114 protein-coding genes, 1 tRNA gene and 1 riboswitch (2 of these 116 only partly in view) are annotated in these 115,343 nt (G+C 33.3%); of the genes, 93 read left to right on the top strand and 22 right to left on the bottom strand.

Features of this window, described 5'->3' with window-relative positions; translation table 11 throughout:
- The 10 genes in view from purK to purD are tightly spaced (at most 20 nt apart) and all read left to right on the top strand, a layout consistent with a single transcriptional unit that may run on beyond the window.
- Window positions 1-66, top strand: the final stretch of a protein-coding gene (purK, locus tag ISP08_RS08685; protein ID WP_195718365.1) for a 5-(carboxyamino)imidazole ribonucleotide synthase. It extends 1,062 nt beyond the left edge of the window; 66 of the gene's 1,128 nt are visible here — the last part of the coding sequence; the start codon falls outside the window, past its left edge; it ends in the stop codon at window positions 64-66.
- Window positions 66-770: a phosphoribosylaminoimidazolesuccinocarboxamide synthase gene (gene purC / locus ISP08_RS08680; RefSeq protein ID WP_195718364.1), complete on the top strand. Its 705-nt coding sequence runs from the start codon at window positions 66-68 to the stop codon at window positions 768-770. Before purK ends, purC begins: the two co-directional genes overlap by 1 nt.
- A complete protein-coding gene (gene purS, locus ISP08_RS08675; protein WP_048794228.1) occupies window positions 770-1,030 on the top strand; it encodes a phosphoribosylformylglycinamidine synthase subunit PurS in 261 nt (86 codons plus the stop codon). Before purC ends, purS begins: the two co-directional genes overlap by 1 nt.
- The gene (gene purQ, locus ISP08_RS08670) at window positions 1,030-1,701 is read left to right on the top strand and encodes a phosphoribosylformylglycinamidine synthase subunit PurQ (RefSeq protein WP_195718363.1); all 672 of its coding nucleotides are present in this window, start codon (window positions 1,030-1,032) and stop codon (window positions 1,699-1,701) included. The genes purS and purQ overlap by 1 nt, the downstream gene beginning before the upstream one ends.
- Window positions 1,694-3,883 (top strand): phosphoribosylformylglycinamidine synthase subunit PurL, encoded by a 2,190-nt coding sequence (gene purL / locus ISP08_RS08665; protein ID WP_195718362.1) that lies wholly within the window; start codon window positions 1,694-1,696, stop codon window positions 3,881-3,883. Before purQ ends, purL begins: the two co-directional genes overlap by 8 nt.
- Window positions 3,862-5,349, top strand: coding sequence for an amidophosphoribosyltransferase (purF, locus tag ISP08_RS08660; RefSeq protein WP_195718361.1), 1,488 nt, complete (start codon window positions 3,862-3,864; stop codon window positions 5,347-5,349). The genes purL and purF overlap by 22 nt, the downstream gene beginning before the upstream one ends.
- The gene (gene purM / locus ISP08_RS08655) at window positions 5,342-6,376 is read left to right on the top strand and encodes a phosphoribosylformylglycinamidine cyclo-ligase (RefSeq protein ID WP_195718360.1); all 1,035 of its coding nucleotides are present in this window, start codon (window positions 5,342-5,344) and stop codon (window positions 6,374-6,376) included. Before purF ends, purM begins: the two co-directional genes overlap by 8 nt.
- Window positions 6,373-6,939 (top strand): phosphoribosylglycinamide formyltransferase, encoded by a 567-nt coding sequence (purN, locus tag ISP08_RS08650; RefSeq protein WP_195718359.1) that lies wholly within the window; start codon window positions 6,373-6,375, stop codon window positions 6,937-6,939. The genes purM and purN overlap by 4 nt, the downstream gene beginning before the upstream one ends.
- Before the next feature lie 12 nt (window positions 6,940-6,951).
- A complete protein-coding gene (gene purH, locus ISP08_RS08645; RefSeq protein ID WP_195718358.1) occupies window positions 6,952-8,430 on the top strand; it encodes a bifunctional phosphoribosylaminoimidazolecarboxamide formyltransferase/IMP cyclohydrolase in 1,479 nt (492 codons plus the stop codon).
- A gap of 20 nt (window positions 8,431-8,450) precedes the next feature.
- Complete coding sequence (gene purD / locus ISP08_RS08640; protein ID WP_195718357.1) at window positions 8,451-9,689, top strand: phosphoribosylamine--glycine ligase; 1,239 nt, start codon at window positions 8,451-8,453, stop codon at window positions 9,687-9,689.
- A gap of 69 nt (window positions 9,690-9,758) precedes the next feature.
- On the opposite strand, the gene ISP08_RS08635 is transcribed toward purD, so the two are convergent.
- The 4 genes from ISP08_RS08635 to graF all read right to left on the bottom strand — a co-directional run bounded on the left by ISP08_RS08635 (window position 9,759) and on the right by graF (window position 12,958).
- Entirely contained in the window at window positions 9,759-10,565 is an 807-nt protein-coding gene (locus tag ISP08_RS08635; RefSeq protein ID WP_195718356.1) for an energy-coupling factor transporter transmembrane component T family protein, read from the bottom strand.
- Window positions 10,558-11,964, bottom strand: coding sequence for an ABC transporter ATP-binding protein (locus ISP08_RS08630; RefSeq protein WP_195718355.1), 1,407 nt, complete (start codon window positions 11,962-11,964; stop codon window positions 10,558-10,560). Before ISP08_RS08630 ends, ISP08_RS08635 begins: the two co-directional genes overlap by 8 nt.
- A 12-nt stretch (window positions 11,965-11,976) precedes the next feature.
- Window positions 11,977-12,552, bottom strand: a complete 576-nt coding sequence (locus tag ISP08_RS08625; protein ID WP_048794218.1) for an ECF transporter S component — start codon at window positions 12,550-12,552, stop codon at window positions 11,977-11,979.
- A gap of 89 nt (window positions 12,553-12,641) precedes the next feature.
- Window positions 12,642-12,742, bottom strand: a riboswitch (TPP riboswitch).
- A gap of 81 nt (window positions 12,743-12,823) precedes the next feature.
- Window positions 12,824-12,958: a glycopeptide resistance-associated protein GraF gene (gene graF / locus ISP08_RS08620; RefSeq protein ID WP_195718354.1), complete on the bottom strand. Its 135-nt coding sequence runs from the start codon at window positions 12,956-12,958 to the stop codon at window positions 12,824-12,826.
- Between the two features lie 273 nt (window positions 12,959-13,231).
- Here graF and auxA point away from each other — a divergent pair, with 273 nt between their 5' ends.
- The 5 genes from auxA to ptsP all read left to right on the top strand — a co-directional run bounded on the left by auxA (window position 13,232) and on the right by ptsP (window position 18,661).
- On the top strand, window positions 13,232-14,521 hold the full coding sequence (gene auxA, locus ISP08_RS08615; protein ID WP_195718353.1) for a lipoteichoic acid stability factor AuxA: 1,290 nt from the start codon (window positions 13,232-13,234) through the stop codon (window positions 14,519-14,521).
- 209 nt (window positions 14,522-14,730) lie between these two features.
- Window positions 14,731-15,900 carry a class I SAM-dependent rRNA methyltransferase gene (locus ISP08_RS08610; protein WP_195718352.1) on the top strand — a complete coding sequence of 390 codons (1,170 nt, stop codon included), beginning with the start codon at window positions 14,731-14,733 and terminating at the stop codon, window positions 15,898-15,900.
- A 57-nt stretch (window positions 15,901-15,957) separates the two neighbouring features.
- On the top strand, window positions 15,958-16,500 hold the full coding sequence (locus tag ISP08_RS08605; protein ID WP_195718351.1) for a DUF697 domain-containing protein: 543 nt from the start codon (window positions 15,958-15,960) through the stop codon (window positions 16,498-16,500).
- A gap of 176 nt (window positions 16,501-16,676) precedes the next feature.
- Window positions 16,677-16,943 (top strand): phosphocarrier protein HPr, encoded by a 267-nt coding sequence (locus ISP08_RS08600; RefSeq protein WP_048794214.1) that lies wholly within the window; start codon window positions 16,677-16,679, stop codon window positions 16,941-16,943.
- 2 nt (window positions 16,944-16,945) lie between these two features.
- Window positions 16,946-18,661 carry a phosphoenolpyruvate--protein phosphotransferase gene (ptsP, locus tag ISP08_RS08595; RefSeq protein WP_048794213.1) on the top strand — a complete coding sequence of 572 codons (1,716 nt, stop codon included), beginning with the start codon at window positions 16,946-16,948 and terminating at the stop codon, window positions 18,659-18,661.
- A gap of 48 nt (window positions 18,662-18,709) precedes the next feature.
- Here the strand turns inward: ptsP and ISP08_RS08590 are convergent, their stop codons facing one another.
- Window positions 18,710-18,943 carry a glutaredoxin family protein gene (locus ISP08_RS08590; protein WP_195718350.1) on the bottom strand — a complete coding sequence of 78 codons (234 nt, stop codon included), beginning with the start codon at window positions 18,941-18,943 and terminating at the stop codon, window positions 18,710-18,712.
- A gap of 203 nt (window positions 18,944-19,146) precedes the next feature.
- Between ISP08_RS08590 and ISP08_RS08585 the strand changes: the two genes are divergently transcribed.
- From ISP08_RS08585 to ISP08_RS08575, 3 genes are all read left to right on the top strand, one after another.
- A complete protein-coding gene (locus ISP08_RS08585) occupies window positions 19,147-20,499 on the top strand; it encodes a cytochrome ubiquinol oxidase subunit I (protein ID WP_195718349.1) in 1,353 nt (450 codons plus the stop codon).
- Window positions 20,499-21,524 carry a cytochrome d ubiquinol oxidase subunit II gene (locus ISP08_RS08580; protein WP_195718348.1) on the top strand — a complete coding sequence of 342 codons (1,026 nt, stop codon included), beginning with the start codon at window positions 20,499-20,501 and terminating at the stop codon, window positions 21,522-21,524. Before ISP08_RS08585 ends, ISP08_RS08580 begins: the two co-directional genes overlap by 1 nt.
- Window positions 21,525-21,602: 78 nt before the next feature.
- Window positions 21,603-22,262 carry a potassium channel family protein gene (locus ISP08_RS08575; protein WP_048794209.1) on the top strand — a complete coding sequence of 220 codons (660 nt, stop codon included), beginning with the start codon at window positions 21,603-21,605 and terminating at the stop codon, window positions 22,260-22,262.
- A 122-nt stretch (window positions 22,263-22,384) separates the two neighbouring features.
- Here ISP08_RS08575 and rnjA read toward each other — a convergent pair whose 3' ends face one another.
- On the bottom strand, window positions 22,385-24,184 hold the full coding sequence (gene rnjA, locus ISP08_RS08570; protein WP_195718347.1) for a ribonuclease J1: 1,800 nt from the start codon (window positions 24,182-24,184) through the stop codon (window positions 22,385-22,387).
- Entirely contained in the window at window positions 24,184-24,399 is a 216-nt protein-coding gene (locus ISP08_RS08565; RefSeq protein ID WP_048794207.1) for a DNA-dependent RNA polymerase subunit epsilon, read from the bottom strand. The genes rnjA and ISP08_RS08565 overlap by 1 nt, the downstream gene beginning before the upstream one ends.
- A gap of 471 nt (window positions 24,400-24,870) precedes the next feature.
- Between ISP08_RS08565 and ISP08_RS08560 the strand changes: the two genes are divergently transcribed.
- Window positions 24,871-25,143 carry a hypothetical protein gene (locus ISP08_RS08560; protein ID WP_195718346.1) on the top strand — a complete coding sequence of 91 codons (273 nt, stop codon included), beginning with the start codon at window positions 24,871-24,873 and terminating at the stop codon, window positions 25,141-25,143.
- Window positions 25,144-25,189: 46 nt separating this feature from the next.
- Here ISP08_RS08560 and def read toward each other — a convergent pair whose 3' ends face one another.
- A complete protein-coding gene (def, locus tag ISP08_RS08555; protein WP_195718345.1) occupies window positions 25,190-25,741 on the bottom strand; it encodes a peptide deformylase in 552 nt (183 codons plus the stop codon).
- Window positions 25,742-25,863: 122 nt separating this feature from the next.
- Between def and ISP08_RS08550 the strand changes: the two genes are divergently transcribed.
- From ISP08_RS08550 to auxB, 12 genes are all read left to right on the top strand, one after another.
- Entirely contained in the window at window positions 25,864-26,490 is a 627-nt protein-coding gene (locus tag ISP08_RS08550) for a YkyA family protein (RefSeq protein WP_195718344.1), read from the top strand.
- Between the two features lie 241 nt (window positions 26,491-26,731).
- Window positions 26,732-27,844: a pyruvate dehydrogenase (acetyl-transferring) E1 component subunit alpha gene (gene pdhA / locus ISP08_RS08545; protein WP_195718343.1), complete on the top strand. Its 1,113-nt coding sequence runs from the start codon at window positions 26,732-26,734 to the stop codon at window positions 27,842-27,844.
- 3 nt (window positions 27,845-27,847) lie between these two features.
- Window positions 27,848-28,825, top strand: a complete 978-nt coding sequence (locus ISP08_RS08540) for an alpha-ketoacid dehydrogenase subunit beta (protein ID WP_048794202.1) — start codon at window positions 27,848-27,850, stop codon at window positions 28,823-28,825.
- 141 nt (window positions 28,826-28,966) lie between these two features.
- Window positions 28,967-30,268: a dihydrolipoamide acetyltransferase family protein gene (locus tag ISP08_RS08535; protein WP_195718342.1), complete on the top strand. Its 1,302-nt coding sequence runs from the start codon at window positions 28,967-28,969 to the stop codon at window positions 30,266-30,268.
- Window positions 30,269-30,271: 3 nt separating this feature from the next.
- Window positions 30,272-31,678 (top strand): dihydrolipoyl dehydrogenase, encoded by a 1,407-nt coding sequence (gene lpdA / locus ISP08_RS08530; RefSeq protein WP_195718341.1) that lies wholly within the window; start codon window positions 30,272-30,274, stop codon window positions 31,676-31,678.
- A gap of 78 nt (window positions 31,679-31,756) precedes the next feature.
- Window positions 31,757-32,035 (top strand): UPF0223 family protein, encoded by a 279-nt coding sequence (locus ISP08_RS08525; protein WP_195718340.1) that lies wholly within the window; start codon window positions 31,757-31,759, stop codon window positions 32,033-32,035.
- A gap of 125 nt (window positions 32,036-32,160) precedes the next feature.
- Window positions 32,161-32,700 carry a helix-turn-helix domain-containing protein gene (locus ISP08_RS08520; RefSeq protein ID WP_195718339.1) on the top strand — a complete coding sequence of 180 codons (540 nt, stop codon included), beginning with the start codon at window positions 32,161-32,163 and terminating at the stop codon, window positions 32,698-32,700.
- Between the two features lie 11 nt (window positions 32,701-32,711).
- On the top strand, window positions 32,712-33,806 hold the full coding sequence (locus ISP08_RS08515) for an ABC transporter ATP-binding protein (RefSeq protein ID WP_195718338.1): 1,095 nt from the start codon (window positions 32,712-32,714) through the stop codon (window positions 33,804-33,806).
- Window positions 33,799-34,602 carry an ABC transporter permease gene (locus ISP08_RS08510; RefSeq protein ID WP_195718337.1) on the top strand — a complete coding sequence of 268 codons (804 nt, stop codon included), beginning with the start codon at window positions 33,799-33,801 and terminating at the stop codon, window positions 34,600-34,602. Before ISP08_RS08515 ends, ISP08_RS08510 begins: the two co-directional genes overlap by 8 nt.
- 5 nt (window positions 34,603-34,607) lie before the next feature.
- Window positions 34,608-35,417 (top strand): ABC transporter permease, encoded by an 810-nt coding sequence (locus ISP08_RS08505; RefSeq protein ID WP_195718336.1) that lies wholly within the window; start codon window positions 34,608-34,610, stop codon window positions 35,415-35,417.
- A complete protein-coding gene (locus tag ISP08_RS08500; protein WP_195718335.1) occupies window positions 35,417-36,490 on the top strand; it encodes an ABC transporter substrate-binding protein in 1,074 nt (357 codons plus the stop codon). Before ISP08_RS08505 ends, ISP08_RS08500 begins: the two co-directional genes overlap by 1 nt.
- A 73-nt stretch (window positions 36,491-36,563) precedes the next feature.
- Complete coding sequence (gene auxB, locus ISP08_RS08495) at window positions 36,564-37,769, top strand: lipoteichoic acid stability factor AuxB (RefSeq protein WP_195718334.1); 1,206 nt, start codon at window positions 36,564-36,566, stop codon at window positions 37,767-37,769.
- Window positions 37,770-37,948: 179 nt separating this feature from the next.
- Here the strand turns inward: auxB and ISP08_RS08490 are convergent, their stop codons facing one another.
- Window positions 37,949-39,283: an Nramp family divalent metal transporter gene (locus ISP08_RS08490; protein WP_195718333.1), complete on the bottom strand. Its 1,335-nt coding sequence runs from the start codon at window positions 39,281-39,283 to the stop codon at window positions 37,949-37,951.
- A gap of 165 nt (window positions 39,284-39,448) precedes the next feature.
- On the opposite strand from ISP08_RS08490, the gene ISP08_RS08485 reads away from it, so the two are divergent.
- Window positions 39,449-39,934 (top strand): DUF4064 domain-containing protein, encoded by a 486-nt coding sequence (locus tag ISP08_RS08485; RefSeq protein ID WP_195718332.1) that lies wholly within the window; start codon window positions 39,449-39,451, stop codon window positions 39,932-39,934.
- Between the two features lie 84 nt (window positions 39,935-40,018).
- Here ISP08_RS08485 and ISP08_RS08480 read toward each other — a convergent pair whose 3' ends face one another.
- Window positions 40,019-40,630: a YktB family protein gene (locus ISP08_RS08480; RefSeq protein ID WP_195718331.1), complete on the bottom strand. Its 612-nt coding sequence runs from the start codon at window positions 40,628-40,630 to the stop codon at window positions 40,019-40,021.
- 202 nt (window positions 40,631-40,832) lie between these two features.
- Between ISP08_RS08480 and ISP08_RS08475 the strand changes: the two genes are divergently transcribed.
- Window positions 40,833-41,645, top strand: coding sequence for an inositol monophosphatase family protein (locus tag ISP08_RS08475; protein WP_195718330.1), 813 nt, complete (start codon window positions 40,833-40,835; stop codon window positions 41,643-41,645).
- 107 nt (window positions 41,646-41,752) lie between these two features.
- Here ISP08_RS08475 and ISP08_RS08470 read toward each other — a convergent pair whose 3' ends face one another.
- Window positions 41,753-41,944 (bottom strand): DUF5325 family protein, encoded by a 192-nt coding sequence (locus ISP08_RS08470; RefSeq protein WP_048794188.1) that lies wholly within the window; start codon window positions 41,942-41,944, stop codon window positions 41,753-41,755.
- Window positions 41,945-42,041: 97 nt separating this feature from the next.
- Here ISP08_RS08470 and typA point away from each other — a divergent pair, with 97 nt between their 5' ends.
- A complete protein-coding gene (gene typA / locus ISP08_RS08465) occupies window positions 42,042-43,889 on the top strand; it encodes a translational GTPase TypA (protein WP_048794187.1) in 1,848 nt (615 codons plus the stop codon).
- 106 nt (window positions 43,890-43,995) lie between these two features.
- On the opposite strand, the gene ISP08_RS08460 is transcribed toward typA, so the two are convergent.
- Together ISP08_RS08460 and ISP08_RS08455 are read right to left on the bottom strand one after the other, a co-directional pair.
- Window positions 43,996-44,163 carry a DUF2197 domain-containing protein gene (locus tag ISP08_RS08460; protein WP_195718329.1) on the bottom strand — a complete coding sequence of 56 codons (168 nt, stop codon included), beginning with the start codon at window positions 44,161-44,163 and terminating at the stop codon, window positions 43,996-43,998.
- 2 nt (window positions 44,164-44,165) lie between these two features.
- Window positions 44,166-44,648, bottom strand: coding sequence for a hypothetical protein (locus ISP08_RS08455; RefSeq protein ID WP_195718328.1), 483 nt, complete (start codon window positions 44,646-44,648; stop codon window positions 44,166-44,168).
- A gap of 329 nt (window positions 44,649-44,977) precedes the next feature.
- Between ISP08_RS08455 and ISP08_RS08450 the strand changes: the two genes are divergently transcribed.
- The 3 genes from ISP08_RS08450 to ISP08_RS08440 all read left to right on the top strand — a co-directional run bounded on the left by ISP08_RS08450 (window position 44,978) and on the right by ISP08_RS08440 (window position 50,556).
- Complete coding sequence (locus ISP08_RS08450) at window positions 44,978-45,253, top strand: Fpa/YlaN family protein (protein WP_048794185.1); 276 nt, start codon at window positions 44,978-44,980, stop codon at window positions 45,251-45,253.
- 279 nt (window positions 45,254-45,532) lie between these two features.
- Window positions 45,533-46,768, top strand: a complete 1,236-nt coding sequence (ftsW, locus tag ISP08_RS08445) for a cell division peptidoglycan polymerase FtsW (protein WP_195718327.1) — start codon at window positions 45,533-45,535, stop codon at window positions 46,766-46,768.
- A 332-nt stretch (window positions 46,769-47,100) separates the two neighbouring features.
- Window positions 47,101-50,556: a pyruvate carboxylase gene (locus ISP08_RS08440; RefSeq protein WP_195718326.1), complete on the top strand. Its 3,456-nt coding sequence runs from the start codon at window positions 47,101-47,103 to the stop codon at window positions 50,554-50,556.
- Between the two features lie 130 nt (window positions 50,557-50,686).
- Here ISP08_RS08440 and ISP08_RS08435 read toward each other — a convergent pair whose 3' ends face one another.
- Window positions 50,687-51,595: a COX15/CtaA family protein gene (locus tag ISP08_RS08435; protein ID WP_195718325.1), complete on the bottom strand. Its 909-nt coding sequence runs from the start codon at window positions 51,593-51,595 to the stop codon at window positions 50,687-50,689.
- 282 nt (window positions 51,596-51,877) lie between these two features.
- Here ISP08_RS08435 and cyoE point away from each other — a divergent pair, with 282 nt between their 5' ends.
- Together cyoE and ISP08_RS08425 are read left to right on the top strand one after the other, a co-directional pair.
- A complete protein-coding gene (gene cyoE, locus ISP08_RS08430; RefSeq protein ID WP_048794181.1) occupies window positions 51,878-52,789 on the top strand; it encodes a heme o synthase in 912 nt (303 codons plus the stop codon).
- Window positions 52,790-52,813: 24 nt separating this feature from the next.
- Window positions 52,814-53,275, top strand: coding sequence for a DUF420 domain-containing protein (locus ISP08_RS08425; protein WP_048794180.1), 462 nt, complete (start codon window positions 52,814-52,816; stop codon window positions 53,273-53,275).
- 206 nt (window positions 53,276-53,481) lie between these two features.
- On the opposite strand, the gene ISP08_RS08420 is transcribed toward ISP08_RS08425, so the two are convergent.
- Window positions 53,482-55,746: an ATP-binding cassette domain-containing protein gene (locus ISP08_RS08420; RefSeq protein ID WP_195718324.1), complete on the bottom strand. Its 2,265-nt coding sequence runs from the start codon at window positions 55,744-55,746 to the stop codon at window positions 53,482-53,484.
- 155 nt (window positions 55,747-55,901) lie between these two features.
- Between ISP08_RS08420 and ISP08_RS08415 the strand changes: the two genes are divergently transcribed.
- Window positions 55,902-56,945 carry a CAP-associated domain-containing protein gene (locus tag ISP08_RS08415; RefSeq protein ID WP_195718323.1) on the top strand — a complete coding sequence of 348 codons (1,044 nt, stop codon included), beginning with the start codon at window positions 55,902-55,904 and terminating at the stop codon, window positions 56,943-56,945.
- An 18-nt stretch (window positions 56,946-56,963) separates the two neighbouring features.
- Window positions 56,964-57,398, top strand: coding sequence for a YlbF/YmcA family competence regulator (locus ISP08_RS08410; RefSeq protein ID WP_048794177.1), 435 nt, complete (start codon window positions 56,964-56,966; stop codon window positions 57,396-57,398).
- A gap of 73 nt (window positions 57,399-57,471) precedes the next feature.
- Here the strand turns inward: ISP08_RS08410 and ISP08_RS08405 are convergent, their stop codons facing one another.
- Complete coding sequence (locus ISP08_RS08405; protein ID WP_195718322.1) at window positions 57,472-58,389, bottom strand: lysophosphatidylglycerol phospholipase D; 918 nt, start codon at window positions 58,387-58,389, stop codon at window positions 57,472-57,474.
- A gap of 132 nt (window positions 58,390-58,521) precedes the next feature.
- Here ISP08_RS08405 and ISP08_RS08400 point away from each other — a divergent pair, with 132 nt between their 5' ends.
- Window positions 58,522-58,773 (top strand): YlbG family protein, encoded by a 252-nt coding sequence (locus ISP08_RS08400; RefSeq protein WP_048794175.1) that lies wholly within the window; start codon window positions 58,522-58,524, stop codon window positions 58,771-58,773.
- Window positions 58,774-58,801: 28 nt separating this feature from the next.
- Here ISP08_RS08400 and ISP08_RS08395 read toward each other — a convergent pair whose 3' ends face one another.
- Window positions 58,802-59,191, bottom strand: coding sequence for a DUF7147 family protein (locus tag ISP08_RS08395; RefSeq protein WP_195718321.1), 390 nt, complete (start codon window positions 59,189-59,191; stop codon window positions 58,802-58,804).
- A 70-nt stretch (window positions 59,192-59,261) separates the two neighbouring features.
- Here ISP08_RS08395 and rsmD point away from each other — a divergent pair, with 70 nt between their 5' ends.
- Together rsmD and coaD are read left to right on the top strand one after the other, a co-directional pair.
- A complete protein-coding gene (rsmD, locus tag ISP08_RS08390; RefSeq protein WP_195718320.1) occupies window positions 59,262-59,813 on the top strand; it encodes a 16S rRNA (guanine(966)-N(2))-methyltransferase RsmD in 552 nt (183 codons plus the stop codon).
- Complete coding sequence (gene coaD / locus ISP08_RS08385) at window positions 59,806-60,291, top strand: pantetheine-phosphate adenylyltransferase (protein ID WP_195718319.1); 486 nt, start codon at window positions 59,806-59,808, stop codon at window positions 60,289-60,291. Before rsmD ends, coaD begins: the two co-directional genes overlap by 8 nt.
- Window positions 60,292-60,327: 36 nt before the next feature.
- Here coaD and ISP08_RS08380 read toward each other — a convergent pair whose 3' ends face one another.
- Window positions 60,328-61,464 (bottom strand): nucleotidyltransferase, encoded by a 1,137-nt coding sequence (locus ISP08_RS08380; RefSeq protein ID WP_195718318.1) that lies wholly within the window; start codon window positions 61,462-61,464, stop codon window positions 60,328-60,330.
- Window positions 61,465-61,590: 126 nt separating this feature from the next.
- On the opposite strand from ISP08_RS08380, the gene ISP08_RS08375 reads away from it, so the two are divergent.
- The 5 genes from ISP08_RS08375 (at window position 61,591) to pheT (ending at window position 67,041) form a co-directional block, all read left to right on the top strand.
- Window positions 61,591-62,130, top strand: a complete 540-nt coding sequence (locus ISP08_RS08375) for a YceD family protein (RefSeq protein WP_048794170.1) — start codon at window positions 61,591-61,593, stop codon at window positions 62,128-62,130.
- Window positions 62,131-62,211: 81 nt separating this feature from the next.
- Window positions 62,212-62,385 (top strand): 50S ribosomal protein L32, encoded by a 174-nt coding sequence (gene rpmF, locus ISP08_RS08370; protein WP_002435373.1) that lies wholly within the window; start codon window positions 62,212-62,214, stop codon window positions 62,383-62,385.
- A 129-nt stretch (window positions 62,386-62,514) separates the two neighbouring features.
- Entirely contained in the window at window positions 62,515-63,255 is a 741-nt protein-coding gene (locus tag ISP08_RS08365; protein WP_195718696.1) for a TrmH family RNA methyltransferase, read from the top strand.
- A 325-nt stretch (window positions 63,256-63,580) separates the two neighbouring features.
- On the top strand, window positions 63,581-64,639 hold the full coding sequence (pheS, locus tag ISP08_RS08360) for a phenylalanine--tRNA ligase subunit alpha (RefSeq protein ID WP_048794168.1): 1,059 nt from the start codon (window positions 63,581-63,583) through the stop codon (window positions 64,637-64,639).
- The gene (pheT, locus tag ISP08_RS08355) at window positions 64,639-67,041 is read left to right on the top strand and encodes a phenylalanine--tRNA ligase subunit beta (RefSeq protein ID WP_195718317.1); all 2,403 of its coding nucleotides are present in this window, start codon (window positions 64,639-64,641) and stop codon (window positions 67,039-67,041) included. Before pheS ends, pheT begins: the two co-directional genes overlap by 1 nt.
- Window positions 67,042-67,112: 71 nt before the next feature.
- Here pheT and rnhC read toward each other — a convergent pair whose 3' ends face one another.
- Complete coding sequence (rnhC, locus tag ISP08_RS08350) at window positions 67,113-68,060, bottom strand: ribonuclease HIII (RefSeq protein ID WP_195718316.1); 948 nt, start codon at window positions 68,058-68,060, stop codon at window positions 67,113-67,115.
- Between the two features lie 258 nt (window positions 68,061-68,318).
- Between rnhC and zapA the strand changes: the two genes are divergently transcribed.
- From zapA to ISP08_RS08275, 15 genes are all read left to right on the top strand, one after another.
- Entirely contained in the window at window positions 68,319-68,588 is a 270-nt protein-coding gene (gene zapA / locus ISP08_RS08345; protein ID WP_048794165.1) for a cell division protein ZapA, read from the top strand.
- Window positions 68,585-69,106, top strand: coding sequence for a CvpA family protein (locus ISP08_RS08340; protein ID WP_195718315.1), 522 nt, complete (start codon window positions 68,585-68,587; stop codon window positions 69,104-69,106). Before zapA ends, ISP08_RS08340 begins: the two co-directional genes overlap by 4 nt.
- 113 nt (window positions 69,107-69,219) lie before the next feature.
- Window positions 69,220-70,932, top strand: a complete 1,713-nt coding sequence (gene polX, locus ISP08_RS08335) for a DNA polymerase/3'-5' exonuclease PolX (RefSeq protein ID WP_195718314.1) — start codon at window positions 69,220-69,222, stop codon at window positions 70,930-70,932.
- Between the two features lie 9 nt (window positions 70,933-70,941).
- Window positions 70,942-73,290, top strand: coding sequence for an endonuclease MutS2 (locus tag ISP08_RS08330; protein ID WP_195718313.1), 2,349 nt, complete (start codon window positions 70,942-70,944; stop codon window positions 73,288-73,290).
- Between the two features lie 80 nt (window positions 73,291-73,370).
- Window positions 73,371-73,685: a thioredoxin gene (trxA, locus tag ISP08_RS08325; RefSeq protein WP_048794161.1), complete on the top strand. Its 315-nt coding sequence runs from the start codon at window positions 73,371-73,373 to the stop codon at window positions 73,683-73,685.
- A 145-nt stretch (window positions 73,686-73,830) separates the two neighbouring features.
- Window positions 73,831-75,612, top strand: a complete 1,782-nt coding sequence (uvrC, locus tag ISP08_RS08320; protein ID WP_195718312.1) for an excinuclease ABC subunit UvrC — start codon at window positions 73,831-73,833, stop codon at window positions 75,610-75,612.
- Window positions 75,613-75,934: 322 nt separating this feature from the next.
- A complete protein-coding gene (locus ISP08_RS08315) occupies window positions 75,935-76,546 on the top strand; it encodes a succinate dehydrogenase cytochrome b558 subunit (RefSeq protein ID WP_195718311.1) in 612 nt (203 codons plus the stop codon).
- Window positions 76,547-76,595: 49 nt separating this feature from the next.
- Window positions 76,596-78,359 carry a succinate dehydrogenase flavoprotein subunit gene (gene sdhA / locus ISP08_RS08310; RefSeq protein WP_048794158.1) on the top strand — a complete coding sequence of 588 codons (1,764 nt, stop codon included), beginning with the start codon at window positions 76,596-76,598 and terminating at the stop codon, window positions 78,357-78,359.
- 2 nt (window positions 78,360-78,361) lie between these two features.
- Complete coding sequence (gene sdhB / locus ISP08_RS08305; RefSeq protein WP_195718310.1) at window positions 78,362-79,183, top strand: succinate dehydrogenase iron-sulfur subunit; 822 nt, start codon at window positions 78,362-78,364, stop codon at window positions 79,181-79,183.
- Between the two features lie 142 nt (window positions 79,184-79,325).
- On the top strand, window positions 79,326-80,159 hold the full coding sequence (racE, locus tag ISP08_RS08300) for a glutamate racemase (RefSeq protein ID WP_048794156.1): 834 nt from the start codon (window positions 79,326-79,328) through the stop codon (window positions 80,157-80,159).
- Window positions 80,134-80,715, top strand: a complete 582-nt coding sequence (locus ISP08_RS08295) for an XTP/dITP diphosphatase (RefSeq protein WP_195718309.1) — start codon at window positions 80,134-80,136, stop codon at window positions 80,713-80,715. The genes racE and ISP08_RS08295 overlap by 26 nt, the downstream gene beginning before the upstream one ends.
- Window positions 80,715-81,224 (top strand): YfcE family phosphodiesterase, encoded by a 510-nt coding sequence (locus tag ISP08_RS08290; RefSeq protein WP_195718308.1) that lies wholly within the window; start codon window positions 80,715-80,717, stop codon window positions 81,222-81,224. The genes ISP08_RS08295 and ISP08_RS08290 overlap by 1 nt, the downstream gene beginning before the upstream one ends.
- Window positions 81,225-81,411: 187 nt before the next feature.
- A tRNA-Arg gene (locus tag ISP08_RS08285) sits at window positions 81,412-81,485 on the top strand.
- A 267-nt stretch (window positions 81,486-81,752) separates the two neighbouring features.
- Window positions 81,753-81,914 (top strand): hypothetical protein, encoded by a 162-nt coding sequence (locus tag ISP08_RS08280; RefSeq protein WP_195718307.1) that lies wholly within the window; start codon window positions 81,753-81,755, stop codon window positions 81,912-81,914.
- 191 nt (window positions 81,915-82,105) lie between these two features.
- Entirely contained in the window at window positions 82,106-82,696 is a 591-nt protein-coding gene (locus ISP08_RS08275; protein ID WP_195718306.1) for a type 1 glutamine amidotransferase family protein, read from the top strand.
- Window positions 82,697-82,827: 131 nt separating this feature from the next.
- On the opposite strand, the gene ISP08_RS08270 is transcribed toward ISP08_RS08275, so the two are convergent.
- On the bottom strand, window positions 82,828-83,130 hold the full coding sequence (locus ISP08_RS08270) for a DMT family transporter (protein WP_244138716.1): 303 nt from the start codon (window positions 83,128-83,130) through the stop codon (window positions 82,828-82,830).
- A 307-nt stretch (window positions 83,131-83,437) separates the two neighbouring features.
- Here ISP08_RS08270 and isaB point away from each other — a divergent pair, with 307 nt between their 5' ends.
- On the top strand, window positions 83,438-83,929 hold the full coding sequence (gene isaB, locus ISP08_RS08265; protein ID WP_195718305.1) for an immunodominant staphylococcal antigen IsaB family protein: 492 nt from the start codon (window positions 83,438-83,440) through the stop codon (window positions 83,927-83,929).
- 141 nt (window positions 83,930-84,070) lie between these two features.
- Here the strand turns inward: isaB and ISP08_RS08260 are convergent, their stop codons facing one another.
- A complete protein-coding gene (locus ISP08_RS08260) occupies window positions 84,071-84,793 on the bottom strand; it encodes a DUF4396 domain-containing protein (protein ID WP_195718304.1) in 723 nt (240 codons plus the stop codon).
- A gap of 250 nt (window positions 84,794-85,043) precedes the next feature.
- On the opposite strand from ISP08_RS08260, the gene ISP08_RS08255 reads away from it, so the two are divergent.
- The 3 genes from ISP08_RS08255 to ISP08_RS08245 all read left to right on the top strand — a co-directional run bounded on the left by ISP08_RS08255 (window position 85,044) and on the right by ISP08_RS08245 (window position 86,738).
- On the top strand, window positions 85,044-85,364 hold the full coding sequence (locus ISP08_RS08255; RefSeq protein ID WP_048794150.1) for an antibiotic biosynthesis monooxygenase family protein: 321 nt from the start codon (window positions 85,044-85,046) through the stop codon (window positions 85,362-85,364).
- Between the two features lie 408 nt (window positions 85,365-85,772).
- On the top strand, window positions 85,773-86,027 hold the full coding sequence (locus ISP08_RS08250) for a DUF805 domain-containing protein (protein ID WP_195718303.1): 255 nt from the start codon (window positions 85,773-85,775) through the stop codon (window positions 86,025-86,027).
- Window positions 86,028-86,054: 27 nt separating this feature from the next.
- A complete protein-coding gene (locus ISP08_RS08245) occupies window positions 86,055-86,738 on the top strand; it encodes a YjjG family noncanonical pyrimidine nucleotidase (protein WP_195718302.1) in 684 nt (227 codons plus the stop codon).
- A gap of 35 nt (window positions 86,739-86,773) precedes the next feature.
- Here ISP08_RS08245 and ISP08_RS08240 read toward each other — a convergent pair whose 3' ends face one another.
- Window positions 86,774-87,214 (bottom strand): N-acetyltransferase, encoded by a 441-nt coding sequence (locus ISP08_RS08240; protein WP_195718301.1) that lies wholly within the window; start codon window positions 87,212-87,214, stop codon window positions 86,774-86,776.
- Between the two features lie 251 nt (window positions 87,215-87,465).
- On the opposite strand from ISP08_RS08240, the gene bshC reads away from it, so the two are divergent.
- The 25 genes from bshC to carB all read left to right on the top strand — a co-directional run.
- The gene (bshC, locus tag ISP08_RS08235; protein WP_195718300.1) at window positions 87,466-89,079 is read left to right on the top strand and encodes a bacillithiol biosynthesis cysteine-adding enzyme BshC; all 1,614 of its coding nucleotides are present in this window, start codon (window positions 87,466-87,468) and stop codon (window positions 89,077-89,079) included.
- Between the two features lie 148 nt (window positions 89,080-89,227).
- Window positions 89,228-89,659 (top strand): division/cell wall cluster transcriptional repressor MraZ, encoded by a 432-nt coding sequence (gene mraZ, locus ISP08_RS08230; RefSeq protein ID WP_048794145.1) that lies wholly within the window; start codon window positions 89,228-89,230, stop codon window positions 89,657-89,659.
- A gap of 14 nt (window positions 89,660-89,673) precedes the next feature.
- Window positions 89,674-90,609, top strand: a complete 936-nt coding sequence (gene rsmH, locus ISP08_RS08225) for a 16S rRNA (cytosine(1402)-N(4))-methyltransferase RsmH (protein WP_195718299.1) — start codon at window positions 89,674-89,676, stop codon at window positions 90,607-90,609.
- 13 nt (window positions 90,610-90,622) lie between these two features.
- Window positions 90,623-91,021 (top strand): cell division protein FtsL, encoded by a 399-nt coding sequence (gene ftsL / locus ISP08_RS08220; protein WP_048794143.1) that lies wholly within the window; start codon window positions 90,623-90,625, stop codon window positions 91,019-91,021.
- Complete coding sequence (locus tag ISP08_RS08215) at window positions 91,002-93,209, top strand: penicillin-binding protein (RefSeq protein WP_195718298.1); 2,208 nt, start codon at window positions 91,002-91,004, stop codon at window positions 93,207-93,209. Before ftsL ends, ISP08_RS08215 begins: the two co-directional genes overlap by 20 nt.
- A gap of 149 nt (window positions 93,210-93,358) precedes the next feature.
- Window positions 93,359-94,324, top strand: a complete 966-nt coding sequence (mraY, locus tag ISP08_RS08210) for a phospho-N-acetylmuramoyl-pentapeptide-transferase (RefSeq protein WP_048794141.1) — start codon at window positions 93,359-93,361, stop codon at window positions 94,322-94,324.
- A 1-nt stretch (window position 94,325) separates the two neighbouring features.
- Window positions 94,326-95,675, top strand: coding sequence for a UDP-N-acetylmuramoyl-L-alanine--D-glutamate ligase (gene murD / locus ISP08_RS08205; RefSeq protein WP_048794140.1), 1,350 nt, complete (start codon window positions 94,326-94,328; stop codon window positions 95,673-95,675).
- 14 nt (window positions 95,676-95,689) lie between these two features.
- Window positions 95,690-96,577, top strand: a complete 888-nt coding sequence (locus tag ISP08_RS08200) for a cell division protein FtsQ/DivIB (protein WP_195718297.1) — start codon at window positions 95,690-95,692, stop codon at window positions 96,575-96,577.
- A gap of 104 nt (window positions 96,578-96,681) precedes the next feature.
- Window positions 96,682-98,112 carry a cell division protein FtsA gene (gene ftsA, locus ISP08_RS08195; protein WP_195718296.1) on the top strand — a complete coding sequence of 477 codons (1,431 nt, stop codon included), beginning with the start codon at window positions 96,682-96,684 and terminating at the stop codon, window positions 98,110-98,112.
- Window positions 98,113-98,141: 29 nt separating this feature from the next.
- Window positions 98,142-99,308, top strand: coding sequence for a cell division protein FtsZ (gene ftsZ / locus ISP08_RS08190; protein ID WP_048794138.1), 1,167 nt, complete (start codon window positions 98,142-98,144; stop codon window positions 99,306-99,308).
- Window positions 99,309-99,473: 165 nt separating this feature from the next.
- Window positions 99,474-100,262 (top strand): peptidoglycan editing factor PgeF, encoded by a 789-nt coding sequence (pgeF, locus tag ISP08_RS08185; protein WP_195718295.1) that lies wholly within the window; start codon window positions 99,474-99,476, stop codon window positions 100,260-100,262.
- A 16-nt stretch (window positions 100,263-100,278) separates the two neighbouring features.
- On the top strand, window positions 100,279-100,953 hold the full coding sequence (locus tag ISP08_RS08180) for a YggS family pyridoxal phosphate-dependent enzyme (RefSeq protein WP_195718294.1): 675 nt from the start codon (window positions 100,279-100,281) through the stop codon (window positions 100,951-100,953).
- A 5-nt stretch (window positions 100,954-100,958) separates the two neighbouring features.
- Window positions 100,959-101,549, top strand: a complete 591-nt coding sequence (locus ISP08_RS08175; RefSeq protein WP_048794135.1) for a cell division protein SepF — start codon at window positions 100,959-100,961, stop codon at window positions 101,547-101,549.
- Window positions 101,550-101,562: 13 nt separating this feature from the next.
- Window positions 101,563-101,853: a YggT family protein gene (locus ISP08_RS08170; protein WP_048794134.1), complete on the top strand. Its 291-nt coding sequence runs from the start codon at window positions 101,563-101,565 to the stop codon at window positions 101,851-101,853.
- Window positions 101,854-101,939: 86 nt separating this feature from the next.
- On the top strand, window positions 101,940-102,710 hold the full coding sequence (locus tag ISP08_RS08165) for a YlmH family RNA-binding protein (protein WP_195718695.1): 771 nt from the start codon (window positions 101,940-101,942) through the stop codon (window positions 102,708-102,710).
- Between the two features lie 99 nt (window positions 102,711-102,809).
- Entirely contained in the window at window positions 102,810-103,433 is a 624-nt protein-coding gene (locus tag ISP08_RS08160; protein ID WP_195718293.1) for a DivIVA domain-containing protein, read from the top strand.
- Between the two features lie 231 nt (window positions 103,434-103,664).
- Window positions 103,665-106,415 carry an isoleucine--tRNA ligase gene (gene ileS / locus ISP08_RS08155; protein ID WP_195718292.1) on the top strand — a complete coding sequence of 917 codons (2,751 nt, stop codon included), beginning with the start codon at window positions 103,665-103,667 and terminating at the stop codon, window positions 106,413-106,415.
- 204 nt (window positions 106,416-106,619) lie between these two features.
- Entirely contained in the window at window positions 106,620-107,096 is a 477-nt protein-coding gene (gene lspA, locus ISP08_RS08150) for a signal peptidase II (protein WP_195718291.1), read from the top strand.
- A 13-nt stretch (window positions 107,097-107,109) separates the two neighbouring features.
- Complete coding sequence (locus ISP08_RS08145) at window positions 107,110-108,027, top strand: RluA family pseudouridine synthase (protein WP_195718290.1); 918 nt, start codon at window positions 107,110-107,112, stop codon at window positions 108,025-108,027.
- A gap of 345 nt (window positions 108,028-108,372) precedes the next feature.
- Window positions 108,373-108,900, top strand: a complete 528-nt coding sequence (gene pyrR / locus ISP08_RS08140; RefSeq protein WP_048794128.1) for a bifunctional pyr operon transcriptional regulator/uracil phosphoribosyltransferase PyrR — start codon at window positions 108,373-108,375, stop codon at window positions 108,898-108,900.
- A 195-nt stretch (window positions 108,901-109,095) separates the two neighbouring features.
- A complete protein-coding gene (locus tag ISP08_RS08135; protein WP_195718289.1) occupies window positions 109,096-110,394 on the top strand; it encodes a uracil-xanthine permease family protein in 1,299 nt (432 codons plus the stop codon).
- A gap of 29 nt (window positions 110,395-110,423) precedes the next feature.
- A complete protein-coding gene (locus tag ISP08_RS08130; protein ID WP_195718288.1) occupies window positions 110,424-111,320 on the top strand; it encodes an aspartate carbamoyltransferase catalytic subunit in 897 nt (298 codons plus the stop codon).
- 1 nt (window position 111,321) lies between these two features.
- Window positions 111,322-112,596 (top strand): dihydroorotase, encoded by a 1,275-nt coding sequence (locus ISP08_RS08125; RefSeq protein ID WP_195718287.1) that lies wholly within the window; start codon window positions 111,322-111,324, stop codon window positions 112,594-112,596.
- A complete protein-coding gene (locus ISP08_RS08120) occupies window positions 112,596-113,696 on the top strand; it encodes a carbamoyl phosphate synthase small subunit (protein WP_195718286.1) in 1,101 nt (366 codons plus the stop codon). The genes ISP08_RS08125 and ISP08_RS08120 overlap by 1 nt, the downstream gene beginning before the upstream one ends.
- Window positions 113,689-115,343, top strand: partial view of a carbamoyl-phosphate synthase large subunit gene (carB, locus tag ISP08_RS08115; protein WP_195718285.1) — the 5' portion only. Its footprint extends 1,519 nt past the window's final position; only the first 1,655 of its 3,174 coding nucleotides appear in the window; it begins with the start codon at window positions 113,689-113,691; its stop codon lies beyond the right edge, outside the window. Before ISP08_RS08120 ends, carB begins: the two co-directional genes overlap by 8 nt.

Here is a 115,343-nt window from a genome sequence, read left to right as displayed (position 1 = left end):
CTGACTAATAATATAGAAGAAACCGAATCAATGTTAATCAAACAGTTTGAAGGGAGAAACAACTAATGTCGTTGTTATATGAAGGAAAAGCTAAGAGAATTTACGCTACAGCAGAAGAAGATATTTTAAGAGTAGAATACAAAGATGAAGTAACGGCAGGTAATGGTGCTAAAAAAGATGTGATTGAAGGTAAAGGGCGATTGAATAATCAAATTACTTCGAATATTTTCAATTTTCTTAAATCTCAAAACCTAAATAGCCATTTTATCGAACAAATTTCAGAAACTGAACAACTTGTTACTGCAGTAGAAATTATACCTTTAGAAGTCGTAGTTAGAAATATTGCTGCTGGTTCAATTACTAAACGTTTAGGTTTTGAAAAAGGGCAAATATTTGAACAACCATTGGTCGAGTTTTTCTATAAAAATGATGATTTAAATGACCCTTTAATTACAGATGACCACGTAAAACTATTAAATATTGCAAATGATACTCAAATAACTCAATTAAAAAATGAAGCTTTGGAAATTAATAATAAATTAATTCAATTAATGGACAAAATGGAACTACGTCTAGTTGATTTCAAAATAGAATTTGGAATTACAAACGCAGGCGACATTATATTAGCAGATGAAATTTCTCCGGATACTTGTCGTATTTGGGACAAATATAGTGACACAAATTTTGATAAAGATGTGTATCGAGAAGACAGAGGCTCAATTATTGAAACGTATCAAACATTTTTAAATAAATTGGAGGCATTAGCATAATGAAAACTATTGAATTGCATATTACGTTACAACCACAAGTGTTAGACACACAAGGACAAGCACTTAATCGTGCGGTACATGACTTAGGCTATACGCAAGTTAACGATATTAGAGTAGGTAAATTATTGTATATGACAGTAGACGAAGCAACTGATGAAGCAGTACATAATGTAGTCGTTACTTTAAGTGAAAAATTATTTGCCAATACCGTAATCGAAGAATATAGCTACAAAGTGGTTGAAGAAGGAGAGAAAGCCTAATGAAATTTGCAGTATTGAAATTTCCAGGATCTAATTGTGATCGTGATATGTACAATGCGGCTGTTAAATCAGGTGTTGATGTCGAATATGTGGACTATCGTGAAACTTCTTTAAATGGGTTTGATGGTGTATTAATTCCTGGTGGATTTTCATTTGGTGACTATTTGAGATCAGGCGCAATGGCTAGTGTAGCGCCTATCATTACGGAGGTTAAACGTTTAGCTGACGAAGGTAAACCTGTTTTAGGTGTTTGCAATGGCTTCCAAATTTTGACTGAAATTGGTCTTTTACCTGGCGCATTATTACATAATGACGCACATATATTTGTGAGTAGAAACGAAAGGTTAAAAGTTGTTAACAATCATACGCGTTTTACAAATTTATATGAGTTAAATGAAGAAGTTGTCTATCCTGTTGCTCATGGAGAAGGTCATTACTACTGTACACAAGCTATGTATGATGAGTTGCAAGAAAATAATCAAATTATTTTAACTTATCATGACAACCCAAATGGCTCTTATAAAGATATAGCAGGTATTGTAAATAAACAAGGTAACGTTTGTGGCATGATGCCTCATCCTGAAAGGGCATTAGAACAAATATTAGGTACAGACAGTGGTATTAAATTGTTTGAGGCAATGGTTAATAGTTGGAGGGAACAAAATGTCTAAATTTATCGAACCAAGCGCAACTGAAATTAAAACAGAACAATTGTATAAAGATGTAGGTCTTAGCGATCAAGAATACAGTAAAGTTTGTGACATTTTAGGCAGAGAACCAAATTTTACTGAATTAGGTATCTTTTCGGTGATGTGGAGTGAGCATTGTTCATATAAACATTCAAAACCATTTTTGAAACAATTTCCAACTACTGGGGAACACGTATTAATGGGGCCAGGTGAAGGTGCAGGCGTTGTAGATATCGGTTATGATCAAGCAGTTGTTTTTAAAGTTGAATCCCATAACCATCCATCGGCAGTAGAACCATATCAAGGTGCTGCAACGGGTGTCGGTGGCATTATTAGAGATATTGTGTCTATCGGGGCAAGACCAATCAACTTGTTAAATAGTTTGAGATTTGGAGAGTTATCTGTAAAACAAAATCGTCGCTTATTAAGAGGTGTCGTTGCAGGTATTGGTGGTTACGGTAATTGTATAGGTATTCCAACTACAGCAGGTGAAATCGAATTTGACGATAGATACGATGGGAATCCTTTAGTAAACGCGATGTGTGTGGGTATTATTGACCACGATATGGTGCAAAAAGGAACAGCCAAAGGTGTTGGCAATTCAGTAATTTATGTAGGATTAAAAACAGGTAGAGATGGTATTCATGGTGCAACTTTTGCATCTGAAGAGTTGAGTGAAGATAGTGAAAGTAAAAGACCTTCTGTCCAAATTGGAGACCCATTCGTAGGTAAAAAATTAATGGAAGCAACTTTGGAAGCAATTAAATATGATGAGTTAGTTGGTATTCAAGACATGGGTGCGGCAGGTTTAACATCTTCTTCATCCGAAATGGCAGCTAAAGGCGGTAGTGGTTTGCATTTGAAATTAGAACAAGTACCTACCCGCGAACAAGGTATTTCACCATACGAAATGATGCTCTCAGAAACTCAAGAACGTATGTTGCTAGTTGTTGAAAAAGGAACAGAACAGAAATTTTTAGACCTTTTTGACTATCATGAATTGGATAGTGCGGTAATTGGAGAAGTAACAGATACAGATCGTTTTGTTTTAACGTACGAAGGTGAAGTGTTTGCCGATATTCCAGTCCAACCACTTTCTGATGAAGCGCCGGTGTATGTTTTAGAAGGTGAAGAACAAGTTTACAATCAAGAAAAAAATAACTATGACGATATCGATGTTGAACAGGTGTTTAACGACTTGTTGAAACATCCTACGATAGCTTCTAAAAAGTATTTATATGAACAATACGACCAGCAAGTTGGTGCAAATACGATCATTAAATCTGGTTTACAATCATCGGTGGTAAGGGTTGAAGGTACGAACAAAGCAATTGCGTCAACTATCGATGGCGAAGCAAGATACGTCTATAACCAACCTTATCAAGGTGGGAAAATGGTTGTTGCTGAAGCGTATAGAAACTTAATTGCCGTTGGTGCGACACCGTTGGCAATGACAGATTGTTTGAACTATGGTTCTCCAGAAAAGAAAGAAATTTATCAGCAGCTAATAGAATCTACAAAAGGTATGTCGGAAGCTTGTGACATATTAAATACACCTGTCGTTTCAGGAAACGTGTCTCTTTATAATGAAACTAGAGGTACTTCTATTTTTCCAACACCTGTAGTAGGTATGGTTGGATTGATTGAAGATGTGGATTATCTTGCTGATTTCCAACCTAGAGCAGGACATAAGTTATACATTGTAGGCGAAACTAAAGATGATTTTGGTGGTAGCCAAATCGAAAAATTATTATATACAGATGTTAATCATGAATCGGAAGAAATAGATCTATCACAAGAAGTGCAAAAAGGTGAAGCAGTTAAAAATTTAGTACGTGATGGTAGAGCGTCTCATGTGCAAACCGTTGGTAAAGGTGGCTTAGCAATCACATTAGCACGTATGAGTGCATTTTATGATTTAGGTATGGACGTTTCATTGTCTCTTACTAACGCACAATTATTTAGTGAAACGCAAGGACGTTACGTCGTCGCCGTTAAGGATGATCAACCTCTGAACATAGAGGGCGCGGTAGCAATAGGTTCATTTACACATGATAATAAGTTTGTTGTTTCTAACGGAGATAGTTTATTGAAAGATAAAGTATCAAATCTAAAAGAAGTGTGGGAAGGAGCAATTGCTCAATGTATGACTACAAAGGACTAAACGAAGAGTGTGGGTTATTCGGTATTTGGAATCATAATGAAGCGGCACATCTTACTTATATGGGTTTGCAAAGTTTACAACACCGTGGTCAAGAAGGTGCAGGTATAGTAGCTTCAAATAATGAAGAACTTGTTGGTGAGCGAGGACTAGGTTTATTAACAGAAGCGATTTCTGAACAAAGTTTGGAATCACTAAAATCATTTGGTCATGCCATTGGTCACGTTCGCTATGCTACTTCTGGTAATAAAGGCATTGAGAACATTCAGCCTTTTTTATATCACTTTTACGATATGAGTGTCGCTGTTTGTCATAACGGTAACTTAATTAATGCTCAAAGTTTACGTCAAGAATTGGAAGAACAAGGTTCTATATTTCATTCTTCATCAGATACAGAAGTTATCATGCACTTAATACGTAAAAGTAGAGCGGCAACTTTTGAAGAAGCGCTGAAAGAAAGTTTACGCACGATTAAGGGTGGCTTTACGTTTGCTTTGTTAACCAAAGATGCACTGTATGGTGCTGTTGATCCAAATGCCATTCGTCCATTAGTAATCGGTCAGTTACAGACGGGTGAATATGTCTTGGCAAGCGAAACGTGTGCGATTGATGTACTCGGCGGCGAATTTGTAAGAGACATACATGCCGGAGAATATGTCGTTATTAATGATGAAGGCGTACGTGTAGAATCATATACTCACGAAACGACTACTGCAATTTCAGCAATGGAATATATATATTTTGCTAGACCAGATTCAACTATTGCAGGTAAAAATGTACATGCTGTAAGGAAAATTACAGGGAAAAGACTAGCGCAAGAAAGTCCAGCAGCACATGCGGATATGGTAATTGGCGTACCGAACTCATCACTATCCGCAGCAACAGGATACGCAGAAGAATTAAATTTACCTTATGAAATGGGATTAGTAAAAAACCAATATATCGCCCGAACGTTTATACAACCTACACAGGCACTACGAGAACAAGGCGTAAGAGTTAAATTATCAGCTGTTAAAGATATTGTTCATGGTAAAAACATTGTCTTAGTTGATGACTCAATTGTACGTGGTACGACATGTAAGCGAATAGTAAGACTATTAAAGGATGCAGGTGCAAACGAAGTACATGTTAGGATCGCGTCACCTGAATTTATGTTTCCAAGTTTTTACGGTATCGACGTATCGACGACGGCAGAATTAATTTCAGCCCACAAATCACCAGATGAAATTAAAACATATATCGGTGCTGAATCATTAGCTTATTTATCGGTAGATGGTCTGATTGAGTCAATAGGTATTGATGAAGAAGAACCTTACAGTGGTTTATGTGTTGAAAGTTTTACTGGAGATTATCCAGCTGGTTTATACGACTATGAGGCACGTTTTAATGCTAATTTAAGTGAACGTCAACAAGCGTTTTTAACTAGCAATAAACAATACTTTGATAGAAAGGGAAATCAATATGTCTAAAGCTTATGAAAATGCAGGCGTTAACATTAATGCGGGATATGAAGCTGTTGAAAGAATTTCCAGTCATGTAGCACGTACGATGCGCAAAGAAGTATTTGGTGGATTAGGTGGTTTTGGCGCAACATTTGATTTATCTCAGTTAAATATGACAGCGCCGTTACTTGTTTCAGGTACAGATGGCGTTGGGACTAAGCTTAAGTTAGCGATTGACAATAACAAACATGACACAATCGGTATCGACGTTGTAGCAATGTGTGTGAATGATATTTTAACAACTGGTGCACAGCCGTTATACTTTTTAGATTATATTGCGGCAAATAAAGTGATTCCTGAAGTTATCGAACAAATTGTTAAAGGTGTTAGCGATGGATGTGAACAAACAAATACTGCGTTAATTGGTGGAGAAACTGCGGAAATGGGAGATATGTACCACGAAGGAGACTACGATTTAGCTGGATTTGCAGTTGGTGCAGTTGAAAAAGACGCCTATATTGATGGTGCTCAAGTAGAAGCTGGACATGTACTTGTCGGGTTGGGTTCAAGTGGTATTCATTCAAATGGGTACAGTCTTGTTAGAAAAATTATCGCTAATTCAGGTATTAACTTAAACGATTATTTTGATGAAAACCGTACTTATTTACAAACGTTTTTAGAACCTACACGTTTGTATGTGAAACCAGTGCTTGATATTTTAAATCAATTTAAAGTATATGCAATGACTCATATTACAGGTGGCGGGTTTTATGAAAATATTCCTAGAGCTTTACCTGAGGGAGTTACTGCTAAAATTGATGCCAATGCCTATGAAGTACCAAAAATATTTAAATGGTTACAACAACACGGTGATATACCTACAAATGAAATGTACAACGTATTTAATATGGGTATCGGTTATACCTTAGTAGTAGATAAAGAAAATAGCGATGCAATTATAAAAATTGCTAAACAGCACGATATAGACGCTTATGTTATAGGTGAAATTGCTGAAGGCGATGAACCTATACAAATAACGGGGGTATCAAATTGACTAAAATAGCTATTTTCGCTTCTGGTTCCGGGAGCAACTTCGAAAATATTATGACACAAATTGAACAAGGTTTGTTACCTAATATAGAAGTGACAGCATTATATACTGACCAATTGACGGCAAGTTGTATTGAACGAGCGAGACAATTTAAATTAGATGTACATATCAACGAGTTGAAAAACTTTGATTCTAAAGAAGATTATGAACGTAAAATTTTAGAATGGCTAACTTCTGAAAAAGTTGAATGGATTGTCTTAGCAGGTTATATGAAATTAATCGGCACGGAAATTCTTAATGCATATGATAGAAGGATTCTTAATATTCATCCATCGTTGTTACCGAAATATAAAGGTAAAGATGCAGTTGGCCAAGCATTAAATAGTGGTGATGATATCACAGGTACAACGGTTCATTATGTAGATAGTGGTATGGATACGGGCGAGATAATTGCGCAACGTACTTGCGCAATTTACCCCGATGATAATAAAGAGAGCTTAGAAACACGAATTAAGCAATTAGAACATAAACTATATCCCGAAGTAATCGCTGAAATTATACAATAAGAGGTGCGAAAAATGAAAAAAGCAATTTTAAGTGTTTCCGATAAAACTGGTATTGTAGATTTTGCTAAATCTTTAACAGAACAAGATTATGAACTTTATTCAACTGGTGGCACTATGCGTGCAATTAAAGAAGCAGGCGTGGAAGTTCATTCAATTTCTGAATTAACGCAGTTCGAAGAAATATTAGATGGACGCGTAAAAACATTACACCCAGCAGTACATGGCGGTATTTTAGCTGATAGAGATAAACCAGAACATTTAGCACAATTAAAAGAACAACATATAGCTTTAGTCGATATGGTAGTCGTTAACTTATATCCATTTAAAGAAACGGTGGCTAATCCCGACGTAACCGAAAGTGATGCAATTGAAAATATAGATATCGGTGGACCGACAATGTTAAGAGCGGCTGCGAAAAACTTTAAACATGTGACGACTATTGTGCATCCAGCAGATTACGATGAGGTAATCTCAAGAGTGAAAAATAATACTTTAGGTTATGAATACAAAAAATCGTTAATGATTAAAGTGTTTGAACATACGAATAGTTATGATGCAGCAATCGTTGACTTTTTTAACAATAATAAAGAAAGTTTACGATATGGAGAAAATCCGCAACAAGAAGCATATTTTGTACGCACATCAAATGAAAAGCATACATTGGGTGGTGCTGAGCAATTACACGGTAAACAACTAAGCTACAATAATATTAAGGACGCAGATGCTGCATTAGCATTAGTAAAACAATTTGAGCAACCAGCAGCGGTAGCAGTAAAACATATGAATCCTTGTGGGGTTGGTATAGGTGATGACATAGAAAGTGCATATACACATGCATTTGAAGCAGATAGTCAATCCATTTTTGGTGGTATTGTTGCTTTAAATAGAAAAGTTGATGCCACGCTTGCCAATAAATTACATGAGATCTTTTTAGAAGTAGTCATTGCTCCCGAATATAGTGAAGAAGCTTTGAATATTTTAAAACAAAAGAAAAATATTAGATTGTTAGAAATTGGTATGCATATCGATAATGATGAACAAGAACTTGTATCAGTCTCAGGTGGGTATCTTGTTCAAGACAAAGATAATGAAAAGATTCAACGTGAAGACATGTCAGTCGTAACGGAAGTTGCGCCTACAGAAGAACAGTGGAAAGCAATGCTACTTGGCTGGAAAGTTGTGGGCTCGGTTAAAAGTAATGCAGTAATTTTAACAAACGATAAACAAACTGTTGGTATTGGTGCAGGTCAAATGAATCGTGTAGGATCGGCAAAAATTGCCATCGAAAGAGCAATTGAAATGAATGATAATGTCGCACTTGTATCAGATGGTTTCTTCCCAATGGGAGACACGGTAGAATTAGCTGCCCAATCAGGGATTAAAGCAATAATTCAACCAGGCGGTTCAATTAAAGATCAAGAATCAATTGATATGGCAAATAAATATGGAATCACTATGGTAACGACGGGTGTACGTCACTTTAAACATTAAATGGAAGGTAGGTTGAAAAAATGAAAGTTCTTGTAATAGGTTCGGGTGGTAGAGAACACGTACTCACTTTTAAACTTAATCAATCTAATCTAGTTAGCCATTTATTTGCGATTCCTGGCAATGACGCTATGGTAAATATTGCAGAAGTCCATAAAGAGATTGCTGAAAATGACCATGCAACAATCGTTGAATTTGCGGTAGCTCATAATATAGATTGGGCTATTATTGGACCTGAGCAACCATTGACAGAAGGGTTAACAGATAAACTTCAAGCTGAAGGTATTAAAGTATTTGGACCAAATAAAATTGCAGCTCAAATTGAAGGTTCAAAGTCATTTGCAAAACAAATCATGGAAAGACACAATATTCCAACCGCTGATTATCAAGAGATAAATAATAAGGACAAAGCGTTAACATACATTGAACAATGTGATTACCCAATTGTTTTGAAAAAAGATGGTTTAGCCGCAGGTAAAGGCGTTATCATAGCGCAAAATTATGATGAGGCACTTGAAGCAGTACAAGCATTTTATGAAAATGGTGATGAACTTGTCGTTTTCGAAACATTTTTAGAAGGAGAAGAATTTTCACTGATGACCTTTGTTAATGGTGATTATGCAGTACCTTTCGATTGTATTGCACAAGATCATAAACGTGCATTTGATGACGACAAAGGGCCTAATACAGGCGGAATGGGAGCTTATTGTCCAGTTCCACACATCGGCGAAGATATATTACAGCAAACAAACGAAACGATAGCGCAACCGATAGCAAAAGCTATGTATGAGGAAGGTTATTCATTTTTTGGTGTATTATATATAGGTGCTATTATTACTAAAGAAGGTCCAAAAGTAATTGAATTTAATGCACGTTTTGGGGACCCTGAAGCGCAAGTGTTATTAAGTCGTATGGATAGCGACTTAATGCAACACATCATCGATCTAGAGCAAAAACGACCTATTCAATTTAAATGGAAAGATGATGCTTTTGTTGGTGTAATGTTGGCTTCGAAAGGATATCCAGGTACATACGAAAAAGGGGAGCGCGTTGCAGGCTTCACTTTAAATGGTAATTATTTTGTAAGTGGCCTTACGCTACAAAATGATGATTATGTAACAAGCGGTGGGAGAGTTATATTAGCTGTAGGACAAGGTGAAAATATCGAAAAAGCGAAGCAGCAAGCATACAATCTTGTAAGAAACATTGAAAGTGATGCTTTATACTATAGAAATGATATAAGCAATAAAGCGATAAAATAAAGTAAAAATAAACGTCAATTTTTATCTGATTAAGATAGAAATTGACGTTTTTGCTATTTATATGAGGCATTAATAAATATTATTAACTCTTACGTCATCAATGCTAGTAATAGGTATGAAGTGTGCCAATACAAAGGCTAAAGCTACTAACACAATCATCACGACGATTAAAATAATATCCTTATATGAAAATGGAACATAATAATAATACGTACGTGGACCATCTTTAAAGCCTTTTTTCTCCATAGCTACTGAAAGTTGATGTGCTTTTCTAATATTTTGACTTAGCATAGGAATTAATAAATGTTTAAAACGATTTAATCCTTTGTAGTTTTTTGAAGGTATCATTTGATAACGCATTTTTAACGTTCTTCTCAATTGTACAAATGAACTTAACATAAGAGGCACCATTCTTACTGCTGCCATAAAAGCATATGCGAACTTGGGCTTAACTTTTAAGTGCTGCATTAAACTATAAAAAATCATCACGATTTGCGAAGAGAATACGACTAACAAACCAAAGAATGAGACGGTCATCGTTCTTAACGAAAGATGTAGTCCTCTAATTAAGCTTTCTATAGAAATTTGAATGAAGCCGAGTTTAAATAACATATGCGTACCATTACCATAAAAAATCATAAATAGTGCCGACACTATACTGAATAGCATTGTGAAGAGTATAAATATAAATGTGACTCTTAATTTGATACCACTAAAAATCAATAAAAATAAAACCGTAAGTAACGCCAAGTAAATCATTAAATCAAATTGGTGAATTAATATTACTAAGAAAAATAATAATACTGATAGTGCCAATTTCGTAATAATATTAACATCATCTAAGAAGGTGTATCGTGTTTTCCATAAATCAAACATGTGCTTCACCTAACATTTCTACGAGTTGTTTATTTTCTACGTGTATTCTTCGTGTAGAATAGCGTTTTATAATTTCAGAATCATGCGTAACCATAACGATAGTTTGTCCTTTGTTAATACGTTCTTGAAACAATTTGATAAGATTAAATGTATTATGGCTATCTAAACCGAAAGTAGGTTCATCTAATAAGATGATTTCAGCCTCAGAACTTAATGCGGTAGCAACGCTTAAACGTCTTTTTTGTCCTACAGAAAGTTCAAAAGGGTGTTGATGTTTAACTTCAGTTAAATTCAGCTCGTGTAACATTGCTTCTGTTTTCTGCTGCGCTTCAGTATCGCTATAGTTTGAATATTGTACATATATTTCATCATAAACAGAGTTAGTGATAAATTGTAATTCAGGATTTTGATAAACTAAAAAGGCATGGTGTGCAATATCTTTTATCTTACGGATAATTTTATTGTTAAAATACATAGTTCCTTCATATTGAATAAGTTGCATTAAAGATTCTAATAAAGATGTTTTCCCACTTCCGTTAGCCCCAGTAATTGTAATCCATTCACCTTGATTTATCGTTAATTCATTGATTTTAATCAACGCGCGTTTGTCTCTTTTTATCGTGCATTGCTCGAGCCGAAGTTGGTAGTCTGTCTTTTCTACTGTATGTTGTTTGATAGGTTGAGGTGCATAATCCCAGGCTTTAGGATGCCAAACTCCATATTCGGTTAGTAGATGTTCATAGTTAGTTAATATTGATTGCGGTTGTTCATCTGCAATAATATTGCCGTCATAATCGAATAAAATGACTCTATCAATGTGTTCCCAAATATGAGCTACTTTATGTTCGACAATGAGTACGGTTTGATTAGTCCACAATGACTTAATTTTTGACCAAAGCGCTTCTGTCGCTTCAACGTCTAACATTGCAGTAGGTTCGTCTAGAAATAATGTGTTGGCATTTTGTAACAACGTTTCTGCAATTGCCAATTTTTGTTTCATACCACCACTTAATTGGTTTACATATTGGTCTTTATTTACAGACAAACCAACAGATTGCAAGGCTTTCGATATCTCTTCATCCATTTGTTCTCTCGGTACTTGTCTATTTTCTAAAATAAAAGCGAGTTCTTCATAGACTTTTGGCATACAAAATTGTGTATCAGGGTCTTGAAAAATAACACCACTATTTACATCTCTATCTAATTGATCATATTTTAATGGTAGTTCTATCAATTCAGGTACTATGCCGCTAAGTACATTTAACAAAGTACTCTTACCTGACCCTGAGGGTCCTAGTAATAGGACTTTTTCTTGTTCTTTAATTGTAATATCCAACCCATCAAAAATCTTTTTATTGGCGTTTGGGTATTTTAGGCGTAAATTTTTTGCTACTAACACATACAACGCTCCTTATAAATTATCGTAATCTTCTTTTGATGAGGGTCTAAATAATCTCGTAACACCTGTTTGATCGAGTGCCTTAACTATATAGTAAGAGAGTAGGCCAGCAACTAATATACCGCCTAACAAACGAAAAACAATGTAAAGTGTTAAGTTCCAACTTGTTAGCGATGCTAAGTAACCATAAGCAAAGTCTAACGGTAACGTTGAGATAGCAGTTAATAACCCTGCTAAAATTGCGACGATAGCTTTTCGGGATTTATATCTAAAAATTGCAAATATAATTTCACAGGCTAAACCTTGAACGAAAGCGTAAATCATTGTAGCGATATCGAAACGACCCATAATAATAGTTTCACCAGCACCGGCAGCAAATTCGGCTAATAAGGCAATACCTGCTTTGGGAATAATAAGGTAGGCCACTACAGCTGCCATAAACCAAGCGCCATAAGTAATTTCTTCTATATGAAGTCCAGATACTTGAAATGCTTTATACACGAAATTCCAAATATTATAGATAATTGCAAAAACGATAGCAATAAGTATTGTGACTAGTATTTCTGATAGTTTTAAACCTTTTGACATGTAACATTCCTCCATAAAAAAACGCACAACCTCTCTAGAAGTTGTGCGTAATTATAGGCATAATTATACAAAAAAATTAATGAATTAATAATTATAATTGTACACTTTCCTACGCTAGTCTCATCTAGATCAGGTTCAAAGGGTTTGAGGCAATCCTCATCTCAGTTACAAAACACCCCTAGTGCGTATATTAAGTTTTAATTTAACCTTAATGTATGCCTTTTAATATAGTTTGTCAAGACTGTAAGTAGAAATTTGACATCTTACATCCTTATTCAAATAAATCTTGAACGTTTTTCTTTGTTTCTTCGTGATTATCAGAACCATTTTCTTTTTTATCTTTTAGTTCATTTTCAGCATTTTTAGCTTGTTCAGCTGCGTCTTTGTGCATTTCTTCTTTACTCATAGGTAACCACTCCTTATTTTAGCGTTTTACTATATAAAGTTGTTATACAGATGTGTTTACCTCGTTCACAAGATTTAAAACAAATTAATTATATTACTATTGCAAGAAATCGTATAAATAAGGTATTCTTAACTAATTGAAGTTTGTTTAAAATAAAACAAACTGTGGAAAGTTTAATGTGTGTGTATTTTATATCATACTATAGACTTATTTATCGGTTTAATTAAAGACAAGATTCTTAAGTTCGTTTATAATAACTTTGAGGTGAATGGTATGTCGTTTTTGAAAAAACACGCCGAAATATTATATAGCTATGTAATTGGTATAGTGTCGATTTTGATAAGTGTCATTATATTACTTAATCTATCATTAATTAATAAACTTAATGGTAAAGATAAGATAGAATTACATATTCATAATGTTTGGGACTTTATTAATGCATTTTTCGGTGAAATTATTAGGGTGACGAGTAATTATATAGGTAGTTTCCCAGTTGTTAGTGCCATTATAATAATTCTATTTGGTGCTTTAGTTATTTATTTAGGTTTTACATTATATCGTACGACTAAATATGATTATGATATTTCCATATTCTTCTTAGTAGTAGGAATTTTATACTTCCTAATAACAATCATTTTAATGACACAAATTTATAGCTTCTTTGCGGTATTATTTATAGTGCCATTCGCTATTCATATAGGATATATCGTTTATAAAGACGAATTGAATCCTAATCATCGCAAGTATCACTATCTATGGATAATTTTTAGTTATGGCATTGTTTATCTATTGACGCAAATTGTACTATACAGTCGTATAGACAGCGATGAAATTTTACCAATAGATATCTTAAGTATTAATACATTCTTTTTAATCATGTGGATATTAGGACAAATGTCTATATGGAATTTCTTGTTTTTAAGAAGATCACTTCCACTTACTAAACAAGAATTAGGTGAAGAAGAGCCAGAACTTTCTCGCATGAGTAAAGATTCTATGACAAATCAAACAAAAGAACATTGGAAAAACTTACAAGATAGAACAACTGAATTTACGCGTAAAACACGTAGAAGTGTTGACTTACAGAAATTGCGTGATAAGAAAGATAAATTTATTAACAAATGGAAAGAAATTATAGATATTCAAGAAGATGACGTACCAAATTGGATGAAGAAGCCTAAATGGTTGAAGACTGCATACGTTGAATTATTTTGTGGTGCGGTTCTATTATTCTTTACATTGATTGAATTTAATAATAGAAATAGTTTATTCGTATCAGGTGAATGGGAAATTTCTCAAACACAATATGTGATTGAATGGGTGACACTACTATTATTAATGTTTGTAATTATTATTTACATTTTAACTACACTCACTAATTTCTTACGCGATAAATTTTATTATTTACAGCTATTTATGATTAGTTTGCTGTTCTTTAAATTACTTACAGAATTTGTAAATATCATGGTTCACGGATTGTTGTTATCTATTTTCATTACGCCAATTCTATTTATCATGTTAATTGCGGTTATCGTTTCATTTGTAATCAAACTAAGACATTAAAATAATTAGATTAATGCAACTTAATGGTTTTGTAATTGAGGCCATTAAGTTGTATTTTTTTGTGTTTTAAAGTTTATAAGTTGTTACAAACGCTACATTTTAGTAGAAATTAAGAGATTAAATATTCACATTTGTGATGTGCTACAGTGTAAACAACATGTTAAAATAAAAAGCGCTATAAACTATATATAAAGAAAGGTCGGCAAATTATGAAAACAGCCACTTTAAATAGAGGAAAAGAAACTAAATATAATAATCAATATCCATTAATTGAAGAAGACGATATATACGCACATGACCATTTAAAAGAAGGGGATTTATTTTATTTAGTGACAAATAAAGAGGAGTATATTGCAACGTGTTATGTTGGTAGACAACATAAAGGTATAGGTTGGGTACTAAGTTATGATAAAGAAGAAGAGATAAATGCGTCTTACTTTGAACGTTTATTTCACATTGCAAACGAAGAAAGGACTTATTTTTATAATTTAGATGGTACTTCTGCATTTAGATTGTTTAATAGTGAAGGTGATGGCGTTGGTGGTTTAACTATTGATAATTATAACGGTCATCTTTTAATTCAATGGTATTCAAAAGGAATTTACAAATTTAGATATTTAATATTGAAAGCAATTGAAGCGGTATTTGAATATACGTCTATATATGAAAAAATGCGTTTTAAAGATGAAACGTTAACGGGTGGTTATGTCACGGGTGAAGCTCCAGAATTCCCAATTGTAATTGAAGAAAACAATACTTTTTACAATGTGAATTTAGATGATGGCTTAATGACTGGTATCTTTTTAGACCAAAAAGAAGTACGTAAAAAGTTAAGAGACAAATTCTCAACAGAACGTGATGTTTTAAATTTATTTAGTTATACAGGTGCGTTTTCAGTTGTAGCTGCTAATGAAGCTAATAGTACTACGAGCGTTGATTTAGCTAATCGTTCACGTGGTCTTACAGAAGATAATTTTGGTTTGAATGGCATTGATCCTAAATCTCAATATATTTATGTAATGGATACTTTTGACTTCTTTAATTATGCACGTCGTCACGATCATTTTTACGATACGATTGTAATCGATCCACCAAGTTTTGCTAGAAATAAAAAGAAAACATTTTCTGTTACAAAAGATTATGACAAGTTAATTTTAGGTGCATTAGATATTTTAGGTCCAGACGGCAATCTGTTATTGTGCACGAACAATAGTACATTCTCACTCAAAGCATTTAAAAAAGTAATTAATGATACATTGGATAATGCCGATGTAGATTATGAATTGATAGAAGTCATGGGATTGCCTAAAGATTTCAAAACACATCCACATTACAAACCTTCCAAATATTTAAAAGCTATCTTCTTGCAAATTAAATAATTTATTGAAAAAAGGGTATTTAAATTATTAAGCGCACAAATGGAGGAGTAGATTAAAATGGGAATTAAAAATAAAGTTACAAATAAATTAACTAATAAATTCGGTAATAAAGTATTAAATATTGAAGAAATTGATGCTAAAAATAATTTACCAACAACTAATGACGAAATTGCAAATCGTAGAGAACGTGCAGAAGCACTAATTAGAAAAAAAGCTATATTATCGTCTAGTGTCAGCATTGTACCAATACCAGGTTTAGATTTTGGTGTGGACTTGAAGTTAATGAGAGACATTATTGAAGATATTAATAAAATTTATGGTGTTGATCATAAGCAAGTTAATAATTTAGGTGATGATGTAAAAGAACGTATTTATACGGCTGCTGCAATTCAAGGGAGCCAATTCGTTGGTAGAAAAGTGTCTAGTACCTTATTGAAAGTAGTAATTAGAGATGTGGCTAAACGTACAGCTGCTAAACAAACAAAGTGGTTCCCTATAGTAGGGCAAGCTATATCTGCGTCAATTAGTTATTATTTCATGAAAAAAATAGGGCAAGATCACGTAGAAAAATGCGAAAAAGTAATTCGCTCAATAATATAAAGAAATTTTTAAGTCGTAGCGCTTTCAAAAAACAGGGAAATAATCGCTGATTATTATCATGTCTAGGGCTTAACGAATTGAATTTATATAATTTTTTTGGTAATGTAAACGTATAAAACTATGTTAAGTTTTATAATAAACTAACAATTCTAACTATATGAAGGAGATTTACACATATGGAACAAAAATCTTACGTAATTATTGATGAAACAGGTATTCACGCACGTCCAGCAACGATGCTTGTACAAACTGCTTCAAAATTCGATTCTGATATTCAATTAGAATACAATAGCAAAAAAGTAAACTTAAAATCTATTATGGGTGTTATGAGTTTAGGTGTAGGTAAAGATGCTGAAATCACAATTTATGTAGATGGTAGCGATGAAGCAGAAGCAATTGATGCAATTACAGAAGTATTATCTAAAGAAGGACTTACTGAATAATTATGACTAATTATATTAAGGGGATTGCTGCTTCTGATGGTGTGGCAATAGCTAAGGCTTATTTACTAGTTGAGCCAGACTTATCATTCGACAATGAGAAGATTGCTGATGCATCTGCTGAAGTAGAAAAATTTCAAAAGGCTATCAATACATCTAAAATTGAATTAACTAAAATTAGAAATAATGCTGAACAAAATTTAGGTGCTGATAAAGCAGCTATTTTTGACGCGCACTTATTAGTTTTAGATGATCCAGAGTTAATTCAACCAATCGAAGACAAAATTAAAAATGACCAGGTTAATGCACCTACAGCGTTAACTGAAGTTACAGACCAATTTATCGCTATCTTTGAAGGCATGGACAATGAATACATGAAAGAACGTGCTGCAGATATTCGCGATGTGAGAAAACGAATTTTAGCAAACTTATTAGGCGTTGAATTACCAAACCCTAGTATGATTGATGAAAGCGTTGTTATAATTGGTAATGATTTAACACCTTCAGACACTGCGCAATTAAATAAAGAATTTGTACAAGGTTTTGTTACTAATATTGGTGGCAGAACTTCACACTCTGCTATTATGAGTCGTTCTTTGGAAATTGCTGCTGTTGTAGGTACTAAATCAATCACTGATGAAGTTCAACAAGGTGATATGATAGTCGTTGACGGTTTAACTGGGGAAGTTATTGTTAATCCTACTGATGACGAAGTTATCGCTTATCAAAATAAACGTGAACGTTTCTTTGAAGATAAAAAAGATTTACAAAAGTTACGTGATGAAGAGTCAGTAACATTAGACGGTAATCATGTAGAATTAGCAGCTAATATTGGTACGCCAAACGATATTAAAGGTGTATTAGAAAATGGTGCTGAAGGTATTGGTTTATACCGTACTGAATTCTTATACATGGGTAGAGACCAGTTGCCAACTGAAGATGAACAGTTTGAGGCATACAAAGAAGTAATTGAGTCAATGGAAGGTAAAAGAGTTGTCGTGCGTACATTAGATGTAGGTGGCGATAAAGAACTTCCTTACTTAAACTTACCTGACGAAATGAATCCGTTCTTAGGTTATAGAGCAATTCGTTTATGTCTAGATCAACCAGATATTTTCAGACCACAATTACGTGCTTTATTGCGTGCTTCAGCGTACGGTAAATTGAATATTATGTTCCCAATGGTTGCAACTATTCAAGAATTCCGCGATGCTAAAGCATTATTAGAAGAAGAAAGAGCAAACTTAAAACAAGAAGGTGTTGAAGTTTCTGATGATATCGAATTAGGTATCATGGTAGAAATTCCTTCTACTGCTGCTTTAGCAGATGTCTTTGCTAAAGAAGTTGACTTCTTCAGCATTGGTACTAATGACTTAATCCAATACACTATGGCAGCGGACCGCATGTCAGAACGTGTTTCATACTTATATCAACCTTATAACCCTGCGATTCTTCGTTTAGTTAAACAAGTAATCGAAGCTTCACATAATGAAGGTAAATGGACTGGTATGTGTGGCGAAATGGCTGGAGATGAAATTGCTATTCCATTATTATTAGGTTTAGGATTAGATGAATTCTCTATGAGTGCTACTTCAATCTTGAAAGCACGTCGTCAAATCAAAGAATTAAGTCAGTCTGAAATGCAAGAATTAGCTAATCGTGCAATTAATGCAGCAACTTCAGAAGAAGTTCAAACATTAGTTAAACAATATACTAAATAGTAAATTAAAAGAAGTTTATTAAGTGTAGCACTTAATAAACTTCTTTTTTTATTCAATATTTAGTTCAGCGTTGATTTTGTCCATGTCAATTTGGTACATAGGCTCATTATTTAAAAGAATAAATGGTGTTGCAAAAGCATCATAATCTATCATTTCGTTGCGATATGTTGAGTTTAAAGAAATGTTTTTCTCAGTATAATCAACATTTTTTTCAGTTAAATAATTTTTAATAAACGTGCAAGGTGGACAATCATTTTGTGAATAGATAATAACATTAGACATTTAATACAAAATCCTTTCAAAGTGAAATACTATTTCATAATATAAGAGATACAACATAAGAAATCAAGTTTGTGAACTGTCTGTGACACGTCATTAATTTGTCAATTTTCAAATGAACCATAACAATTCCATCCATGAAAACAGCGAGTTATAATAAAAATATATTGTGATTTTTGTCACAAATTCAGGAAAAAGGTGATTTTATGGATTCAGTAGAAATAGCGCGTTTCCTCACAGGAATGACGCTAGCCGTTCATATAATTTTTGCGACGATTGGTGTTGGAATGCCTTTAATGTTTGCAATTGCAGAATTCTTAGGAATTAAAAAGAATGATCCAAGCTATACTGCATTAGCGAAACGTTGGTCAAAAGGTTATACAATCACTGTCGCAGTCGGCGTTGTGACAGGAACAATTATCGGATTACAGTTGTCACTACTATGGCCGACATTTATGCAAATGGGTGGCCACGTTATCGCGTTACCACTATTTATGGAAACATTTGCATTCTTTTTTGAAGCTATCTTTTTAAGTATTTATTTATATACTTGGAATAGATTTAAAGGTAAATGGACACACGTCATTTTAAGTATACCAGTGATTATTGGTGGTTCATTCTCTGCATTGTTTATTACGTCAGTAAACTCGTTTATGAACACGCCTGCAGGGTTCCAAGTTAAAGACGGTAGAATGGTAAATGTTGAACCTTGGGCAGCAATGTTTAATGCATCATTTTTAGTGAGATCATTTCACGTAGTTGCTACTGCACTTATGACAATGGCATTTATATTAGCAGCCGTAGCGGCATTCAAATTGTTGAAAAATAAAGTTAGTAAAGATGCAGAATATCATAAAAAAGCACTAAAAGTAACGATGATTTTAGGCTTAGTATTTACTTTAGGTTCAATGCTCGCTGGAGATTTATCGGCTAAATTTTTACACAAAGTGCAACCAGAAAAATTAGCAGCTTATGAATGGCATTTTGATACGGGTTCAAAAGCCGATTTAGTCTTTTTCGGTACACTTAATGAACACACGCAACAAGTAACAGGTGCAATTAAAATACCTGGCTTATTAAGCTTTTTAGCAGACGATAATATAAACACTAAAGTAAAAGGCTTAAACGATTTTCCTAAAGCTGACTTACCACCACTCATCGTACACTATTTCTTTGACTTGATGGTATCGCTCGGCGTATTTTGTTTCATCATTTCTGCAGCTTATGTAGCGACGCTTATCTTTAAAAAGTTACGACGCTTCATGCATGCTAAACCGATGCTATACGGTATATTACTCACTGGACCTGCAGCGATGTTAGCCATTGAGTTTGGTTGGTTCTTAACAGAAATGGGACGTCAGCCTTGGATTGTTAGAGGTTATTTAAAAGTTAAAGAAGCTGCAACGCAAGCCGGTGGTTTAACGTTTGTTACTATCTTGTTTGCATTACTTTATATTGTACTGATAGTAACATCGGCATACGTGCTAATAAGAATGTTTAAAAATAAACCTGCTTATAAAGATGTTGCTGCAGTTTCTAAAGAGAGAGGTGAGCAGTAATGATATTTTCTTATATTGGAATAATCGTCTTATGGTTATTTTTGTTTTGCTATATTATTATTGCATCAATCGACTTTGGCGCAGGTTTCTTTGCATTACATGCTAAGATTACAAATCAAGATAAAAAATTAAATCATTTAATTTCTAGATATTTAAATCCTGTCTGGGAAGTAACAAACGTATTCTTCGTATTCTTTTTCGTAGGAATGGTAGGGTTCTTCCCAGAATCAGCATTATACTTTGGAACAGTATTATTAGTCCCAGCATCCATTGCATTAGTATTGTTATCGATAAGAGGTGCGTTCTATGCATTTGAAAACTATGGTCAAGATTCAAAACTACCATGGTTAGTATTATATGGATTAACAGGATTATTTATTCCAGCATCATTAGCCACAGCAATGACTATTTCAGAAGGTGGATATATTACTAAACATGGTTCAAGTTTTGACTTGAATTGGACTGAATTATTACTAAGTCCATTTTCTTGGTCAGTAGTATTTTTAGCAATCATAACTGTACTTTATATATCTTCTGGATTTTTAACATTTTATGCCGATAGAGCAAAAGACACTAGAGCATATAAACTATTAAGATATTGGTTCCTTTTCTGGGGACCACCGATGATTGCGATATCTTTATTTGTCTTTTTATCATTAAGAGTGCAAAATGAAACGCATTTTCTATCAGCAGTCCTTAACTATTGGTGGTTATTCTTACTCAGTCTGATTTGCTTTATAGTAGCTATGTTATTAACACTACTTAAAAAAGCACATGGTTGGGCATTTATCATGGTCATATTCCAAATGGGCTTTGCCTTTTTCGGATATGGCGCTAGTAAACTCCCATATATTTTATATCCACAAGTGCAATTCGAGCACGCAGTGGTAAATGATAGTATGGCGATGGCATTAACAATTGCATTTATTTGTGGTTTACTTTTATTGATTCCATCGTTAATATTATTATTGAAATTATTTGTTTTCGACAAAGAATATGTTGAAGGCAAAAAGTCTCAATATTAACAAAAGGGTGAGAAGGGTTAGCAAATTGTTTAACAATGTGACCCTTTTCGCACCTTTATTTTTTAATGGAGGACGCATATGGATAAAGAGTATGTGGTTATAGGATTAGGCCGTTTTGGCGGTAGTATTGTTAGAGAATTAAATGCATTAGATATGGACGTTATGGCAATCGATAGTAATGAAGCACGTGTGAATGAGTATAGTGAGATTGCTACTCATGCAGTAGTTGCTGATACAACTGATGAAGCCGTAATGAAAAGTTTAGGTATTAGAAACTTTGACCATGTAATCGTCGCGATTGGTGAAAATATTCAATCTAGTACATTGACGACACTTATTTTAAAAGAGCTAGGTGTTAAAAAAGTAACAGCTAAAGCACAAAATGACTACCATGCGAAAATTTTAAATAAAATTGGGGCGGATACAGTTGTTCATCCAGAGCGTGATATGGGTCGTCGTATTGCTCATAACGTAGCAAGTGCGAGCGTATTAGATTACCTAGAATTAGCCGATGAGCATTCTATTGTAGAAATCAAAGCAAGTGAAAAAATGGCAGGTAAAACGATTATTGAATTGGATATTAGAGCTCAATTTGGTATTAGTATTATAGCCGTTAAACGTGGTAGAAATATATTAGTTTCTCCTGATCCGAATGAAAATATAGAAATCGGCGATATCTTAATAATGATTGGTCATGATAATGACTTAAATCGTTTTGAAATGAAAGTTGTAAGATAAATTTATGCGATTTTAAAGCGTGTTGGATGTTAATTCGACACGCTTTTTGCTATCAAAAAAGGAGTATAACTATCTGATGCAGATAGCTATACTCCTTATATATTTGTTAAAATATTCAAATGCTATTTTGATTCTGTGTCATTTTGTTGTTTCTGAGGTTTTGCGTTATTATCTTTTGCTGTTTTTTTAGCATTTGAAGATTTACGTTCTTTTTGTGGTTTACTAGAATTAGCGTTGCCATCTTCGTCCTCGTTTACCTTCATAATTACAGGTAAAATCATTGGTTTTCTTGCTGTCTTTTCGTATAAATAAGGTTGTAATGTTTCGATGATTGAAGACTTTATTTGATGCCACTGTATTGAATTATTTTGATTTAATTTTGAAATAACGTCTGTTTTAATTCTGCGTTGTGCATCGTAAATTAATTGACCTGATTCACGCATGTAAACAAAGCCACGTGAAATAATGTCTGGTCCAGATAGTAGTTTGTTAGTTTTGAAATCAATACTAACAACTACGATCACTAAACCTTCTTCTGATAATAATTTACGGTCACGTATAACGACGTTACCTATGTCGCCGATACCACTACCATCAACTAATACGTTACCTGATGGAATACGACCAACTTTGCGAGCAGAATCGTGTGTGAGTGCTAAAACGTCGCCGATATCGAAAATAAAGACATTTTCTGGTGCAACGCCACATTCAATACCTGATTGACCATGTGCTTTAAGCATACGGTACTCACCATGGATTGGTAAGAAGTATTTTGGTCTAATTAAACGTAACATTAATTGTTGATCGCCTTGTGAACCGTGACCAGAAGTATGAATATTAGATACTTTATTGTGAATAACTTCTGCACCAGCACGGTATAATGAATTGATTGTACGGTTAATACTTTTCGTATTACCCGGAATAGGTGATGAGCTGAATACAACAGTATCTTCAGGGATGATCTTTATTTGTTTATGTGTACCGTTAGCTATACGTGATAAAGCAGCCATTGGCTCACCTTGAGAACCCGTACATAAAATTAATAATTCGTGTTTAGGAATACTATTAATTTTATTTGGTTCTACAAAAGTTTCTGGTGGTGCTTTGATATAACCAAGTTCCATACCAATTTTGATATTATTTTCCATTGAACGACCAAAAGTAACAATCTTACGACCATACTTAATAGCGGCTTCAACAGCTTGTTGAACACGATAAATATTAGATGCAAAAGTCGCAAAAATAATACGGCCCGTACAATTTCTAAAAATTTTATCGACATTTTGTCCTACTTCACGCTCACTTAAAGTGAAGTCAGGTACGAGTGCATTTGTAGAATCAGAAAGCAGACATAATACACCTTCGTCACCTAATTTAGCCATTTTCCCAATATTAGCTGGTTCGCCAACAGGTGTGAAATCAAATTTAAAGTCACCAGTATGAACAATATTACCTTCCGGTGTATTAACAATAACGCCATAAGCTTCTGGAATACTATGCGTCGTTAAATAAAATGAAATTTCAAAATGTTTTGATTTAATAACACTTTCTTCAGTTATTTCTATTAATTCTGTTGTTCTTAATAAATGATGTTCTTCTAATTTATTTCTAATTAATCCTAAAGCTAATGGACCACCGTAAATAGGTACATTAATTTGTTTTAACAGGTAGGGCACACCACCTATATGGTCTTCATGTCCATGCGTAATAAATAAACCAACGATTTTATCTTGGTTTTGTTCTAAGTACGTATAATCAGGAATGACATAATCTATACCTAATAAATTATCGTCAGGGAATTTAATACCTGCATCAATAATGACGATTTCATCCTGATACTCGACAGCATAAGTGTTTTTACCTACTTCACCTAAGCCACCAAGTGCATATACAGCTACTTCATTTTTATTGATTTGCTTCATTATTCAGCTTGCTCCACATTAAAGTGTTCTGATTGTTTTTCGTATTCTAAATGTGTGCCCTCTAATTTAGTAATAAATTCAATGTTGTAATTACGATCTTTTAAATAACGTCTTACTTGTTCTTCAGTTTGTGCTTCTACGTAAATTGTTTGTGTGTTCTCACGAACTACCACTTCGTCTTTATTGTGTTGATAAAATACTTTAAATACTGCCATTATCTATATTTCCTCCTATTGCTATCTCTATATATTTAATATTATTGAATAAAAACCCTAGTCGAATACACATACAAAATGAACGGCATCATATTTGTAAAATAGGCAAAGTTTCTGAATATAAAAGAACATACAAGCTTTCTGCCCAGTATGTTTCTAGGGAAGTTAATTTCGTTCAGTATAAGAATAGATGTAATCAATATTAATCTAATTCTAGTTATTTCCTATTTTACATGATGTTAATGAATAAATAAAGCAGTTTATCATGAGCAACTAACTATTATTTATGTTTTAAATTAATGTACTTCTTAAACTTATAAATGATAATAATCTGAAAGTTCAGTTGATTTTTAATATTAGTCTTGAGTAAATGTGGAAATTTATTTATTATGAAATAATATAACTCATAGGAGAGTAGTAAGTGAAAGTAGTAGTTGAAATTCGAGACAAAATAGAATTTAGGTGATTAGTTTGGATCAAACAAGTAGAATTATTGAAGATGTGAAACGTGAAAAACAACGAGATGACAAAATTTTTAAAGGCGTTACGTTTGAAGTGAGAACTGAACAAGTAATTATGTTTTTTAATTATGAAGAGATTGTCGATACGCAAAAGGATGATCAATATTTTATTAAACATAATCACGACCCAGAATTTATTGATATCCAAGAATTAAATGCGTTAAAGAAAAGTTTAGATGAATTACATATATCTTACAGTGAACGACGAGACGATTTTATGTAAACGTAAAAAGAGAGGAATTACAAAAGTAATTCCTCTCCTTTTTTAATTAAACTTCAACAGCATCTTGATGAGGTTGTAATGGATTGTTTTGATCAATATGATCATAAAACATAACGCCGTTAACATGGTCAATCTCATGTTGGACGACTATTGCTGGATAGCCTTTAAGTCTTAATTTTACTTCTTTGCCATCCATATCTGTTGCTTTTACCGTAATTCTAAATTTACGATGTACTAAGCCAGGTATATTTTCATCGACGCTAAGACAACCTTCACCTGTTGGTAAATAAGCTTCTTGAACACTATGACTTATGATTTTAGGATTAACTAAAGTTAAGTCATATGCTTTGCCATTACCGTCATCAGGGAGATAAACGGCTATCATTTTTTTGGAAACATTGATTTGAGGTGCGGCTAATCCGACACCTGAGCGTAGCCCATATTTGTTAGCTGTTTCTTCATCTTGACTATTAATTAAAAATTCTCGCATTGATTCTAATGTTGAGCGGTCTTCATCTGACAATGGTAAATCAACATCTTTAGCTTTTTCACGCAAAGTTGGATGACCGTCTCTTATTATGTCTTTCATTGTTAACATTTACTTACACCTTCCTTACTTTCACTATACCAAATTTGAATAATTAAAATACAGTAATCTATTTGATTTATAATATAATATTATATAATATAACACACACATAGAGGAGGAATTAGCTTAATATGAAATTAAAACATGGAATCGGTGTCGCATTAGCTTCGACAATTCTACTAGCTGGTTGTACTACCGATAAAGGCGAAATGAAAGCATACAATAATCAAATTCAAAAAGCTTTTGATGATGAAAAATCTATTAACACATCTAGTAAAAAACTAAATGATCTTGAACAGAAGAAAAATAAATTAGTGCAAAGTTTAAAAGGGAAAGACGAAGATAAAGAAAAAGAGATTGCTAAAAAAGTAATAGATAATACGAAAGAAAGACAACAAACTTTCAAAGACGAAGAAAATGCAATGGACAAATCTCATCAAGATTATAAGAAAGCTTCTAAACACATTGATAAAATTGGAAATAGTAAAAAACAACGTGAAGTTAAACAATTAGATGATGCATTAAAAGAAAAATATAAAGCACATGAAAAATACGCAGATGCATATAAAAATGTAATGAATAAAGAAAAAGATATGTTTGAATATGCTTCAAAAGGACAACCTTCACAAAGTAAAATCGATAAAAAATCAGAAGCTATTTCAGGTGCATATAAAGATATGAATAAACAATTTAAAAAATATTCTAGTGCAATGAAAAAAGTAAAAGAAGAAAAACAAGATGTCGATAATTTAATGTAATTTATGAAGCAAATAATGCTGGAGAAATGATTGCGCTTACATTCACAGTGGTGAGTGACGCTATTTGACGCTTTTTATCTACTAGTACAGTCATAGATTATATATTGGTACAGTTTTGAAACTGTACCTTTTTGTTGTATAACAGAACTTTTTTTAATTGTTTAACAGTGAAACAGTTTTGTGATACAATGTGATAGGATAAAATGAATTTCTATTATACGGGAAAGGTATGGTGAATTGAATGGCTCCGAAATTACAAGCCCAATTCGATGCAGAGAAAGTATTAAACGATACTCAATCTCAGTTTGAAATGATTCAAATTTTGGATGAAGACGGTAATGTTGTTAATAACGATTTAGTACCAGATTTATCAGATGAACAATTCGTTGAATTAATGGAGAGAATGGTTTGGACACGTATTCTTGACCAACGTTCTATTTCATTAAACAGACAAGGACGTTTAGGTTTCTATGCTCCTACAGCTGGACAAGAAGCTTCACAATTAGCATCACAATACGCATTAGAGAAAGAAGACTTTATTTTACCAGGTTACCGTGACGTACCACAATTAATTTGGCACGGCTTACCTTTAACTGAAGCATTCTTATTCTCAAGAGGCCACTTCAAAGGAAATCGTTTCCCTGAAGGCGTAAATGCACTAAGCCCACAAATTATCATTGGTGCACAGTATGTTCAAACTGCTGGTGTAGCATTAGGTATTAAAAAACGTGGTAAACAAGCTGTTGCAATTACTTATACTGGTGACGGTGGTTCTTCACAAGGTGACTTCTACGAAGGTATTAACTTTGCTTCTGCTTATAAAGCACCTGCAATTTTTGTTATTCAAAACAATAACTATGCAATCTCTACACCTCGTAGTAAACAAACAGCTGCAACATCACTAGCTCAAAAAGGTATTGCTGTAGGTATTCCAGGACTACAAGTCGATGGTATGGATGCTTTAGCAGTATATCAAGCTACTAAAGAAGCTCGTGACCGTGCAGTAAATGGTGAAGGTCCAACGCTTATCGAAACTATGACTTATCGTTATGGTCCACATACAATGGCTGGAGATGACCCAACTAAATATCGTACTTCTGATGAAGATTCTGAATGGGAGAAAAAAGATCCATTAGTCCGTTTTAGAAAATTCTTAGAAAATAAAGGTTTATGGTCTGAAGACAAAGAAAACGAAGTAATCGAACGCGCTAAATCAGATATTAAAGCAGCGATTAAAGAAGCAGACAACACACCTAAACAAACTGTTACAGATTTAATGGAAAACATGTACGAAGACATGCCTCAAAACTTAGCAGAGCAATATGAAATTTATAAAGAGAAGGAGTCGAAGTAACCCATGGCACAAATGACAATGGTTCAAGCGATTAACAATGCGCTTAAAACTGAATTACAAAACGACGAGAACGTTTTACTTTTCGGTGAAGACGTTGGTGTTAATGGTGGGGTTTTCCGTGTAACTGAAGGGTTACAAAAAGAATTCGGCGAAGACCGTGTTTTCGATACACCATTAGCAGAATCAGGTATCGGTGGTTTAGCATTAGGTTTAACTTTAGAAGGTTACCGTCCTGTAATGGAAATCCAATTCTTAGGTTTCGTATTTGAAGTCTTTGATGCTGTAGCGGGTCAAATAGCTCGTACTCGTTTCCGTTCTGGTAACTCTAAAACTGCACCAGTAACAATCCGCGCTCCGTTCGGTGGTGGCGTACATACACCTGAATTGCACGCAGATAACTTAGAAGGTATTTTAGCTCAATCTCCTGGATTAACAGTTGTAATTCCTTCAAATCCATACGACGCTAAAGGATTATTAGTTTCAGCAATTAGAAGCAATGACCCAGTCGTATATTTAGAACATATGAAATTATATCGTTCATTCCGTGATGAGGTACCTGAAGAAGAATATACAGTTGAAATTGGTAAAGCCAATGTAAAACAAGAAGGTACAGATTTAACAATTATTGCATACGGTGCAATGGTTCAAGAATCACTTAAAGCTGCAGAAGAGTTAGAAAAAGATGGACATTCAGTTGAAGTCATCGACTTACGTACTGTTCAACCAATCGATATCGAAACACTTGTTGCATCAGTTGAAAAAACTGGTCGTGCAGTAGTAGTTCAAGAAGCACAACGTCAAGCTGGTGTAGGTGCTACAGTAGCTTCAGAATTAGCAGAACGTGCTATCTTATCATTAGAAGCACCAATCGCTCGTGTTGCTGCGGCAGATACTGTATATCCATTTACTCAAGCTGAAAATGTTTGGTTACCTAACAAAAATGATATCTTAGAAAAAGCTAAAGCAACATTAGAATTCTAATTAATACATTAGTCAGAAGTAGTTGAATGCAAATTTCTCTACTTCTCTCTAATGTTTTATAAATGAAATATGTTAAGCTATGTTTGTACATAGTAAAATTCCACACAATAACTTAAATTGAAATCTTAGGAGGACAAAAACGTGGCATTTGAATTTAAATTACCCGACATTGGTGAAGGTATCCACGAAGGCGAAATCGTAAAATGGTTTGTTAAAGCCGGAGATCAAATCGAAGAAGACGATGTATTAGCAGAAGTACAAAATGATAAATCAGTTGTTGAAATTCCATCACCTGTAAGTGGTACTGTTGAAGAAGTATTAGTAGACGAAGGTACAGTTGCAGTAGTTGGTGACACAATTGTTAAAATCGATGCGCCTGACGCTGAAGAAATGACTTTCAAAGGTAGCGATAGCGATGAAAGTGCTTCACAATCATCAGAATCAGCTGACGATAGTAAAGAAGAAGCTGCTACTGAATCTACATCAGCATCTACTCAAGAAGAAGATGTAGACGAAAACAAACGCGTTAAAGCGATGCCATCTGTACGTAAATATGCGCGTGAAAATGGCGTTAACATTAAAGCAGTATCAGCTACTGGTAAAAATGGTCGCATAACTAAAGAAGATATCGATGCTCACTTAAATGGTGGACAAACTACTTCTGAAAGCACTACTGAAGCTCAAAGTACTGAAGAAACTGCAAGCGCAGCACAATCAGCACCAACAGCTACTGAAGGTGAATTCCCAGAAACTACAGAAAAAATCCCAGCTATGCGTAAAGCGATTGCTAAAGCAATGGTTAACTCTAAGCATACTGCACCACACGTAACATTAATGGATGAAATTGATGTTCAAGAGTTATGGGATCACCGTAAGAAATTCAAAGAAATTGCTGCTGAACAAGGTGTTAAATTAACATTCTTACCTTATGTTGTTAAAGCATTAGTTTCTGCACTGAAAAAATACCCAGCATTAAACACTTCATTTAATGAAGAAGCTGGCGAAATTGTACACAAACACTATTGGAACATTGGTATTGCGGCAGACACTGACAGAGGCTTATTAGTTCCTGTTGTTAAAAATGCTGACCGTAAATCTATTTTCCAAATTTCTGATGAAATTAATGAACTAGCTGTTAAAGCACGTGATGGTAAATTAGCTTCTGACGAAATGAAAGGTGCTACATGTACAATTAGTAATATCGGTTCAGCTGGTGGACAATGGTTCACACCAGTTATTAATCACCCAGAAGTTGCTATCCTAGGAATCGGACGCATTGCACAAAAACCTATCGTAAAAGATGGTGAAATTGTGGCAGCGCCAGTATTATCATTATCATTAAGTTTCGACCACAGACAAATTGATGGTGCTACTGGACAAAATGCGATGAACCATATTAAACGATTATTAAATAATCCAGAATTATTATTAATGGAGGGGTAAAACATGGTAGTTGGAGATTTCCCAATTGAAACTGATACTATTGTAATTGGAGCAGGACCAGGGGGTTATGTTGCAGCAATCCGCGCAGCACAATTAGGTCAAAAAGTAACAATCGTAGAAAAAGGTAACTTAGGTGGCGTATGTCTTAACGTTGGATGTATTCCTTCAAAAGCTTTATTACACGCTTCTCACCGTTACAGTGAAGCACAACATTCTGAAAACTTAGGTGTTATCGCTGAAAGCGTATCACTTAAATTTGACAAAGTTCAAGAATTCAAAGAATCAGTTGTTAATAAATTAACTGGTGGCGTTGAAGGACTATTAAAAGGTAATAAAGTAGAAATCGTTAAAGGCGAAGCTTATTTCGTTGATAATAACAGTTTACGTGTTATGGACGACAAGAGCGCTCAAACTTACAATTTCAAAAATGCTATTATCGCTACTGGTTCTAGACCAATTGAAATCCCTAATTTCAAATTTGGTAACCGTGTTATCGATTCAACAGGCGCATTAAACTTACAAGAAGTTCCTGGTAAACTTGTTGTTGTTGGTGGCGGTTATATCGGATCTGAACTTGGTACAGCATTCGCTAACTTTGGTTCTGAAGTTACTATTTTAGAAGGTGCTAAAGACATTTTAGGCGGTTTCGAAAAACAAATGACTCAACCTGTTAAAAAAGGTATGAAAGAAAAAGGTGTCGAAATCGTTACTGAAGCAATGGCTAAATCAGCTGACGAATCAGAAAATGGCGTAACAGTTACTTACGAAGTTAATGGTGAAGAACAAAGTATCGAAGCAGACTACGTATTAGTTACTGTAGGTCGTCGTCCAAATACAGACGAATTAGGCTTAGAAGAACTTGGCTTAAAATTTGCTGATCGTGGATTATTAGAAGTAGACAAACAAAGCCGTACTTCTATCGATAATATCTTTGCAATTGGTGATATCGTACCTGGTTTACCATTAGCGCATAAAGCAAGCTACGAAGCTAAAGTTGCAGCTGAAGTAATTGCTGGAGAAGCTTCTGAAGTAGATTATATCGGTATGCCTGCAGTATGTTTCACTGAGCCAGAATTAGCTCAAGTAGGTTATACTGAAGACCAAGCTAAAGAAGAAGGATTACAAGTTAAAGCTTCTAAATTCCCATTCGCAGCTAACGGTCGTGCGTTATCATTAGACGATACTACTGGTTTCGTAAAATTATTAACGCTTAAAGAAGACAACACATTAGTAGGTGCTCAAGTAGTAGGTACTGGTGCTTCTGACATTATTTCTGAATTAGGTTTAGCTATCGAATCAGGAATGAATGCTGAAGATTTAGCATTAACAGTACATGCTCACCCTACATTAGGTGAAATGTCTATGGAAGCTGCTGAAAAAGCATTAGGTTTACCTATTCACACTATGTAATCATCAGCTTACATGTATTTTAGAGTTAACAGCCACTAGTTATAGACTAGTGGCTTTTTTTATTAAAGGAGGGTAAAAATGGAATATCATTATCCTATTGATTTAGATTGGACTAACGATGAAATGGTAACAGTCGTTACTTTTTTTAATGCAATTGAGGCTTTCTACGAACAACAAGTAGAAAGAGACTATCTTATGGAACAATATCGTAAATTTAAAAAGATCGTTCCAGGTAAAGCAGAAGAAAAACAAATCTTTAAAGAGTTTGAAAAAGGTAGCGGCTATAATAGCTATAAAGCTGTGAAATATGCACAAGAAAACCCAGATGAAAAATATTTATCTACAAATCAAAAATAACTATTGTTATTTGAGCTATATTTTGATATTTTTATTAAGCATTAAACAAAAAGTTTGATAAAAGTAAACAAAATATAGTTCTTTTTATTTTTACAATAATACATACAACTTGATGGGTGAGTGCAATGAATATTGGAATAAAACTTAAAAATTTACGTAAGATTAAAAACTTAACGCAAGAAGAATTAGCCGAACGCACAGATTTATCTAAAGGTTACATTTCTCAAATTGAAAGCCAACATGCTTCACCAAGTATGGAAACTTTTTTATCTATATTAGAAGTATTAGGAACATCTCCAAGTGAGTTTTTTAAACAAAAAAAAGAAGAAAAGGTCTTATATCCTCAAGAATCACAAGTTGTTTATGACGAATATGACAAAGGCTATATTTTGAAATGGTTAGTCACTCAATCTAATGAATTCGATATGGAACCCTTAATGTTGACGTTAAAACCACAAGCAACATATAAAAATTTTAATCCATCTAACTCTGATACTTTTATCTTTTGTATAGAAGGCGCAATAACTTTAGCACTTGGTGAAAAAATTTATCAAGCACAACAAGGAGATGCGCTATATTTTAAAGCGAATGACAAACATAGATTGTTTAATTGTAGTGAACATATAGCGAAAGCAATCATCGTTGCTACTGCATCATATTTATAGGAGGACAAGAAATGAAGCCGTTATTATCTTTTAAATCTGTAAGTAAAGGTTATAATGATGAACAAATTTTAAATGAAATAGATATAGACATTGAATCAGGCTTTTTTTATACCTTATTAGGGCCTTCGGGTTGCGGAAAAACTACAATTCTTAAATTAATTGCAGGTTTTGAACAACCGGATAGTGGAGATATTATCTACCAAAATAAATCTATGACTAACATTGCTGCGAATAAGCGTAAAGTAAACACAGTATTTCAAGATTATGCGCTATTTCCACATTTAAATGTATTTGAAAATATCGCCTTTGGCTTGAAGCTAAAAAAAATGAGTAAATCAAAGATTGAAGCGAAAGTAAAAGAAGCTTTGAAATTAGTTAAATTAAATGGATATGAAAATAAACGCATTGATGATATGAGTGGGGGACAAAAACAACGTGTTGCAATTGCTCGTGCTATCGTCAATGAACCTGAAATATTATTATTAGATGAATCTTTATCTGCGCTTGATTTAAAATTACGTACAGAAATGCAATATGAATTAAGAGAGATACAATCTCGATTAGGTATTACATTTATTTTTGTTACACACGATCAAGAAGAAGCCTTAGCATTAAGTGATTATATTTTTGTTATGAAAGATGGCAAAATTCAACAATTCGGCACACCAATTGATATATATGATGAACCAGTTAACCGATTTGTTGCAGATTTTATTGGTGAATCTAATATTGTCAAAGGCATGATGCAACGTGACTATGTCGTTAATATTTATGGACAAGATTTTGATTGCGTAGATATGGGTATTCCATCAGGTAAAAACGTCGAAGTCGTTATACGTCCTGAAGATATTTCATTAATTGAAGCGGAACAAGGTTTGTTTGAAGTGACAGTTGATTCAATGCTATTTAGAGGTGTCCATTACGAAATTTGCTGTATAGATAGAAAGGGATACGAGTGGGTCATACACACGACTAAAAAAGCTGAGATTGGTAGTAAAGTAGGTCTTTATTTTGATCCAGAGGCTATTCATATCATGGTGCCTGGTGAAAGCGAAGAAGAATTTGATAAACGAATTGAAAGCTATGAGGAGCAAGACAATGCGTAAAATATCTAATTTTTTATTTATTCCATATCTATTGTGGATGGTATTGTTTATCATCGTGCCGGTAATATTGCTTGTGTATTTTTCTTTTATCGATATTAATGGTCACTTTAGTTTTAGTAATTATAAACAAATATTGTCTATGAAGTATTTATCGATGATTTGGGATTCGGTTATTTATGCGATAGCAATCACTGTATTGACGCTACTTGTTAGTTACCCTGCTGCTTATTTTATTAAAGCTTCGAAAAATCAAAATTTATGGTTACTGATACTTATTATTCCTACATGGATAAATTTACTACTGAAGACTTATGCATTTATTGGACTTTTCAGTCATGATGGTATTATAAATCAATTGTTAAATATACTACATTTACCTAAAGCGCACTTATTATTTACAGCGCTAGCGTTTCTAATTGTAGCTACTTATATTTATATACCATTTATGATTTTACCTATCTTTAATAGTATGAAAGATATTCCAAATAACTTATTACAAGCCGCTAAAGATTTAGGCGCAAATCCTTTTACAACGTTTCGTAAAGTGATATTACCCTTAACGAAGCAAGGGATACTGACAGGTATTCAAGTTACGTTTATTCCTGCATTATCTTTATTTATGATTACTAGATTAATTGCTGGTAATAAAGTTATTAATATTGGTACGTCTATTGAAGAACAATTTTTAGTAATTCAAAATTACGGTATGGGGTCAACAATTGCACTGTTCTTAATTGTTTTTATGGCCTTTATATTAGTTATTACGAATTCTAAAACATCGAACGGAAAAGGGTGAATCAAATGAAATGGTATGGCAAATTGTATATAGGTATTTTAGTTGCATTATTATATGCTCCAATTATTTTTCTGATGATTTATTCTTTTAATTCAGCTGGGAATATGATTCATTTCGATGGTTTTACGTTAGAACATTATAAATCATTATTTCAAAATGATAGATTGATGTCGGTTATTTTTAATACGATAGCAGTTGCATTAATTGCTGCATCGGTATCAACAGTAATAGGAACTATGGGTGCTATAGCACTTTATCATTTACGAAACAAAAAGATGAAGGTCTCATTGTTAACGCTAAATAATGTGTTAATGGTGTCATCTGACGTAGTTATAGGTGCTTCATTTTTAATTATGTTCACAGCTATCGGTCATATTACAGGCTTAGGTCTGGGATTCACGACCGTGTTGGTCTCTCATATTGCATTCTGTATACCTATTGTGGTTATTATTGTATTACCAAGGCTTTATGAAATGAACGACAACATGCTTCATGCGGCTCGTGATTTAGGTGCTAATGAGTACCAAGTATTAAGCAACATTATGTTGCCACAATTATTACCAGGCATTTTAGGTGGTTTCTTTATGGCATTAACATATTCATTAGATGATTTTACAGTGAGTTTCTTCGTAACGGGAAATGGATTCAGTGTATTATCCGTTGAAGTTTATGCTATGGCTAGAAAAGGGATAAGCATGGAGATAAACGCTATTTCGACATTGTTATTTGTCGTCATTTTAATAGGTGTCGTTGGATACTATGTTGTTCAACATATGATAAAACGCAAACAACAGAGTAAGCGAGGTGTACAATAATGAAACGTGTATTACAATTAGTTATTGTCGCTATCGTAATTGGCTTGCTATGCTTATACATTAGTCATAAATTTACTGCGAAAGATAAATCAAAGAGTGGCGAAAAGATTAATGTCTATAACTGGGGTGAATATATCGACCCAGCGCTTATTAAAAAGTTTGAAAAAGAAACGGGCATTAAAGTAGTATATGAAACTTTTGATTCAAATGAAGCTATGGAAGCAAAAATTCGTAACGGTGGTACTAACTACGATGTTGCTTTTCCAAGTGAATACACCGTTCAAAAAATGAAAAGACAAAATTTATTGTTACCACTTGATCACAAAAAGATACCCAATATGAAAAACTTAGATAGCAATTATTTGGATATGCCTTTTGATAGAAATAATAAATATTCTGTACCATACTTTTTTGGAACGGTAGGTATCGTCTATAACAAAAAAGTATATCCCCACGATGATTTTAGTTCTTGGCAAAGTCTTTACAAGAAAAAGTATGCAAATGATATACTATTAGTAGATGGGGCTCGAGAAATTATGGGTCTGTCACTTAATAAATTAGGTTATAGTTTGAACGATAAAAACCCACAACATCTAAATGAAGCACAACAAGATTTAACACATTTAGCGCCACAAATTAAAGGTGTCGTTGGAGATGAAATAACAATGATGTTAGAACAACATGAAGCTAACATAGCTGTTGTATGGAGTGGTGTGGCTGCACCAATTGTTCAAGATAGTAATGAATTTGATTACGTAGTACCTAAAGAGGGATCTAATCTATGGTTTGATAATATGGTTATTCCTAAGACAGCTCAAAATAAAGAAGGCGCTTATAAATTTATGAATTTCTTATTGAATGAGCGCAATAACAAACAAAATACTGAATGGGTTGGATATGCAACACCGAATAAAGCAGCTAGAAATAAATTACCAGACGATATTAAAAACGATAAACGATTCTATCCATCCAAAAAAGAACAACACAAATTAGAAGTTTATCAAGATTTAGGTAAGAAAACGTTAAGTGATTATAACGAAAGATTTTTAAACTTTAAAATGTCATTAAAATAGATGACAGTTAGTAGTTATTTTTGCTATAGTTCGATATAATGGGTTGACTAGTAATATAAGGAGTTGTAAGTACATGTCAGGAGAGCAATTTACGCAAGTTAAACGTCCTGTAAGTCGATTAACAGAAAAAGTACTTGGATGGTTAAGTTGGATTTTTCTACTACTTTTAACCGTCGCAACAATGTTTATCGCGCTCGTATCATTTAGTAGTGATACATCAATTCAAAAACTTGAGAGTTCATTGAATGCGAATGAATTTGCACAACAAATTTTTGCCAATAACAATTTAAACACAACACAAGCAGTTATTTGGTTACAAAATGGAGTATGGGCGATTATTGTATATTTAATAATCTGTTTATTAATTTCGTTTTTAGCCCTAATTTCAATGAATATTAGAATTTTATCAGGATTCTTATTCTTAATTGCTACCATTGTTACTTTACCTTTAATGGTATTATTTGTTCCATTAATCATTCCTGTATTATTCATCATAGTAGCTATTATGATGTTTGCAAGAAAAGATAAGGTTGAAACAATACCTGCATATTATGACAATGGATATTATGATAGAGATGCTCAAGCTAAATATGGTTATGATAGAGAACCAGCACAAAATGACTATAGACAACGTAAAAGTAATCAAGAAACAAGTCATTATCAACCAGCTGATGAGCCAAGTACAATGCGTAGAAATGCTGATGATAGTACTATAGATAATCAACAAAGTACATCTTCAGATGAAGAAGAAGCTAAAGATTATAATTCATTGCGTAGAGGCGGTTATAGTTCTGAGGTAGCAAGACAAGTAAATGGTGATCCTAATGCTGAGGAAGAGCCACAAGTTCTTTCAAGACAGGCTAAATATAATTATAAAAATAAAAAGCAAGCAGAAGATGAAATGCCTCAAGAAGATGAAAATGCGGAAGCGGCTTACCAACGTGGACCATCTCAAGAAGAGCTAGAGCGCCAAGAAGCAGAACGTCAACAACAAGAAGAAGAAGAGGCTCGACGTAAGTTAGAAGAAGCCGAAGAAAAAGAACGTCTTAAACACGAACGCGCCGAAGAAAAATCAAGAATCAAGCAAGAGAAAAAAGAACTTAAAAAACGCATGAAAGAAAAACGTAAACAACAACCGAGTGCTGTAAACCAACGTCGTATGAATTATGAAGAACGTAAGAAAATGACATCTCATGATGACGTAGAGACAGAAAAGGAAGTTACAGACAAAACTTCTGACAACGAAGAGAATACAACTACAGACGACAAAGAGAAATAAAACATTGCGATTAAAGCGTAAACGTCAATTTCAATTGAAATTGACGTTTATTTTTTTAATGAACATTTGTTTAAGTTGGGCAAATTCGAAACACTTCAAATTAATAAGAGAGCTAACCCATAATAGGGTTAGCTCTCTTGATTTGATAATGACGTTGATGTTCCAAGTATTTAAATAGTTTATAATTCTTGAAATGTTTGGACGATTAAATAAACGTTTAGAATGCTTAAAATTATAATTAAACACCAGCTAATTATATTTACCCAGCGTTTATTTTTAAATACGCCCATTAATTTTTTATCATTCGTCGCTAGTTGTAATGGTATAAGTGAGAATGGTAAAGCGATACTTAAAAATACTTGTGAGAACACTAATAATTGTTCTACTTTTTCTGTATTACTTTTGAAGACAATAAGACAAATGATAATTGGTAAAATAGCTATACCACGTGTAATTAATCTACGTGCCCAATTTGGAATTTTTAAATTTATAAAGCCTTCCATGACAATTTGACCGGCCATTGTACCAGTGATTGTGGAATTTTGTCCTGATGCTAACAAGGCTACGGCAAATAATGTACTCATAATCGCACCCATCGTTGCGCCTAGTACAGGCTCGGTTTTAAGGGCATGGTATAAATCAAAGAAACCACCCAATTGTTCAGTATTAGTTCCGTAGAATAACGCTGCCCCAAGTACTAATAATAGACAATTAATAACGAATGCAATGATTAGTTGAATATTTGAATCTAGTGTTGCGAATTTCACAGCATTTTTCTTCGCTTTGACGTCATTTCTATCATACATACGCGACTGCACGATAGAAGAATGTAAATATAAATTATGTGGCATAATTGTCGCACCAATTATACCTAAAGCGATATATAAAGCACCTTGGTTCGTGATTATGTCTGTTTGTGGTATGAAACCATTTAACATATGTGTTACTGATGGTGATGCTATATATACTTCAAATATGAAAATAATTAATACAGTAAAGATAAGTGTACCGACAATAGCTTCAATTTTTCTAAAACCAAAATGCATAATAAATAATAATAAAAATACATCTAATACTGTAATAATTGAACCAACAAGTAACGGAATATCAAACAGTAGGTAGAGTGCGATTGCACTACCAATTACCTCTGCTATATCAGTTGCAATAATAGCTAATTCGGTAATAATCCAAAAAATATACGTTAAGGGTTTGTTTATATAATGTTTAGTTGCTTGTGCCAAATCCATATTGGTTGCAATACCAAGTCGTACCGCCATACTTTGTAATAACATAGCAGCCAAACTCGATAGTAAAATGACGAACAATAGCATGTATCCAAATTGCGCGCCACCTTGCATTGATGTAATCCAATTTCCTGGATCCATATAACCGACTGCAATTAGCAAGCCAGGACCTAAAAATGAAAATAATTTACGGCTGAATTTACCGTCAGTATTCACAGATACTGTATTATTAATTTCACTTAGGCTTTTTTTATTATTTCTCTCTGTCATAATTTCACCACTTACTAATTTTTGTAATAAATCAAGGATATAAAAAAATAATTGTTAGGTCAACCTAAAAATTATAATTTGTAATTATTCTATTTTGTTATACAAGTCTTTTGGTGATATAGTTATTTTGATAAAATAATAAATAAGGATAAAAGGAGGTAAGTTATGAACAGAAAGACCGAAAAAATATTGGCGTGGATTGGTAATGGTTTAAGTATTTTATATTTATTTATTGTGTTATTAGGTTTGCTACTTTTAAACACAAACACTAAAGAATTTAAAAAAGTGTTTAACGAAATGTCTCAAGCGCAAGGGCAAACGTTCTCGCCAGATTTATTATTTATGAGCTATCTGATTCAAACAATCATTTTAGCAGTAGTAATTATTCTAGCTATTATTGCAACGTTAATAATGAAAAATAATCGTGTTTTAGCCGCTGTTTTATTTATTATTTCAGCAGTTGTTAGTCTTTTTGTTACTAATTTAGTAGCGATGGTGTTATGGATTATTGTTGCTGTTAAGTTATTTATGAAAAAAGACAATAACAATAATATTAAGCAAACTCAGTCCAAAGCGACAAACCAAAATCAACAACAATGGAATCCCGAGCAAGATTTAAATAAGAAAAAAGACGATCCATATATTTATTAATTAAAAATGTGATTATCTGTTTAAAAAAGCAGCCTGTATTTATTACAGAGCTGCTTTTAATATTATTTAAATTGAAAAGTATGATTAAGCATAAAATTTAAGTAATTGAGAGAATGTATCTTCTAAAAATGCGATAAAGGCTTTGTCGCTTTTTAAATCATCTGCACCAGGTTGCAATGTTCTTGCCACGAAAAATTCGCCTTTTTTAACGTTTTTAACGCGATCAATTGCTTTTTGTATACTTGAATCATCCATATCTTTTATTAATGTTTTTTCTTGACTCATATGGTCTAAACTTACGCTGTAATCAGTAGGAAGATTTTTAAGTTGATCGAATTGATCTTCAAATACTTTTACTTGTTGTGCTTTATCTTTTGCTTCATGCATAACGCCATACATCACAAATAATTGTTCTTCAAATAATCCTATTTGAAAATGTGGTTGCATTTTATAGCCGCGTTTATTAGTTGCAAAAGCTACCCAAGTGTCTTTAGGTGGGTTAACACTTCTTCTCGCATGTTTTGCTACATGCGGATAGAAAACTTCACCAGTTTGAGTTTCTAAATATTGGGCAAAATAATCACCTAAGTTATTTAATTGTGGACGCACATGTTCTTCAAGTGCTGCCATTCTATCGTCTAACCCTGGTACTGTAAATGCTTTAAAATCTTTAGGTTTAAAAATATATTTAGTCATCTTAACCTCCAACGTAATTATAACTTTAGTTGTTGATATTGTAGCATATTCATTCTTTAGAAACATTGCCTTAGCTTTATATGTAACGCAATTTTTTATTTTAAATAAAGTAGAAAAAATTTTATTTTACTTTTTCTATGCATATGACATTTTTTATAGAAGTTTTTAATGTATAATACAATTTAAGCTAGGAGATGATTTAATGACTGTATATGAGTTTGCAAAAGGTCTTATATTAGAAGCGGGTAATAATGTTACCAAAATTATGCAACAAGAAATTGAAATTGAAACTAAATCAAACCCAAACGATTTAGTCACGAATGTAGATAAAGCAACAGAAAAATTTCTGTTTGATAATATAAAAGAAACTTATCCAAATCATGCCGTCATCGGAGAAGAAGGGCATGGACATGATGTGTCGGAAACAAATGGTGTTGTATGGGTTGTGGATCCAATCGATGGTACTTTAAATTTTGTGCATCAACAGGAAAACTTCGCGATTTCCGTTGGTATTTTTAAAGACGGAGAACCTTATGCTGGATTTGTATACGATGTCATCAATAACGTGTTATACCATTGTAAGGCAGGTGAGGGTGCGTATGAAAATGAGCGCTTATTACCAACTTTAACAGAAGATACATTAGAGAAAAGTATTATCGGTATTAATCCTAACTGGTTAACTAAACCTAAATTAGGGGCTATGTTACAGCCAATCGTTGAAGACTCAAGAAGTGCAAGAGCTTACGGTTCTGCAGCGTTAGAAATAGTTTATGTCGCGACAGGTAAGTTAGGTGCCTACGTGACACCTAGATTACAACCGTGGGACTTTGCAGGTGGGATGGTCATCTTAAATGAAGTTAATGGAAAAGCTACAAATATGTTAGGGGAGCCGTTGTCTATTTTACATCCCAATTCGGTAATTGTAGCCAATGCCAGTTTACATGATAATTTAATTCATAATTATTTAAATAACTATAAAGAAACTTTAATAGCACTTCACGAACGATTCAAATAATCTATATGTTTATACAATTAAAAAAACTAATCCCTAATAATACAGGGATTAGTTTTTTTAATAATCGAGTGAATTAAGCTTGATAGACAAGTATTCACATTAAATCATTATAGCCAGCCGTTTTCACGATATTTCTTTTTTAAAGTGAAACCAACGCCAAATGTTGCAATGAACAATATAAGTGTTAAAATCATCAATGGAACATTTGTAGCTGCTAGACTAAAACTAAATAATAATAAGAATATGATGGCTACTACTGCGAGTACCCAAAATATAGCTTTTGATTTTTTTTGTTGCATCCCTACCACACCTTTTTGTTTTCTTTAATCAATTATATGATATAATAATTAAGTTGCAATTAAAAGTGGGAATTTACTCGAGAAAGGAAATTATTGAATGACTAATTTAAGAGAAGATGTTCGAAATATAGCAATCATCGCTCACGTTGACCATGGTAAAACGACTTTAGTAGATGAATTATTAAAGCAATCAGGCATGTTCCGTGAAAATGAACATGTAGATGAAAGAGCGATGGATTCAAACGATTTAGAAAGAGAACGTGGTATTACAATTTTAGCGAAAAATACTGCGGTTAATTACAAAGGCACAAGAATTAACATTTTAGATACACCAGGGCACGCTGACTTTGGTGGCGAAGTAGAACGTATTATGAAAATGGTAGATGGTGTTGTACTTGTTGTAGACGCATACGAAGGTACTATGCCACAAACACGTTTCGTATTGAAAAAAGCATTGGAACAAAATTTAAAACCAGTCGTAGTTGTAAATAAAATTGATAAACCTTCTGCTAGACCTGAAGGCGTTGTAGACGAAGTATTAGACTTATTTATCGAATTAGAAGCTACTGATGAGCAATTAGAATTCCCTGTTGTATATGCTTCTGCTGTAAATGGTACAGCAAGCTTAGAGTCAGATAAACAAGATGACACAATGCAATCATTATACGAATCTATTATCGATTATATTCCAGCCCCACTAGACAATCATGAAGAGCCATTACAATTCCAAGTAGCATTGTTGGACTACAATGACTATGTAGGTCGTATAGGTGTAGGAAGAGTATTTAGAGGAACAATGCGTGTAGGTGACAATGTGTCACTTATTAAATTAGACGGTACAGTGAAAAACTTCCGTGTTACTAAAATCTTTGGTTACTTTGGTTTAAACCGTGTGGAAGTGCAAGAAGCACATGCCGGTGACCTTATTGCCGTTTCAGGAATGGAAGACATTAACGTTGGTGAAACTGTAACACCACACGATCATCAAGATGCATTACCTGTATTACGTATTGATGAACCTACATTAGAAATGACATTTAAAGTTAACAATTCACCATTTGCTGGTCGTGAAGGTGATTTTGTAACTGCGCGTCAAATCCAAGAACGTTTAGATGAACAATTAGAGACAGACGTGTCTTTAAAAGTTACACAAACTGATTCTCCAGACACTTGGATTGTTGCTGGTCGTGGTGAATTACACTTATCTATCCTTATTGAAAACATGAGACGTGAAGGATATGAATTACAAGTTTCTAAACCACAAGTTATTTTAAAAGATATCGATGGCGTAACATGTGAACCATTCGAAAGAGTTCAATGTGAAGTACCTCAAGAATATACAGGTGCAGTTATCGAATCTCTAGGCCAACGTAAAGGTGAAATGTTAGACATGGTTACTACTGACAATGGCCTAACACGTATTATCTTTATGGTTCCTGCACGTGGTATGATCGGCTATACTACAGAGTTTATGTCTCAAACACGTGGTTATGGTATCATTAACCATACATTTGATGAATTTAAACCACGTATTAAAGGTCGTATTGGTGGAAGAAGAAATGGTGCTTTAGTTTCAATGGACCAAGGTCAAGCAAGTTCATACGCGATTATGAGTTTAGAAGATCGTGGTACTAACTTTATGGAACCTGGTACTGAAGTATACGAAGGTATGATCGTTGGTGAACATAACCGTGATAATGACTTAACAGTTAATATTACTAAAGTTAAACACCAAACTAACGTACGTTCAGCTACAAAAGACCAAACAGTTACTATGAAGCGTCCAAGAGTATTAACTTTAGAAGAAGCACTACAATTTATTAATGACGATGAATTAGTAGAGGTAACGCCAGAAAGTATTCGTTTGAGAAAGAAAATTCTTGAAAAATCTGCGCGTGAAAAAGAATCAAAACGAGTTAAACAAATGATGCAAGACGAAGAATAAATAAAAAAGCCAATCGATATTTGATTGGCTTTTTTAATTTAATTAGAATTACCATTAATAAATAAGGGCAGTGCTATTTAAATAGCACTGCCCTTATTTTAAACAGTTAGTGATAATTAATATGTTTTTTACGTTGCTTAGGTGAGTCTAAACGACTTTTACATTCATCGCACATAAAAGTATGCATTGGATCATTACGTAGTCGTTTAGCTTCTAATGTATTTTTGTCGATAAGTACTTTAGTATCACAAATTATACATTGTACCGTTATCATTATTAGATCACCTCTATGTTTGTCACATAGTCGAATTGATGTGAATAGCCTTGTTCAGGTGTATAGATAAAACTATCAACGGCGTTATCGTCATAAAGTCGTTTTCCTTCTCTCGCAAATTGGAAAAATAAATATGGCAATAATTCTATGTCTATATCAATAGCATCTTTATCATTTGATAAACGTATTAATTTTGCGTCGCCATTAGGTTCCGCATTTTTGAAAAAAGTAGCCATGTTTATTACAAAAGTGCCGTCAAGCATGGCATTTTTTTTATATTTTATCTCAGAATTTAACGTAGGTGGATTTGTTTGTCCTTCAAGAATAGCACGATTCCATTCTCTATTATCCTCGAAATTTATTGGTTTAGTACCTTCAAATATACCAGATTCCAAATCTTCAAGTTTTACTTTACGGTCATCAAATATCCACGTTGTGCTGTCTAAAGTAATTGGAAATTTAACCGCACCTTTAATTTGAATCATTTTCCCACTCCCTATCAATTTATTACTCGTAAAAATTTTATACCATTATTAGTTAAGCATTCAATAAAAGATAGAAATTGTGTCTTTTTTATGACAAATTATAAATTTTATTTTCTGACAATTTCATAAGCTTAAAGTAATGAAAAAACCATGATAGCAATGGTTATAAAATTAACCATTTAGTTTACCAAATTGAATGGTAAAAAATTTCTCTTAACTATTTTAGCATACCTTAACTCACGAAGTATAATACATAAATTCACTTGCTTTTTAATTCTGTGTAGGATAGAATTTTAATATAAAGTTACATTTGATAGGGGGAATATGTCATGGTAAAAAGTCAAAAACTAAATAATGCGGCATATGACCAGTTAAATAGAGATGCTGACAGGATTTTACAATTGATTAAAGTTCAAATGGACAATCTTACGTTACCTCAATGCCCATTATATGAAGAAGTATTAGACACTCAAATGTTTGGATTGCAAAAGGAAGTTGATTTTGCCATTCAATTAGAGTTAATCGATAAAGAAGTAGGGAAAGATTTAATGCTTCGTTTAGAAAAAGAATTGTCTAAACTTCATGATGCTTTTACAAACGTATGATGTGTATTAAATGTATTTGTTTAATGTTATAATAATTAATCGTTTGTATTAAAACTACATAGAGACAAGTTAGTGACTAAAGAATCAAATGTATGTTGATTTATTTTTAGTCACTTTTTTTATAAAGTAACAAAATACATTACAACTTTATTCGAGAATTTACAGTAAAGTTGCTATAATAAAACGTGCAAAGTTTATTCTTAATAAAGAAGAGCTTAAATTTTTACATAAATTAAGTATATAGAAATGATATTATTTTAGAAGTGGATGAAATTTACAATGAAAAATATTAGGCAAATACTACGGCATGTAGGAAAATATGCGAAGTACATTGACTATCCATTAGTTGTTACATATATTTTATTATGTATGATCGGCTTAGTTATGGTCTATAGTGCGAGTATGGTTGCTGCTACCAAAGGTACATTGACTGGTGGCATATCAGTACCAGGTACTTATTTTTATTCTAGGCAGTTACTTTACGTTATTATGAGTTTCGGAATCGTGTTCTTCATGGCATTTTTCCTTAATGTTAAATTTTTGGAACAGACAAAATTTCAAAAATGGATGATGCTCATCATAGTAGGCTTACTATGTGCAACGCTTGTTATTGGTAGTAATATCAATGGTTCTAAAAGTTGGATTAACTTAGGATTTATGAATTTACAAGCTTCAGAACTGTTAAAAATTGCATTAATTCTTTACATACCCTATATGATAGAAAAGAAAAGACCGAGGGTTTTTAAGCAACCTAAATTATTAACGTCACCGATAGTACTAGCAGCATTTTGTATTGGCTTAGTATTGTTACAAAAAGACGTAGGACAAACACTACTGATTATAATTATATTCTTTTCAATATTATTTTATGCGGGTATCGGTGTTGAAAAGACGGTTAAATATTTACTTATGGTCGTTATTGGCGTGGTTGTAGTGGGTGGTTTGGCATTGCTATTTGGTTTAGTACCACATTACCTAACTGCACGTTTCAGTACTTTAATAGATCCATTTAGTAATGAAGCCGGCACTGGTTATCACATTTCTAACTCGCTATTAGCAATTGGTAATGGTGGCTTATTTGGTAGAGGACTAGGCAATAGTATAATGAAACTAGGTTATTTACCAGAGCCACATACAGACTTTATATTCTCAATCATTTGTGAAGAATTAGGACTTGTTGGTGGGCTGTTTGTAATATGCTTACTATTCTTTATCGTTTATAGAGCTTTCCAACTTGCGAATAAAACATCGTCATATTTCTATAAATTAGTATGTGTCGGTATCGCTAGTTATATTGGAAGCCAAACATTCGTTAACTTAGGTGGTATTTCTGGTACGATTCCACTTACTGGTGTACCGTTACCATTTATTAGTTTTGGTGGATCTTCTATGATCAGTTTAAGTATCGCTATGGGCTTATTACTAATAACCGCCAAACAAATTAAAATCGATGAGCAATATAAAAAAGAAAATAACTATAACATACGTTCTGTACCGTCAAACAGACGTAGATAACGAGACAACAGGCATTACATTTAAGATGTAATGCCTGTTTATTTTTATACAATGTATAATATGAAATCCAAAAGAAAATACGTTAATTTTTATGTCTTTATTATTGTATAAATAGGTGCTATATATGCCATGATAAATTATAATATAACAATAGATAATCAAAATTTATAAAAGATAAAACGATATCTATTGTTAATAAACGAGTAATTATACATGCATTAGTATAAAATAACACTATTAATAATTTATTACTGTATACAAACAACGCATTTTGATATAATGTTATATATCTAACTATTTAGAAAATTCAAAAATTTAAGGGGGACCATGATTTGAAAAACATAAATAAATTACTTGTAGCTAATCGTGGGGAAATTGCAATTAGAATTTTTAGGGCGGCTACTGAATTAGATATTCAAACAGTGGCTATATATTCAAATGAGGATAAAGGATCTTTACATAGATATAAAGCTGATGAATCATACTTAGTTGGGGAAGATTTAGGACCAGCAGATAGTTATTTAAATATAGAAAGAATTATTGAAGTAGCTAAACGCGCAGAAGTCGATGCTATTCATCCGGGTTATGGATTTTTAAGTGAAAATGAAACTTTTGCACGTCGTTGTAAAGAAGAAGGAATTAAATTTATTGGGCCAAGACTTGAACATTTGGATATGTTTGGAGACAAGGTGAAAGCTAGAGAGACTGCTATAAATGCTGATTTACCTGTTATTCCAGGTACGGATGGACCAGTAGAAACTTTAGATGCTGCCAAATCATTTGCCGAAGAAGCTGGTTATCCACTTATGATTAAAGCGACAAGCGGCGGTGGCGGTAAAGGTATGCGTATCGTTCGCAATTCTGATGAATTAGAAGATGCTTTCTACAGAGCCAAATCAGAAGCCGAAAAATCTTTTGGTAATAGTGAAGTTTATATCGAAAGATATATTGATAATCCTAAACACATTGAAGTTCAAATTATCGGTGACGAGCACGGTAACATCGTACATTTATATGAACGTGATTGTTCAGTTCAAAGAAGACATCAAAAAGTCGTCGAAGTTGCTCCATCTGTAGGCCTTACAGAAGAAATGAGAGAACGTATATGTGATGCTGCCGTAGACTTATCCAATAAAATTGAATACGTAAATGCTGGGACAGTAGAATTTTTAGTTTCTGGAGAAGAGTTCTTCTTTATTGAGGTCAATCCTCGTGTGCAAGTTGAACATACGATTACAGAAATGATAACAGGTATTGATATCGTAAAAACTCAAATTTTAATTGCTGATGGAGAACCATTATTCGGTGATCGTGTTAATATGCCTCGCCAAGAAGATATTAAAACATTAGGTTATGCGGTTCAATGTCGTATTACAACAGAAGATCCATCTAACGATTTTATGCCAGATACAGGTCGTATTATCGCATATCGTTCTAGTGGTGGCTTTGGTGTACGTTTAGATGCAGGCGATGGTTTCCAAGGTGCAGAAATTACACCGCACTATGATTCTCTGTTAGTTAAATTGTCTACACATGGCCTTAACTTTAAACAAGCACAAGAAAAAATGGATCGTTCATTACAAGAAATGCGTATTAGAGGCGTAAAGACCAACGTACAATTCTTGAAAAATGTAATACGTAATCCACAATTTATTAGCGGGGATTATACAACCAAATTTATTGAAAATACACCAGAACTTTTTGAAATAAAACAAAGCCAAGATAGAGGTACAAAAACATTAGAATACATTGGTAATATAACAGTTAATGGTTTCCCAAATGTAGAAAAAAGACCAAAGCCTGAATACGAAGTTACACCAACACCAAAAGTTAGTAAAAAGGAAATTGCTCAATTATCAGGTACGAAACAATTATTAGATGAAAAGGGACCAAAAGCTGTAGCTGATTGGTTAAAACAACAAGAAGATATATTAATTACCGATACTACTTTTAGAGATGCACATCAATCATTATTAGCAACGCGAGTGCGTACGAATGACATGATGAATATAGCTTCTAAAACGGCTCAAGTAATGAAAGATAATTTTTCACTTGAAATGTGGGGTGGTGCAACGTTTGACGTTGCCTATAATTTCTTGAAGGAAAATCCATGGGAACGTTTGGAAAGGCTACGTAAAGCGATACCTAATGTGTTATTCCAAATGTTATTACGCGCTTCTAACGCAGTGGGTTATAAAAACTATCCAGATAATGTTATTAAAAAGTTCGTAAAAGAAAGTGCTGATGCAGGTATCGACGTCTTCCGTATTTTTGACTCATTAAACTGGATAGATCAAATGAAAGTAGCTAATGAAGCGGTTCAAGAGGCTGGTAAAATATCCGAAGGTACGATTTGCTATACTGGTGATATTTTAAACCCAGAACGTTCAAATATTTATACACTAGATTATTATGTAAATATGGCGAAAACATTAGAGCGTGAAGGTTTCCATATTTTAGCAATTAAAGATATGGCAGGTTTATTAAAACCTAAGGCTGCTTATGAACTTGTGGCAGAATTAAAATCAGTTGTCGATATTCCTATACACTTGCATACACATGATACAAGTGGCAATGGCTTATTACTGTATAAACAAGCAATAGATGCAGGCGTTGATGTCATCGATACTGCTGTAGCGTCAATGAGTGGCTTAACGAGTCAACCAAGTGCTAATTCATTGTATTATGCGTTAAACGGTTTCTCACGTGATATGCGTGCTGATATTGATGGTATGGAAAGCTTATCTCAATATTGGGGCACAGTCAGACAATACTATAGCGATTTTGAGAGTGATATTAAATCACCTAATACTGAAATCTACAAGCATGAAATGCCGGGTGGTCAATATTCTAACTTACATCAACAAGCTAAAAGTTTAGGCTTAGGTAATCGTTACAATGAAGTAAAAGATATGTACCGCAGAGTCAACTTCTTATTCGGCGATATAGTTAAAGTGACACCGTCATCTAAAATCGTCGGTGATATGGCACTTTACATGGTCCAAAATGATTTAGATGAAGAAACTGTGATTAAAGATGGTTATAAATTAGATTTTCCTGAATCTGTAGTATCTTTCTTCAAAGGTGATATTGGTCAACCTGTAGATGGCTTTAATAAAGAATTACAAAAAGTAGTGCTTAAAGGTGAAACGCCTTTAGAAGACAGACCAGGTGAATATCTAGAGCCAGTAGATTTTGAAAGTGTTAGAAAAGAATTAGAAGAAAAACAACAAAAAGAAGTAACAGAGCAAGACATTATCAGTTATGTGCTGTATCCAAAAGTTTATGAACAATATATGTTAACACAAGAGCAATACGGTAATGTATCATTGCTTGATACTCCGACATTCTTCTTTGGTATGCGTACCAACGAAACTGTAGAAATCGAAATTGATACAGGTAAACGCCTTATCATTACGCTTAAAGCTATTACGGAACCAGATGAAAAAGGTGTACGTACCATCTTTTACGATATGAATGGCCAAGCACGTAGAATTTATATTCAAGACGAAAATGTAAAAGCAAATGCTAGCGTAAAACCTAAAGCAGATAAATTAAATCCTAATCATATTGGTGCACAAATGCCGGGATCAGTAACAGAAGTTAAAATTGCTGAGGGTGAAAATGTGAAGAGTGGACAAGCTTTATTAATTACAGAAGCGATGAAAATGGAAACGACTGTTCAAGCGCCATTTGATGGTGTAGTTACTAAACTAACTGTACAAAGTGGTGACGCGATTGAATCAGGAGATTTATTAATCGAAATTGAAAAAGAAGCGGTAGATTAATTTTACAATTTAATTAACTAGAAAACAGGTTAAGTATATGCAGATACTTAACCTGTTTTTATATAAAAAACTCACTTAGTCATGTTTATAACTAAGTGAGTAATGTGTTTATAGCGTTTATCATTTTTTGTTAACCACCACTGCGAATCGTTCGTAACATCAATACGATAAAGTAGGTGATTAAGCCAAATAAAATAGTGATAATTAAAGCGTGTAGTAAAGCAATAATTAAATTCACATGAGTGATGACAGATAATGCACCCGTAGTTACTTGTAAAATAATTAAAATAAATGCTGTTGTGTAACCATAACGTATTGTTCTGTTGTGGTGATAATTGTTAAGCGCATGGATGAACGTTAATAATATCCAAATAAATGTAATTAACGCCATACCTCTATGGACAAAATTAATCCAATCTCCTTCGGTATGCGGTATAATATCGTGAAATGGTAATGGCCATTCACCATATGCAAGACTTGCTTTCTTATGTCTTACAAGGGCACCTGTATAAATTGTTAAATATACAATCCCTGTCATAATCCAAGTTAGATTTCGTAATGGTTTTCTAATGAATAATTCATCAGCTTCATATTTGCGGTCGACTTCAAATATGATTAAAGTCATTACAAAAACAGAAGAAAAGCTGACTAAAGAAATACCAAAATGTAAGGCTAAAATATAAGCGTTTTGTTGCCAAATAACTGCTGCTGCACCTATAAGTGCTTGAATTAATAAAAAGCTAATACTAATAATTGCTAATGGTTTTATTTCTTTTATATAACCAATGTGTTTCCAAGCAACAATAGATAACCATACTACAACGATTAAGGATAATCCTGATACGGCGCGATGGCTTAATTCAATTATTGTTTGTATTGGTAAATTTTGCGGTAGAAAAGCGCCGTGACATAATGGCCAGTCGGAACCACAGCCATCCGCTGAACCAGTCTTAGTTACGAGCGCTCCGCCTAATTGTACTAGTGCCATGATGATGGTAGCTAGTACCGATAACCATTTTAGGTTTCGTTTTTTAAACAATGATAAACACCCCATCAAAAAATTACCTTTATGAGTTAAATATTTCCAATAACAATATATTATAGTAATACTATAGTTTATTGCAAAAATCTCATCTTAAATTATAAGAAAGGTTTAAAAAATCTTTAATCTCATTATAGCAAGAATAAATATATAATTTGTGTCACAATAATGACGATTTGCAATGTCGCTAAAGTGTCACAAATAAATTTTAATATATATGGAGTTTTAAATAATTTTGCTTTATCATATATATTGTATGAAAATTTAAGGAGGGAAATTATGAACAAAGAGCAAACTTTGTCACAATCTTCGAGCCGTGTAACGTATAAAGAGTTACAGCAAATTATAAAAATGGGGCTTGTACAGGGCAACTTAATTCCAGCATTTGCTGGTTCATGGCTTGCAATTGTTTTAGCAAATCATTCCTTCCTCTCGTCAATACCTCAAATCATTATGATGCTATTAGGATCTACGTTAATTATGGGTGGTGCCTGTGCATTGAATAATTATTATGATCAAGATATTGACAGCATCATGCCTAGCAAACAGAAGAGACCAACTGTAAATGACAGAATTTCAGACAGAAATTTATTGATCCTTAGTTTTGGGATGATGTTAATAGGAGAGGCATTATTGTTTGCACTTAATATACCTTCAGGTGTAATTGGTTTATTAGGTATCGTTGGTTATGTATCTTTTTATTCTATTTGGGCAAAACGTCACACAGTATGGAATACTGTAATTGGGAGTTTTCCTGGGGCTGTTCCACCATTAATAGGTTGGACTGCGATTGAAGGTCATTTAAGTGTAACTGCAATTGCATTATTTTTAGTTGTCTTTTGTTGGCAACCTGTACACTTTTACGCTCTAGCGATTAAGCGTCAAGATGAATATTCATTAGCGAATATTCCGATGCTACCATCAGTTAAAGGATTTAATCGTACGAGAGTGAGTATGTTTATTTGGTTAGTATTTTTACTACCGTTACCATTGTTATTTAGAGATTTAGGTATTACGTTTATGATACTTGCTACTTTACTAAACTTAGGTTGGCTATACATGGGTCTAACAAGTTTTAAAAAAGGTACTGATAATACTAAATGGGCAACTAAGATGTTTATCTATTCATTAAACTATTTAGTAGTATTTTTCGTATTAACAGTAATCGTTTCTCTAATCGAGATGTTTTAAATTTAATTATTAAGGATGGAACTTATGAATTTACCTATTTTACCTACAATTAGTACAACCTGCATTGTATTAAGTGCAATTTTAGTTGCAATAGGTTGGCGCAAAATTTGGAAGCGCAACATTGAGGGGCATAAGAGAATAATGTTAACTGCAGCAGTAGCAGCGTTATTATTCTTTATTATATATGCTTCAAGAACTGTATTTATAGGAAATACAGCTTTCGGCGGACCAGATTCAATTAAAATTTATTATACGATATTTTTAGTTTTTCATATAAATTTGGCTACAATTGGTGGCATTCTTGGTTTAGTCCAAATTATTACTGCGTTTAAAGATAAGTTTAATATTCATAGAAAAGTCGGACCTATCGCTTCTATTATTTGGTTCTTCACAGCGATTACAGGTGTAGCTGTATATGTGTTACTTTATGTTTTATATCCGGGTGGAGAAACAACGTCATTAATTAAGGCAACTTTAGGTTTATAAAAAGAGTTCGCGCTTAATCATTAACCAATCAACTTGTTTGGAAATCAGACATGTTGATTGGTTTTTTGTATAGTTATTTACTTGTGATGCGCTTTCTATAGCGATAGTCTAACAGTATACTTTCCCATTAACTCATTTAAAAAAGCAATTGCTAGTTTATTTAATAGCAATTGCCTTTTATTTTTGAATACAAAATTTTAGTGTGCTTACTTATTTTTGGTAATATAATTTTTTAAATGTTTAGCAGTAAATGATGATGTTTGATCTAGTAATGCTTGAGGTCTACCTTCAAATAGTAAATAACCGCCTTGTTCACCTGCATATGGTCCAATATCAACAATCCAGTCAGCCTGGGTCATAACCGTTAAATTATGCTCTATTAATATGATGGTATTATTGGCAGCGATAAGGTCATCAAAACAATTCATCAAAATATGGATGTCATTTTCATGCAACCCAGTAGTTGGTTCGTCGAAAATAAAAATATGATTTTCAACATTATCTATAAGATGTTTGCTCAATTTCGCTCTTTGTGTTTCTCCGCCAGATAAAGTACTTAGCGATTGGCCTAGTGTCATATAATTAAGACCAGTAGATTTTAATGCTTTTAAAGCACTAATGATGTTGTCATTATGACTAAAGTATTCAAGTGCTTCATCTACGGTTAAGGCAAGTATATCTGCGATTGAGTAATCATGGACTGTCGCTTCTAATACTTCGGGATCATAACGTGTACCATGACATAAATCACAAACTTGTGTGAAGTCTGGCATAAAGGCAAGCTCTGTTTTTAGCACACCTTTACCATGACATTGAGGGCATGCACCTTCAGAGTTATAGCTAAACATGCTTTTCTTTAAATTAGTGTGTTCACTAAAGAATGAACGAACTTCATCAAAAATATCCATGAAAGTTAATAAGTTTGAGCGACTAGAAGCATGAACTGCTTTTTGCGTAATATAACTGACGTCATCACGTGAAGCAAAACCAGAATGTATTAACGAGCTTTTACCAGAACCAGCAACACCTGTAATAACTGACATGGCTTGTTGAGGAAAAGTCACAGTTAAATCTTTTAAATTATTATGTGTTAAATGTGATAACTCGATTGTTTCCTCAATAGGTCTAAGGTCACTTTTTAAATGTTTTGGCTTTCTAAGCGCTTCGCCCGTACTTGTATCAGAAGACAATAAGTCTTTGTAACTACCAGTGAACGTAATGTTACCACCATGTTTTCCTGCTTGTGGACCTAAATCAATGACATAATCTGCGATTCGAATTACATCTGGGTCATGCTCAACTACAAGGACGGTATTACCTTTAGCCTTTAAAGATTGAATGATTTCATTTATGCGTTGAATATCTTCTGGATGTAAACCTATACTCGGCTCATCAATAATATAAACTAAATCACTCAAGGGACTGTTTAAATGTCTAATTAATTTGATACGTTGTGATTCACCACCTGACAGCGTAGGAGTCGGACGTGATAAAGTTAAATAGTTTAACCCAATGTCTCTTAAAGCTTCGAGTTGTTTGAGTAACGGCGTTTTAATTACATTGGCCTTGTCGTTATCAATTGTTTTTAAAAATGCAATGGCATCATTTATAGATAGATTAGTAAAATCAGCAATATCTAAGCCATTTATTTTACAACTTAACACTTCCTGATTTAATCTTTTACCATTACAAGTAGGGCAATCCGATTGTGTGACTACACGATCTACATCTTGTTTGAATTTATTTTTTTCAAAATTGTCACTTAATAAAAATGAGCGTCTGAAACGATGAATTAACCCTTCAAATTTTGCAGTTCGTGGCCAATTACTTGGTGGGTTTTTAAGCTTTTTAGGTTTGGTATATAATAAAGTATCCATCTCTTCTTTAGTATAGTCTTTTAATTTTTTATCATTATCAAAAAGACCCGAGTATAAGTATCTTTTTCCACGCCAACTGTCAGGTCTAAAAGAAGGAAAGTTTATCGCATCTTCATTTAAAGACTTATCATAGTCGAGCAGTTCATTTAAATCAATATCTTCAACATAACCTAGCCCTGAACAGGTTTCACACATGCCTTTTGTATTATTAAAAGAAAAAATGTCTGAATAACCCACGAAAGGTTCTCCAATGCGTGACCAAAGTAATCTTACAGAAGCGTAAATATCAGTAATGGTTCCAACAGTAGATCTTGAATTACCACCGAGCCTTTTTTGATTAATAATCATTGCAACGGGTAGGTGAGTTATTAGATCGACGTCTGGTTTTTCATATTGAGTCAATTGATGTTGTATGTATGAAGAATAAGTTTCATTTAATAATCTTTCAGATTCTGCAGCTATAGTATTGAACACGAGTGATGATTTTCCTGAACCTGATCGTCCTGTAAATACAGTTATTTTATGTTTAGGAATATCCAATGAAATATTCTTTAAATTGTTTTGTCTTGCACCTTGAATGCTAATTTGCTCCATTATGTTCACCTCATTAGGTTGTATACCCTATAATTTAAGCTATAATAGTAAAGTTAGAAATATTAAAAACTGAATTATTTGTATAAATAAGATATCTTGATTGTATATTAACAAAACATGTACAATGTGAATAAGATAAATTAGGTGGGTGGAAAATGAAAAAACTAATAATAAAAGTTATTGGTGTATTAGTATTAATGGTATTTTTAATTTACTTATTTTATTCACCTAGGTTAAAATTTGATGTATTAGAAAATCCTAATAAAGATAGTAAAAATACTACTACAAATAAAGATTTTAAACCTCAAAAACAAAATACTGAAAATAAGATACCTAAAAAAGGTGTAGGGACGTGGATAGGTAAAAATATTAGCCATTTAACTAACAAGTTTGGTCAAGCAAATCGTATATATCCATACCAAAATGGTTTTAAAAATTATGTGTTTAGAGGCAATAATCATTATTATGTGGTGACGACGAAAAAAGGTGTTATCAAATCAGTGTATGCAACTGGTAAAAATGCCAATGTCAGTCCACTTAAAATAAAAGATAGTGCGTCCTCAGTATTCGAACATTTAACGATAAATCCAGAGCCCACAATTCATGTTAATGGAAAAAAATATGATTTAGAATTATCAGATGAAGATATGAAAACACAAACGTTAGTAAAGTTTGGTAAAATGTATGCACAAGTTTACATAGACCAACAATCTAATAAGATTATTGGTGTACGCTTTTTAGACAGTGAGGCGCTTAACACGTTTAAACCATATCAAACGGTTAATACAGAAGATACTAAAAAACCAAAAGAAGATGCGTTACCTTATGAACAGAACGCAAATCAATTAATGACTTTATATGAAATCACTAATGAAATGAGAAAACTCAAAGGATTAAAGCCTTTAAAAGTTAATAACCAATTATCTCATATAGCATCATATAATTTATACGATGCCACGGGGTCAGATAGTGTTGAATTTACCGAAGATGCATTAAAACAACAGTTGAATGCGAAACAAGTACCATTCGTCTCAACAAGTCAAAATGTCGGTTACGAGTTTAATGATGTACCAACACTCATACATAGTTGGATGAACTCAGACATACATCGCTCAAGAATGTTAAATACGAAATATAATCAAATGGGCGGAGATGTAATGGACGAATACTATACGTTAATATTTATAAAAGATAAATAAGGTGAGGTGCAAGAATAGATGATAACAGAAGAAACTGTATCTGTATTAGATGATATTGAAGGCTTAGGAGAAATGATTGTTAAGTCAGAATTATATCAAGCATACAAGATGGCCGAAAAGGAATTAGCAGAAAATGATGAGGCGCACTTACTTTATCAAGCATTTTTAAAGTCTAAAGAAAAGTATGATGAAGTCATGCGTTTTGGTAAATATCATCCTGACTATCAAAATGTAATGATGGATACACGAAAACGTAAAAGAGCGTATGAAACTTTACCAGTGGTCGTAGACTATAAGAAAAAAGAAATGGCGTTACAAACATTAGTGGATGAAATTATTACTAAAATAGCATTTGCCTTTTCTGAGAATGTAAAAATTGAAGCGGGCAATCCGTTCTTTCAAAAAGATGCTGGTGGCTGTTCAACCGGTGGATCATGTAACTGTTCATTATAATATAAGAAAAAGCACTCAAACTTAGTTTGAGTGCTTTTTGTGTATATATTATATCGTAGCTTAAACCTATTGCTTAAGATATTGCTTTAAAGCGATCGGCTAATTCAGGGTTATCGGTAACAATCGTATGTGCACCTTTATTGATTAAATCTTGCATCAAATCGATATTGTTAACATCATAATAGCCGGGAATAACATTGCGTTGGTTTAACCAAGAAATAAATTTCGGTGAAGTTAAACTAATTCCTTTAAAACTCGGAGGCATTTGGAAAGTATTCGCATTACCTTGGTAAGTATTACCAAGTCCTGACATAAACTTTATAAATCCGTCTGCAACTTCGTTTTGACTAGCACCTATGGCAACAACGCCATTACTGATGTCGTTAAAACGTCTGATTTGTTGTTCGTGGAAACTAGTAACTAATACGCGTTCCTGTGCATGATGTTTAATAATTTCCTCAAACATAATTTGTGGTGCGAGTTGACCTTGCTCGCTTTTAGGATCATCTTTTAAATCAACATTAATAAGATGATTCGGATATAAAGTTAATAATTCTGCAAATGATAAAATTTTAGCATCTTCGTGACCACGATAGACATATTGTTTATTAATATCTGAAAAATAATAGCCAGCGTCCAACTGTTTAAGCTCTTTTAAGGTATGTTCTGCTACTTTGCCAGAACCGTTAGTTGTACGATCAACTGTTGCGTCATGAAATACTGCAAGTTGGTTATCTTTTGTTAATCTGACATCTGTTTCAAATCCATCAATCTTATAATTAATAGCGTTGTCAAATGCTAATTTTGTTAATTCAGGTCTTACTGCCATACCACCTCTATGTGCGAAAATATAAGGTGCATCATGTGTGAAAAATGCAGGTATTGTTTTATTTTTAGGTTTAATTGTATACTTAGAAACGAAAAATATACTACTTACCACACCGATTGTAGTGACAAATGCACCTTTTAGTAGGGTATTGATTTTAGTCATTGTTAACCTCCTTAATGGATAGATATATGTAACATCGTACCAAAACGCGTAGGCGTATAAAAGCAAATATCATTTATAATTTTATGCAGACGTGATATTATGAAGTGGCTAATAAACGGAGTGATGAAGAATATGAACATAATTTCAAGAACAAGTTTAATTATTTATCTTAAACATATGAAACACGAACGACAAATTCGAAAATTTGGACACATTGTTGCTACAAATAAACAAAAGAAATACGTTGTATTGTATGTTAATGAAGCGGATGCTGATGATGTAGTTAATAAACTCATGAAGCTTAAATACGTGAGAAACATTGATGGCTCACCATATAAATATTTGAAAAAAGTTTATGAAAAAGAGAAGCATGAGCTGTCTTAATAAATCAAATTGATGTTATTACTCATACTTATTGTAACGGTGGTATCCAATTTTGTAGACGTAACACACTTTTTAAATAATTAAAATATAATTCGTAATCATGAAAAGTTTCAGGCGGTTGTACGTCTACGCCTTTTATCGGTATATTATAGTTATTTGCGCTGGCAGTGATAATATCGTTCTTCTTATTGCTTTCTGGGTATGGATATTTTACTGCATTTAACATAATGTATATAGCTTGAAAGTGATGTTCCGAAGTTGGTTGCATTACTAAAGCAACGGAACTCAGTTGTTTTTGTGATTTAGGAGTGTGGAAAAATACTACGGCATCAATACGTTGATAGTTATATTCGATAAGGGTTGTAAATTCAAATAAGTCAGTTAGACCTTCTCCTAGATAAATAAAAGACTGTTTCATAAGTAACCTCCTAATTAATATGCATAATGCATTATATAAAAATTATTTTTGGATTGGAAGTGGGAGTATCATGAGAGTGATTTCTGGTATACATAAAAGTAAGCCTTTAGAAAGTATGGAAGGTCGTAACACTAGACCTACGATGGATAAGGTTAAAGAAGGCATTTTTAACAGTTTGCATGAAATTAATGGTATAGGTTTAGACCTTTTTGCTGGTAGTGGCGCATTAGGTATAGAGGCACTCTCTAGAGGTATGGAAAAAATGATTTTTGTAGACCAAAACTTTAAAGCGGTGCAAGTGATAAAAGGAAACTTAAAAAGTTTAGATATCATGGATAAAGCAGAAGTTTATAAAAATAATGCAGACAGAGCACTCAAAGCATTAAATAAAAGAGAAATTCAATTCGATGTTATTTTTTTAGATCCTCCATATGACAAAGGATTGATAGATGAGGCTTTGGCAGGAATTGATAAATTTGATTTATTAAAAGAAAATGGTATTATCGTTTGTGAGTTTAATCATAAAGAGGATATTGATTATACAGCTTTTGAAGCAATTAAACGTTATCATTATGGATTAACGGATACTTTGTTACTTAAAAAAGGAGTTTCTCATGACTAATACAAAAGCAGTAATCCCAGGTAGTTTCGATCCCATTACATATGGTCATATCGATATAATCGAACGCAGTGCGGATCGATTTGAAGAGATACATATTTGTGTCTTAAAAAATAGTAGTAAGTCTGGCACGTTTACAGTGGATGAACGTATCGAGTTAATTAAAGAATCTGTTAAACATTTAACTAATGTGGTCGTTCATCAATTTAGTGGGTTATTAGTAGATTTTTGTGACGAAATAGGAGCTAAAACAATTATAAGAGGGCTTAGAGCGGTAAGCGACTTTGAATATGAGTTACGCTTAACTTCGATGAATAAAAAATTAAATAGTGATGTTGAAACTTTTTATATGATGACGAGTACAAATTATTCATTTATAAGTTCAAGTGTGGTTAAAGAAGTTGCTGCTTATAAAGCAAATGTATCTGATTTTGTCCCTGAACATGTTGCTAAAGCATTGAATAAAAAGTTTAATAAATAAAAACCAAGCAATGTATTTCTTGGTTTTTATTTATGATTATTTTTTTATGATAACCGGGGTATTAAAGTCCGTTGCTGTATTATTAAAAATATTATTGTATACATTCGTAGCTTGAATTTCATATTTAAAATGGTGCGCGTTTTGCTTATTAATATTTGTGACATAGTTGCGCTCAGGGTATTTAGTTTTTAAATGTTTAATATAAGCTTGTCCACGCTTGGTCATACCTAGAATGTGTATGGCGTCCAAAGTTTGTGGTTTGTCATGTTGTTGGAAATTTAATAATACGTTCATTAATACTCTTTGGATATGCGTACGTGTATATCGTTTAGATTTTAAAGCGTCGATAAGTTGAGTGTACGAGGACGTCTCTGAAATTACTTTCTTTAACCTTTGTTCCAAACCTTCGCTCATTGTGTGTAATTGACTTAATTGTTCGGCATCTTGAGTCAAAACTGTGTGTTTAATAAATGGGAAGCAAGGTTCTGTATTGGCCTTAGGCTGTTGATATAAATGGGAAATTTGAGACGGAACGACATTTTGCCATCCATCTTGATTAGCAAGCAATGCATTTCTTATAGACGTACCACTTGCAAATGAATGATCGGCAATACCCGCATCGTGATGTTGCGCTTGATGTCGTTGTATTGTCCATGGTTTTATTTGAGGCGCAAAATTATTAATAGCTTGTATGTAAGATAGGCCTAACGTGTTATTTGGTTCTTTTAACAAATCGTTATGCTCAAGTAGTTCACCTAAAATACGTGGGTAGCTTTTACCTTCTTTTTGCTTTTGCGCAAAGATTGCCGATTGTTCAATTGCCTTCATCTCTTTAGCTGTATTATGGAATTTCTTTATATCCCCGGACTCGCTACCAAAAGATAAATGATTTGCATCAAGATAATCGGCTACTTGTATTGCGCTGTTTGCAAAATATTGACCTGCCGACATAGAAGCATAGGCGGGTAATTCGACGACGATATCAACAGCAGATAATGCCATTTCAGCTCTTACAAATTTATTATAAATAGCTGGTTCGCCACGCATTACAAATTGACCACTCATGATAGCTATAGAAACATCAGATTGGGTGATTGACTTTGACTGCTGAGCATGATATAAGTGACCATTGTGGAAGGGATTATACTCGGTTACTAACGCAACACTTTTCATTTGCATTTCTTCCTTTCAGTATTCATTATTAATATTGTATCAGATACAGAAGTGTTAAGAAAAAATCTTGACAACTTATGTCTATAAAGTTAAAATAAATTTTGTGCTTGTTAGAGGTGAAGCCGTATGAAATGGTCGATTACACAATTAAGAAAATATCAAGATAAACCTTTTGAATTTCATCAAACAGTTAACTTTGATCATTTAAAAGAAACATTGGATTTAATAGATTTATCAGATATTACTATCGATGGTGAGTTAACAGTAAAATCAAATGAAGTTATTGCGGATATGCATATCACTGGCACATACACAATGCCATGTGCAAGAACTTTAGAACCAGTTGAAGTACCGCTTGACTCCACTTCACAGGAAATATTTGATTTAGATGGCTACTATGCAGATAGTGAAGATGATGAACATTATCATGACGCATCTGACGGCATGATAAATTTAAAAGATATTGCTGAGGAACTTGTCATCATTGAAAAACCTATGCGTGCATTCGCTGATAACAGTGAAGTAATTATGCGCGAAGGTAATGGTTGGGAAGTTTTAGACGAAGAACAAGCGGCTGAACTTGCTAAGGAACAGGAAGAATCAGAGTCTAAGCAAATCGATCCAAGGCTTCAGAAATTACACCAATTATATGATGAAGAGCAATAGCAGATTTATGTATTCTATAGTATAATTGAATATTGAATCTGACATTAATGATTTTGTGTTTAAATATAAGGAGGATAAATCATGGCAGTACCAAAAAGAAGAACGTCAAAAACTAGAAAAAATAAACGTCGTACGCATTTCAAAATTTCAGTACCTGGAATGACTGAATGCCCAAGTTGTGGAGAATACAAATTATCTCACCGTGTATGTAAAAACTGTGGTTCTTACAATGGTGAAGAAGTTGTATCTAAATAATTAAATTATACAAATGACTCGTTAGTGGTCATGTGAATCGTTCATTAATTATTATATTGATAATTTGTGAACGATTTTTTCATATGTTTGACCACTCGCATGTTAAATAAAAATAGGCGAGGATAAATGATGGAAAATATTACTTCGGCTCAAAACAATAAAATTAAGCAGGCAATTAAATTAGCCAAAAAGCGAGAGCGTGACAAAACAGGTTTTGCGCTTATTGAAGGTTATCACTTAATTGAAGAAGCGTATAAAAGCAATGTTACGATAAAACAATTGTTTATGGTGGAACCTGAGAGAATTAATAATGCAATCAAAGCATATGCTGAACTTTCTTTTGAGATTAATTTAAAAGTTGCAGAGGCATTATCTGGCACGGTAACACCTCAAGGGTTCTTTGCCGTGATTGAAAAACCTGTTTACGAACAAAATAACGCGCAACAAGTATTACTTATTGATAGAATTCAAGACCCAGGCAATCTAGGTACTTTAATAAGAACGGCAGATGCAGCTGGTTTAGATTTAATTGTTTTAGAAAAAGGAACTGCAGACCCATACCAAGATAAAGTTTTAAGAGCTAGTCAGGGCAGCGTATTTCATTTGCCAATTATAACTGCCGAATTAAGTGAATTTGTGAATGACTTTGAAGGTCCAATCTACGGAACGGCTCTTGAAAATGCAGTGCCATTCAAATCAATTGAGCAACAAGAAAAATTTGGCATTTTGTTAGGTAATGAGGGTGAAGGTGTTAAGCCTGAATTACTAGAAGCAGTTACCGACAATATTACAATACCTATATATGGTAAGGCAGAAAGTTTAAATGTTGCTATTGCTGGTAGTATATTAATGTATCATTTGAAAGGTTGACCCTATAAAGTATATTCGTATATAATTAATACAAATCACTACAATAATTTTATATAAACCGATAAAAAGACGTAAACTATTAGACGCTATTGTACAGGGAGAATAAACACAGACTGCAATTTATTCCAATAGCAAATAGTTTTTTTCACCTTTTTGGTTACTTAAAGAAATTTAAGTCGGAATCTGATTCCGTTATCAAGACGTTACAAGCGTATGCTAAGGCATAAATTTGGGTGGTACCACGGAAGACTTTCGTCCCTTTATTACAGGGATAAAAGTCTTTTTTTATTGGTAATAAAAGTGAGCGAAATTAGGAGGAAAAAGTATGGTTCAAACTGAAGAGATGTCACAGTTACAACAGCAAGCATTAATTGATATCAATGAAGCTGCGAATGAAAAAGAATTACAAGATGTTAAAGTTAAATATTTAGGTAAAAAAGGTTCAGTTAGTGGATTGATGAAACATATGAAAGATTTACCTAATGAAGAGAAGCCGCAATATGGTCAACAAGTAAATGAAGTGAGACAGGCCATTGAAACTGAAATTGAATCACGCCAAGAACTATTAGCTAAAGAACAATTAGAACAACAGTTAGCAACTGAAAAAATTGATGTCACGTTACCTAGTAGAAAAATGGCAATCGGTGCAAAACATCCTTTAACACGCACAATTGAAGAAATAGAAGATTTATTTTTAGGTTTAGGCTATGAGATTGTAGATGGTTATGAAGTAGAACAAGACTATTATAATTTTGAAGCATTAAATTTACCTAAATCACATCCTGCACGTGATATGCAAGATAGTTTCTATATCACTGAAGAAATATTAATGCGTACCCATACATCTCCAGTACAAGCAAGAACAATGGAACAAAGAAACGGCAAAGCACCAGTTAAAATTATTTGTCCTGGTAAAGTATATCGCCGCGATTCAGACGATGCGACACATAGTCATCAATTTACACAAATTGAAGGATTAGTAGTTGATGAAAATATTAAAATGAGCGACCTTAAAGGTACTTTAGAATTATTAGCGAAAAGTTTATTTGGTGACGAGAGAGAAATTCGTTTAAGACCAAGTTATTTCCCTTTCACAGAACCTTCAGTTGAAGTGGATATTTCTTGTTTCAAATGTCACGGCAAAGGTTGTAACGTTTGTAAACATACAGGTTGGATAGAAATTTTAGGTTCAGGAATGGTACATCCAAATGTTTTAGAAAAAGCTGGATATGATTCTACAAAATATACAGGTTTTGCATTTGGTATGGGACCAGATCGAATTGCGATGTTGAAATATGGTATTGAAGATATTCGTCATTTCTATACAAATGATGTAAGGTTCTTAAATCAATTTAAAGCAGTAGAAGATAGAGGTGAACAATAATGTTAATTTCAAAAGAATGGTTAGAATCTTACGTTGAAGTCAATCAACCTGTTAATGTGCTTGCAGAAAGAATAACGCGTACAGGTATTGAAGTTGACGATATTATTGATTATACGCAAGATATTAAAAATTTAGTGGTTGGCTATGTAATTTCAAAAACTTCACACCCTGATGCGGATAAGTTAAATATCTGTACAGTAGATATTGGTGAAGAAGAACCTGTACAAATTGTTTGTGGTGCACCGAATGTTGACGCAGGACAAACAGTCATCGTTGCTAAAGTAGGTGGCAGATTACCTGGTGGCATTAAAATTAAGAAAGCTAAACTACGTGGTCAACAATCTGCAGGTATGATTTGCTCATTACAAGAGATTGGCATAGCTAGTAATTTAGTACCTAAACAATTTGAAGACGGTATATTTGTTTTCCCTGAAGTTGTGGAACCTGGAACGGATGCATTGTCGGCATTATATTTGAATGATCAAGTAATGGAATTTGATTTAACGCCAAACAGAGCAGATGCGCTAAGTATGGTAGGAACGGCATATGAAACTGCTGCACTTTATAATACATCTATGGCAAAACCACAAACAGCAACTAAAGATACAGATGAATCAATTCATGACAGTATGTCTGTAACAATAGAAAACCCTGATAAAACACCGTATTACAGTGTGAGAGGGGTTAAAAACGTTACAATTGCTCCATCTCCAATTTGGATGCAAACACGTTTAATCAAAGCGGGAATTAGACCTATTAATAATGTTGTCGACATTTCAAACTATGTGTTATTAGAATATGGTCAACCATTGCATATGTTCGATAAAGACCAAATTGGTTCAGACCAAATTGTAGTAAGACAAGCACAAGAAAATGAAACAATGACAACACTTGATGACCAACAACGTAGTTTAGTATCAAGTGATATCGTAATAACTAATGGACAAAAACCTGTCGCTTTAGGTGGCGTAATGGGTGGAGACTTTTCAGAAGTAACGCCAAATACGACGAATGTGTTAGTCGAGGGTGCCATTTTTGATCCTGTATCAATTCGACATACTTCTCGTAGACTAAACTTACGTAGCGAATCTTCAAGTCGTTTTGAAAAAGGTATTGCGACTGAATTCGTAAACGAAGCCGTAGATAGAGCTTGTTATTTATTACAAACTTATGCTGGTGGAACGGTATTAAATGACCGTGTATCACAAGGTGATTTAGGCGAATTTATTACGCCAATCAATATCACTGTAGATAAAGTGAACAACACGATTGGATTCGACTTAAGTGCAGATGATATCATCAATATCTTTGTTCAATTAGGTTTTAAAACAGAAAATAATAGTGATACGTTAACTGTACATGTACCATCAAGACGTAAAGATATTACTATCCAAGAAGACTTAATTGAAGAAATAGCTAGAATCTATGGTTATGATGAAATTCCATCTACATTGCCAGTATTTGATACTGTTACAAGTGGTAAATTAACAGATAGACAAGCTAAAACTCGAATTGTTAAAAGCTCATTAGAAGGTGTAGGACTAAGCGAAGCAATTAACTATTCTTTAATTAATAAAGAAAGAGCGCGACAGTTCACATTAGTTGATAGAGGCACTACAGAGTTATTAATGCCTATGAGTGAAGCACATTCAACTTTACGTCAAAGTTTAATACCACATTTAATTGATGCCGTATCTTATAATGTTGCTCGTAAAAATAAAGACGTAAGATTATTTGAATTAGGACGTGTATTTTTCGATAATGGTAAAGGTAAATTACCTGATGAAGTAGAATATTTAAGTGGTATTTTAACTGGCGATTATGTAACAAATGATTGGCAAAATAAAAAAGAAGAAATCGATTTCTTCATCGCTAAAGGTGTCGTAGATAGAATTGCTGAAACACTAGATATCACTTTTGATTATGCTAATGGTGAAGTCGAAGGTATGCATCCAGGTAGAACTGCCATGATTTATTTAAACGATGAAGTGGTAGGATTTGTTGGAGAATTACACCCAACAGTCGAGCAAAGTTATGATTTAAATCGTACTTATGTATTTGAATTAAACTATGAAAAATTAATGGCTGTGAAAGTGGGTTATATTAATTATGAACCAATTCCAAGATTCCCTGGTGCTGCTAGAGATATAGCATTATTAATTAATAGAGAAACACCATCAGCAGAACTTATTCAAACAATTAAACAACATGGTGGCAATATTTTACAGGATACACAGGTGTTTGATGTTTATGAAGGTGAACATGTTGCTGAAGATGAAAAATCTGTAGCAATAAGACTATATTATTTAGATACAGAGGAGACATTAACTGATGATAAAGTTAATGCTGTCCATGATGATATTTTAGAAGCGTTACAAAATAATGGTGCAACAATCCGTTAATATTATAATTTACAAAAGGCCGAGACATTGATTTGTCTCGGCCTTTAATGATGACTGGCATAATTTAGCATTTAATTATGTTTTTTATTAACTAATGCGAGTGCTTTATTACGGTTTGCAAAGTGTTTTTTAGTAATATCATCTAGTACATCGATATTCCAACGTTCAATTATTTTTGCTGCACTTAAGTCTACTTTGTTACTTGCTCCTTTAGGTAGCGTTGTATTATGTTTTTTTGAGAGATGATCCATATTTTTCACAAAAGCATAGCGTGATATGATACTCGCCGCTGCGATGGCTAAAGATTTAGATTCACCTTTAGTTTCAAAACACGTACGTTCTTCAAAAGGGAGTTGAGTTAACGCATATCTTTTATAAACTTTCGGTTCTGCGAATTGATCGATAACGATATAATCTAAAGCATCGGTCTCTATTTTAGCAGTAACATTTTTAATAGCTTCATTATGTAACACGGCTTTCATTTTAACTTGGGACCAACCACTAGCTTGTTTAATATTATAATTTTTGTTATCCAATGTTAATAATGAATGTGGTATAAATGTAACAAGCTGTTCAGCGAGTTCTACTATTTTAGCGTCAGTAAGTTTCTTTGAATCGTCTACGCCTAAAGTTTTTAACACTTGGCAATGTTCTTTAGATACGTATGTGGCACAAACAGTTAAAGGACCAAAATAATCACCACTGCCTGCTTCATCACTGCCAATACAATTATGCTTGTTAAAAGGTGGGTGCGATGCGACTTTTTTGTTAGATGATTTGGCAGGAGATGAAGTCTTAGAAGTATTCGATGTACTTACATTAGGTAAAAGCTCATGCGCAGTGCTTTCAGCATTGTTACCTTGGAACATCACTTTATTTGAATTATATATAGAAATAACTGTACCTTTATATTTTATTTTAGCTTTCATACCTTGAGGAAGGTTAGTTGTTTCAAAATCTAAACGTTTAATTAATTGGCTTACTTCCGCTGCTGATAATTTATGTACGATATTGCTCATTTTTATTCACCACTTCGCAAAATTTCTTCAAAAACACTAATAATCTTATCATAAAGTAATGATCATAGCACTTTGGACATTTAGATTTCTAAAATTATATAACATTAAAGTGAATTTACTAATTAAATCACAGGTCTTACAAAATATTATACAGTATTGTATAATGACTGATGATAAATATTTTTAATATAAGTAGTTGATAAACGCTATTTTGATTAAATAACTACGAACTATAATATAAAAGGTAGGAGCTATCATATGGGTGAGTTTAAGAATAGAATCAACGTAATCATAAATGATAAACATTATACTATTGTAGGAACTGATAATCCTGAACATATACGCTATGTTGCGAATTTGGTTGATGAAAAGTTAAAAGAATTAGGCCGTAAAAATGCAGGGTTAGATACTACGCGAAAAGCGGTACTTACTGCAGTGAATGTCATGCATGAAAAAGTGCAATTAGAAGAAGAAAACTATAAACTGCAACAAGAATTGCAGCAATATAAAAATAGAGAAAATCAATGATTATAGATTTAGCTGTAGCGCTTGTTTTTATTTATATGGCAGTTATTGGCTTTAGACGTGGTTTGGGTTTTAGTATATTACATGGGGCTTGTACAGTAGCCGCTTTATTTATAAGTAATACATACTATCTAATGATTGCACGTCGTTTAGAATTGTTTGTCCCGTTTCCGAAAACGGTGGCGTATGATATGAATTTTGCTGTGCCGTTCGAACAATTGCAAGAGCGTTTTTATCATATTATTGCATTTATTTTTATCGCTATCATTGTGAAGTTGATTCTCTATGCTATTGTAGCTGTATTTGATAATATGATTAAGCAATCTCGTATTACGCTATGGAGTAGAATAATTGGCGTGGTAGTTAGTATAATCACTTCATTAATAGTAGTGAATTTAGCGCTTTATGTGTTAGCGATCTATCCAAATGAAATAGTACAATCACAACTTTCAGTATCTTTAACTGGTAAACCATTAATTTTAAACATACCATTTTTATCACACTTTATTTTAAAAATATAATAGCTTATTGAAACTGAGAAATTTATTATCCAGGAGGTCAAGGCGCAAGTTTTATACTGTTGCAATTTGCACATGTTAACTTGTCTTGCCCTTTTTTTATGAGGAGAATTGATATGACAAAAAAAGATGTTATCCAATTATTAGAAAAAATTGCCACTTATATGGAATTAAAAGGCGAGAATACATTTAAAGTTTCAGCATATAGAAAAGCTGCGCAAAGTTTAGAAATAGATGAACGTCCTTTAGAAGAAATTGAAGACGTTACAGAATTAAAAGGCATAGGAAAGGGCGTAGGTGAAGTAATTGACGAATATAGACAGACGAAAGAATCATCGACATTAGCTGCGCTTGAACAAGAAGTTCCTGCAGGCCTAGTACCATTGTTAAAAATACAAGGTTTAGGTAGTAAAAAAATTGCTAAATTATATAAAGAATTAAATATCACTGATAAAGAAGCGCTACAAAGTGCTTGTGAACAAGGCAAAGTGAGTGAACTAAGCGGTTTTGCTAAAAAAACAGAGCAAAATATTTTAGAAGCGGTAAAAGCGTTAGGTGCTAAAAAAGATCATTATCCTATCGACCAAATGCGAGGTTTGAGTGCGGAAATAAATGAGTTCCTAGATACTATTGATGACATTGATAAATATGAAGTTGCCGGCAGCTTCAGAAGATATAAAGAATCCAGTAAAGACTTAGATTATATTATTAGCACAACAAATCCTCAGTCAGTTCAAGAAGCATTAATTAAAATACCAAATAAACAAAAAGAAGTGGCAGTTGGCTCTACGAAAGTGTCACTTGAAGTAAGTTATGATGATGAAACAATAGGCGTAGATTTCCGTCTAATCGAACCAGCGGCTTTTTATCATACGTTACAACACTTTACAGGTTCAAAGGATCATAATATTAGAATTCGTCAGATGGCGAAAGATAAAAATGAAAAAATTAGCGAGTACGGTATAGAACAAGCTGATGGAAATTTAATACAATATCAAAGTGAAGAAGAAATATACCAACATTTTGACGTAGAATGGATTGCGCCTGCAATGCGTGAAGATGGCAGTGAATTTGATAAAGACTTATCAAATGTAATAACGCTTGATGATATTAACGGTGATATCCATATGCACACAACATATAGTGATGGCGCATTTAGTATCAAAGATATGATAGAAGCAAATATAAAAAAAGGATATGAGTTTATGGTAATCACTGACCATTCTCAAAGTCTAAAAGTTGCTAATGGTTTGTCTGAAGAACGCTTATTACGACAAAATGAAGAAATAAAAGAACTCAATAAGCAATATGATGAAATAGATATTTATTCTGGAATAGAAATGGATATATTACCAGATGGAAGTTTAGATTATAGTGATGAAATATTAGCTAAGTTAGATTATGTTATTGCTGCAATTCATCAAAGCTTTAATCAAAGTGAAGATGAAATCATGCAACGTTTAGAAAATGCTTGTCGAAATCCTTATGTAAGACATATAGCGCATCCTACAGGTCGTATTATTGGTAGAAGACCTGGTTATGAACCAAACATTGATAAATTATGTGCATTAGCAGAAGATACAAATACTATATTAGAAATTAATGCTAATCCGAAGCGTCTTGATTTAAATGCAGAAGTTGTTAAAAAACATCCTAATGTCCAATTAACGATTAATACTGACGCACATCACGTAGACCATTTGAACTTTATGAAATACGGCGTAGCCACAGCCGAAAAAGGTTTTGTTCATAAAGATAGAGTCATTAATACTATGACAAGAGCATCATTTAAATCATTTATTGAAAACAATATTAAATTGAAGAAATAGAGGGATTACATGAGACAGAAATCATTAGATGTCTTAGAATTCGATAAAATTAAAGCTTTAGTAGAGAAAGAAACTATTAGTGACATAGGCCGTGAAAAAGCGCAAAGCATGTCACCAGCAATAGATTTGAATACAGTTCAATTTCAAATTGATGAAACAGATGAATTATCCCAAATTTATAATAAACATAGATTACCTAGTTTGAGCGGTCTATCGAAGGTTTCACAGTTAGTCCATAGAGCAACAATTGGAGGTATATTAAATGTTAGCGAACTGAATTTAATTAAAAGATTAATTCAAGTGCAGAACCAATTTAAAACTTTTTATAATCAACTGTTAGAAGACGATGAAGAAATTTTATATCCTATTTTGCATGGCAGAATGGAACAATTACCTGTATTAACAAATTTGTATCAAACGATTCATCAAAAATGTGATACGTATGATTTATATGATGATGCGAGTTATGAATTGCAAGGCATTCGCAGTAAAATTGCGAGTACGACACAAAAAATTAAACAAAATCTTGATAGAATAGTTAAAAGCCAAAGCAATCAAAAGAAATTATCAGATGCTTTAGTTACAGTTAGAAATGACCGAAATGTTATCCCTGTTAAAGCGGAATACCGTCAAGACTTTAATGGTATCGTGCATGACCAATCTGCCTCAGGACAGACATTATATATAGAACCTAATTCTGTAGTAGAAATGAATAATACAATTAGTAGACTGAAAAATGATGAAGCGGTCGAAAGGGAACGTATATTAATTGAATTAACTGCAGAAGTAGCTACTGAAGCAGAAGGTTGCCTAACTGCTGAAAATGTAATGGGACAAATCGACTTTTTAATCGCGAAAGCGCGTTATGCTAGTTCCATTAAAGCAACAAAGCCAACATTTAATACAGAACGTACCGTTTATTTACCTAAAGCATTCCATCCTTTATTGGATCAAGAAACCGTTGTTGCCAATACAATTGAATTTGCCGAAGACATATCTACAGTTATAATCACGGGGCCAAATACTGGTGGTAAAACAGTAACTTTAAAAACACTTGGACTGATAGTCGTTATGGCGCAGTCGGGTCTTTTAATTCCTACTTTAGATGGCAGCAAATTAAGTATCTTTGAAAATGTATTTTGTGATATTGGAGATGAGCAATCGATAGAACAGTCACTCTCAACTTTCTCATCTCATATGAAAAACATAGTTGAAATACTGGAAGATGCGACATCGGATAGCTTGATTTTATTTGACGAGTTAGGTGCAGGTACTGACCCTAGTGAAGGTGCAGCACTTGCTATGAGTATTTTAGATTATGTACACAACGTTAATAGTTTAGTCATGGCTACGACACATTATCCAGAGTTAAAAGCGTATAGCTATAATAGAGAACGCGTCATGAATGCGAGTGTTGAATTTGATGTAACGACGTTAAGCCCAACTTATAAATTATTAATGGGTGTACCAGGACGTTCGAATGCCTTTGATATATCAAGTAAATTAGGTCTTGATAAGACAATTATTCAACAAGCTCAATCTATGATTGGTCAAGATGAACAAGAAATTAACGAAATGATAGCTTCGCTTGAAAGCAATTCTAAACGTGTAGATGATCAACGTATAGAACTCGACAAATTATTGAGAGAAGCACAAGAAACACATGATGAATTAGAGAAGAAATATGAACAATATCAAGCTTATGAAAAACGCTTAATGGACGAAGCTAAAGATAAAGCAAACCAACGTGTTAAATCTGCGACACAAGAAGCGGATCAAATATTAAAAGATTTAAGAACGTTACGCGATAAAAAAGGCGCTGACGTAAAAGAACATGAACTTATAGATAAGAAAAAACAACTTGATGATCAATATGAAGCAAAAGATATTAAGCAACAAGTGAAAAAACAAAAATGGGATGAAATTCATGCTGGCGACGAAGTTAAAGTATTAACTTACGGTCAAAAAGGTGAAGTCCTTGAAGTTGTATCAAACGAAGAAGCAATTGTTCAAATGGGAATCATTAAAATGAAACTCCCATTAAGCGACCTAGAGAAAACGAAAAAGACACAAGAAGCACCTACAAAAATGGTTAAGCGTCAAAATAGACAAAATATAAAAATGGATTTAGACTTAAGAGGTTATCGTTATGAAGAAGCACTTAATGAACTTGACCAATATATTGACCAAGCCGTATTAAGCAATTATCAGCAAGTCAATATTATTCACGGAAAAGGGACAGGTGCTTTGCAAAAAGGTGTGCAAAACTATTTGAAAAACCACAAAAGTGTGGCATCTTATAGAAATGGAATGCCTAGCGAAGGTGGTTTTGGCGTTACGGTAGTAGAACTTAAATAATATTGAGCAAGGGCTATGCAGAATAAATTAAATTCTGTTATAATTTGCTCATCATTTGAAAATAAGGAGGATTGGCATTTATGGCAATCGTAAAAGCAACTGATTCAAACTTTGATGAAAATATTAAATCTGGAGTTAACTTAGTAGATTTTTGGGCAACTTGGTGTGGACCTTGTAAAATGATAGCACCAGTTCTAGAAGAACTTGCTGGTGACTATGATGGAAAAGCAAATATCTTAAAATTAGACGTTGATGAAAACCCATCAACTGCAGCTAAATTTGAAGTTATGAGTATTCCAACTCTAATTGTGTTTAAAGATGGAGAACCAGTTGATAAAGTTGTTGGTTTCCAACCTAAAGAAAACTTAGCAGAAGTTATCGATAAACATCTATAAGATAAATGCTTAAAGCTGGTACATTAACTATTAATGTATCAGCTTTAATTTTTGTAATAAACGTCGAATAATGTTTTATAATATATACATTGCTGAAATATAGCATTACTATGAACGGACTAATATAAAAGAAAGGAGGTAAATCATGGAAACTTATCAAGAGCAAATAAAACAAAAATTAACGGTCGTACCGATGGAACCCGGTTGTTATTTAATGAAAGATAGAAATAACCAAGTTATATATGTAGGAAAAGCTAAAAAATTAAGAAATAGATTACGCTCTTATTTTACTGGGGCACATGATGCAAAAACAACGCGACTGGTCAGTGAAATTAGAAATTTTGAATATATCGTAACTTCTAGTGAAACAGAATCATTGTTACTAGAGTTAAACTTAATAAAACAATATCAACCGCGTTACAATATATTGTTGAAGGACGATAAAAGTTATCCATTCATCAAAATAACTAAAGAAAAGCATCCGAAGTTAATCGTTACGCGTACTGTAAAAAAAGGCACTGGTAAATATTTCGGACCTTATCCTAATGCTTATTCAGCACAGGAAACAAAGAAATTACTTGATCGTATTTATCCATTTAGAAAATGTGATAAAATGCCTGACAAATTATGTCTTTATTACCATATTGGGCAATGTATGGGGCCGTGTGTATATCCAGTGGAACAAAGTAAATACGCTGAAATGACACGAGAAATATCCGATTTTCTTAATGGTGAAGATAAAACTATCTTACGTAATTTGGAAGAACGTATGCAAAAAGCAAGTGAAGAACTAGACTTTGAACGTGCAAAAGAATATAGAGATTTAATTGAACATATAAACAACTTAACGAAGAAACAAAAGATTATTTCAAAAGACTATACTGTAAGAGATGTTTTTGGTTACAGCGTATCTAAAGGTTGGATGTGCATCCAAGTCTTCTTCGTGCGACAAGGTAATATGATAAAACGTGATGCTACAATGATTCCGTTACAACAGACGGAAGAGGAAGAGTTCTATACGTTTATTGGACAATTTTATGATTTAAATCAACACATTTTACCTAAAGAAGTTCATGTACCTAAAAATTTAAATAAAGATGTGATTAACTCGGTCGTGGATACTAAAATTGTACAACCACAAAAAGGTAAGAAAAAAGAAATGGTTGATTTAGCTAATCATAATGCAGAAATTACGTTAGATAATAAATTTGAACTTATTGCAAAAGATGAATCTCGTACCGTTAAAGCAATAGAAGAATTAGGCGAAAGAATGGGTATTCAAACGCCAATTCGAATCGAAGCTTTTGATAATTCAAATATTCAAGGTGTAGATCCAGTTTCGGCTATGGTGTCATTTGTCGATGGTAAACCTAATAAAAAAGGTTACCGCAAATATAAAATTAAAAGCGTAGAAGGTCCGGATGATTATAAATCTATGCGAGAAGTCGTTAGAAGAAGATATACACGTGTATTAACAGAAGGTACGCCATTGCCTGATCTCATTATTGTTGATGGTGGTAAAGGACATATGAGTGGCGTAATAGATGTTTTAGAAAATGAACTTGGTTTAGATATTCCTGTGGCAGGTTTAAAGAAAAATGATAAACACCAAACTTCTGACTTACTTTATGGTGCGAGTGCCGAAGTCGTACCGTTGAAGAAAAATAGCCAAGCATTTTACCTGTTACATCGTATTCAAGATGAAGTGCATAGATTTGCTATTACTTTCCATCGACAAACTAGACAAAAAACAGGACTGCAATCCGTGCTCGATACAGTTGATGGTATCGGTTCGAAACGAAAAACTAAATTATTAAGAACTTTTGGATCGATTAAAAAAATGAAAGAGGCATCTATTGAAGATTTTACAAAAACAGGATTACCAAAAAATGTTGCTGAAAACCTTTATGATGCACTCAAAAATTAGTAAATCAAAAAAATGGGTGTGAGAATCATTCTCATGCCCAAATTTACTTTATTTAGTGTTACAATAATAGGCAAAGAGATTTCTTTTTTTTCTAAATTATGGAAGCGTTTTCTAATTGATAAGTATTATCACTTAATTTTAGATTCATTTTATATGGTGTGATATTTAAATTATTAACAATTGAAACGTCGAACTTACATAGAGACAACTTTTCATGTAAGTTTCATGTTTTTGTTCTTAATAATTTTTATTTGGTTAGCGCGAGTAATTGCTGAAAAAAAGAAATCAAATAAATTATTTGTTTCTCAGGGGGGACTTCCTTTTGGCTTACACGAAAAATCAATTCTATTTAAGACGCTTACACTCATTACTAGGCGTAATTCCAATTGGTGGCTTTTTACTTGTGCATCTACTTGTAAACCATCAAGCAACTAAAGGTGCGTCTGCTTTTGATAAAGCAGCAGGATTCATGGAATCTTTACCATTTTTAATTGTTTTGGAATTTTTATTTATTTACATTCCTATTTTCTATCATGGTGTATATGGCGTTTTCATTGCGTTTACAGCAAAAGAAAACGTTGGACATTATTCACTATTTAGAAACTGGATGTTTTTACTACAAAGAATTACAGGTGTAATTACTTTCGTATTCGTTGGTATTCACTTATGGCAAACACGTATTCAAGTTGCGTTAGGTCATCCGGTGAACTTTACATTAGTACATGACATAGTTTCAAATCCATTGTGGTTAATCTTTTACATAGTCTGTACACTTTCAGTGACATTCCACTTTGCGAACGGATTATGGTCATTCTTAGTTACATGGGGTGTCTTACAATCTAAGAAATCTCAACAAGCATTCACTTGGGTTTCATTAATTGTATTCTTAGTAGTTAGTTACATCGGTGTTAGTGCAATTTTAGCGTTCTTATAATATTTAAATTAAATTAGTCTTTAGATACATTTTAGGGGAGTGACATAGTATGGCAGAGAAGAAAGTTATTGTTGTCGGTGGAGGACTTGCCGGTCTGATGGCAACAATTAAAGCAGCAGAACAAGGTGCATATGTAGACTTGTTCTCAATCGTGCCTGTTAAACGTTCACACTCTGTTTGTGCCCAAGGTGGTATAAATGGAGCAGTAAATACAAAAGGTGAAGGAGATTCTCCAGCAGTTCACCTTGATGACACAGTATATGGTGGAGACTTCTTAGCAAACCAACCACCAGTAAAAGCAATGACAGATGCAGCGCCAAAAATCATCCACTTGTTAGACCGTATGGGCGTAATGTTTAATAGAACTAACGAAGGTTTATTAGACTTCAGACGTTTTGGTGGTACGTTACACCACAGAACAGCTTATGCAGGTGCAACAACAGGGCAACAATTACTTTATGCTTTAGACGAACAAGTTCGTAGTCATGAAGTAGATGGCCTTGTAAACAAATTTGAAGGATGGGAATTTTTAGGCATAGTCAAAGATGATGACAATATGGCAAGAGGTATCGTAGCGCAAAACCTTACGACTTCTGAAATTAAGTCATTCGGCGCTGACGCTGTAATTATGGCTACAGGTGGCCCTGGTATCATCTTTGGTAAAACGACAAACTCTATGATTAACACAGGATCAGCAGCATCAATTGCATATCAAGATGGTGCATTATATGCGAACGGTGAGTTTATCCAAATTCACCCTACAGCAATTCCTGGTGATGACAAATTAAGATTAATGAGTGAGTCAGCACGTGGTGAAGGTGGCCGTATTTGGACTTATAAAGACGGAAAACCTTGGTATTTCTTAGAAGAAAAATATCCTGACTATGGTAACTTAGTACCTCGTGACATTGCGACACGTGAAATCTTCGATGTTTGTGTTAACCAAAAATTAGGTATTAACGGTGAAAACATGGTTTACTTAGACCTTTCACACAAAGACCCACATGAATTAGACGTTAAACTTGGTGGTATCATCGAAATTTACGAAAAATTCACTGGTGACGATCCTAAGAAAGTGCCTATGAAGATTTTCCCTGCTGTCCATTATTCAATGGGTGGTTTATACGTAGACTATGATCAAATGACTAATATTAAAGGTCTATTTGCAGCTGGTGAATGTGATTTCTCTCAACATGGTGGTAACCGTTTAGGTGCGAACTCATTATTATCTGCAATTTATGGCGGTACTGTTGCCGGACCTAATGCGATTAAATATATTGAAAACATCGAAACTTCTTACGAAGATTTAGGTGATGAAATTTATGAACGTAAAGTACGTGAAGAGCAAGAAAAATTCGACAAGTTACTTCAAATGAAAGGCGACGAAAATGCCTACAAACTTCATAGAGAGCTTGGCGAAGTGATGACAGCTAACGTAACTGTTGTACGTGAAAATGATAAATTACTAGAAACTGACAAAAAAATTCAAGAATTGATGGAACGTTACAATAATATTGATATTGAGGATACACAAACTTGGAGTAACCAAGCAGTATTCTTTACTCGCCAACTATGGAACATGTTAGAGCTAGCAAGAGTTATTACTATTGGTGCATATAACCGTAACGAATCTCGAGGCGCACACTACAAACCTGAGTTCCCAGATAGAAATGACGAAGAGTGGTTAAAAACAACTTTAGCTGAGTTCCAAGGTAAAAGCCAAGCTCCTAAATTTACTTATGAAGATGTAGATATAAGTTTAGTAGCACCTCGTAAACGTGACTATACGGCTAAGTCTAAAGGAGGTAAATAATCATGGCAGAAACTAAAGAAGCAAATGACGTACAAGATGTTCAAAGTACAGAACAAAGCAATCAACAAAAAACGATTAAATTAATTATCAAACGACAAGATGATGATAAATCTAAACCTTACATGGAAGAATTCGAAATTCCATATCGCGAAAACTTAAACGTTATTGCATGTTTAATGGAAATCAGAAGAAATCCTGTAAATAGTAAAGGTGAAAAAACAACACCTGTAACTTGGGATATGAACTGTCTTGAAGAAGTATGTGGTGCTTGTTCAATGGTAATCAATGGTAAAGCGAGACAATCATGTTCAGCGATTGTTGACTACTTAGAACAACCTATTCGCTTAGAACCAATGAGTACTTTCCCAGTTATTCGTGACTTACAAGTAGATCGTTCTAGAATGTTCGATAACTTAAAACGTATGAAAGCATGGGTTCCAATCGATGGTACTTATGATTTAGGCCCTGGTCCACGTATGCCTGAGAAAAAACGTCAAACTGCCTATGAACTTTCAAAATGTATGACTTGTGGTGTTTGTTTAGAAGTTTGTCCTAACGTTACTCAAAATAATGATTTCGTTGGTGCTCAAGCAATTTCTCAAGTTAGATTATTTAACTTACATCCAACTGGTTCTATGACAAAAGATGAAAGATTAGAAGCTTTAATGGGTGGTGGAGGATTACAAGCATGTGGTAATTCTCAAAACTGTGTTAATGCTTGTCCAAAAGGTATTCCTTTGACGACTTCAATTGCAGCATTAAATAGAGAAACATCATTCCATATGTTTAAATCATTCTTTGGTTCAGACCATCAAGTTCATTAATAACTATTTAACCAACATTTGTAACTATTACAAATGTTGGTTTTTTTATGGTATTCGTGCAGTTTTTAGGTTTGATGAGTGAATATACCAAAGATTCTGTGCTACAATAAAACTTATTAACATTATGAGGATGAAGGCATATATGGATAAACCAATTGGAGTTATAGATTCTGGAGTAGGTGGTTTAACCGTTGCTAGCGAAATCATACGACAATTACCTAACGAAACAATTTATTATTTGGGTGATATTAAAAGATGTCCGTATGGTCCAAGATCTGGTGAAGAGGTTAAACAGTTCACAATACAACTTGTAGAGAAACTTATGCAATACGATATTAAAATGTTAGTCATCGCATGTAACACTGCTACAGCAGTTGCTTTAGACGCACTACAAGAAAGGTTAACAATACCAGTAATTGGTGTAATCGAACCGGGCGCAAGAACCGCTATCATGACGACACAAAATCAAAATGTTTTAATATTAGGTACAGAAGGTACTGTTAAATCAGAGGCATATCGTCACCATATAAAAAATATTAATCCTAACGTAGAAGTGACTGGTATAGCTTGCCCTGGATTTGTACCATTAGTAGAGCAAATGCGATATAAAGACCCAACTATTACAAGCATCGTCATTCACCAAACTTTAAAACAATGGCGTAATAGTAAAGCTGACACTGTAATTTTAGGGTGTACGCATTATCCATTATTATATAAATATATTTATGACTATTTTGATGGTACGAAGACTGTCATTTCATCAGGTTTAGAAACTGCCAGAGAAGTGAGTGCATTATTAACATTCAGTAATGAACACGCTGGCTACAAAAAAAATCCACAACATAAATTTTTTGCTACAGGAGATACTGAACACATCGAAAGAATAATTAAAGAGTGGTTAAATATGACTGTAGAAGTTGAAAAAGTTAATGTAGAGGAGCAGGTTGAAAATGAAAGATATAGTCATAGCATCTAATAATAAAGGTAAACTTAATGACTTTAAAGTTATTTTTCCAGACTTCAATATCATACCCATTAGTGATTTAGTTGAAGGTTTTGATGTTGAAGAAACAGGGACTACTTTTGAAGAAAATGCAAAGCTAAAATCTGAAGCTGGTGCCCAAGCAGTCAACAAAACAGTTATAGCAGACGATAGCGGTTTAGAAGTTAAGGCATTAAATGGTGAACCTGGTGTATACTCTGCTAGATATGCAGGCACTGAGAAAGATGATGAGGCTAATATTGAAAAAGTATTAGATAAATTAGGTGATGACACAAATCGTGAAGCACGTTTTGTTTGTGTCATTAGCATGACGACTGCTGAAGGTGAAACGATACAATTTAGAGGTGAACTAACTGGTGAAATTACTCTAGATAAAATAGGGGAAGAAGGTTTTGGCTACGACCCTATATTTTATGTGTCAGAAAAAAATAAAACTTTAGCACAAATGCCAGCAGAAGATAAAAATGAAATCAGCCATAGAAAGAAAGCCATCGCTCAATTACAAAGTTATTTAGAAGGTGTAAATTAATGGCAAAATGGATAATTGTAAGTGACAACCATACTGAAAAAGGTATTTTATTCGATGTAATTAATCAATATGATGATGTAGATGTAGCATTGCATTTAGGAGATTCAGAATTTACTTACGATGATACAGAACTAAGTTATTTTCACAGAGTAAAAGGTAATACAGACTTTTATCCAGAATTTCCCAATGACCTAACGATTAGCGAAAATGGCATAAATGCATATGTAACTCATGGTCATTTATTCCAAGTAAACTATTCTCGTGAAAGATTGGCCGCAACGGCTAAAAGTAAAGCGTGTCAATTTGCTTTTTACGGCCATACACATGTAGCTAAATATGAGTGTATAGATGGCGTTCACGTAATTAACCCGGGCAGTATTTCACAATCTAGAAGTAATATAGAAGAGACATATGCTGAACTAATTATTAACGACAATAATACTGCTGCGACACTTAATTTCAGAAATCGTGATCATCAAGTGATTGATACTATAAATTTCGATATTTAAATTGAAAAGGTGCATTATGTTATAAATGCACCTTTTATTAAATTATTTTTTATATAATAATATTCAAAAATCTCTAAAGGTGCAAAATAATCTATAATAGTGAAAAATCATCTTTATTTTTGCCTTTAAAAGTATTGCTTTATAATAAGCCTTTAGATATAATAATTATTGTGTTCAAAAATGTCATGTCCTGGTAGCTCAGCTGGATAGAGCAATGGCCTTCTAAGCCATCGGTCGGGGGTTCGAATCCCTCCCAGGACGCTAAAAAGATAAATCCCGTTAAATTGACGTAAGTAAAACGTTGATTTAACGGGATTTTTTAATCGTTAAGTTTAATAATTTAACTTTTACTACACCAAAAATACACCAAGATTATAAAATTTGTAACGCTTCTACTGCTTTTCTATTTTCTTCAATGAATCACAATCATTAGGGTAGGCGCTTAGGTGCTTGCTCTGTTTTATTATGTTAATTTTATATATAGAGGATAATTTATATAAAGCTTGTTAAAAAGGAGTTGCTTACTTTATGAAGTTAAGTTCGTTTATAATAAGTTTAGTGACGGGAATATTGATGTTTTTAGTTGTTTTTTATATGGGTAATAATTCATTTTCTGTCGCTTTATTCTGCGGTATATTAGGATTTATTGGTAATATTTTGATTGGTTGGAATGCTAAACGAAAGATGTAAGTTACTTATTTATGCCGAAGTAATTTATTATGCGTAAAAAAGAACCCTTAACTAAACTTGAAGATGAATGTCGGCATAATGTGGTCTATTAAGTCGAACATTAGACAAGTTTTATGATTGTTAAGGGGTACGAGGTCAGTGTGTATAAAGTAATAAGGTTAAGTAATCTAAAAATAAAAGGAGTTTTTATTTTGAAAAAAGCTTTATTTCTTTTATTAGATGAGTTTGCAGATTGGGAAGGTGCATATCTATCTTCAACTTTACATCAAAGTGATAGTTGGTCTGTAAGTACTGTTTCTATTAATAAAAAGGTGTCTTCTTTGGGCGGTTTTTCTGTTTTAGTAGACTATGTTATTGATGGTGAACCCAAGGATTATGACCTGTTAGTCATGATTGGAGGGGATTCGTGGGATATTGATTCTGAGAGGCTTTTTAATTTCGTTAATGAAGCATTTAAGAAAAATATAGTAATTGGTGCTATATGTGGTGCAGTTGATTATTTAGCTAGAAATGGTTTTTTGAATAAATATAAACATACTGGTAATTCGGCTTATATGTGGCAAAATTATAAAAAATATAAACCTGAGTTTAAATTTATAGAGAAGCAAAGTGTTAGAGATAATTCGCTTATAACAGCAAATGGTACAGCTCCACTTGAATTTACTGAATCAATTTTAAGAGAGATTGATTTTACTTCTGAAGAAAACATTAAAAAGAAAATGTTTATGAATAGATTTGGCTTCTATAAATATAGTGAAAAATATGGAAATCCGTATGTATAAGTTGAATGTTTCTGTTTTTTTAAAAACAGATTTCTTCTTGTCCTGAAACAAAACAAACTACCCTACACATGTCGCAGGGTGGTTTGTTTTTAAATTAATTAATAAATTGAGCCTTATAGATAATTAGTTAATTATCTTGATGTACCAATAGTATTTAGTAAAACGATACCAATTGTTATAAATATTATTGATATAATCCCGATTGAGTTCAGCGATTCTTTGAATATTACGACTGAAAGGATTGTACTTAGCACTAAACCTAAGCCAGCCCATGTTGCGTAACTTAAGCCTAAAGGTAGGTATTTCATTGCTAAACTAAAAAAATAAAAACAAATTATAAAAGAAAATATTGCGGATAAACTTGGATATAATTTGCTAAAACCTTCTGAAGCTTTCAATGATACACTACCAGTTATTTCGGTTATTATTGCTATAAATAAATATAATTATGCCATAAAAACTCCCTTCGGTTATGTATTTTAGAAATAAATATAAATGTATGACTTTTTTTGTCTTATTACCATGATAACAACTTATATTAATTAAATAAAGATTGTTCCTCCAAAAAATAAATATGTTATTTGTACATTATACAAATTTATAAAAATATTATATAAAAGATACATACTCATTCGAATAACTGCTTTTAATTATTCATCTTCTAAATTGTATAATATGTATAAATGATGTAGTATTACAATTGAATCGTTTATGATTCAAATACAAATTAGGAGTGGTTAGGTGAATAAAGTTTCAAAAATCGCTTTAGCAAGTAGTTTAGTATTTGGCACAACGATAGGAGCTAATGCTTTAGCTTCCCAAAATGTTCAAAATGAAGCCCATGCTGCGCAAACGCCTTATTACAATTATACAGGCTATACTTCTGCAAGTAGTAACTTTATATTGGATAAAAACTTCAAAAATGCAATTAAGTACGATAATTTAAAAATCAATGGATATAAAATTTCTAAGGGAGATTCAAATACTAGTAAAATGGTAGACAAGTATGATCAATCTTTTCGCGTAGTGGGTGAAAATAAAGCCGATTCTGTAACTTTTGATTTAGATGGTAAATCTGTTTCAAAAGAAGCTTTATTTAATGCTTACGGACAAGCTAAAGCTTCGCCAACTGACTCACCGGCAGGCCTAAATTATATTTACAATATCGGTGGTAAAAAAGTTCAATTTTATCTCAACGATGGATATGTTACAAAAGTTCAAATTAATAGTTAATGATTAAATAACAACATATATTAAGATATGGCTTATTTTTATGATACAATTAAAGGAGCCATTCAGTGGCAATGTTTTGATTACAGCCCCATCTATTTTTAGGTGGGGTTATTTTTGTTCAATAAAATTGTTCAGTTTACATTACATTGCATGTTTTATTCCTTTTTTGACAAGATACCAATTTATAGGATAACTGGTGATAAAACCAATAAGCATAGCTATTTGCATTAAGAACCAATATTCTAATTTATTTGGTTGTAGAAGTGCATTATTAATTGCAAAATGCATTATTATCATAAAGCCAAACATACCAATTTCAAATGCTATAAGTGATAAAGTGTCTGCTTTTATTGCATCCATTAAGTCTGCAAATGGATGATCATGTTTGATTTCCATATGAAAATACTGAAATAATAATCCGAAAATATACGCTAAAATAAACTCTGTTATTAGTGTAGTAGCTAACTCATTGTTAAAGAATGTTATCCCAAACAAGAAAATAATTGGAGCTCCAATTAAATTTCCTAAAGAACAACCTGCGCTACAGTGTGTTGTAGATATAGTTACGCTTTGCCAAAATGGTTTACTATGATGTGAATGACTATGATGTGAATGACTATGATGTGAATGACTATGATGTGAATGACTATGATGTGAATGACTATGATGTGAATGACTATCATTGTTTGTTTTTCCTAAACTGTAATAGCCAATGATACCTAAAATAGGGAAATAGAGTCCTGTTAGAGGCCAAACAATATTCATGATAAACATTTTTTGAGGGCTTTTGACTATATCAATTAATATAACGAAAAATTGTATAACAGATATAATGATAAATAATATTGATAATAGTGATAACATTAAAATTCTCCTTTCTTAAAATCTGAAGATTATTTTTTATTAAGAATAACATATTGCTTTTTAAATCAAGTAAGCTCATCTATTTAATGTTAGGAATTTTACGCCATAAATACGACGTTAAATTGCTTTTACATATTAATATAATTTGGATGGTCACTAACCCTAATATTAATTTTGTGGTGCATTTCATATGTTTTAAAAACTTAAGTCTGTTACATTAAGTTATACATTGAAAAAGGAGTGATTAAGATTGTTTATTGCACAAGTTACGTTTTCAACTAAAGATTTTGAAGTGCGTTCTATCTTAGATAATAAAGCAAGTCATGCTAAAGAGGACTTTGAGGGTTTTCAAGGTTTCAGAGGTGCTGAAGTGTGGAAAAGTGAGTCTAAAAACAAATTAGAATATGCTATTGTTTCAAAATGGGACGATAAAAAGGACTTTCAAGCTTGGGTCTCTAGACCAGATCATGTTGAAGAACATAAAAGTATGAATAAAGAAACTGAGGAACAAGAAAAAGCAAAATATCAAAAAATAGAAAAACAAATAAAAAAATATGAAATAGTAGAGTAATAGGGAACAATATTTCCGGTTATAAATACTTAATTATAAATAGTTTAATCGTGTATCGATACATGTATTTTTAATAGTGTTCCGCGACATATATATTTTAAATTACTAAATGGCGTTAGGAGTTTTATTTCTATTTAATTAATGTTATATTACGAGTGTGTTACAAATATTCAAGAGATTTGTACACTTAAGTTCTCTTGTATCATTGTTCTGCTCAAACAGTGATACACAATCAAATGGTAACATTTGATTTAAATGGACATTCATTCTGTTATGGCAACCGTATATGGTTGCCTTTTTTGCTTTTTATTCCAAAATTTTTACTCATATAAGAATTAATATAGACTTTTAAATATATAATATTAAAATTAATTTAGAAAGACAATAAACTTAACGGAGGACAATTGAATGACTTATATTAATTTTTGGAAACGCGCATTTGACTTTAAAGGAACGGCTAAAGTTATAGATTTTATAACATGTTTATTTGTTAATTTTTTTATTGCTTTATGTATTATGATAAGTGGCTTTTTAGTTCCGTTCACATGGGAAAACGCTGTTGTTAATTTATACTATATCGTATTATTGTTAATGTTAGTGCCGACAGTTTCTATGTTTGTACGTGTAATTAGAACTTTTGTTAGAAAAAGTCATAGTGAGTAATAAAGTTAATAATTGTGGGGGGATATAATGAAGGAAGGTACAATTCTGTTTGATTTTGATGATACTTTGGTAGATTTTGAAGCTGCTGAAACATATGCTTTTTATAAAATGGTAGATCATTATGATTTTGATGCATCACCACAAGACTTTAATTATTTTACCAAAGTGAATCAACAACATTGGCAAGATTTTCAAAAAGGCGAGCTAACTAAGGAAGAGGTTTTATCACAACGTTTTGAACGTTTTTTTGAAAATTATAATATTCATATAGATGGTCACGAAGCTGATCATATTTTCAGAAATGAATTAGCCAATGCACCATTAACTTATTTTGACAATATGTTAAATACATTAAAAGAGTTAAGTAATAAATTTAATTTATATATAGTAACTAATGGTGTATTAGAAACGCAAGAGCGAAGAATAAACAAAGCTGCGTTTAAAGATTTGTTTGATGATGTATTTGTTTCAGAAGAGACTGGCTATCAAAAACCTATGCCTGAATTTTTTGATTATGTATTTGATAAAATTGGTGAACATCGAAGAAGTAATACGATGATAGTTGGTGATTCATTAAGTTCAGATATACTAGGTGGTATAAATGCGAAAATAAAAACGTGTTGGTTTAATCCTAGACATCAAATTAACGACACTAATATTAAAGCAGACGTAACGATTAATCATTTTAATGAATTGTTAGTAGCAATATAAAAGGATTGTGTTAGATAAATCTAACACAATCCTTTTTAAGGTTCCCATATTAATACGTCATAATCTTCGCTGTTTTTTTGTTGTAAATCCTTCAACCCTTGTTTAACGAAAAAGTCTTTTGATTGGTTACGTGCAATGACTTTAATAGGTAAACCATGTGATTTAGCAAAGTCTAATAGCTCAGTACCATAACCACGATCTTGGAAATCTTTTAAGACTTCTAATTTCCAGATAATTAAATAGTCATCGAATTCTGGGAAATGTTCTTCTTCGACTTCTCCTTTTCTATATAGGGCCATCCTTGCTCCTAATCTTTCACCTACATAGATACCATAGAATGGAGATTCAGAACTTGCATCAATCATTTCGCCACGCAGTTCATCTACCATATATAAGTCTTTATTACCGAAGTTTCTAAAATCTTCGAATAATTCATCAGTTTTATAATTTATATCAAGACGCTTTACGCTTGTCATAGCATCTTCCCCCCTTTATTTTTATATATTCTATTATACCCTAAATATTATGATTTTTCACAATTTTAGATGTATATAAATACTGATTTTACCCATAGATAATTTTGAAATCTAAATTAAAAATCATTAGTTGAAATTAACTAAATATATTTTTATGGGAAAGAAATTTTTTATATGTAAGCCGTAAAATTGTCAAAGTACTGTATAAACTTTATACTAATTAGGAATATAGGACATAAGGAGAATTATAAATGGATTGTATGACGACAAAATTAAACGAAAAAGATCAATTCATAACGCGCCTTGCTAATAGTGATGAAACGTTAAATAAATTTTATCAATTTGATGCCATGGCCAATGATAATTATAAATACAAAGTGGAACAATCCACGAATGGTAGAGAACAACAACTTGCAAATGTAATTCATCAATATATGAGTGACTTGACTTTGTCTTCGCAACAACTTACAAATATTGAACAATTAAGAGAAGGGGCGAAAGTAGTTATAGGAGGTCAACAAGCTGGTTTATTTGGTGGACCGCTATATACTTTTCATAAAATATTCTCGATTATAACTTTAAGTCAGTCGCTAGCTAAAGATTATGGAACGACTGTTGTGCCTGTTTTTTGGATAGCCGGTGAAGATCATGACTTTGATGAAGTTAATCATACATTTGTATATAGTAATCATGAAGCACAGTTACATAAAGTTAAATATCATACTTTAGAACCCCCTGAAGATAGCATGTCTAATTACTATCCAAATAAGTTACAATTAAAAGATGCTTTAACTCAATTTTTCAAACATCAACCTGAAACAAAGCATACGAAAGCATTGTTAACATTAAGTCACAATATTATTGATCGTTATGATAGTTGGACAGCTATGTTTAAAGCGTTACTACATGAAGTCTTTAAAGAATATGGTGTATTATTTATAGATGCGCAAGACAAATATTTAAGAACTTTGGAACAGCCTTTCTTAAAAGAATTAATAAATAGATTTAATGAAGTAGATGAAGCTTTTAGATCGGCACAAGTTAAATTAGAATCTCACGGTTTTGAACAAATGATTCAAACTGATACAAATGTGCATTTATTTATCGAAGAAGACAATATGAGACAATTATTAACTTTTGAAGATGGCAAATTTAAAACGAGCAAATCCAATTCCTTCTATACTAAAGAAGAATTGTTAAATATTGTAGAACAATCGCCAGAAAGATTTTCTAATAATGTTGTCACACGTCCATTAATGGAAGAATGGTTATTTAATACGATAGCTTTTGTAGGTGGACCGAGTGAAATTAAATATTGGGCAGAACTAAATGAAGTTTTTGAAACTTTAAATATAGAAATGCCGATTGTTATTCCAAGATTAAGAATAAGCTATATTAATGAAAGAATTGAAAAATTATCATCGAAATACGCGCTTTCAATAGAAGAAATAATTGCGGATGGTACTGAAAGTGCTAAAGATAGATTTATACGTGCTCATGCTTCAGAAACTTTTATTAATAACATCGAGGAGCTTAAACAACAACAATCGCAGGTATATGCGTCGTTAAAAGAAGAAGTACAAGATAATAATGACAATAAATTGTTGTTGGAAAAAAATAATCAAATTCATATGCAGCAGTATGATTATTTAATAAAGCGGTATTTATTGAATATCGAACGTGAAAATGACATCAGTATGAAACACTTTAGGGAATTAAATAATTCACTGCATCCAATGGAAGGATTACAAGAAAGAATATGGAATCCATTACAAATTATGAATGAATTTGGGATAGATGTGTTCAGCCCCTCCACCTATCCACCACTTTCCTACACTTTTGAACATATAGTTATAAAACCTTGATATATCAGTATTTAGACCCGATTCATCAAATGATGAATCGGGTCTTTTTTTGTCTTTTTTAATAAATTTTGGTGAAAATTGTATAATTAGTGGAGGATAGTGGTAAGATGTGGTAAATTATATATATGAGAAGGTGAGGTGAGAAAAAATGTTCATGGGAGAATACGAACACCAATTAGATACGAAGGGACGTATGATCGTTCCATCTAAATTTCGTTATGACTTAAATGAACGTTTTATTATCACCCGAGGCCTTGATAAGTGTTTATTTGGCTATACTTTGGAAGAATGGCAAGTTATTGAAGAAAAAATGAAAACTTTACCGATGACAAAGAAAGATGCACGTAAATTTATGCGTATGTTCTTTTCAGGTGCTGTTGAAGTAGAGCTTGATAAACAAGGGCGTATTAACATCCCTCAAAATTTGAGACAATACGCGAACTTAGATAAAGAATGTACAGTAATCGGTGTTTCAAATCGTATAGAGATTTGGGATAGAGAAACTTGGAACGGCTTCTACGAAGAATCTGAAGATAGTTTCGAAGAGATTGCTGAAGATTTAATAGATTTTGATTTTTAAATGGAGGAATTAACTTGTTTCATCATATAAGCGTAATGCTAAAAGAAACCATTGATTATTTAAATGTTAAAGAAGATGGTGTGTATGTAGACTGTACGCTAGGTGGAGCAGGGCATGCGCTCTATTTGTTAAATCAATTGAATGATGAAGGTAGATTGATTGCTATTGACCAAGATACTACAGCTATAGAAAATGCAAAGATAGTTTTAAAAGATCATTTGTATAAAGTAACCTTCGTACATAACAACTTTAGAGAATTACCACAAATTTTAAATGACTTAGATATTGAAAAAGTAGATGGTATCTATTACGACTTAGGCGTTTCGAGCCCACAGCTAGATGTTCCTGAACGCGGATTTAGTTATCATCATGATGCGAAATTAGATATGCGAATGGATCAGACGCAAGAACTTACAGCTTATGAAGTGGTAAATGAATGGGCGTTTGAAGATTTAGTCAGAATATTCCATCGTTATGGAGAAGAAAAATTCGCTAAACAAATTGCTAGACGTATAGAACAAAATCGTAATCAAAAAGAAATCGAAACAACATTAGAACTTGTAGACAGTATTAAAGAGGGGATACCAGCGAAAGCTCGTCGTAAAGGTGGTCATCCAGCTAAAAGAGTTTTCCAAGCAATAAGAATAGCAGTAAACGATGAATTAGCTGCTTTCGAAGATTCATTAGAACAAGCGATTGAGCTTGTCAAAGTTGGTGGTAGGATTTCTGTAATCACTTTCCATTCTTTAGAAGATCGTTTGTGTAAACAAATGTTCCAAGAATATGAAAAAGGACCAGAAGTACCAAGGGGACTACCAGTAATACCAGAAGCATACACCCCGAAATTAAAACGCGTTAACCGCAAACCTATTATTGCAACCGATGAAGATACCGAAAACAATAATCGTGCTCGTAGTGCAAAATTGCGTGTCGCCGAAATTTTAAAATAAGGAGTGCTTGTAAGTGGCTGTAGAGAAAATATACGAACCGTATAATGGTTCAGCACAACAAATACCGGAATCACAACCTTCGACCCAACCTGGTTCGAGGTCGATAAAAAGAAAAGTAGTTGTTCAATTAACTAAGTTTGAAAAGATGTTATACATAGGACTTATAACAATAATTGCTTTGATAAGTATATATATGCTATCTTTAAAAATGGATGCGTATGATACTCGAGGAAAAATTGCAGATTTAGATACAAAAATAGAAAAACAAGCAAGTGAAAATAGCTCGATTCAATCTGAAATTAAAAAGAACTCATCTTACGAACGCATTTACGACAAGGCCAAAGATCAAGGTATGAGCCTTAAGAACGATAATGTAAAGGTAGTGCGTAATAATGGCGAAGCGAAAAATTAAACTAAAAAAACCAAAAATAAAAATTCCAATAAAACAAAATAAAATAGGGGCAGTCCTACTCATCCTTGGATTCGGACTGCTCTTTTTTACGTTGATATTAAGATATTCATATATCATGTTAACTGGACATTCTTCGGGTGAAGATTTAATTCTAAAAGCAAACGAAAAGTATTTAGTAAACACTCAAAAACAACCTGAACGAGGCAAAATTTACGATCGTAATGGTAAAGTTTTAGCAGAAGATGTTGAAAGGTATAAAGTCGTTGCTGTCGTTGATAAAGAAGCCAGTAAAGATAGCGACAAACCTAAGCATGTTGTCGACAAAAAGAAAACAGCTAAAAAACTATCTGAAGTAATTGATATGTCCCAATCCGATATTGAAAAACGCTTGAAACAGAAGAAAGTTTTCCAAGTTGAGTTTGGACAAAAAGGGACAGATTTAACTTATAAAGATAAGCAAAAAATAGATAAAATGAATTTACCAGGAATAAACCTATATCCAGAAACGGAACGTTTTTATCCTAATGGTAATTTTGCGTCACACTTATTAGGAATAGCACAAAAAGATCCTGATACAGGAGAACTCAAAGGTGCTATGGGTGTAGAAAAGATATTTGACAGCTACCTATCCGGTCAAAAAGGTTCATTATCTTATATCCATGATATTTGGGGCTATTTAGCACCGAATACTAAACGTGAAAAAATGCCTAAACGAGGCGACGATGTACATTTAACGATTGACTCAAATATTCAAGTATTCGTTGAAGAAGCATTAGATGGTATGGTAGACCATTACAAACCAAAAGATGCTTTTGCTGTAGTTATGGATGCACATACAGGTGAAATCTTAGCTTCAAGTCAAAGACCTACATTTAATCCAGAAACTGGTAAAGACTTCGGTAAAAAATGGGCAAATGATTTATACCAAAACACATACGAACCAGGTTCAACATTTAAATCATTTGGTCTAGCAGCAGCAATTCAAGAAGGAAAATTTGTGCCGAACAAGAAATATACGTCAGGTCATAGAGACATTATGGGATCTAGAATCTCAGACTGGAACAAAGTAGGTTGGGGTAAAATTCCAATGACGCTTGGTTTCACGTATTCATCAAATACATTAATGATGCACTTACAAGATTTAGTAGGTGTCGACAAAATGAAATCATGGTATGAAAAATTTGGTTTCGGTAAATCTACGAATGGTATGTTTGATAGTGAAGCAAGTGGTGGCATTGCATGGGATAATGCAGCGCAGCAAAAAACATCTGCATTCGGACAATCTACAACTGTAACGCCTGTCCAAATGTTACAAGCACAATCGGCGTTCTTTAATAAAGGTAATATGATTAAACCGTGGTTTGTAAATAGCGTTAAAAACCCAGTAAGTGATAATACTTTCTATAAAGGTAAGAAAGAATACGCAGGCAAACCAATCACTGAAAAAACAGCGAAAAAAGTTCGTGTTGAATTAGATAAAGTTGTAAACAGTGACGATAGTCATGCGAAAAACTATAGAATTGATGGTTATGATATCGCAGGTAAGACTGGTACTGCCCAAGTTGCCGATTCTAAAGGTGGCGGCTATGTTAAAGGCGCGAACCCATATTTCGTTAGTTTCATCGGGGATGCACCGAAGAAAAATCCTAAAGTCATAGTTTATGCTGGAATGAGTTTAGCACAAAAAAATGACGAAGAAGCTTACGAAATGGGTGTTAGTAAGGCCTTTAATCCAATAATGAAAAATACGCTTAAATATTTAAACGTTGATGATAAGAATTCAAAAGATTCATCAGACGTTAAATACAGTAAAGTTCCTGACGTTTCAGGTAAATCAGTGCAAGAGGCTGAAGATGCACTCAACGCGAAATCATTAGAACCTGAAGTCATCGGGTCTGGTGAGAAAATCTCTAAACAATCAGTGAGTGCCAACAAGAAAATTTTACCAAATAGAAAAGTATTATTACTATCTGATGGTGATTTAACGATGCCAAACATGGATGGTTGGTCCAAAGAAGATGTATTGGCATTTGAAAGATTAACTAATGTAAAAATCACGACTAAAGGCAATGGTTTCGTTTCAAAACAATCAACGCCAGAAGGTCAAAAAATTAAAAAGAATGATAAGGTTGAAGTTGAATTTTCAGCTGATAAAATAAGTGGAGATTCAAAATCAAGTAGTTCTTAAATAACAAATTAGATGAGGCAATGTTGAGGAGAATATTCGTTGTTACTATAAACGTACAACAATATTCCGCCTCAAAGTCTCACTAATTTTACATATGCACTTGTCCTTAGCAAAACGTAAAAACCCATAATAAAAAAAAGGAGATCAATATGGTTTATTTACTCGCAATAATTGCATTTTTAATATCGTTAATTTTAGTGCCATTGCTCATACCGACATTGAAAAGGATGAAATTTGGTCAAAGCATTAGAGAAGAAGGGCCAAGAAGCCACATGAAAAAAACAGGTACACCAACTATGGGTGGCCTAACATTTTTAATCAGTATAATAGTAACGTCTGTTTTAGCTATTATATTCATGGATAATTCTAATCCAATTATTTTATTGTTGTTTGTAACTATTGGTTTTGGATTGATTGGATTTATCGATGATTATATTATCGTGGTTAAAAAAGATAACGAAGGTCTTACAAGTAAACAGAAATTTTTAGCTCAAATTGCTATTGCAGTAATCTTTTTCATATTGAGCCAAGTATTCCAATTAGCAAGCTTCTCTACGGGCATTCATATTCCATTTACTAATATAGAACTACAGTTATCAATTGTTTATGTTATTTTTATTATTTTTTGGCAAGTTGGTTTCTCAAACGCTGTAAACTTAACAGATGGATTAGATGGTTTAGCAACAGGATTATCTATTATTGGATTTGTGATGTATGCAATCATGGCTTTTGTTCATGGCGCAAATTCAATTGGAATTTTTTGTGTAATAATGATTTTTGCTTTATTAGGATTTTTACCATTTAACCTTAATCCAGCTAAAGTGTTTATGGGGGATACTGGTAGTTTAGCTTTAGGTGGAATCTTTGCTACGATTTCAATTATGCTAAATCAAGAATTATCACTGATCTTTATTGGATTTGTCTTTGTCGCTGAAACATTATCAGTCATGATTCAAGTTACAAGCTATAAATTAACGGGTAAAAGAATTTTCAAAATGTCACCTTTACATCATCACTTCGAATTAGTAGGTTGGGATGAACGTAAGGTTACAACTGTATTCTGGACAGTAGGATTTATCACAGGGCTAATCGGTTTATGGATTGGAGTGCACTAAAATGCTAAATTATACGGGCTTAGAAGGAAAAAATGTCTTGGTAATAGGCTTAGCAAAAAGTGGTTATGAAGCAGCAAAATTATTGACCCGTCTTGGCGCCAATGTCGTCGTCAATGATGGTAAGGATTTAACACAGGATTCACATGCTAAAGATTTAGAAAATATTGGTGTGAAAGTTATCGGTGGAGAACACCCTCTTTCATTGTTAGATAATGAACCTATCATCTTTAAAAATCCGGGTATTCCGTATACAGTACCTATTTTACAAGAGGCGCAGAATCGTGGATTAAAAATATTAACAGAAGTAGAGTTGAGTTATCTCGTATCAGAAGCACCTATAATTGGTGTTACTGGTACAAATGGTAAAACAACTGTAACTTCATTAATTGGTGATATTTTTCAAAAAAGTAGGTTAGTAGGTAGAATGTCGGGTAATATTGGGTATGTTGCTTCTAAGGTAGCCCAAGAAGTTACTAAAGATGATTATCTCGTTACCGAATTATCGTCGTTCCAATTATTAGGAATAGAACAATATAAGCCGCATATTGCTATTATCACAAACATATACTCAGCACATCTCGACTATCATGAGACGTTAGATAATTATCAAAATGCAAAAAAGCAAATTTATAAAAATCAAGATGAGCATGATTATTTAATTTGTAACTACCATCAACGTCATTTAATTGAATCTGAATCTTTAAAAGCTAAAACTTTATACTTTTCAACACAACAAGAAGTCGATGGTATTTATATCAAAGAGGGTTACATTGTGTTCAAAGGTTTCCGTATCATCCATACTGATGATTTAGTATTGCCTGGTGAGCACAATTTAGAAAATATTTTAGCAGCTGTTTTAGCAGCTTTACTTGCAGGTGTACCTGTTAATGCTATCATTGCCAGTTTAACGACGTTCTCAGGCATAGAGCATAGATTACAGTATATTGGTACAAACAAAACGAACAAATATTACAACGACTCTAAGGCAACGAATACTTTAGCGACTCAGTTTGCGCTTAACTCATTTAAACAACCCATTATATGGTTATGCGGTGGTTTAGACCGAGGCAATGGATTCGATGAATTGATTCCATATATGGAAAACGTCCGTGTAATGATTACTTTTGGCGAAACGCAAGAAAAGTTTGTGAAATTGGGTGAGAGCCAAGGTAAATATGTAATTAAAGCTATAGATATAAAAGATGCAGTAAATAAAATTCAAGATATAATAGAGCCGAATGACGTAGTATTATTATCTCCAGCTTGTGCAAGTTGGGATCAATACAATACTTTTGAAGAGCGTGGTCAACAATTTATTGATAGCTTTAAAGCTCAATTACCTTCTTTTTAAGGATGTGACAAACTTTGGCCGATAAAGTAAAAACTTTTGACTCTGAGTATTTACAAGAAAAGCGAGAACGAAGACGTAAAAGGCAAAAACAAATTCAATATACTATTTTTGGTGTTTTGCTATTCGTGATTATAATATTTTTACTGTATATGTTTACACCTATTAGCAAAATTAGTAATGTCAAAATAGTAGGGAATGATAACGTATCGAAGAGTAAGATTGAGCAATATATCAATGTTAAATCGGACTCAAGAATGTACACTTATAGTACTCGAAAAGCTGAAAGCAATTTGAAAAAACATGAGCTGATTAAAGATGCTGAAGTGAGAAAACATTTTCCAAACAAAATGACTGTTAAAGTTACTGAATATAAAATAGTAGGGTTGGTTAAAAAGAAAGATGACTACGTCCCTATTTTAGAAAATGGTAAACAACTAGATAGTTACAATGGGACATCTACTGATGATGGACCAATATTAGATGGTTTCAAAAAAGAGAAACAAGAAAAAATAATTCAAGCGTTAGCTAAAATGCCAGCGAATGTAAGAAGTATGATTTCTGAAATCAAGTATGATCCTAGCGATAATTCGCAAAATCAAATTAAACTTTATACTTCAGATAACTTGCAAATTTTAGGTAATATTAAAACGATTGCTAGTAAAATGAAGTATTACCCACAGATGTCTCAATCATTAAAACGTAATGACGCGGGTGAGTTAGAAAAATCAGGTTATTTAGATTTAACTGTAGGTGCATCGTTTATTCCTTACTCTGAATCAACTAATACAAAATCAGATAGTGATAAAGATGTTGAAAGGGGTACAGCACAAGCTGATAAGGCAAAAGACGAACTACAAAGTGCCTTAAATAAGATTAATAAGAACTCAAAAGAAAGTAATTAAAAAATTTTGACAAATACATGTGTTTATAGTTCACAAGCATGGCAACGTATTGTAAACTAAACATAGTGTAAAATAGAATAGTTAATGTCAGGAGGTGCCTATCTATGGAGGAACATTATTATGTAAGTATAGATATAGGTTCATCAAGTATTAAAACAATTGTAGGCGAGAAATTTCACAATGGTATAAATGTGATAGGTACAGGACAAACCTACACAAGTGGTATAAAAAATGGTTTAATAGACGATTTTGATATAGCTAAACAGGCAATTAAAGATACAATTAAGAAAGCTTCAATTGCATCAGGTGTAGATATAAAAGAAGTGTTTTTAAAATTACCAATTATTGGTACAGAAGTTTATGATGAAACAAATGAAATAGAATTTTATGAAGATACTGAGTTAGATGGCACGCATATTGAGAGTGCATTAGAAGGCATTCGTGAAAAAAATGATGTGCCAGAAACTGAAGTAATTAATGCATTTCCCATTAAATTTATAGTTGATGGCGATAATGAGGTATCAGACCCTAAAGAACTCATCGCTAGACATTCATTGAAAGTCGAAGCAGGCGTTATTGCAATACAGCAATCTATACTGATTAATATGATTAAATGCGTAGAGTCTTGTGGTGTAGATGTTTTAGATGTTTACTCAGACGCATACAATTATAATTCAGTATTGTCTGCAACTGAGAAAGAATTAGGTGCATGTGTTATTGATATTGGTGAAGATGTGACACAGTTAGCATTCTATGAACGTGGTGAACTTGTTGATGCTGATTCAGTAGAAATGGCTGGACGTGACATTACAGAAGATGTTGCTGAAGCATTTAACACTACTTTTGAAACAGCTGAAAAGGTTAAACATCAATATGGTCATGCATTTTATGATTCAGCTTCAAGTCAAGATATCTTCAATGTAAACCAAATCGATAGTGATGAAGAAGTTCAATATACTCAAAAAGATTTAGCTGATGTTATTGAAGCACGCGTAGAAGAAATCTTCTTAAGTGTATTTGATGTGTTAGAAGAGCTAGGCCTAACTAAAGTAAACGGTGGTTTTGTAGTTACAGGTGGTTCTGCTAATTTATTAGGTGTTAAAGAATTATTACAAGATATGGTAAGTGAAAAGGTAAGAATTCACACACCATCTCAAATGGGAATTAGAAAACCAGAATTTTCTTCTGCAATTTCTACTATTTCTAGTAGCATTACTTTCGACGAATTATTAGATTATGTTACAATTAGTAATCATGGCAGTGAAGAATTTGAAGAAGAAGTAATTGAATCAGAAGAAAAAGAAAATGCTTCTAAATCCAGCGGATTTGATTGGTTTAAGAAAAAGTCAAATAAGCAGGAGGGCGCTATTTCAGATGATTCTGAACCAGCACACGTACATAAATCACCGGCATCTTCTCAGTCAAGAGACGAACATGAAGAACAATATGAAGATGAGTATGTAGAGCATAATCATGAGCCTAAAGAACAAGAAGAAAGTAAATTTAAAAAACTGATGAAATCATTATTCGATTGATTGGCCATTTAAACTAGGAGGAAATATAAATGTTAGAATTTGAACAAGGATTTAATCATTTAGCGACACTAAAAGTCATCGGTGTAGGCGGTGGCGGTAATAACGCTGTTAACCGTATGATCGACCACGGAATGAACAATGTTGAATTCATTTCTATTAATACTGATGGACAAGCTTTAAACTTATCTAAAGCTGAATCAAAAATCCAAATTGGTGAAAAGTTAACACGTGGTTTGGGTGCAGGTGCTAACCCTGAAATTGGGAAAAAAGCGGCTGAAGAATCTAGAGAACAAATTGAAGATGCTATCCAAGGTGCAGATATGGTATTCGTAACTGCTGGTATGGGTGGCGGTACTGGTACAGGTGCTGCTCCTGTTGTTGCAAAAATAGCAAAAGAAATGGGTGCCTTAACAGTTGGTGTTGTAACACGCCCATTTGGTTTCGAAGGACGTAAACGTCAAACTCAAGCAGCTGCTGGTGTAGAAGCAATGAAAGCTGCAGTTGATACATTAATCGTTATCCCTAATGATCGTTTATTAGACATCGTTGATAAATCAACTCCAATGATGGAAGCATTCAAAGAAGCAGATAACGTATTACGCCAAGGTGTTCAAGGTATTTCTGACTTAATCGCAGTTTCTGGTGAAGTTAACCTTGACTTTGCAGACGTTAAAACAATCATGTCTAACCAAGGTTCTGCTTTAATGGGAATTGGTGTTTCTTCTGGCGAAAATCGTGCAGTAGAAGCAGCTAAAAAAGCAATTTCTTCACCATTATTAGAAACATCAATCGTTGGTGCGCAAGGCGTATTAATGAATATTACTGGTGGGGAATCACTTTCACTATTTGAAGCACAAGAAGCAGCAGATATTGTACAGGATGCAGCTGACGAAGATGTAAATATGATTTTCGGTACAGTTATTAACCCTGAATTACAAGATGAAATTGTTGTGACAGTTATTGCAACTGGTTTTGAAGATAAACCTTCAGTACAAGGACGTAAATCTTCAAATACTGGATTTGGTTCTAGTGCAACAACTTCTGCTAAAGATGATTCATTTGCTTCATCTAATTCAAATTCAACACAAGCTCCTGAATCTAGTAGTGAAGCGAGAAGTCATACTACAAAAGAAGATGACATTCCAAGCTTCATTAGAAATAGAGAAGAAAGACGTTCTAGAAGAACTAGACGCTAATTGAGAGAATTATACTTTATAGATAAGTATAAATATGGTCGCTAGAACACAACTCTGACCATGTTAATGTCATCAGATTTAACGATCTGATGACTTTTTTAATATAAAAAAGTCAATCTGTAATTTGGTTTTTAAATACTGAATAATTTGTTGGAGGCTTCAAACATGGCTGAAAAATTTAAAAAGTACAATCATGTATTATTATTTGAAGATGATCAAAGTGAAGATGTAACGATTGGCATAACAACAAGAGAACAAGGTAAGAGTGCTTATCCAAATGATGCTTTTAATATGGCGAGGTATATTGACGATGAATCTAGCAATATCACTTATCATCAAGAACAACTCGCTGAAATTATTAACTATCCTAGAGAAAATTGGGTTTTCCCAATACAAACACATGAAAACAATGTGGTAGCTATCACACAACAAGATAGAGGTACGAATATTGATGCATTAACTGATGAATTGCATGGTGTTGATGGTATGTTTACTTATGACTCTGATATATTACTAACGATGTGTTATGCTGATTGTGTGCCTATATATTTTTATAGTAAACAAAATCACTTTATAGGATTGGCACATGCAGGATGGCGTGGAACAGTAAGTCAAATCGTTACTGAAATGCTAACGAAAATTGACTTTAACCTTGAAGATTTAAATGTAGTCATAGGTCCTGCAACTTCAAATTCATATGAAATAAATGATGATATTAAACAAAAATTTGATCAATTACCTATCGATTCCTCTAATTATATTGAAACACGTGGCAATGATCGACATGGTATTGATTTAAAATTAGCTAATAAATTATTATTGGTAAATGCGGGTGTGCCGAGTGATAATATCTATATTACACAATATGCCACTTCAGAAGAATTAACTGTATTTTTTTCTTATAGAGTAGAAAAAGGGAATACTGGCAGAATGTTAGCTTTTATAGGACAATAAAGTAAGAGGTGATTAGGTGACGGTACAGGAAAACTATACATCAATCCAAAATGAAATTTCAGCGGCAACCAAGAAAGGCGGTTTTTCATTACAGCCTCACGTGATTGCAGTAACAAAATATGTTACAATAGGACGTGCTAATGAAGCATATAATGCAGGTATAAAACATTTCGGTGAAAACCGATTAGAAGGCTTTGTAGCAAAGAAAGAAGCTTTACCTGATGATTGTATCTTTCATTTTATAGGTTCACTTCAAACTAGAAAAGTTAAAGAAGTGATAAATGAAGTTGATTACTTTCACGCATTAGATCGCTTAAAATTAGCAAAAGAAATAAACAAGCGTGCACAACATAAAATCAAATGTTTCATTCAAGTCAACGTTTCTGGCGAAGAATCGAAACATGGTATAAAGCTTGACGAAGTCAATGACTTTATTAATACTTTGCAAGATTATGAAAATATTGAAATCGTAGGTCTTATGACAATGGCGCCTTATACAGATGATGAGGATTACATAAAAGCCTTGTTTAAAGCCTTAAAAGAAAAACAGATAGAAATACACGAACTCAATTTAAAACATGCGCCATGTTCAGAACTATCAATGGGTATGAGTAATGATTTTCAACTCGCCGCAGAAGTAGGTGCAACGTTTGTCAGAATTGGGACTAAACTTGTAGGAAAAGAGGAGTGAGCCCCATGGCTTTAAAAGATTTATTTAACGGATTTTTCGTAGTAGAAGAGGAAGATGAGGAAACTGAACCTCCCCGACATCATGATGAGATGGATAGACAACAAAACAGACAACAAGCGCAGTCTCAAACTAATTTTAACGAACAAGCAAATTATGACAACACTGACAATCAACGTTCAATTCAATCAGTGCCTAAAAAACAATCTACACGTAGTAACCAATCTAACGAGCGTAGATATCAGTTAAATAGTGCACCTAAAAACAATACAAGGAATGTTGTTAATATGAATCAAGAGCAAGATGCTTTTAATACGATGCAAGAAAGTTCTAAAATGTGCTTATTTGAACCACGCGTATTTTCTGATACACAAGATATTGCTGATGAACTTAAAAATCGTCGTGCCACATTAGTAAACTTACAACGTATTGATAAAGTTTCGGCAAAACGTATCATAGATTTCTTAAGTGGTACTGTATATGCTATTGGTGGAGATATCCAACGCGTAGGTTCTGATATCTTCTTATGTACTCCAGATAACGTAGAAGTTGCTGGTAGTATTACGGATCAAATTGAAAATATGGAACAAGGCGAATAGAGGTTATTAATTAATGAGTCCAGAAATATTAGCAACTATATTTCACTTAATTATAAATTTAGTACAAATTTATTACTTTGGAATGATTGTATATTTCTTTATGTCATGGTTACCAAATGCACGAGAAAATGCTTTTGGACGATTTTTGGCTAGATTATATGAACCATTCTTAGAGCCTTTCCGTAAAATCATACCACCTATCGGCATGATTGATATTTCATCAATTGCAGCGATTATTGCATTAGTATTGTTCCAAAAAGGTTTAGATAATATTTTTGCAATTATACTTAATAGTTTATATTAAAAATGTGTTGTTTTAAATTTGAATGAATAAAGCACCTAACGTTATCGTAGCGCGAGGTGCTTTATGTTGTTGTAGGAGTGATTTAAATAGATATATACCAACATTTTAGAAAAGAAGAGCATGAAATCATTGATATACTGCTGGATAAATGTAATCAAGCAAATGAACAATACTCACCAGTGTTAACACATTTTCTTGATCCGCGAGGACAATATATATTAAAAGTAATCAGTGGTAGTTTTGATGAATTAGAAGTTACACTTTTTGGTGGTCAATATAGCGAACGTAAACGTGCAATCATTGCACCAAGCTACTTTGAACCTCAAGAAGAAGATTTTGAAATAAGTTTAATAGAAATAGACTATCCCCAAAAGTTTGTTACGTTACAACATCAAAACGTACTGGGTACAATTATGTCGCTAGGTATAGAACGTGACCAATTAGGTGACATTATTGTTAATGAGCGTATTCAATTTACTTTGACAAAACAATTAGAATCTTATATTATATTACAATTAACACGTATCAAAGGTGCGACAGTTGAACTTAATTCTATTCCTATTAATTCTATGATACAATCTAATGAGAATTGGAAGCATTTTGAAGCCAATGTTAGTGGACTTAGACTTGATGTAGTATTAAAAGATATAATTAGAAAGTCGCGGTCTATTGCAAAACAATTGATAGAAAAGAAAAAAGTAAAAGTAAATCATACTATTATAGACTCTGTTGATTTCCAACTAGATAGCGAAGATTTAATATCAGTTCAAGGATACGGCAGAGCAATGATAACGCAAATAGGTGGCAAAACGAAAAAAGATAAAGTGCATATATCTTACAAAACACTCTTTAAATAATGTATAATACATTTATATGTAATCAAAGACGAAGTAAGATTGTTAAAATGCATATTTTCTGACTAAATAAAATAGTGTATTATAGAGGGAGGATATCCAATGCCTTTTACACCAAATGAAATTAAAAGTAAAACATTCACTACTGTAAAAAATGGATTTGAACCTACTGAAGTTGAAGGTTATTTAGAACAACTCAGTACTGAAATTGAACGTTTAAAAGAAGATAAAAAACAATTAGAACAAGTAATTGAAGATAAAGAAACGAACATTCAATCATATAAAGATGTTCATCAATCTGTAAGTGATGCGCTTGTTCAAGCACAACAAGCTGGAGAAGAGACTAAAGCTGCTGCAACAAAAGATGCAGAAGCAACTGTAGCCAAAGCGGAAGCGCAAGCGAATCAAATCGTCAATGATGCTATCGAAAAATCACGTAGACTATCATTCCAAACGGAAGATATGAAACGCCAATCTAAAATCTTTAGATCTCGTTTCCGTATGTTAGTCGAAGCTCAACTTGACTTGTTAAAAAGTGAAGACTGGGATTACTTATTAAACTATGATTTAGATTCAGCGCAAGTAACTGAAGAAAATATTAATCATTTACACGACAATGATTTAACTGAAGAAGAAAAAGAGATGAAGGCACAGGCAGAAGCTGAGCAACAAGCTGCAACGGAAGAAGCTGCTTCATCAGAATCAGAAGACAATTCATCTAAATAATATAGCAGACGCGTAAGTAACTGGAAGTATAATTCAGCGAATTAGGGATGGTGTGAGCCTAATATATACAAGTTGCTTGTATCACTGTTATGCAACAATAAAAGACTTTTATGAGAGAACTCTAAGTTGAGTTAATCAGGGTGGTAACGCGGTTTAATCGTCCCTGTTAATTGAACTTAGAGTTCTTTTTTAGTTTTAAATTTTTAGCACAAAAAACAAGGAGTGGAATCAATGGATTATAAAGAAACGTTATTAATGCCAAAAACAGATTTTCCAATGCGTGGAGGTCTACCAAATAAAGAACCAAAAATTCAAGAAGAATGGAATAATAACGATATTTATTCCAAAGCGTTAGCGCAAAACGAAGGCAATCCTTCATATATTTTACATGACGGGCCTCCATATGCGAACGGCTCTTTACACATGGGACATGCGCTGAATAAAATCTTGAAAGATATTATCGTGCGTTATAAAACAATGCAAGGCTTTTATGCGCCGTATGTACCAGGTTGGGATACACACGGTTTACCAATTGAACAAGCATTGACTAAAAAAGGCGTAAAACGTAAAGAAATGTCAGTTGCTGACTTTAGAAAAAAATGTGAAGAATTCGCATTAGAGCAAATTGAACTACAAAAGAAAGACTTTAAACGCCTTGGAGTACAAGGTGACTTTAACAACCCATATATCACTTTAAAACCAGAATATGAAGCTGCACAAATTCGTTTATTTGGTGAAATGGCTGATAAAGGCTTAATTTACAAAGGTAAAAAACCAGTTTATTGGTCTCCTTCAAGTGAGTCATCTTTAGCTGAAGCTGAAATTGAATATCATGATAAACGTTCAGCATCAATTTATGTAGCATTTGATGTTAAAGATGGTAAAGATATTGTCGATAATGACGCTAAGTTTATCATTTGGACAACGACACCATGGACGTTGCCTTCTAACGTAGCTATAACTGTACATCCAGAATTATCTTATGGACAATATAACGTTAACGGCGAAAAATATATTATCGGTAAAGATTTAGTCAGCGATGTTGCAGAACAAATTGGTTGGAACGAAGAAGATATTACTTTAGAAAAAGAATTTAAAGGTTCTGAGTTAGAATATGTAGAAACACAACATCCATTTATAGACAGAACATCTCTCGTTATTAACGGTACGCATGTTACTACTGACGCTGGTACAGGTTGTGTCCATACGGCTCCAGGTCATGGTGAAGACGACTATATCGTATCTCAAAAATATAATTTACCAGTAATTAGTCCGGTAGATGATAAAGGTGTGTTCACTGAAGAAGCTGGACAATTTGAAGGACAATTTTATGATAAAGCGAATAAACCTATCACAGATTTATTAACTGAAAAAGGTGCATTATTAAAATTAGACTTCATTACACATAGTTATCCTCACGATTGGCGTACGAAAAAACCAGTTATCTTTAGAGCGACGCCACAATGGTTTGCTTCTATTGATAAAGTAAGAACTGATATTTTAAATGCGATTGACCAAACGAAATTTAAAGTAGATTGGGGTAAAACACGTATTTACAATATGATTCGTGATCGTGGTGAATGGGTAATTTCACGTCAACGTGTATGGGGCGTACCATTACCAGTATTTTATGCTGAAAATGGCGATATTATCATGACTTCTGAAACAGTAAATCACGTAGCAGATTTATTTGAACAACACGGTTCAAATGTGTGGTTTGAAAGAGAAGCTAAAGATTTATTACCAGAAGGATTTACCCACGAAGGAAGTCCAAATGGCGAATTTACGAAAGAAACGGATATCATGGACGTATGGTTCGACTCAGGTTCATCTCATAGAGGTGTGTTAGAAGCTAGACCAGAATTATCATTCCCAGCTGATTTATATCTTGAAGGTAGTGACCAATATCGTGGCTGGTTTAACTCTTCTATTACTACAGCGGTAGCAACTAGAGCACAGTCTCCATATAAAATGTTACTCTCTCATGGTTTCGTTATGGATGGCGAAGGTAAAAAAATGAGTAAATCTTTAGGTAATGTTATCGTGCCTGATCAAATCGTTAAACAAAAAGGTGCAGATATCGCACGTTTATGGGTAAGTAGTGTTGACTATTTAGCTGATGTCCGTATTTCTGATGAAATCTTAAAACAAACTTCAGATGTTTATAGAAAAATTAGAAACACGCTAAGATTTATGTTAGGTAACGTAAGCGACTTTGACCCAGCAGTCGACGCAATACCTGAAAATGATTTATTAGAAGTAGATAAATATCTATTAAATAGATTAAGAGAATTTACGGCAAATACTTTAGAACATTATGATGATTTCGATTACCTTGATATTTATCAAGAAGTTCAAAACTTTATAAATGTTGAGCTAAGTAATTTCTATTTAGATTACGGTAAAGATATTCTTTATATCGAAGCACGTGATGCACATAAACGTCGTAGTATGCAAACCGTACTTTATCGTATCATTGTTGATATGACTAAATTACTTGCACCAATCTTAGCTCATACTGCTGACGAAGTGTGGTCTCATATTCCACATGTAACTGAAGAAAGCGTGCATTTAACGCATATGCCTAAAGTAGAACAAGTAGATTCAGCATTATTAGAAAAATGGAATAAACTTATGAAATTACGCGATGACGTTAACCGTGCATTAGAAGTAGCACGTAACGAGAAAGTAATTGGTAAATCATTAGAAGCTAAAGTTATTATCGGAGACAATGATAACTTTAAACCTTCTGAGTTCTTACAACAATTTGCAGATTTAGAACAATTGTTTATTACTTCTCAAGTTGAAGTTACTTCTAACGTCGAAGATGGAACAGCTTATCAATACGGAGATATTCGTATTGAACATGCAGAAGGCGAAAAATGTGAACGTTGCTGGAATTACAGCACAGAGTTAGGTTCTGTAGGTGAACTAGATCATTTATGCCCTAGATGCCAAGAAGTAGTCAAAACATTAGTTTAATAATAAACAATGACCTAGACAAATTACTTTTTATAGTTTGTCTAGGTTTTTTTATTACAAATAGTTTAAATTAATGACTTCTTTTTATGTAATAAATAATTTAAAATTAAGCAAGTTAAACTTTATAATATAACTCAAACTTTTTTTATAGTTACGAGTAAGCTATAATATATTATGTTGTAAAGTGATTTAGGAGGAACAATCATGAAACGTCAGTATTATATCGGTACTTCTTTATTTATCGCTATTATTATTTTAATTTTAGATCAAGTAACTAAGTTTGTTATTGCTTCTTCTATGCGCATAGGCGATTCTTTTGAAGTCATACCAGGTTTTTTAAACATTACATCACATCGTAACAATGGTGCAGCATGGGGCATTTTAAGCGGTAAAATGAGTTTCTTTTTTATCATTACCTTGATTATTTTAATCGTATTAGTCGTTTTTTATATTAAAGAAGCTAAGAATAATTTATTTATGCAAATTGCTTTGAGTTTACTATTTGCTGGCGCATTAGGCAATTTTATAGACCGTTTGTTTCATGGTGAAGTAGTAGATTTTATAGACACATATATTTTTGGATATAATTTTCCAATTTTTAACGTTGCCGATTCAAGTTTAACGATAGGTGTCATATTGATTATAATTACACTAGTAATAGATGTTAAAAAAGGGAAATAGATAGGAGTATTTAATGACTACACATAATTTTAATATAGATAATTCAACTAATGTAGGTCAGCGTATAGATAAAGTTTTGGCTGAGCTGAACTCAGAATGGTCACGCACACAAATGCAAGATTGGATTAAAGAAAAATTAGTTAAAGTTAACGGCAAAGAAGTTAAATCAAATTATAAAGTAAAAATGAACGATGCAATCGAAGTTACTGAAAAGGATATTGTCGAAGCGGATATCGTTCCAGAAAATTTAAATTTAGATATTTATTATGAAGATGATGATGTTGCGATAGTGTATAAACCTAAAGGTATGGTTGTGCATCCTTCTGCAGGTCATTATACAGGTACATTAGTAAACGGATTGATGTATCAAATGAAAAATCTTTCAGGTATCAATGGTGAAGTCAGACCTGGGATTGTGCATAGAATTGATAAGGACACTTCTGGTTTGTTAATGGTCGCTAAAAATGATGTGGCACATAGAAGTTTAGTAGAACAACTTATAGATAAAACAGTCACACGTAAATATACTGCGCTAGTACATGGTAATATTCCCCATGATTATGGAACTGTAGACGCACCTATTGGTCGTAATAAAAATGATCGTCAGTCTATGGATGTTGTCGATGACGGTAAAGAAGCAGTTACGCACTTTAATGTAAAAGAACATTTTAAAAACTTTACTTTAATCGAGTGTCAGCTTGAAACAGGACGTACACACCAAATTCGTGTACATATGAAATATATTGGTTTCCCATTAGCTGGAGACCCTAAATATGGTCCTAGAAAAACTTTAGACCTTGATGGACAAGCATTACATGCTGGTGTTATTGGTTTTGAACATCCAGTGACTAATGAATATATTGAAAGAGAAGCACCGTTACCTGAACCATTTACACAATTATTAGAAGAGTTACGTCGTACAGACGCATAATCGCTAATAATTGGTTTAAACCTAAGCTACTTATTGACTTGTTATAAAATGTAGGGTAGAATAGTGACAGTTTAATAAAGAATCGGTCATCTTTAATTGAGAGTCCAGAGAGACTTCAAAGATATGAACCAAGAGAAAATTGCTTATAAAATGTAGTATATACATTTATAAATATAGTAGTGTATTTAATACACAAAGTTTAAATTGAGATACCAATTGAGTAAAGCTCATTCATACTCTTTTAAACTTTAAATTTTTTCTGGGAATACCTCATATCTTCAATTGAAGATATGGGGTATTTTTTATATCACAATAACTAACATTAAAAGAAAGTAGGTGTGCCTTATGTCAGAACGTATTATTATGGATGAAGCAGCTATTCAAAGAACGGTTACACGTATTGCACATGAAATTTTAGAATATAATAAAGGCACAGATGATTTAGTGTTATTAGGCATAAAAACGCGTGGTGCTTTTTTAGCAAATAGAATTCAACAAAAAATCGCCATGATTGAAGCTTGTGAAGTGCCTACGGGTACGATTGATATTACACAATTTCGTGATGATTTAGAACAAGTAAACGATGCGAATGGTGACAAATCTTATGAAATTGGCGTCGATATTACCAATAAAATCGTAGTCATTATTGACGACGTATTATATACCGGTAGAACAGTAAGAGCTTCATTAGACGCTATTTTACAACATGCTAGACCGAATAAAATTGGTTTAGCGACGTTAGTAGATAGAGGTCATAGAGAATTGCCAATTCGCGCTGATTTTGTTGGGAAAAATATTCCTACATCTCGCGATGAAGATGTTTCTGTCTATTTAGAAGAAATTGATCATAAAAATGCAGTAGTAATTGAATAAACCTTTTAACTCAGTACGAGAGACTGAAAAAGGGACAATCGTAGAACAACTTTATCTACGATTGCATTTATACCTCTAACATGGCGTTAAAGTTAGTTTAATACGACTTTCTTTAACTATAGCGGTGTAAACTTTTTTAGTCTCTTTACATGAATATATGTAAAGAGATTTTTTTATGAGAGGAAGCGACATATTATGAGAAACGAAGAAATGTTTGAAAGAACAGCCAAACCCGTATTAGATGTACGTGATAGGCCTAAATTAGGACAGTGGGCATTTCTAAGTACCCAACATTTATTTGCGATGTTTGGTTCCACAGTTCTTGTTCCGTTTCTTACGGGATTACCAATATCGGCAGCATTACTTGCGTCAGGCATTGGAACGTTATTATACATATTAATTACTCAAGCTAAAATACCTGCTTATCTAGGTTCTAGCTTTGCTTTTATAACGCCAATCATTAGTGGATTACATTCTCATAGCTTAGGAGATATGTTAATTGCCTTATTCATGAGTGGTTTGATGTATGTCATCATCGGTATCGCAATTAAATTGAGTGGTACAAATTGGCTAATGCGTTTATTACCACCAGTAGTAGTAGGACCAGTCATTATGGTTATAGGTTTAAGTTTAGCACCAACGGCTGTAAACATGGCCATGTATGAAAACTCTAGTGACATGAAAGGTTATAACCTAAGTTACTTAATCGTAGCATTAGTAACTTTAATCGTTACGGTTATTGTGCAAGGTTTTTTCAAAGGCTTTCTTTCTTTAATACCAGTACTGATTGGCATAATTACTGGTTATGTTGTCGCTGCATTCATGGGCATTGTCAACTTCAGTACAATAGCTCATGCTAAATGGTTACAATTGCCAGATATCTATTTACCATTTAAAGATTATCAGCCGTCGTTTCATCTGGGTCTAATTTTAGTCATGGTACCGATTGTATTTGTGACAGTAAGTGAACATATTGGTCATCAGATGGTTATTAACAAAATAGTAGGAAAAAACTTTTTCAAAGATCCTGGCTTAGATAAATCAATCATTGGTGACGGTGTCTCAACAATGGTTGCGAGTGTTATTGGCGGACCACCAAGCACAACTTACGGTGAAAATATTGGTGTGCTAGCAATTACTAAAATATACAGTATTTATGTTATCGGTGGCGCTGCAGTTATAGCGATTATTCTTGGTTTTGTAGGAAAATTCACGGCATTAATTTCATCGATACCCACACCCGTAATGGGCGGTGTTTCGATTCTGCTATTTGGTATTATCGCTTCAAGTGGTTTACGTATGCTAGTAGAAAGTGAAATTGACTTTGCTCAAAATCGTAATTTAGTTATTGCTTCAGTAATTCTCGTTGTCGGTATTGGAAATCTAATGTTGAATCTCAAACCGATAGGCGTAAATTTACAAATAGAAGGTATGGCGTTAGCAGCATTGGCGGGCATCATATTGAACTTAATTTTGCCAAAGCAATCAACGTAAGATATTCAAAGTAAATGAGGAGGTCGAAGATGCAACAATTATTATCTATGGAACATCTCACAACGGATGAGATTTATCATCTTATACAGCAAGCTTGTAACTATAAAGCACGTAATATAAATTCACCACAATACAGTAAACATTTCGTAGCTAATTTATTTTTTGAAAATTCAACACGTACTAAAAGTAGTTTTATCGTTGCAGAACAAAAGTTAGGTTTAAATTTAGTCGATTTTGAAACGACGACATCTTCAGTACAAAAAGGCGAGTCACTATACGACACTTGTAAAACTTTGGAAAGTATAGGCGTAGATTTATTAGTTATCAGACATTTTCAAAATGCCTATTACGAAGAGTTAAACAATATTAATATTCCTATCATTAACGCTGGTGATGGTAGTGGGCAACACCCGACTCAAAGTTTACTTGATTTAATGACAGTCTATGAGTCCTTTGATTCATTTAAAGGATTAAACGTCGTCATTTGTGGCGACATCAAAAATTCTCGTGTGGCTAGAAGTAATTACTACAGTCTACGCGCATTAGGTGCGAATGTGATGTTCTCTAGTCCTGACTCTTGGAAGGACGACACGTTGGAAGCCCCTTATGTCGATATTGATGATGTTATTGAAGAAGTAGACATTGTCATGTTGTTGAGAGTACAGCATGAACGACATAATAATGATGAAGTTTTATCATTTGAGTCAAATGATTATCATAAACTTTATGGTTTAACGATTGAACGTTATAACCGATTAAAACAACAAGCGATTGTTATGCATCCAGCTCCAGTTAATAGAGGAGTGGAAATAGATAGTTCATTAGTTGAAGCACCGAAGTCACGCATTTTCCAACAAATGCAAAACGGCATGTATTTACGTATGGCAGTTATTGATGCAGTTTTACAAACGAAAGGGGAACAATAATATGAAATTAATTACAAATGCTAAAGTTTTAAACAATGGAGAATTACAAGAAAGTTCGATTTTAATTGATGGTAAGCAAGTTAAACAAATCGCTCAAAACATTGAAGTAGATCAAGACGTAGAAATTATTGATGCACAAGGGCAATTCGTTGCACCTGGATTAGTTGATGTTCACGTTCATTTAAGAGAACCAGGGGGAGAACATAAGGAAACAATCGCTACAGGAACAAAAGCTGCAGCTAGAGGTGGTTTCACAACTGTATGTCCGATGCCTAATACGCGTCCTGTACCAGATGATGTAGAAAATTTAAGCGCATTGAATAATATTATTGCTAATGATGCACATGTGAGAGTATTACCTTATGCATCAATTACAGTAAGACAAGCAGGAAAAGAACATGTAGATTTCAAGGCATTAGCAGAAAATGGGGCATTTGCTTTTACAGACGATGGCGTAGGTGTTCAAACAGCAAGCATGATGTATGAAGCAATGCAAGAAGCAGCAAAAGTAAACAAAGCCATTGTAGCTCATTGTGAAGACAACAGTTTAATTTATGGCGGCGCTATGCACGAGGGGAAAAGAAGTGCTGAATTAGATATTCCGGGTATTCCAAATATTTGTGAAGCGGTACAAATCGCACGAGACGTATTATTAGCTGAAGCTGCAAATGCACATTACCACGTATGTCATGTGTCAACGAAAGAAAGTGTACGTGTAATTAGAGATGCTAAGAAAGCAGGCATTCATGTTACTGCCGAAGTAACGCCACACCACTTACTATTAACAGAAGATGATGTACCAGGTGACGATGCGATTTATAAAATGAACCCACCATTAAGAAGTAAAGAAGACAGACAAGCATTATTAGATGCATTAGAAGATGGCACAATTGATTGTATTGCTACTGACCATGCACCACATGCCAAAGAAGAGAAAGATCAACCAATGACAAAGGCACCGTTTGGTATTGTAGGAAGCGAAACAGCATTTCCATTGTTATATACGCATTTTGTTAAAAATGGTTCTTGGTCATTACAACAACTTGTTGACTATTTAACAATAAAACCTGCACAGACATTTGACTTACCATATGGCAAGCTCGAAGAAGGTAGTTTAGCAGATTTAACTATTATTAATTTAGATAAAGAAACAGAAATTAAGGCTGAAGACTTTCATTCAAAAGCTTCTAATACACCATTTATTGGTTATCAAGTATATGGTACACCAGTGTTAACGATGGTTGAGGGTGAAGTTAAATTTAAGGAGGAACTGTAATGTTACAAAAACGCTATCTTGTACTTGAAGACGGTTCATATTATGAAGGATTTAAATTAGGTTCAGGCGATTTAACAATTGGTGAAATTGTTTTTAATACTGCAATGACAGGTTATCAAGAAACAATTTCAGACCCATCATACACAGGACAAATTATTACTTTTACTTATCCATTAATTGGTAACTATGGTATTAATCGTGATGACTTTGAATCATTAGCATTGAATTTAAATGGCGTAGTTGTAAAAGAAGCAAGCCAAAAACCAAGTAATTTTAGACAACAAAAAACGTTACACGAAGTATTAGTAGAATATAATGTGCCAGGTATTTCTGGTGTGGATACAAGAAGTATTACGCGTAAAATAAGAAAGCATGGTGTGTTGAAAGCCGCTTTCACAGACGATAAAGATAAAATTGAGAGCTTGGTTGAACAATTAAAAACGGTAGAATTACCTCGTAACGAAGTAACTACTGTATCTACTAAGACGCCTTATATTTCAACTGGCTACCGTTACAGCGTTGTGTTAGTTGATTTTGGTAAAAAAGAAAATATCGTTAGAGAATTGAATGCACGTGGTTGTAATGTCACAGTGGTGCCATATGATACTTCGGCAGAAGCAATTATTAGAATGTCACCGGATGGCGTTATGTTGTCTAATGGTCCTGGTGATCCAGAAGAAGTCCAAGTAGCAGTTGAAATGATACAAAATATTTTAGGTAAAATACCATTCTTTGGTATTTGTCTTGGCCACCAATTGTTTGCACTATCTCAAGGCGCAACTTCGTTCAAAATGAAGTTTGGGCATCGTGGTGCTAACCACCCAGTTAAAGATTTGAAAACTGGCAGAGTAGCTTTAACAAGTCAAAACCATGGTTATGCAATAGACAAAGATTCGTTAGCACAAACTGATTTGGAAATCACACACATTGCCATTAATGACGGCACAGTTGAAGGATTAAGACATAAAAAATTACCAGCATTTTCAGTACAGTACCATCCTGAAGCATGCCCAGGTCCATCAGATTCAAACTATTTATTTGATGAATTTATCGAAATGATGAATGAATTTAAAGTGAAGGAGAGTATGACAAATGCCTAAACGTAATGATATTAAATCTATATTAGTAATAGGTTCTGGTCCGATAATTATTGGACAGGCTGCAGAATTTGACTACGCAGGCACGCAAGCTTGTTTAGCATTAAAAGAAGAAGGTTACAAAGTTATACTCGTTAACTCAAATCCGGCAACAATAATGACTGATAAAGAAGTCGCAGATAAAGTTTATATTGAGCCATTAACACACGATTTTATTGCTCGTATTATTCGTAAAGAACAACCAGATGCTTTACTTCCAACATTAGGTGGTCAAACAGGACTTAACATGGCGATTCAATTGCATGATAGTGGCGTACTTGAAACGAATAATGTGCAATTATTAGGAACAGAATTAAATTCAATTCAACAAGCTGAAGACAGAGAATTATTTAGAACATTAATGAATGACTTGAATGTACCTGTGCCAGAAAGTGACATTGTTAATACTGTAGAACAAGCTTTCCACTTTAAAGAACAAGTAGGCTACCCATTAATCGTTAGACCTGCGTTTACTATGGGAGGTACCGGTGGCGGTATTTGTCATAATGACGAAGAATTACATGAAATTGTATCAAATGGTTTACATTATAGCCCGGCTACACAATGTTTAATTGAAAAATCAATCGCTGGCTTTAAAGAGATTGAATACGAAGTAATGCGTGATAAAAATGATAACGCCATTGTGGTATGTAACATGGAAAATATTGACCCTGTAGGTATTCATACCGGTGACTCTGTCGTAGTTGCGCCAAGTCAAACGCTATCTGACATCGAATATCAAATGTTAAGAGACGTGTCATTAAAAGTAATTCGCGCGTTAGGTATCGAAGGTGGATGTAACGTTCAATTAGCGTTAGATCCTCACTCTATGGATTATTATATTATTGAAGTAAACCCACGTGTTTCTCGTTCATCTGCGTTAGCTTCTAAAGCTACTGGTTATCCAATCGCAAAATTAGCGGCTAAAATTGCCGTAGGATTGACATTAGATGAAATGTTGAACCCAGTGACAGGCACTTCATATGCAGCATTTGAACCCGCTTTAGATTATGTGATTTCTAAAATTCCACGTTTCCCATTCGATAAATTTGAAAAAGGTGAACGTGTTCTAGGGACACAAATGAAAGCTACGGGCGAAGTTATGGCTATTGGTAGAACATATGAAGAATCACTATTAAAAGCGATTCGTTCACTTGAATATGGCGTACACCATTTAGGATTACCTAATGGCGAGACTTTTGATTTGTCTTATATTAAAGAAAGAATACAAGACCAAGATGATGAGCGATTATTCTTCATTGGCGAAGCAATTCGACGTGGAACAACGTTAGAAGAAATTCATGAATTAACAAAAATTGACTATTTCTTCTTAAATAAATTCCAACATATTATCGATATCGAACATGACTTAAAAGCAAATAAAGGCGATATAGACTATTTAAAATTTGCTAAAAATTATGGTTTCAGCGACCGTGTCATTGCACATAGATTTGATATGACGGAAGAAGAAGTCTACGCTTTAAGACAAGAAAATGGCATTCAACCTGTATATAAAATGGTCGACACATGTGCTGCTGAATTTGAATCGACAACGCCTTATTATTACGGCACTTATGAACATGAAAACGAGTCAATCGTGACGGATAAAGA

It is taken from the genome of Staphylococcus lloydii, from assembly GCF_015775975.1.
Taxonomy (GTDB): domain Bacteria; phylum Bacillota; class Bacilli; order Staphylococcales; family Staphylococcaceae; genus Staphylococcus; species Staphylococcus lloydii.
This window is presented reverse-complemented; position numbering and strand designations above follow the sequence as displayed.

Excerpts from the sequence above, each read along its gene's own strand:
- purC (WP_195718364.1), top strand. The coding sequence starts at position 66 with ATGTCGTTGTTATATGAAGGAAAAGCTAAGAGAATTTACGCTACAGCA.
- purS (WP_048794228.1), top strand. The coding sequence starts at position 770 with ATGAAAACTATTGAATTGCATATTACGTTACAACCACAAGTGTTAGAC.
- purQ (WP_195718363.1), top strand. The coding sequence starts at position 1,030 with ATGAAATTTGCAGTATTGAAATTTCCAGGATCTAATTGTGATCGTGAT.
- purL (WP_195718362.1), top strand. The coding sequence starts at position 1,694 with ATGTCTAAATTTATCGAACCAAGCGCAACTGAAATTAAAACAGAACAA.
- purF (WP_195718361.1), top strand. The coding sequence starts at position 3,862 with ATGTATGACTACAAAGGACTAAACGAAGAGTGTGGGTTATTCGGTATT.
- purM (WP_195718360.1), top strand. The coding sequence starts at position 5,342 with ATGTCTAAAGCTTATGAAAATGCAGGCGTTAACATTAATGCGGGATAT.
- purH (WP_195718358.1), top strand. The coding sequence starts at position 6,952 with ATGAAAAAAGCAATTTTAAGTGTTTCCGATAAAACTGGTATTGTAGAT.
- purD (WP_195718357.1), top strand. The coding sequence starts at position 8,451 with ATGAAAGTTCTTGTAATAGGTTCGGGTGGTAGAGAACACGTACTCACT.
- ISP08_RS08635 (WP_195718356.1), bottom strand. The coding sequence starts at position 10,565 with ATGTTTGATTTATGGAAAACACGATACACCTTCTTAGATGATGTTAAT.
- ISP08_RS08625 (WP_048794218.1), bottom strand. The coding sequence starts at position 12,552 with ATGTCAAAAGGTTTAAAACTATCAGAAATACTAGTCACAATACTTATT.
- graF (WP_195718354.1), bottom strand. The coding sequence starts at position 12,958 with ATGAGTAAAGAAGAAATGCACAAAGACGCAGCTGAACAAGCTAAAAAT.
- auxA (WP_195718353.1), top strand. The coding sequence starts at position 13,232 with ATGTCGTTTTTGAAAAAACACGCCGAAATATTATATAGCTATGTAATT.
- ISP08_RS08610 (WP_195718352.1), top strand. The coding sequence starts at position 14,731 with ATGAAAACAGCCACTTTAAATAGAGGAAAAGAAACTAAATATAATAAT.
- ISP08_RS08605 (WP_195718351.1), top strand. The coding sequence starts at position 15,958 with ATGGGAATTAAAAATAAAGTTACAAATAAATTAACTAATAAATTCGGT.
- ISP08_RS08600 (WP_048794214.1), top strand. The coding sequence starts at position 16,677 with ATGGAACAAAAATCTTACGTAATTATTGATGAAACAGGTATTCACGCA.
- ptsP (WP_048794213.1), top strand. The coding sequence starts at position 16,946 with ATGACTAATTATATTAAGGGGATTGCTGCTTCTGATGGTGTGGCAATA.
- ISP08_RS08590 (WP_195718350.1), bottom strand. The coding sequence starts at position 18,943 with ATGTCTAATGTTATTATCTATTCACAAAATGATTGTCCACCTTGCACG.
- ISP08_RS08585 (WP_195718349.1), top strand. The coding sequence starts at position 19,147 with ATGGATTCAGTAGAAATAGCGCGTTTCCTCACAGGAATGACGCTAGCC.
- ISP08_RS08580 (WP_195718348.1), top strand. The coding sequence starts at position 20,499 with ATGATATTTTCTTATATTGGAATAATCGTCTTATGGTTATTTTTGTTT.
- ISP08_RS08575 (WP_048794209.1), top strand. The coding sequence starts at position 21,603 with ATGGATAAAGAGTATGTGGTTATAGGATTAGGCCGTTTTGGCGGTAGT.
- rnjA (WP_195718347.1), bottom strand. The coding sequence starts at position 24,184 with ATGAAGCAAATCAATAAAAATGAAGTAGCTGTATATGCACTTGGTGGC.
- ISP08_RS08565 (WP_048794207.1), bottom strand. The coding sequence starts at position 24,399 with ATGGCAGTATTTAAAGTATTTTATCAACACAATAAAGACGAAGTGGTA.
- def (WP_195718345.1), bottom strand. The coding sequence starts at position 25,741 with ATGTTAACAATGAAAGACATAATAAGAGACGGTCATCCAACTTTGCGT.
- ISP08_RS08550 (WP_195718344.1), top strand. The coding sequence starts at position 25,864 with ATGAAATTAAAACATGGAATCGGTGTCGCATTAGCTTCGACAATTCTA.
- pdhA (WP_195718343.1), top strand. The coding sequence starts at position 26,732 with ATGGCTCCGAAATTACAAGCCCAATTCGATGCAGAGAAAGTATTAAAC.
- ISP08_RS08540 (WP_048794202.1), top strand. The coding sequence starts at position 27,848 with ATGGCACAAATGACAATGGTTCAAGCGATTAACAATGCGCTTAAAACT.
- lpdA (WP_195718341.1), top strand. The coding sequence starts at position 30,272 with ATGGTAGTTGGAGATTTCCCAATTGAAACTGATACTATTGTAATTGGA.
- ISP08_RS08525 (WP_195718340.1), top strand. The coding sequence starts at position 31,757 with ATGGAATATCATTATCCTATTGATTTAGATTGGACTAACGATGAAATG.
- ISP08_RS08520 (WP_195718339.1), top strand. The coding sequence starts at position 32,161 with ATGAATATTGGAATAAAACTTAAAAATTTACGTAAGATTAAAAACTTA.
- ISP08_RS08515 (WP_195718338.1), top strand. The coding sequence starts at position 32,712 with ATGAAGCCGTTATTATCTTTTAAATCTGTAAGTAAAGGTTATAATGAT.
- ISP08_RS08510 (WP_195718337.1), top strand. The coding sequence starts at position 33,799 with ATGCGTAAAATATCTAATTTTTTATTTATTCCATATCTATTGTGGATG.
- ISP08_RS08505 (WP_195718336.1), top strand. The coding sequence starts at position 34,608 with ATGAAATGGTATGGCAAATTGTATATAGGTATTTTAGTTGCATTATTA.
- ISP08_RS08500 (WP_195718335.1), top strand. The coding sequence starts at position 35,417 with ATGAAACGTGTATTACAATTAGTTATTGTCGCTATCGTAATTGGCTTG.
- auxB (WP_195718334.1), top strand. The coding sequence starts at position 36,564 with ATGTCAGGAGAGCAATTTACGCAAGTTAAACGTCCTGTAAGTCGATTA.
- ISP08_RS08490 (WP_195718333.1), bottom strand. The coding sequence starts at position 39,283 with ATGACAGAGAGAAATAATAAAAAAAGCCTAAGTGAAATTAATAATACA.
- ISP08_RS08485 (WP_195718332.1), top strand. The coding sequence starts at position 39,449 with ATGAACAGAAAGACCGAAAAAATATTGGCGTGGATTGGTAATGGTTTA.
- ISP08_RS08480 (WP_195718331.1), bottom strand. The coding sequence starts at position 40,630 with ATGACTAAATATATTTTTAAACCTAAAGATTTTAAAGCATTTACAGTA.
- ISP08_RS08475 (WP_195718330.1), top strand. The coding sequence starts at position 40,833 with ATGACTGTATATGAGTTTGCAAAAGGTCTTATATTAGAAGCGGGTAAT.
- ISP08_RS08470 (WP_048794188.1), bottom strand. The coding sequence starts at position 41,944 with ATGCAACAAAAAAAATCAAAAGCTATATTTTGGGTACTCGCAGTAGTA.
- typA (WP_048794187.1), top strand. The coding sequence starts at position 42,042 with ATGACTAATTTAAGAGAAGATGTTCGAAATATAGCAATCATCGCTCAC.
- ISP08_RS08460 (WP_195718329.1), bottom strand. The coding sequence starts at position 44,163 with ATGATAACGGTACAATGTATAATTTGTGATACTAAAGTACTTATCGAC.
- ISP08_RS08455 (WP_195718328.1), bottom strand. The coding sequence starts at position 44,648 with ATGATTCAAATTAAAGGTGCGGTTAAATTTCCAATTACTTTAGACAGC.
- ISP08_RS08450 (WP_048794185.1), top strand. The coding sequence starts at position 44,978 with ATGGTAAAAAGTCAAAAACTAAATAATGCGGCATATGACCAGTTAAAT.
- ftsW (WP_195718327.1), top strand. The coding sequence starts at position 45,533 with ATGAAAAATATTAGGCAAATACTACGGCATGTAGGAAAATATGCGAAG.
- cyoE (WP_048794181.1), top strand. The coding sequence starts at position 51,878 with ATGAACAAAGAGCAAACTTTGTCACAATCTTCGAGCCGTGTAACGTAT.
- ISP08_RS08425 (WP_048794180.1), top strand. The coding sequence starts at position 52,814 with ATGAATTTACCTATTTTACCTACAATTAGTACAACCTGCATTGTATTA.
- ISP08_RS08420 (WP_195718324.1), bottom strand. The coding sequence starts at position 55,746 with ATGGAGCAAATTAGCATTCAAGGTGCAAGACAAAACAATTTAAAGAAT.
- ISP08_RS08415 (WP_195718323.1), top strand. The coding sequence starts at position 55,902 with ATGAAAAAACTAATAATAAAAGTTATTGGTGTATTAGTATTAATGGTA.
- ISP08_RS08410 (WP_048794177.1), top strand. The coding sequence starts at position 56,964 with ATGATAACAGAAGAAACTGTATCTGTATTAGATGATATTGAAGGCTTA.
- ISP08_RS08405 (WP_195718322.1), bottom strand. The coding sequence starts at position 58,389 with ATGACTAAAATCAATACCCTACTAAAAGGTGCATTTGTCACTACAATC.
- ISP08_RS08400 (WP_048794175.1), top strand. The coding sequence starts at position 58,522 with ATGAACATAATTTCAAGAACAAGTTTAATTATTTATCTTAAACATATG.
- ISP08_RS08395 (WP_195718321.1), bottom strand. The coding sequence starts at position 59,191 with ATGAAACAGTCTTTTATTTATCTAGGAGAAGGTCTAACTGACTTATTT.
- rsmD (WP_195718320.1), top strand. The coding sequence starts at position 59,262 with ATGAGAGTGATTTCTGGTATACATAAAAGTAAGCCTTTAGAAAGTATG.
- coaD (WP_195718319.1), top strand. The coding sequence starts at position 59,806 with ATGACTAATACAAAAGCAGTAATCCCAGGTAGTTTCGATCCCATTACA.
- ISP08_RS08380 (WP_195718318.1), bottom strand. The coding sequence starts at position 61,464 with ATGAAAAGTGTTGCGTTAGTAACCGAGTATAATCCCTTCCACAATGGT.
- ISP08_RS08375 (WP_048794170.1), top strand. The coding sequence starts at position 61,591 with ATGAAATGGTCGATTACACAATTAAGAAAATATCAAGATAAACCTTTT.
- rpmF (WP_002435373.1), top strand. The coding sequence starts at position 62,212 with ATGGCAGTACCAAAAAGAAGAACGTCAAAAACTAGAAAAAATAAACGT.
- ISP08_RS08365 (WP_195718696.1), top strand. The coding sequence starts at position 62,515 with ATGGAAAATATTACTTCGGCTCAAAACAATAAAATTAAGCAGGCAATT.
- pheS (WP_048794168.1), top strand. The coding sequence starts at position 63,581 with ATGGTTCAAACTGAAGAGATGTCACAGTTACAACAGCAAGCATTAATT.
- pheT (WP_195718317.1), top strand. The coding sequence starts at position 64,639 with ATGTTAATTTCAAAAGAATGGTTAGAATCTTACGTTGAAGTCAATCAA.
- rnhC (WP_195718316.1), bottom strand. The coding sequence starts at position 68,060 with ATGAGCAATATCGTACATAAATTATCAGCAGCGGAAGTAAGCCAATTA.
- zapA (WP_048794165.1), top strand. The coding sequence starts at position 68,319 with ATGGGTGAGTTTAAGAATAGAATCAACGTAATCATAAATGATAAACAT.
- ISP08_RS08340 (WP_195718315.1), top strand. The coding sequence starts at position 68,585 with ATGATTATAGATTTAGCTGTAGCGCTTGTTTTTATTTATATGGCAGTT.
- polX (WP_195718314.1), top strand. The coding sequence starts at position 69,220 with ATGACAAAAAAAGATGTTATCCAATTATTAGAAAAAATTGCCACTTAT.
- ISP08_RS08330 (WP_195718313.1), top strand. The coding sequence starts at position 70,942 with ATGAGACAGAAATCATTAGATGTCTTAGAATTCGATAAAATTAAAGCT.
- trxA (WP_048794161.1), top strand. The coding sequence starts at position 73,371 with ATGGCAATCGTAAAAGCAACTGATTCAAACTTTGATGAAAATATTAAA.
- uvrC (WP_195718312.1), top strand. The coding sequence starts at position 73,831 with ATGGAAACTTATCAAGAGCAAATAAAACAAAAATTAACGGTCGTACCG.
- sdhA (WP_048794158.1), top strand. The coding sequence starts at position 76,596 with ATGGCAGAGAAGAAAGTTATTGTTGTCGGTGGAGGACTTGCCGGTCTG.
- sdhB (WP_195718310.1), top strand. The coding sequence starts at position 78,362 with ATGGCAGAAACTAAAGAAGCAAATGACGTACAAGATGTTCAAAGTACA.
- racE (WP_048794156.1), top strand. The coding sequence starts at position 79,326 with ATGGATAAACCAATTGGAGTTATAGATTCTGGAGTAGGTGGTTTAACC.
- ISP08_RS08295 (WP_195718309.1), top strand. The coding sequence starts at position 80,134 with ATGAAAGATATAGTCATAGCATCTAATAATAAAGGTAAACTTAATGAC.
- ISP08_RS08290 (WP_195718308.1), top strand. The coding sequence starts at position 80,715 with ATGGCAAAATGGATAATTGTAAGTGACAACCATACTGAAAAAGGTATT.
- ISP08_RS08280 (WP_195718307.1), top strand. The coding sequence starts at position 81,753 with ATGAAGTTAAGTTCGTTTATAATAAGTTTAGTGACGGGAATATTGATG.
- ISP08_RS08260 (WP_195718304.1), bottom strand. The coding sequence starts at position 84,793 with ATGTTATCACTATTATCAATATTATTTATCATTATATCTGTTATACAA.
- ISP08_RS08250 (WP_195718303.1), top strand. The coding sequence starts at position 85,773 with ATGACTTATATTAATTTTTGGAAACGCGCATTTGACTTTAAAGGAACG.
- ISP08_RS08245 (WP_195718302.1), top strand. The coding sequence starts at position 86,055 with ATGAAGGAAGGTACAATTCTGTTTGATTTTGATGATACTTTGGTAGAT.
- ISP08_RS08240 (WP_195718301.1), bottom strand. The coding sequence starts at position 87,214 with ATGACAAGCGTAAAGCGTCTTGATATAAATTATAAAACTGATGAATTA.
- bshC (WP_195718300.1), top strand. The coding sequence starts at position 87,466 with ATGGATTGTATGACGACAAAATTAAACGAAAAAGATCAATTCATAACG.
- mraZ (WP_048794145.1), top strand. The coding sequence starts at position 89,228 with ATGTTCATGGGAGAATACGAACACCAATTAGATACGAAGGGACGTATG.
- ISP08_RS08215 (WP_195718298.1), top strand. The coding sequence starts at position 91,002 with ATGGCGAAGCGAAAAATTAAACTAAAAAAACCAAAAATAAAAATTCCA.
- mraY (WP_048794141.1), top strand. The coding sequence starts at position 93,359 with ATGGTTTATTTACTCGCAATAATTGCATTTTTAATATCGTTAATTTTA.
- murD (WP_048794140.1), top strand. The coding sequence starts at position 94,326 with ATGCTAAATTATACGGGCTTAGAAGGAAAAAATGTCTTGGTAATAGGC.
- ftsA (WP_195718296.1), top strand. The coding sequence starts at position 96,682 with ATGGAGGAACATTATTATGTAAGTATAGATATAGGTTCATCAAGTATT.
- ftsZ (WP_048794138.1), top strand. The coding sequence starts at position 98,142 with ATGTTAGAATTTGAACAAGGATTTAATCATTTAGCGACACTAAAAGTC.
- pgeF (WP_195718295.1), top strand. The coding sequence starts at position 99,474 with ATGGCTGAAAAATTTAAAAAGTACAATCATGTATTATTATTTGAAGAT.
- ISP08_RS08175 (WP_048794135.1), top strand. The coding sequence starts at position 100,959 with ATGGCTTTAAAAGATTTATTTAACGGATTTTTCGTAGTAGAAGAGGAA.
- ISP08_RS08170 (WP_048794134.1), top strand. The coding sequence starts at position 101,563 with ATGAGTCCAGAAATATTAGCAACTATATTTCACTTAATTATAAATTTA.
- ISP08_RS08160 (WP_195718293.1), top strand. The coding sequence starts at position 102,810 with ATGCCTTTTACACCAAATGAAATTAAAAGTAAAACATTCACTACTGTA.
- ileS (WP_195718292.1), top strand. The coding sequence starts at position 103,665 with ATGGATTATAAAGAAACGTTATTAATGCCAAAAACAGATTTTCCAATG.
- lspA (WP_195718291.1), top strand. The coding sequence starts at position 106,620 with ATGAAACGTCAGTATTATATCGGTACTTCTTTATTTATCGCTATTATT.
- ISP08_RS08145 (WP_195718290.1), top strand. The coding sequence starts at position 107,110 with ATGACTACACATAATTTTAATATAGATAATTCAACTAATGTAGGTCAG.
- pyrR (WP_048794128.1), top strand. The coding sequence starts at position 108,373 with ATGTCAGAACGTATTATTATGGATGAAGCAGCTATTCAAAGAACGGTT.
- ISP08_RS08135 (WP_195718289.1), top strand. The coding sequence starts at position 109,096 with ATGAGAAACGAAGAAATGTTTGAAAGAACAGCCAAACCCGTATTAGAT.
- ISP08_RS08130 (WP_195718288.1), top strand. The coding sequence starts at position 110,424 with ATGCAACAATTATTATCTATGGAACATCTCACAACGGATGAGATTTAT.
- ISP08_RS08125 (WP_195718287.1), top strand. The coding sequence starts at position 111,322 with ATGAAATTAATTACAAATGCTAAAGTTTTAAACAATGGAGAATTACAA.
- ISP08_RS08120 (WP_195718286.1), top strand. The coding sequence starts at position 112,596 with ATGTTACAAAAACGCTATCTTGTACTTGAAGACGGTTCATATTATGAA.